Here is a 115,343-nt window from a genome sequence, read left to right on the forward strand (position 1 = left end):
TCTACATTCGGTAAGGAGTAGAAATCAGGGCGACTGGGTATTAAGGGGTAACTCTGCCAAGATGGAGGGCGTGAAACCAAAAATGGGGCATCCCCTTTCAGAGAAGCCCCATGTTGAATGGTGTCACAATCAGACAGAGGTTAGCGGTTCAGTTTTGCGCTGCGCACGAATGTTTTTGATAAGCAGGCCCGAAATCACAATCCCGGCGCAGGCGAAAACAGCCATCAAACCAAACACGATTTTATAGCCCAATAACCCTGGGTTGGTATCTAAGATGTAGCCATACAAGCTGTAGCAGAACATCGCTGGGGCATAACCGATAAAACTTCCCAACGCCATTGCCGCACCGGTGTTTTTCTCACTGATTCCCGCCTCACCGATAGGGGCGAAGAATACCGCTCGCTGAGTAAAAATGACCGCGCCAAACATCAGGGTACAGGCCATGCCTAAATAAACAGGCATTTGTTCATGCGGCAATAATATCAAGGCAACCAACGCCAGAGCGCTAATAATAAAAGTATAGAACAAATACTGGCTGGGAGACTTTAAAACCTTGTCAGCAATTAAACCACCAATAGGGCCGCCTACCATTTTCAAACAATATTGATTTATAATCCCATATGCCCCTACCAATGCAATCGGTAGAGCATAAACATTTCTTAAAAATGGAATAAAGAATGTCAGTCCACAATACACCGCATAAACACAGAACACGCTAAAAGCGATTAACCAGACGGTTTTGTTTTTTAATACATTACCCAGACCTGGATTAGCTTCTTTTTTCTCTGTTTTCTCTTGTTTAGCCACTTGTTCTTCCGGGCTTTCTTTTAATACAAAGAAAATAACCACACCGACCAGAATAGCGATGAAAGAGTAAAACAATATTGCGGCTTTAAACCCGAAATAGTCGCTACCAAACCAGGTGAACACCGCCAGGGCGCTAAATGCGATAACGGTATCGACAATCCCTCGCCCGGTTTCAAAGAAGCCAAATAAGCGCCCCTGTTGAGTGTTGTCACCCAGCAAACTCACCGACTTTAGCAACACCGGCCAGTTGAGCATGTCGCAGGTCACGCCGAACAACGCCCAGACAAAGAGTATCCCCCAGTAGCCTGGCATGGTAGAGAGGTAGATCCCCAGCAGGCCGGTCGCAATCAGGGAAAGCGACATGGTAAAGCGGCGCGGTAATTTGTCAGAAAAGTAAATGGATAAGAAGAAACCAATGGTCGTCACAATCGAGTTAACCGACATCGCATTACCAATCTCACCGTTGGTGAGGTGAAAATACTCCTGCATTGGAACATAAAATGCGTCTTTCAATGACGGCAGTTTATATATTGTCCCACCGCACAAAACCAACAAGCTAAATATAGTCCATCTTTTTTTGGATAGCATAAGACACCCCCCCTGAATTAGCGGAATTAATTATTATATTGAGAGTACAGTGACCTCACGAAAGGTGAGACAGCTGAATTTAAATGTTTTTGATTAATGACTTTCTTAAAATAGCCACAGCATCTTTATGAAGATCGCCAAGAATATTACGCACATGCATTATTTGATTCATGGCGTCGTCAATTTCTTTATTTAACCTTGCTTCCAGTCCGGAGGTTGGCAATGGAGTTTCACTCATCTGGCGCAATGGAATCCACGGGTTTTTATCTTCGTTGGTAAAACGAAAGGCCGGGGCGTAATAATCCACTTCTTCTTCCAGACCGAATGCGGTGACTTGCGGTTGATCTTCGCCCAGACAAATTAATTGCAATAATAATTCTTTAAACGGTAATTCGCCTTCGCCAGAAATACAGGCCGTATGCCCGCGCCCTTCACCTTCATGGTTAATTAACGCATCTTTGATATGCACCTGCGTGACTTCTTTTCCCATCACCGCCAACGCGTCAAGCGGCTCTTCGTTGGCATTAATCATGTTGGCGAAGTCAAACAGCAGGGAAAGCTGCGGGAAGTCAGCCTCCTGAACCAGCTTCACCAATTCGTGGCTTTGCAAATCTTCGTGTTGCTCAAGCGTGAATGTCAGGCCGCTATGCTGGTATTTTTCTTTAATATATTGAATATCCTGAGCAATGATTTCCATCACCTCAGAAAGTGTCCCTTCATAGCGCGGATAAAAGCGCACCGAAGTCGCCCCGGATTTCAGCGCAATTCTCACGGCCTCATCAATGGTTCGGGCATCCGAGGCGCTGGTTTCGATGTGAACATCCAACCCCAACTGGCGCGATTTTTCTGCAAAATTCGCAAGCCGCTCATCGCTGGCATGCCTTAAAGACTGGCTTTCTCCATCCACAACATGAATTTTCACCCCTTTCAGTTGCTGTTGGCTGGCAATATCCAGTAAGTCTTCCGGCAGAATCTTCTCCATACGCATGTTTAAATGAAACGCATAGGCATGCAGATACAGCGGCAGATTGGCAGCGCGTTCGACAATTTTTGTAGCCTGGATGTTGTTCATGGAAACTCCTATAAATCGATATAAAACTCTACTGATTCAAAACGCCAATATTCGATATCAACCTGAATAACTTGCCCGGCTTCGTCGGCGCGGTATTTTTCAACCCGGATAGACGGAGTCCCCGCCGTGCCGCCCATCCCCTTGCAAGCGCCTGCCGAAAGTCGTGTCGGTTTAAACGCTAAATGCTGCGTGTGCGAGCTTTTGCCGAAGGCTTCTTGCCACACATCAACAAAAGAACGATCGCCTAATTTGTCGATAAAACCGGGAGCGGACTGCGCGTTGATAAAGGTTTCGTGATAGAAAACTTTATGGTTATCAAGCGCTCCCCAACCGCAGATTTTGTAGATTTCATCACCGTCTTTTACATTCAGCTGCGACAAAATTTCGGGTTCTGCGGTGTAAACCCGTTCTTTTTCCAGAAAGCCCCAGGACGGCAAACGCCCCTGCTCCAGAGCTGCTTGCTTAAAACTGGTCGAAGTGTTCGGGGTGTATTTGAAACACGGCAAGGCCACAAACCAGCCGCGACGATCTTTACGAAAGATCTTTTCTTCCCCTTCAAGAAACAGCAACGCCTGTCGCAGTGTCATGCGCTTGATGCCCAGTAATTCTTCCAGCTCACGTTCGGAAGGTAATTTACCGCCCGGCTGGACGACCCCTTTGCTCAGCCAGTCATTGAGCATCTCTTTTGCCGTCTCTACAGTGGAGTGGCTTTTCATGTTTTAATCCATTTGGTTTAAACCAGATTTGTCGTCACGGTACTCTTAGCCAACGAATGTGACAATGGTGTCTGGTGGGGTAGTTATTCTAAATGTGAGGTTTCTCTCAGAATAAAGGTGGTTCGAGGGGGAATTAGAGACAAAAAAAAGCGCGACCGAAGTCGCGCAAGGGATAACCAAAATGGTCAAAACTTATTTCGCTGACTTCCGGCCATAAACAGCCCAGGTAATCACTACGCAAACAATGTAAAACACGAGGAACACTTTCATTGCGCCCGCAGGCGAACCGGTTAGCGCGAGGGATGTACCAAATGCTTTCGGAATAAAGAACCCGCCAATTGCGCCTATTGCCGAGATAAAGCCCAGTGCTGCGGCGGTATCGGTTGCCGCTTCACGCAATGCACGCTCTTCAGTGCCGCCCTGCGCTTTCACGCGGTCCATGGTCAGCTTGCGGAAGATAACGGAGATCATCTGGAAGGTAGAACCACTCCCCAAACCGGCCGTCAGGAACAGCATCAGGAATACGCCGAAGAAGGCAATAAAGTTACCGCCCACGCCATTGTGTGGCAGCGTGGTAAACAGCAGCGCACTGAAAATCGCCATAAAGATGAAGTTCAGCAGGGAAACACGTGTCCCACCAAAGCGGTCGGAAATGGCCCCACCCGCCGAACGCGCCAGCGCGCCAAACAGCGGGCCGAAGAAGGCGAAGTGCAGAATATTGATATCCGGGAACTGGGTTTTCGCCAGCATCGCGAAACCGGCAGAAAAACCGATAAATGAACCGAAGGTCGCCAGATACAGCACACCCATAATCCACAAATGCGCACGTTTAAGAACCGGCAACTGCTCTTTTAAAGAAGCTTTGGACGTTGCCAGGTCGTTCATTCCAAACCAGGCTGCAACGGTAAAGATTGCCAACAGTGGTACCCATACCCACGCCGCATTTTCCAGGAACAGCATAGTGCCGTCGGCCTGCTCAACACCTATGCCACCGAACACAGCAAACATGGAAAGTGAAATCACCAGTGGTGCAACCAACTGCATAACACTCACACCGAGATTACCCAGGCCGCCGTTGATACCCAGCGCTCCACCCTGCTTCGCCTTCGGGAAGAAGAAGCTGATGTTCGCCATACTGGAAGCAAAGTTTGCGCCCGCAAAACCACACAGCAATGCAATGATGATAAACACGCTAAATGATGTTGATGGGTCTTGCACCGCAAAACCCAACCACACACAAGGGATAATCAGAATCCCGGTGCTGAATGCCGTCCAGCGGCGGCCACCAAATACCGGCACCATAAAGGAGTAAGGCACACGCAACAATGCGCCGGAAACAGACGGCAGCGCGGTTAACATAAAGAGTTGGTCAGTAGTGAAGCTAAACCCGACTTTGTTGAGGTTTACCGCAACCGCACTGAAGAGCATCCATACGCAGAATGCCAGCAGCAAACAAGGAACGGAAATCCATAAGTTGCGGCTGGCAATACCATGGCCTTTGCTTTGCCAAAATGCTGGGTCTTCAGGTCGCCATTCGGTAATGAGCGATCCCGTTTTTGGGCTGTGATCCGGTGACTGAGACATAAACACCTCAAAAAAGTGAGAGTAATTGCCGCCACCTTAGGTGCTAATGGGGAATAAAAATTGATGTGAATCAAGGGATAAACCATCTTACAGACGGCTAAAAATCAACTGTCATTCTTTATGGGTAACCATAAAAAACATAAATAGTGTGGCTTTTCACAAACCTGAACGCAGGTGTTAGTAACCTTACAGCGCGTCATGCTCCTTCCGGCAATTAGTGGGTAATCCTTAAGGGGTATGGGTATACTCCAGGGGATGTCTGAGAATACCCGCAATAGATTTCCTTTACCCCGGAGTAGACTTCTCAATGCTAAAACGCCTGCTTTCCCCCCTCACTTTGTTCAACCAATTGGCACTGATTGTGCTGTTGTTGGCATTGTTGGGTGTCGCGGGGATGAGCCTTGCAGGCTGGTTGGCACAAGGTATTCAGGGAAACGCGCACGCTATCAATAAAGCAGGGTCGATGCGGATGCAAAGTTATCGCCTGCTGGCCGCCATTCCGCTAACCGAGAAAGACAACGTTCTGTTAGATGAGATGGAACAAACCACCTGGAGTACCGATTTACAAGAGGCGGCACAGCAAGACGGGCAGGAAGCAAAATTAGCTGCACTGCAGCACTACTGGCGTGAAGAGTTAGAACCCGCTCTGCGCAAGGCACAAAGTGCAGAACAAGTTAAGCCGCATGTGGCCGGATTTGTCGGGCGAATCGATCAGTTGGTCACCACTTTTGATCACACCACAGAAATGCGTCTACACCGCATTATCCAGCTCCAGATGGGAATGGCAGCCTTAATGGGCTTGCTGATTATTTTCACCGTCATCTGGTTACGCAAACGATTGTTGCGCCCGTGGCAGAAATTATTGACGATGGCTCAGGCCATTGGGCAGCGAGACTTTACCCACCGGGTGAACGTTCGTGGACGCAATGAAATGGCGACTCTCGGTGCTGCACTAAACAGTATGTCTGCGGAACTGGCCGAAAGTTATGCAAGCCTTGAGCAGCGTGTGCACGAGAAAACCGCCGGGCTTGAGCAAAAAAACCAGATACTCTCATTTCTCTATCAGGCTAACCGCCGTCTGCACTCTCAGGCCCCACTGTGCCAGCGCTTATCTCCCGTACTCAGCGAACTACAACACTTAACACCGCTGCGTAATATCGAACTACGGGTTTATGAGTATGAGGATGAAGAGAATTACGAAGAGTATACCTATCAACCTGATAGCAGTTGTGAAGCCAGCGGCTGTAATCTTTGCCCGCGCGAACCCATCCTGCAACCTTGCGAAACCACCGCACAAAAATGGCGTTTAACAGACAACCATATTCAGTACGGTTTGGTGTTGGCCCAATTGCCAATTGGCCGCAGCCTGACACACGATCAGCAACAGTTAATTCTGACACTGATGGAACAGCTGACAGCGACACTTGCGCTAGAGCGGCAATATGAACATCAGCAGCAGTTGGTGGTGATGGAAGAACGTTCCGCTATCGCCCGCGAGCTGCACGACTCCATTGCTCAATCGCTCTCTTGCCTGAAAATGCAGGTGAGTTGTCTGCAAATGCAAGGGGCGACACTGCCTGAGCAGATGCAGACTCTGCTCGGTCAAATGCGCAGCGAACTCAATACTTCGTGGCGGCAACTCAGAGAGTTACTGACCACGTTCCGCCTGCAATTAACCGAACCTGGACTGCGCCCGGCACTAGAAGCAAGCTGCCGGGAATTTAGTGAGAAATTGGGTTTCCAGGTGAGTCTTGATTATCAAGTGCCACCACGCCTTGTGCCGTCGCATCAGGCAATTCATCTGGTACAAATCACTCGAGAAGCACTTAATAACAGCCTGAAACATGCCTGTGCCACTTCATGTGGTGTCAGTGTTTTATATCACGACAAGCAAATTACCTTAACCATATGGGATAACGGTCAGGGCATTGCCGACAACGGTGAGCGCCGCAACCACTACGGACTTATCATTATGCGAGACCGCGCACAAAGCCTGAAAGGTGATTGCCAGGTGCAAACGCGCCCGGGTGGCGGTACCCAGGTCATCGTGAGTTTTATCCCCGAAATAGCCACAGGAGCAAATCATGAGTAACCCGGAAGCCTCAACCATACTGCTTATCGACGATCATCCCATGCTGCGTACTGGCGTTAAGCAGCTCATCAGTATGGCTCCTGAGCTTGCAGTTGTTGGTGAGGCAGGCAATGGTGAGCAAGGAGTGCTGCTTGCCGAAGAGCTCGACCCTGATTTAATCCTGCTGGATTTGAATATGCCAGGCATGAACGGTCTGGAAACGCTCGATTGCCTGCGTGAGAAACCGCTGTCAGGCCGCATCGTGGTGTTCAGCGTTTCGAATCATGAAGAAGATGTGGTTACCGCGCTAAAACGTGGGGCTGACGGCTATCTGTTAAAAGATATGGAGCCAGAAGATTTGCTCAAAGCGCTGCAACAAGCCGCTGCGGGGGAAATGGTATTAAGCGAAGCGTTAACGCCCGTTCTGGCCGCCAGTCTGCGTGCCAACCGCGCTACGTCTGACCGTGACGTTAACCTGCTGACACCACGCGAACGCGATATTCTCAAACTCATCGCCCAGGGTTTGCCGAACAAAATGATTGCTCGCCGCCTGGATATCACCGAAAGCACGGTGAAAGTTCACGTTAAGCATTTGCTCAAGAAGATGAAGCTTAAGTCCCGCGTAGAAGCTGCGGTTTGGGTGCATCAGGATCGGATATTTTAAGTTTACCAACAGTGAATGTGGTGGATGACGCCTGTGGCTTATCCACCCAACAATACCAAACCGTATCCCGACATCACACGTTACTGCGGTAACAACTCATAACGCGGATCGTCCACAGGGCTGACCACCAGCGGCTCCGCCAGTTTCAGCGTAATCCAGTTCGACGTCACCTTCTGGCCTTTATCATCCTCAATCACCACCGAAAGACGATATTCATTCGGGCCGTTTTCGTTCCACATCGGCATGATCATGCTCCAACCGCTGGTGTCGCGGTTATCCGCAGGCGGCGTCAGGCTTAACGCCTGGGTATCGCCCTGCCAGGTAATATTGCGAATCTTGTGGCTGGCACGGATTTGCAGCTTAAGCGCCACGGTTTCGCCCGCGTGCAGTTCCCAAGGCGGCGTCGCCAGAAACACCGATAAAGTTTTGCGCTGGCGATACTCCATCACCGGCAGAGAATCACGTTCCACGTTGTCATAACGGCTGCCGCGTAATGAACTGGTGGTCGCCACTTCGGCGGCAGAAAGCTGTTTTGCCACCGGGACGCCAAAACGGTAATTCAGCTTCAGACCAAGATTATCCTGCGAAACGCCGCTTTCCCCCTGTTTATGCTGCGCGGTAAGCGTCAGCAGCGGGATCGGCGTGTAGCTGAGTCCCATAGTTACCGCCACCGGGTTGCGATAACCGGTACCGCTATCAAACAAATCCACACTGTTACCGTAGTATTTCTCAAAACTGAGGCTGGTATTGATATGTCGATAAAACGGCAGCCACGCCTGCGCGGTAATGTCATAGCCCCGCGCCAGGCGCTGCTCGAGCGTTTCACTGTTTCCTGACTGCCAGCCAGAGAGCGGTTGGTAATAGTTTGCCGACAGGCGCAAATATTCGCCCCAGGCTTCGGTCCCGAACCCTGCACGTTGTAAATTGCTGGAGAGTTGATTGTCATAAAAGGCGTTGTAACCAAGCAGCCAGTTGCCCGCCACCCAGCGTTGCCCGGCGCCCAGGTTACCAATTGCACTGTCGTCGCGCTGCGTAAATCCCACCTGGCTCCAGGTCAGATAACGGTTGTTATCTTCCCACGGTGTAAACAGCGAGGCGCTGCTACCGTCCCAGTTACCGTGCTCATCCACCAGCAAATTGATACTGGCTTTCCCCCACGGCGACAGCAGTGACTCGGCTTCGCTGGTCACTTTATCAGCCAGCACATCACGCAAACGCGCGAAGGCAAACATCCGCGCTTGTTCGCCAGTATCCAGCCCGTTATCGACCATACTGTCTTCACCGAATTTCTTCGCCATAGCGGCGATTTCACGCGCCGCAGCGTCGGATTCCGGCGCAAGACCCAAATCGGGCAGTTGTTCAGTTCTCTGGTCGAAAGGGTTTTCGGCTTTCTCGATAAAAGTCTGCCGGGTACTGGCAGCCCCTCCTGCGCTGAGGAGTACATAAGACAGGGTAAAAAATGGAACGGCTTTTCTAAACATCTGGAAATTATAACATCACGCCACAGCAAATCATTCCCAAACTGGCAAACACAGATTTGTCCGGTGAATATTAAGCCGTTATTTGGCCGCTTTAGCGATTAATGCCCTGAGTTCAGGAATGCATGAACCACAGTTGGTGCCACAACGTAATTTTTCACCCAGCAGCCCGACTGACTGGCAACCCGTTGCGATTGCCGAAAGAATCGTTTTCTCCCCTACGCCAAAACAACTGCACACGGTTGCACCTGCATCTCTTTGCACACCTGCCGATTTCCCGGCTAATAGCAGGTGACGGCTGGCGGCGGTTGTCGGCGCACTTTCAAAGGCGGAAACCACCGCACTGGTGTTGATATCAGGCCACCCTTTTGCTGCATAAAATGCCAGCTGTAGCTCACCATTGTGCCAGGCAAGCAGGTGGTAAAAATCGCCGTCACCGCGAGCATACTGCAATTGCCAGCCCCGGCCTGCGGTTAAGGTTTCAGCCCATGCTGCTGGCAGGTTTTCGGCGGCACAAACAAAGTGCTGCACGCCATGTGAAGTCTGCCGCCACCACTGAATTTCATCGGTAAATTCAATCTTTTCACGAGCGAAGATCTCCCCACGCCACGCAGGCTGCCAGCGCTGAATGCGCACCGCCGTTTGTTTACTTTCTGGCTGCCCGGAATGCGGGTCGCAAACCCCTGCCACCAGTCCATTGACCAGGCCTCGTCGCGAGAATTGCTGGTTCCAGTGCATCGGAGCAAACACATTTCCCGGCAACTGGCTGTCGCTCACTTGTACACGCGCCACCATCCCGCCCTGGCGCGAGGCGATTCGTACCAGATCGCCTTCAGTGACACCGTAACGTTTTGCATCGTGTGGGTGAATGTCGATAAGCGGCATATTGATGTGCTGCATTAGCCGTGGCACACCGCCAGTGCGCGTCATCGTGTGCCACTGGTCGCGGATGCGCCCGGTATTCAGTATCAATGGATAACGATGGTCGGCGGTGGCCTCAGGCAACTCCGGTTCGACGGGGACAAGTTGAAACTTACCGTTGGCGCGCCAGCTTTTGAATGCCGGGGCACTGGCTGTGGTTACAGGCCAGCGCACCGGTTCTAACGCGTCATATTGTTCGAGGTTCAGGTGTGCCAGGCCACTGATGTCAAAGGCACGGGTGCCATTATTCTCATATCCGGAGAGCGCGGCATGTTCACAGAAAATTTCATGAGCGTGCTGCCAGCTAAAGGCTTCTGCGTATCCCAGGCGACGGGCGATTTGCGAAATCATCCACCACTCGGCACGGGCTTCGCCTGGCGAGAGTAAAAACCCACGCTGGCGTGAAATACGGCGCTCCGAGTTAGTTACCGTACCGTTTTTCTCCCCCCAGGCCTGCGCCGGGAACCTGACTGTGGCAAAGCGCGAGGTGTCCGTATTGCGCACGACATCGGAGATGATCACCAGCGGGCAACTCGCCAGTGCCTGCGCCACGCGGGAACTATCCGGTAGCGACACCGCCGGGTTGGTGCCCATAATCCACACCGCTTTCACGTCGCCACGCGCTATCGCCTCGAACAGTTCAACCGCCATCAATCCTGGCGTTTGCGCAATGCGTTCGCTGCCCCAAAAGCGCCCCAGACGGGCAATATCCGCAGACTCGAAATTCATATGGCAGGCCAGTTGATTTGCCAGTCCGCCCACTTCACGCCCGCCCATCGCATTTGGCTGCCCGGTCAGCGAAAAAGGACCGCAGCCTGGCCGCCCAATTTTGTCACTCGCCAGATGCACGTTAATGATGGCGTTGCATTTGTCGCTGCCGCTTGATGACTGGTTGATGCCCATGGTGTAGAGCGTCATGGCACGGTCAGTGCTGGCAAACCATTGCCAGAATGTCTGCACCGCAGCGCTTTCGAGCTGGCAAAAATCGGCACATTTCGCCAGACTCCAGCCTGCGGCCAGGGTTGTTGCATCGCTTTGCCCGTCGAAGCGGTTAGTCATTAACGGCTGTTGTTGCAGCAAATAATTCAGTAACCCGACAAATAGCCCTGCATCGCTTCCGGGGCGCAACGCCAGGTGCAAATCGGCAATTTCACAGGTGGCGGTACGGCGTGGGTCGATAACCACCACTTTCATCTGCGGGCGCAGTTTTTTTGCCTGCACCAGGCGTTGATACAGCACCGGATGCGCCCATGCAGCATTCGATCCCACCAGCACAACCAGGTCGGTTTGCTCCAGGTCCTCATAGCTACAAGGCACAAAGTCCGCACCCAATGCCCGCTTGTAACCCACCACCGCCGACGACATACACAACCGTGAATTAGTGTCGATATTGGCCGCCCCGATAAACCCCTTCATCAGTTTATTGGCCGCGTAGTAGTCCTCGGTCAGCAACTGGCCGGACGCATAAAACGCCACCGCTTTTGGGCCGAACTCATCAATAATGGCCTGCAGGCGGCTGGCCGTTTCATCGAGCGCAGCGTTCCAGGTCATGCGCTCTCCGTCCACTTCGGGATAAAGCAAACGCCCTTCCAGACCGAGTGTTTCCCCCAGCGCTGCTCCCTTGACGCACAGCCGCCCAAAATTTGCCGGGTGCTGTTTATCACCGGTAATCTCGTGGCCGCCGTTGACTGCTGGCCGGGCTTCTACCCCGCACCCGACACCACAGTAAGGGCAAGTAGAGCGCACCACCGTATTCATGATGCCTCCGCACGCAAGATAAGCGCCTGACTCCCCACCCACACGGTGCCTTGTTCTACTTTCACCGGCCAGGCGCGAACAGCCTGCTCCCCGTCCTGCGTGCGCCCGTCACGCAGGCGAATACGGTGTTTGTAGAGCGGGGAAATCACAATCGGCTCGCCCGCAGCGTCACCCACTATTCCTCGGGAAAGTACGTTGGCATCGCTGCCCGGTTCAAGATTATCAAGCGCATAAATCGTATCACCAAAGCGGAACAGTGCGATTTGCAGCTCGCCTAAACGCGCGCCAATGCCTGCCTGCAAAGGAATGGCGCTGATATCACACACCGCGTGCCAGGGTTTAACGGGGACGACCGTCTGGTGTTGCACCACTTCATTTACCGGCTGCAACTGCCCGCGCAGCGTCTGGCGTTGGACCGCCTCATCCGGCTGTTCGCTGTTGACGTAAGAACGAAATAGCGCAAGGCGATCGGGGCTGTTAAGCGTGGTCTGCCATTCGCACTGGTAAGTGTCCACTACGGCCACCATCTCTTTTTCCAGTTCATCGGCAAGGCCCAGGCTATCGTTGAGAACCACGTCACGCAGATATTCAATGCCCCCTTCGAGGTTATCCATCCAGGTACTGGTGCGCTGCAAACGGTCGGCGGTGCGGATGTAAAACATCAGCAAGCAGTCGATTGTGCGGATAAGCGTTTCACGGTCGAGATCGCTGGCAAACAGATCGGCGTGGCGTGGTTTCATGCCGCCGTTACCGCAAACATAGAGGTTCCAGCCTTTGTCAGTGGCAATCACACCGATGTCTTTGCTCTGTGCTTCGGCGCATTCTCTGGTGCAACCGGAGACTGCCATTTTGATTTTGTGCGGGGCACGCAAACCTTTGTAGCGGTTCTCAAGCTCAATCGCCAGGCCGGTAGAATCCTGCACGCCGTAGCGACACCAGGTTGACCCCACGCAAGACTTCACGGTACGCAACGATTTGCCGTAGGCGTGCCCGGTTTCAAAGCCTGCCGCGACCAGTTCCTCCCAAATGGCGGGCAGTTCTTCGAGGCGTGCGCCAAACAGGTCGATGCGCTGGCCGCCGGTAATTTTGCTGTACAGCTGGTAGCGTTTTGCCACCTGCCCGATGGCAATCAACCCGTCCGGCGTGATTTCCCCGGCAGGTACACGTGGCACAATGGAGTAAGTCCCGTCTTTCTGGATATTCGCGAAATAGCGGTCATTGGTGTCCTGAAGCGGGAGATGTGCCGGTTTGAGCAGGTACTCGTTCCAGCACGAAGCCAGCACCGAGGCTGCCAGTGGCTTGCAAATCTCACAGCCGTGACCATGACCGTAACGGCTTATCAGCTGTTCAAAACTGTGGATATGGTTAACGCGCACCAGGTGGTAGATTTCCTGACGCGAGAACGGGAAGTGTTCGCAGATGTCTTTTTTCACCTCCACACCCTGCTCTTGCAACTGGTATTCCATCACCTGTTTCACCAGCGCCGAACAGCCGCCACAGCCCGTTGCTGCTTTGGTACAGGTTTTAATGGCGCCCATGTCGCCCGCACCGTTGCTCACGGCAGAGCAAATATCCGCTTTGCTGACGTTATGGCATGAACAAATCTGCGCGCTATCGGGGAGTGCTGCCACGCCCAGCCCCTTCGGCGCGCCACCAGCCGACGCAGGCAGGATCAGGCTTTCTGGTTGCGCGGGCAACGCCATGCCGTTGAGCATCATTTGCAGCAGCGTGGCATATTCCTGACTATCGCCCACCAGTACGCCGCCAAGGAGTGTTTTATTATCGGCAGACACCACGATTTTTTTGTAGACCTGTTGTGGCCCGTTAGTCCACTGATAGCTCTGGCTGCCGGGTGTGCGCCCGTGAGCGTCGCCAAATGACGCCACATCAATGCCGAGCAATTTGAGTTTGGTGCTCATATCCGCACCACGAAAAGCCGTTTCTTGCCCGGCAAGCGTTGCCGCCGTAACACGCGCCATCTGGTAGCCCGGTGCGACCAGACCAAAGATTTTCCCTTCCCACAGAGCACATTCACCGATGGCATAAATTGCGCTATCGCTGGTCTGGCACTGGTCGTTAATCACCACGCCACCACGTTCGCCAAGCGCCAGGCCGCACGTTTTCGCCAGCGCATCTTGCGGGCGGATACCGGCTGAAAAGACGATTAAATCGGTGCTGAGCGTTTCTCCATCGGCGAAATTGAGTTGCAAACCGTCAGCATCGGTAATCGCTGTTGTCGCTTTACTGGTATGCACCTGAACGCCGATATCGCTGATTTTCTCGCGCAGCATCGCGGCCCCGGAATTATCGAGTTGCACTGCCATCAGGTTGGGCGCGAACTCCACCACATGGGTTTCCAGCCCCAGCTGTTTAAGGGCATTGGCGGCTTCCAGCCCCAATAACCCACCGCCAATCACCACCCCGCGCGTGGCATTGCGGGCACATTGCGCGATGGCATCGAGGTCGTCGAGCGTGCGGTAAACAAAACAGCCAGCAAGATCGTTCCCCGGCACAGGGGGCACAAACGGAAATGAGCCTGTCGCCAGCACTAATTTGTCCCAGTAAGTCTCGCGCCCGTCATTGTCACGCACCAGGCGTTGCTGGCGATCAACCGCCACGATTTTGCTGTTACAACGAAGTTCAATACCGTGTTCGTTAAAGAAATCTCCTTGCACCATCGAGAGTGAGTCAGCACTGCGCCCGGCAAAATATTCCGACAGATGGACGCGGTCATAGGCCGGATAACGCTCTTCACCAAACACCACAATGTGGTAGCGCTTATGCAGTTGCAGTACCACGCACTGCTCCAGAAAATGGTGCCCGACCATGCCGTGACCAATTACTACCAGCGTTTCTTTTGTCATGTCGTCATTTCCGGCAGCCGGCGGCTGCTCATCAGAGTGATATTCATCAAACAGCACGCCAGGCGTAACGGGTGCCGCGTTGAGTAAAATGTCGGTCAGCGCGTTGGCGGGTGTGATATCCCCAAGCAGTAACGCGCCAAGCAACCTGTCACCGCGCAGATACAGGCAGCGATAATGTTTTGTCAGGGGATCAAAAGCGGTAAGAACACGCGTGTCTGGCTGCTCGCGGATGTCGCCTGCGGAAAATAGCGGGATGCCGCTCACTTTCAGGCGTGTGCCACGATCCAGGTAGTGGAAGTCATTACTGATTTCTCCGCACAGGCGAGCGGCTAATACATCGGCTTGTTGCAGGCATGGCGCCACCAGGCCCCATGTCTGCCCATCAATTTCACAACATTCACCCAATGCGCTGACGTGCAGTGTTGCACTGCGCAGTTGCGCATCGACGGTAATTCCACGCTGACAGGCAATTCCAGACTCTTGTGCCAAAGTAATATTCGGCTTCACACCCGTGGCGATAATCACCCGCCCGGCAGGTAGTACCTCGCCGTTGCTTAACGTCACACTGGCATCAGAAATGCGTTGAATGCCGCAATTTAACTGGCATGAAATCCCCCTTTGCGCGAGATGTTCCTCAAGCAGCACGCCCGCCTGTTGATTAAGCTGAATATCCATCAGCCACGGCTGGCGGTGCACCAGAGTGACGGGAATACCCCGGGCGCACAATGCAGCAGCAGCTTCCACACCCAGCAAACCACCGCCAAGTACTACGGCATCGCCTTCGCCACCAAGAATGGCGTCAACATCAGCCAGCGTGCGAAAGCCGTGAACGTGGGGCAATGTGTGGCCGTCTATTGGCGGAATAAACGGGCGTGAGCCGGTGGCGAAAACCAGTTCGTCGTACTCAAGCGCACGCTTTGCCGAGCGCACAATCTGGCGCTTTGTATCAACGTCCAACACCGCTTCAGCGGTTAACAGCTCGATATCATGGGCACGATACCAGGCCGCAGTGTGTAATTGCGTTGCACTGGCAGTTTTTTCCCCGGCAAGTACCGGCGAGAGCAAAATGCGGTTGTAGCTCAGGGCGGGCTCTTCACCAAAAAGGGTGATAGAAAATCGCCCCGCTGCGCGCGCCACAATTTGCTCCACCAGGCGGATTGCCGCCATGCCGTTGCCGATAACAATCAGACGTTGCTTCATGAGCCGTTCCTCAGGCAGCCTTCGGCTGCTTTTCGTACAGGAAACGCAGCACCTGCTGGCGCAAATGGTGGTAACGGCTGTCTTCTGCCAGTTCGACGCGGTTGCGCGGGCGCGGCAAATCGACATGCAGCGTTTCACCTACCGTGGCCGCCGGGCCGTTGGTCATCATCAGCACGCGATCGGAGAGCAAAACGGCTTCATCAACGTCATGAGTGATCAGCACGATGGTGGTGTGCAGCTCTTGCTGAATGTGCATTACCGCATCCTGCAAATGGGCGCGCGTCAAAGCATCCAGCGCCCCGAACGGCTCGTCCATCAGCAGCACTTTCGGTTTCATCGCCAACGCGCGGGCAATGCCGACACGCTGTTTCATGCCACCGGAGATTTCACCGGGTCGTTTGTTTATCGCGTGGCCCATTTGCACGCGTTCGAGGTTGTGAACTATCCATTCACGGCGCTCGGCGCGGTTCATGGTGCGGCGAAAAACCTGGTCCACCGCCAGGGCCACGTTTTCAAAGCAGGTCATCCATGGCAGCAGTGAATGGTTCTGGAACACTACGGCGCGCTCCGGCCCCGGCCCGGCGATTTCGCGGTTGTCGCAAAGCAGTCCGCCTTCAGAGGGCAAGGTGATCCCGGCAATCAGGTTAAGCAGTGTTGATTTCCCGCACCCCGAGTGCCCTATCAGGCTGATGGTTTCCCCTTCAGCGATATCAAAACTGACGTTACTGAGTGCTAAAAATTCGCCACTGGCAGTGGAAAAACGTTGGCTGACATTCTGAACCTGGATGATCTTCTTCATTGGTTTCCCCTTATTTTTCCCAGCTGAAGCGACGCGCCAGCAGCATTAAACCCTGTTCGAGCAGCAGCCCGACCACGCCGATAATCACAATCGCGATGAGGATGTTTTCGACGTTGAGGTTGTTCCACTCGTTCCAGATCCAAAAGCCAATGCCCAGGCCGCCGGTCAGCATTTCGGCGGCGACAATCACCAGCCACGCAATGCCGATAGATAACCGCACACCGGTTAATACCGCGGGCAAAACCGCCGGGAACAAAATTTTCCGCATCACCGTCCATTCGGAAAGTTTCAGTACCCGGGCCACGTTGAGGTAGTCGTCCGGAATGCGTTTTACCCCTTCGGCGGTGTTAATCACCATCGGCCAGATTGAGCAGATGAAAATGGTCCAGCTCGAGGCAGGCTCCGCTTTTTGAAACAGCAGCAGACCAATCGGCAGCCAGGCCAGCGGGCTGACCGGGCGCAAGAGCGAGATAATCGGGTTAAACATGCGGGCTAAGAAGGTAAAGCGACCAATCAGGAAGCCTGCCGGTATACCGACAATGGCGGCGAGGCCGAACCCAACGGCGACACGCTGGAGCGAGGCAAGAATGTTCCAGCCAATCCCCTGGTCGTTTGGCCCGGCGTTATAGAACGGGTCGGAAAACAGCGTAATGGCTGATTCCAGTGTGCGTAGCGGCGTCGGGAAACCTTTGCTGTTCAGCGCCGCGATTTGCCATGCCACCACCAGTAACCCCATACCAAGAACCGCGGGGATCAGGCGCTCAAAAAGGCCAAGGCTAAACTGGCGCCATTGTGGTTTACGGCGGCGAACGGTGACGGGCGGTAGTGTTATCACTTCCCCAACCGGGGCGCTAAGCGCCGTGGTGGGCGGTTTGTGTGCAGAATTGTTCATCTCATTCCCCTTAGCGTTTAATGGCAAAACTTGCGGCGTAAGCGGCAGGGTCGCTGCCGTTCCAGGTACTGCCATCCATCAAGGTGCTGGTGCGCATCTGGCTTGTGGGAACAGAAATGTTGCCCACGGCGCTAGCAGCCTGTTGATAGATGTCGATACGGTTGATGCGGCGAGCGACAGCAAGATAGTCAGGGTCGTGGTCCAGCAAACCCCAGCGGCGGTGTTGGGTCAGGAACCACATGCCGTCAGAAAGCCACGGGAAGGTCACTTCGCCGTCGCGGAAAAAGTGCATGGCGTGGTCGTCCTGCCATTTCTTGCCGATGCCATTGTCGTATTGCCCGAGCATGCGCCCAGTCAGGAAATCGGCTTTGGTGTTGAGGTACGCCCGCCCGGCGAGCACATTAGCGGTTTCGCGGCGGTTGTCGTCGCTGGCATCAATCCAGCGCGATGCCTCAAGAATGGCGGCGACTAACGCTCGTGCGGTATTGGGGTTTTGTTCCACCCAGGCGCTGCGGGTACCGAGGATTTTTTCCGGATGATCCGCCCAGATGGATTGCGAGGTTGCAGCGGTGAAGCCGATGCCGTCGCTGATTGCCCGTTGGTTCCAGGGTTCACCGACGCAAAATCCGTGCATATTGCCGATGCGCATGTTCATGACCATTTGCGGTGGCGGCACCACCACGGTGCGCACATCGGTAAACGGGTTAATTCCCGCCTGTGCCAGCCAGTAATAGAGCCACATCGCGTGGGTACCCGTCGGGAAGGTATGCGCAAAGGTGAAACTTCCCGGCTCTTTGCTGGCAACGAGTTTTTTCAGGCTTTGCGCATCCGTCACGCCCTGCTTTGCAAGATCCATCGAAAGGGAGATGGCCTGCCCGTTGTTGTTAAGCGTCATCAGGTTCGCCATCGACTGTTGTTTACCGGCGATACCCATCTCCAGACCATAAACCAGGCCGTACAGAACATGGGCAGCATCAAGTTCACCGGAAACCATTTTGTCGCGCACCGCCGCCCAGCTTGCTTCTTTGCTCGGTACAATCGAGATGCCATATTTTTTGTCGAAGCCTTTTACCGAGGCCATCACCACTGATGCACAGTCAGTGAGTGGGATAAAACCGACCTTTACCGTGCTTTGTTCCGGTTTATCGCTGCCCGCAGCCCACACGGAATTGATCATGCCCGGCAGTAAATACGCCCCGCCTAATACAACACCCGCCTGTAGAAATCGACGGCGCGACAAAGTTATGGTTTTTTTGCTCATCGGCTTCATCCTGATAAAAGGTAAAAAAAAAGCGCCCATCAATGTGGGTCAGCACATTGAGGGACGCCTTTGTCCAACCTGAAGCACACCGCCATTGGCGCAATTCAGGTAAAAGTTAGATTCAATAGGTTATTGCAACTCGCGTGCCAGTTTGGGAAGCCTGTGAATCCGTGCTTTTGCGAGAAAACACGTGGCCATTCGCACCACCAAAACGCACTAAATGCCCACCCTTTGTGCAACTACTCCTTAGTAGGTAGCTGCCAGATGTCTGCTACGGAAACCATCGCGCTCGCGACTTCTGTCATGCGTTTATTCTGGTTCATCGCCATTTTGCGCAGCGTTTGCCAGGCCTGTTCTTCAGTGTATCCCTGATGGCAAATCAGCAACGCTTTTGCCTGGTCTATCACTTTTCTCTCATCCACCGTGGTCTGAAGCGACGCCAGTTGCTGTGCCATGGTTTCGAGTTGTTGGGCCTGCTGGCGTACCAGCGGCAGAAGATGGCGGTCAAGATAGTGCTCGCTGTGGTTGCCGTCTCGCCCCGCAACCCAGTGAGCAAATTCGTTATCGTTAAGGGGTGTTTGCTGTAAAACCTGGCCAAGCGCCTGCTGCACCTGCGCCATCACCGCGTCGATAAGTTTATCCTCCACTTCTTTTAAGGCATCAATTCTGCTGGTTAACAGCGTAAACCAGCGTAATGCCAGCAGCGCCTTATCACCATCAGCCGGGAGGCGAGTACAAGCCATGCGCCTGAGCTGCTCGGTTTCCCGGCACGGTTCGCCACAGGCCTGGTATTGCAGGCGCTGCGGTTCATCGGCCATGGTGCAAAACACATCAAAACAGCGTTGCTGGCTATCAATACGATCCACCAATTGCTGGCGCAGCGTGTCGCTAAATTCCCCTTGCGTAAAACCGAGTGCACCAATCGCCCGCTCCTGCCCCGCAAACTCTTTGCCCTGCATAAAACTGAACAATGCCGCAAGCGTACGAGCAACGCCTGCATCGTCCACCACGTTGCTGGTTTCGGGGACAATACTAAGCAAGTGCCGCAGCGTGATATTGAATTGCTCCATCGCCTTTAGCGGCGTGATTTGGTGCTCTGCAATATTTGTTCGCAGCACCGGTAAATGCTCAAGGTAATGCAGGGCGCAGGCCAGACTGACCAACAGCGCACTGCCGGGTAGGTAATCTGGTTGCTCAATCGCCTGTTTGAAAAGACCCAGTTCGTGGTCAACTTCCTGCATACAACGCTGCCGTTCGGCACCAAACAAGTGGCCCGATGAACACAGCCAGATGTTGGAAGCCCCGCGCTCACGTTGTAGCATGTGTGCAAGCTTGGCTATCCGTCCGGTAAGCTGCCCGATTTGCAGAATGTCCTGCAACTGCTCGCGCCCTCGGGTTCGCGCCACCATTAAAAAGTCACGGGCGGTTGAATTCATAAACGCTCCTGAACGGCGAGTGATGATTTGAGTCATTCAGATAAGCAAGAAATGTGCCTTGAGGGGCAAAGGAGAAGCAATGCAAAAAATTGTGATTATCGCCAACGGGGCTGCTTACGGCAGTGAGTCTTTGTTTAACAGCCTGCGCCTGGCGATTGCATTATGCGACCAGCAGCCACAACCGCAGGTGAAACTGTTTTTGATGTCTGATGCGGTGACTGCCGGATTAAGCGGTCAGAAACCGGCTGAAGGTTATAACATCCAGCAAATGCTGGAGATTTTAACCGCGCAAAATGTGCCGGTGAAATTGTGTAAGACCTGCACCGACGGGCGTGGCATCACGTCATTACCGCTGGCTGATGGTGTGGAAATTGGCACGTTGGTGGAATTAGCTCAGTGGACATTGAGTGCGGATAAGGTTTTAACGTTCTAATAAACGAGCTTATAACTCTGGCCTGAAACCAAATTTAATGATGACCTGACGCTAATTATCCGTATAAAAAACCATCAGCTGAATGGTTTCAGGTACATCTGCATTTTTGTTTAATCCTTATGGCATTTTTTGATCAAAGTCAGCATTTATGAGGCTGGGGTCTGGTGTTATGCATGAAGTGTAATTTGTGAGCAGCATCACTGATTGCAAGGATAACCCGGCGCATGGATGTCTAACTTTGATGTGATAGCGGAGTATAAAAATGCCAGTAGTGAAAGCCAGTTTGCATCTTTTTGGCGGTGACACAGTGGTGGTTCACTGTTCAAACAAAAGCCATATTCATTTGATGAGCGACACCAGTTCTGCGGGTAAACCACAAGCTGATATTCTTAGCGTGGAAGATAAGCAGACTGCTTACTTGACGGTGCCGTACAGCGGGACGTGGAAAGTGTTGATTGATAGCCACAGTAAATCGCTTGAGCACTCAATCAGTTATGTAGCAGCATAAAAACCTCATCCCGGCCCTCTTGTTGAGGGCTACTTTTTTGAAGGATGAGGCTCAGAAATGGTCAGGCAAAGCCGGGCTGCAACTCCCCATCCTCACCTTTCGGTTGCAACCAGTCTCTGACTTTATTCACCAGCTCATCAAGACAATCATCGTGCATGCCCCGCTTTATCAGTTCTTGTTCAAGTGAGAACAGATACTGTGCGTTGGTACCCAATGGACCACTGGCGGCGGCAATCAACGGCGCGATGATCTCAGCACGCGTGTCAGCTTCATAGAGTGGATGACGCGGGTCCATAATAAACACCAGCGCATTCACCACGCGACAATCATCCAGCTCGAGTTTGCACCAGGTAGGCAAATAACAGCCGGTGATCATCTCACGCTTCCACACCAGCGTCAGTTCGTCTTCAAGAATGGCCTCTGGCAAACGGTAAGCAAGCCCTGTAGTGCGCCCACCTTCTTTCAGGGCGAGCATGCGACCAGGCTGGCATGCAGTTCCGCGCCCTGCCGTCAAACGCAGACAAAAGGCCCGATGCCAGCCAACAAGTGTACCTGCCGCTGACTCTTCATATTCAAATGCAGGGTTCCACATCAGGGAACCATAGCCAAAAATCCACACAGGACTGCTATCGGGACGGCAAGCGAGCGTTGCGGCGAGTGATGCCGATCGCTGCTCAGGGGTCCACAACAGCGATTCCTCAATGGAGCCAAAAGCTGTCTTACAATCTGCTTTAATTAAGAAATCACGCGTTAACACCATACACCTCCGCCACTGCATACTTCCGTGTGACTACGTCAGATGCGCCTTCCGGGCTTTTTAGTTACTGCTTACTATTAGAGCAGCATATCAGTGAACATAAGCAATTAGCGACACGCTGGCAAGTTTGATGACGATCACAAAACAATAAAAATGTCATATTAACTTGCCATACTGGAGTGTGAGGGGAAGATTGAAGATGAATATCAATACATTGTGCAAGGTTTAAGTTTTCTTATGCCATTTATCATCATCACCCTTTTGGTAACTGTGTTTCACGGCAGCCCACGCAACTTTATGGGCGGTTTCTTCACGGGTGGCATCATCCCGCCGGTCTTCTTTATCTTTGTACTCATCCCACGCGCTGTTAAACGCCTCTTTGTAGATATCCTGGGCATGAGCGGGAAGGACATTTTGTACGCTTTCCGGGAGGTCATTTCGGCTTTTATAAGGCATCACGTTATCCTGAATCAGTTAAACCTAAAGTTTGAAACACGAGGTCCGATCCTGCCAGCTAAAATCAATAATTGTGTTTATGGAAAATACATCCTTATGTTTTGTATTGATTAATATCAGAAAACATCTATTTTCATTCATCAGAAATACTATTGCTGTCAAAGCGGTAAAACTGAGTAAATTTTCTCAGAAAACGCCCGTTCTTTGCTATTTTAACGGGGACATAATGTCCGACTATAATCAATAAATAGCTTAATGCCTGCACAGATGGAGATGTATTTTGACCAAAACACAACATGAGGCGGTGAAAACCCGTCATAAGGAGAGTTCGCTCATTTTCCCGGTATTAGCGCTGGTCGTACTGGTGATGTGGGGAGGGAGCCAGTCTTTTCCAGCGGTTATTGGGATCAATATTCTGGCCCTGGTGGGCATTTTAAGTAGCGCATTTAGCGTCGTTCGTCACGCAGACGTACTCGCCCACCGTTTGGGTGAACCTTACGGTTCTCTAATTCTTAGTCTGTCCGTTGTTATTCTTGAAGTCAGCTTAATTTCCGCATTAATGGCGACAGGCGACGCAGCGCCAACACTGATGCGTGACACGTTGTACTCGATCATTATGATTGTGACGGGGGGGCTGGTCGGTTTCTCTCTTCTGCTGGGTGGAAACAAATTCGCGACGCAATATATGAATCTGTTTGGCATCAAACAGTACTTAATTGCTTTGTTCCCACTAGCAGTCATCGTGCTGGTTCTTCCAACTGCACTGCCAGAAGGTAACTTCAGTACCGGGCAGGCATTAATGGCTGCGGCCATTTCCGCTGCAATGTATGGCGTGTTCTTACTGATTCAGACTAAAACACACCAAAGCCTGTTTGTTTACGAGCATGAAGACGAGGCTGACGATGACGACCCGCATCATGGTAAACCATCGGCACACAGCAGCACCTGGCATGCCATTTGGCTGATCGTGCATCTGATTGCCGTAATTGCCGTCACCAAGATGAACGCAGTGCCACTAGAGTCATTGCTCTCGACGCTCAATGCGCCAGCGCAATTTACCGGTTTCCTGATAGCGTTGTTAATTCTCTCCCCGGAAGGTTTAGGGGCGCTGAAAGCAGTGCTAAATAATCAGGTTCAGCGCGCAATGAACCTGTTCTTCGGCTCTGTACTGGCAACTATCTCACTGACAGTTCCGACTGTGACGATAATTGCTATGCTGACGGGCAACGATCTGACCTTTGGTTTAGGAATGCCGGAGTTGGTTGTGATGTTGACTTCGCTTGTGTTGTGCCAGATTTCATTCTCGACAGGGCGCACAAATGTCCTCAACGGCACCGCGCACCTTGCGCTGTTTGCCGCTTATCTGATGACGATATTTGCCTGACGGGTCAGCATCATAAAAAAAGCCCTTATCGTGAGATAAGGGCTTTTTGTTTTGGTGGCTAACCGCAACGCCAACCGCGATTCATTCATTCTTACTTGCTGGTATCCAGCGGCTCGAAGTTCTTCACCAGGTCATCAATAGCTTTGATTTGCTGGAGGAACGGCTCAAGTTTCGCCAGTGGCAGTGCTGATGGGCCATCGCAACGCGCTTTATCTGGATCCGGGTGTGCTTCGATAAACAGACCAGCAAGGCCAGTCGCCATACCCGCACGTGCCAATTCAGCAACCTGCGCACGACGGCCGCCAGATGCTGCGCCAAACGGGTCACGGCATTGCAGTGCGTGAGTCACGTCGAAGATAACCGGTGAGCCATTAGAAACTTGTTTCATCACGCTAAAGCCCAACATGTCGACAACCAGGTTGTCATAACCGAAGTTCGCACCACGGTCACACAGGATGATCTGGTCGTTGCCACCTTCGTGGAATTTATCAACGATGTTACCCATTTGGCCAGGGCTTACGAACTGAGGTTTTTTGACGTTGATAACCGCGCCAGTTTTCGCCATCGCTTCAACCAGGTCAGTCTGGCGAGCAAGGAAAGCAGGCAACTGAATCACATCAACCACATCCGCAACAGGTTGTGCCTGGCTTGCTTCATGAACGTCGGTGATTATTTTCACGCCGAAAGTTTGCTTCAGCTCCTGGAAAATCTTCATCCCTTCTTCCAGGCCGGGACCACGGTAAGAGTTGATGGATGAACGGTTGGCTTTATCGAAAGACGCTTTAAATACGTAAGGGATGCCCAGTTTCTGGGTCACAGTGACATAGTGCTCACAAATACGCATCGCCAGGTCACGTGATTCCAGCACGTTCATGCCGCCAAACAGTACAAATGGCAGGTCGTTTGCGACGTTAATATCGCCAATGCTTACGACTTTCTGTTTCATCTTAATCTCGCCTTGTTGGGAAACATTTAAAAATTTGGCATCAGTGCAGAATGATCTGTTTTTGCGAAATAGAGTTAATTTGCGCTTTGATCATCTCGCTTATCGGGTCTTCCGGGCATTGTTCAACAAAGTAGCTGAGGTCGTTGAGTGCCACATGTTCGCAATCGAGCTGAGCATAGATCAAGCCACGGTCACGAATTTCATAAGGATCTTCCGGGTTAAACTGGAGCAAGGCCTCGCTTGTGCGCAGCGCCAACTCCATCTGACGCTCTTCCATCAGCGCGGACTTCATGGTGTCGAGCAATTTACGCACCACTTCCGCGTTGTCTGCTTCATCTAAATCTTCATCAAACAGCTCGGCTGTCGGCCCGACATTACCTTTCAACCACACTTCCAGCGTGTGTTCGTTAAGCGTGTCACCGTTGAATGGGTTGATGAGCCACATTTCACCGTCCATCCAGTCGCCGCGTAAAATCAGCTGAGTGGGGAAAATTACCGGATTCAACGGGATATCAAGACGGTCGGCTATCCACAATAGAATAGCACCCAGAGACACTGCACTGCCCTGACGCTTGGTCAGTACGTTATCGAGCCACAGTGCATCGGATAAACGGTAAACGCCGCTGGAGTCTTTAAAACCCCAGGTGCCATAAAACAGTTCGACTAATTTTTCGAGCTGCACATCCTGGTGGAGACCTTCGCAGATCTCTTCACGCGCAAGGCGGGCCAGGCTTTCCAGTTGTGCTCGCACTTCTTCTGCCGGGAAATCATCACGGATCAGCTGCGAGACTAAAATCATGCCCTCGCATAACGGCGCCTGATTGAATTCGAAATCGGCTAACGACCTCATGACTTACCCCAGTAATGGTATTTTTGTGGTGGCGAGTTTAATGATGATGTAAAGCACCACCAGGGCCAACAGAAAGGCAAACCACCGTATCTGTTGGCTGCGTGGGCGTTTGCCCAACACGATAAACCCTAAAACGATATAGATAATAACGCCAAATAGCTTCTCAGTCAGCCATGCACCTTGTGGCGTGAAGGGATAGAAATGCGTAATCATCACAAGAGCGATGCCGCTGACCAGCAATACGGTGTCATTCACATGCGGCACAATGCGCACCCAGCGCTTGTTTGACATGGTTGATTCACGGTATTGCCACCAGTAGCGCAAAACGAACAGACTCACGGAAATGAAGACCGTCAGAATATGCAAATGCTTGAGCGCGAAGTAAGTAGCCATTTTGCTCAGTTCCTTATTTAGAAATAGCGTCCTACTGTCAGTCGGTCATTACCACCGTAATCCTGACAGCTTTGTATCTCGGTATATCCTGCTTGTGTAAACAATTCGCGGACTTGCGCAGCCTGAAGCCAGCCGTGTTCGAGTAATAACCAACCACCAGACTCAAGGAAATTGCGAGCTGATTCGACAAGAATGCGCAGATCAGCCAAACCGTGATTATCTGCCACCAGAGCGCTACGCGGTTCAAAACGAACATCACCCAGTGAAAGATGCGGGTCTTCCTCGTCGATGTAAGGCGGGTTGCTGACTATCACGGAGAAACGTTGGGTATTGAGAGCACTAAACCAATTGCTTTGCAAGACCTTAACATTGGTTATTCCGAGGCGGCTCGCATTATCACCCGCAAGTTCTACCGCCTCAGGAACCAGATCAAGTGCTGTCACATGACAATCCGGGCGCTCACTGGCAATCGCCAGAGCAATTGCGCCTGTACCCGTGCCTAAATCCAGCACGGAACATGCAGCTGCAGGCATTCTGGCGAGGGCTTGTTCGACAAGGCATTCCGTATCCGGGCGCGGGATAAGCGTCACGGGAGAGACACGCAGCGGCAGCGACCAAAACTCACGCTCGCCCACCAGATGCGCGATGGGCTCCCCTTTCACACGGCGCGCCAGCAAAACATCCAGCTGTTGCTGTTGTTGCACGGTCAATTCGGTCTCACCGAATGCCAGAATGAAGGTTCGCGCTTTCCCGCAGACAAAACCCAGCAGGATTTCCGCGTCACGACGCGGGCTTTCACTATCCTCAAGCTGGGCAATTGCCTGTTTTAACCAGTGTTGAAAATCCATTAGTCCTGCTCAGACAGCGCCGCTAGTTGGTCTGCCTGGAACTCCTGTACGATTGGCTCAATAAGTCCGTCGAGCTTGCCTTCCATCACTTCATCCAGACGATATAACGTCACGTTGATGCGGTGGTCTGTTACGCGGCCCTGCGGGAAGTTATAAGTGCGGTTACGGTCTGAACGATCGCCACTGCCAAGCAGGTTACGGCGCGTTGACGCTTCTTCCTGTTGACGTTTAGCCATTTCGGCAGCACGAATACGTGAGCCCAATACAGACAACGCTTTGGCTTTGTTTTTATGCTGTGAACGTTCGTCCTGACATTCGACCACGATGCCAGTTGGCAAGTGTGTGATACGGATTGCAGAGTCGGTGGTGTTAACGTGCTGGCCGCCCGCCCCCGAAGAGCGGAAAGTGTCGATACGTAAATCACCAGGATTGATATCTGGTAATTCCGCTTCAGGAATCTCTGGCATTACCGCAACGGTACACGCTGAAGTATGAATACGCCCTTGGGATTCAGTCGCAGGAACACGTTGCACGCGATGGCCACCGGACTCAAATTTCAAACGACCATACACACCATCACCGCTGATTTTGGCGATCACTTCTTTGAAGCCGCCGTGCTCACCTTCGTTGGCACTAAGAATTTCGACTTTCCAGCGACGCGACTCCGCGTAACGGCTGTACATACGGAACAAGTCACCAGCAAAAATTGCCGCTTCATCACCACCAGTACCTGCGCGAACTTCAACAAACGCGTTACGCTCGTCATCCGGGTCTTTTGGCAGCAACAACACTTGCAGTTGTTGTTCTAATTCTTCGCTGTCGCTTTTGGCCTGGTTTAACTCTTCTTGCGCCATTTCGCGCATTTCTGGGTCGTCGAGCATGCTTTGTGCGGTTTCAATATCTTCCTGCACCTGGCGCCATTGCAGGAAGCAACGGGAAACGTCGCTTAACTGGGCGTATTCGCGGGACAATGCGCGAAAACGGTCCTGGTCGGCAATGGTGGATGCATCTCCAAGAAGCGCCTGAACTTCTTCATGGCGCTCTTGCAGGGCTTCTAGTTTGGCAACGATAGAAGACTTCATGAGCGGTGTTTCACCTTGTAATAAGAGTTTATTTGCTAATCCAGCCCGAGGCTGTTGCGCAGAATCTGCAGGCGTTCTTCATCCCCGTCACGGGCAGCCTGCGTGAGCGATTTAGTTGGTGCATGGATCAGGCGATTGGTTAACTTCCACGCCAGATCCTGGAGAACGGTTTCGGCATCGGCACCCTGTTGAAGAGCGGCGATAGCCCTGGCAGCCAGGTCATCACGAACCTGTTCAGCCTGACTGCGATATTCGCGGATGGTCTCTGTGGCGCTTTGAGCGCGCAGCCAGGCCATAAATTCACTGCATTCCTGCTCAACGATAGTTTCGGCTTCAACTGCAGCAGCTTTGCGCTGCGCAAGATTGCTTTGAATAATCGCTTGCAGGTCATCAACGCTGTAGAGATAGGCATTCGGCAGTTTGCCGACTTCGGGTTCTACATCGCGAGGAACGGCAATATCCACTAACAAAAGCGGCTGGTTGCGGCGAGCTTTCAGGGCGCGTTCTACCATACCTTTGCCAATAATAGGCAACGGGCTGGCGGTGGAACTGATAATAATATCGGCTTCCTGTAACCGTGAATCGATGTCACTCAGGCTAATAACCTCTGCGCCAACTTCATCTGCCAGTACTTGAGCACGTTCCCGCGTGCGGTTGGCGATGATCATTTTCTGGACATTGTGTTCGCGCAAGTGGCGCGCCGCCAGTTCGATAGTTTCACCGGCACCGACCAGCAGCACCGTCACAGTCGATAAGGATTCAAAGATTTGACGTGCCAGGGTACAGGCCGCGAAGGCTACGGATACAGCACTCGCGCCGATCTCTGTTTCGGTTCGTACGCGCTTGGCAACCGAGAAGGATTTCTGGAACATGCGCTCCAGTTCGTTGGAAAGCGAATGTCCTTTTTGGGAGTCGGCAAAGGCTTTTTTGACCTGCCCTAAGATTTGTGGCTCGCCGAGCACCAGGGAGTCAAGACCGCTGGCAACGCGCATTAAATGCGTTACCGCTTCATTATCGTGATGCCAGTAAAGGCTTTTACGCACTTCCTCTTCTTCAAGGTTGTGGTAGTTACAAAGCCAACGCACCAGTTGTTCGTGGAGGTTTTCCTGTTCTTCAACACTTAGATATAGCTCGGTACGGTTACACGTCGACAGCACCACCCCACCCTGTACCATCGGTTGTTCGAGTAGGCTGTTCAATGCCTGGTCGAGCGTGTCCGGCGAAAACGTAACACGTTCTCGCAACGATACTGGAGCTGTTTTGTGGTTGATACCAAGAGCTAAAAGGGTCATTGAGCGACTGTGAGTAACACCGATGTTGATAAGGATTAACTCGGCGCATCATACAGGATGCGCGCAGTCAATAAAAGGGAGCCACCCCATGGGGAGTATCGTCGCAATTTATGATTTAAGACAACTTGAACGTAGACGACCTCGCTATGCGCCGCTAGCATAAACAGTTAACAACTAAAATTAATGAGAAGGATCCGCTGCCACTATGTTTATGACGAAAGCCCGTCTGCTGCGCCTTGCGCCACTGGCAAGCCTTGTTTTGGCTGCTTGTTCTATTCATCAACCAAGCGGTCCGGCAAAAAGTCCTGACTCTCCGCAATGGTTACAACACAAGCAACAAGTACAAAAAATCACCCAATACCAGACGCGAGGTGCTTTTGCTTATCTTTCCGATAGCCAAAAAGTATATGCACGTTTCAACTGGCAACAGACTACGCCAGAACGCTATCGCTTGCTGCTGACTAACCCATTAGGCAGCACTGAGCTTGAACTGAATGCGCAACCGGGCGTTGTACAACTAACCGATCGCAATGGTAAAAAATACGTTGCTGATAACGCCGAAGAGATGATTGGCAAATTGACCGGGATGCCAATTCCGCTCAACAGCCTGCGCCAATGGATTCTCGGCCTGCCAGGCGAGGCGACCGACTATAAAATCGACTCGCAATATCGCCTGAGTGAAATCAACTACACCCAAGACGGTAAAACCTGGAAAGTGGTTTACAGTGATTATGACGACAAGGTGCAACCTGCCCTGCCATCTAATATGGAACTGCGCGAAGGGGATCAACGCATCAAACTCAAAATGGACAGCTGGACGGTTAAATAATGAGAAAGCGTTGGCCATCACCAGCAAAACTGAATCTTTTTTTGTATATCACGGGTCGTCGTGGGGACGGCTATCATAATTTACAAACTTTATTTCAGTTCCTCGATTATGGCGACACAATCATCATTGAGCCGAGAAACGATGGTCAAATTCGTCTTGCGACACCGATTGAAGGCGTGCCAGATGAAGAAAATTTGATTGTCCGCGCCGCCCGATTATTGCAAGACACAGCATTGTTAATGGGCACATTACCGCAAGGTGCTGGAGCCGATATCAGCGTTGAAAAACAGCTGCCAATGGGTGGTGGATTGGGTGGCGGTTCGTCAAACGCAGCAACAGTTCTGGTGGCGCTTAACCATATCTGGAACACCGGCCTGACTGAAGATCAGCTTGCTGCACTGGGAGTGACTCTCGGTGCTGATGTGCCGGTATTTGTCCGTGGGTTTGCCGCTTTCGCAGAAGGTGTTGGTGAGAAGCTCACGCCGGTTTCACCAGCGGAAAAATGGTACCTTGTTGCACATCCTGGAGTCAGTATTCCCACTCCGGTCATTTTTAAAGATCCAGAGCTACCACGAAAGACCCCGATCAGATCAATTGACACGTTATTAAACTGTGAATTTGGTAATGATTGTGAGGTTATCGCAAGAAAACGTTTTCGTAAGGTTGATGAGCTGCTTTCCTGGCTGTTAGAATACGCGCCGTCGCGCCTGACCGGCACCGGCGCTTGTGTGTTTTCTGAATTTGACACCGAGGACGCTGCCCGCCAGGTGCTTAAGCAAGCCCCGGAATGGCTGCATGGGTTTGTTGCGCGAGGCGTTAATGTCTCCCCGCTGCATCAGGCCATATCCGGGAAAGCTGAGTATTGGTGACAACGTCACCTTGTTTCAGACGTTGCATCAAGCTCTTTATACACCGCCTGGATGGCGCTACCCCGCCCGCATAAGCTGCGGTAGTACCATCCGCCACTGGACGCATGCCTGAGGTTTTTCTCGTGCCTGATATGAAGCTTTTTGCTGGTAACGCCACCCCGGAACTAGCACAACGTATTGCCAACCGCCTGTACACCTCCCTTGGTGACGCCGCCGTCGGTCGTTTTAGCGACGGAGAAGTAAGCGTACAAATCAACGAAAATGTACGCGGTGGTGATATTTTCATCATCCAGTCCACCTGTGCACCAACGAATGACAACCTGATGGAATTGGTTGTTATGGTAGACGCCCTGCGCCGTGCTTCTGCAGGTCGTATCACCGCTGTTATCCCTTACTTTGGTTATGCTCGTCAGGATCGCCGTGTGCGTTCTGCCCGTGTGCCGATCACCGCGAAAGTGGTTGCTGACTTCCTCTCAAGTGTTGGGGTTGACCGTGTTCTTACCGTGGACTTGCACGCAGAACAGATTCAGGGATTCTTCGATGTACCTGTAGATAACGTCTTCGGTAGCCCAATCCTGCTAGAAGATATGCTGCAAATCGGCCTGGAAAACCCAATCGTGGTTTCTCCAGATATCGGTGGCGTTGTGCGTGCTCGTGCTATCGCAAAACTGCTCAACGATACCGACATGGCTATCATCGACAAACGTCGTCCTCGCGCTAACGTTTCTCAGGTTATGCATATCATCGGTGATGTATCTGGCCGTGATTGCGTACTGGTAGACGATATGATCGATACCGGCGGCACTTTGTGCAAAGCAGCTGAAGCTCTGAAAGAACGTGGTGCTAAACGTGTATTTGCTTACGCAACTCACCCGATTTTCTCTGGCAATGCGGTTCACAACCTGCGTAACTCCGTTATCGACGAAGTTATTGTATGTGACACCATCCCACTGTCTGAAGAAATCAAAGCACTGCCAAACGTCCGCACCCTGACTCTGTCCGGTATGCTGGCTGAAGCAATTCGCCGTATCAGCAATGAAGAATCAATCTCTGCGATGTTCGAGCACTAATAGAACTCGCATAAAAAAACCCGCTGCGGCGGGTTTTTTCTTTTTATAGCATGTAAAGCCACAAGGTAACTGGAGCTGTAGCAAGGTCGCTACGGCGCTAAGTAGTATGTAATTAAGTTTAGCCTCCTTCACCTGCCTTAATGACAGATGATGCGCTCACGGATGGAATCAAAGTGAAAAACGTATCTTCTTCTGTATTACCTTTCCGCGCTCTGGTAGACGCTTGTTGGCGCGAGAAATACACAGTTTCCCGTTTTAGTCGCGATATTATTGCCGGTATTACCGTTGGGATTATTGCCATCCCGCTCGCGATGGCTCTGGCTATCGGCAGCGGTGTCGCCCCGCAGTATGGTCTATATACCTCGGCTATCGCCGGGATTGTTATCGCGTTAAGCGGCGGCTCACGCTTTAGCGTCTCCGGGCCGACCGCTGCGTTCGTCGTGATCCTCTACCCGGTAGCTCAACAGTTTGGCCTTGCCGGTTTGCTGATTGCGACACTGATGTCTGGCGTATTTCTAATCTTATTTGGTCTGGCGCGATTTGGACGTCTGATTGAATACATCCCACTTTCTGTGACACTCGGTTTTACCTCCGGGATTGGGATTACCATCGCCACCATGCAGGTAAAAGATTTCTTTGGTCTGACGCTGGAACACGTGCCGGAACACTACCTGAATAAAGTGGCTGCTCTGGCGATGGCGATGCCAACGATTAATCTTGGTGATGCCGCAATTGGTGTGGTAACGCTCGCCGTGCTGATTCTATGGCCACGCCTGGGTATCCGTTTGCCGGGTCATTTACCAGCGCTTTTGGCTGGCTGTGCGGTAATGGCGATTGTCCATGCCGCAGGTTTCGATGTAGCAACTATCGGCTCTCGTTTCCACTATGTGCTGGCAGATGGCACACAAGGTAACGGTATTCCGCAATTACTGCCGCAATTGATGCTGCCATGGAACATTCCTGACTCGAACTTTACCCTGAGCTGGGATTCACTTAGTGCCCTGCTGCCTGCGGCATTTTCTATGGCGATGCTCGGCGCGATTGAATCGCTGTTGTGTGCCGTGGTGTTAGACGGCATGACCGGCACCAAACACAACGCCAACAGTGAACTAATTGGCCAGGGGCTGGGTAATATCATTGCGCCATTTTTCGGTGGAATTACGGCTACTGCGGCCATTGCGCGCTCGGCGGCAAACGTGCGTGCTGGTGCAACATCACCTGTTGCCGCAATTATTCATGCGCTGCTGGTAATTATGGCGTTGTTGGTGCTAGCCCCATTACTTTCATGGCTACCACTTTCCGCCATGGCGGCTCTGCTGCTGATGGTTGCGTGGAATATGAGTGAAGCGCACAAGGTACTGAGCCTTCTTAGGAGGGCACCAAAAGATGACATCGTGGTAATGCTTATCTGTATGTCGTTGACGGTGCTGTTCGATATGGTCATTGCTATCAGTGTTGGGATTGTACTGGCATCGTTGCTGTTCATGCGCCGTGTCGCTCGTATGACGCGGCTCGCCCCTGTCAATGTCCATACACCGGAAGGCGTGTTGGCGCTGCGTATAACAGGCCCGCTGTTTTTTGCCGCAGCCGAGGGATTATTCAATGACCTCGCCCAGCGTGTTGAGCAAAATCAGCTGATCATTCTGCAATGGGATGCCGTGCCGGTGCTTGATGCAGGCGGCCTTGATGCGTTTCAACGCTTTGTAGAAAAATTGCCGGATGGCTGCGAATTGCGGGTGACGAATCTGGAGTTCCAACCTCTAAAAACGCTGGCACGTGCTGGTGTTCAGCCGATTCCAGGTCGTCTTGCTTTCTTCCCGGATATCCATGCAGCTCTGGCTGAATAAGATTTTTGCCAAAAAAAACGGTTCATGACCAGAACCGTTTTCACTTCCAGACTTTTTTAGCTGTGGCGATGATTATCGTCGCGGCGGCAACGTTTATCAAAGTGGCGAACCCACCAATAACGGTCACCAACTTGTTCATGTCCACCTACACGAGCACCTGCCAGCCAAAGAACCGCACCAACAAATATGCTTAAAACAGCACCGTGGGCGAAATATTGTGGGAAGTTGAATTGAGGGAGTTGGTTTAAAATGGAATAACCTACGCCACCCACCATAACGACAAGCCCCAACCCCATGAAAATATTGCCGAGTAATGAAGCGTTTTTGCGTTTCATATGTCACCTCCGGGTGTTCTTGGGTCGGTGGGGAAAATCCCCATTCCTTGTGTGTAAAGTATAGACAACACCGCTTCGGATGATGTGCGTCAGCGATCACAATAACGAATGAAAAAGCTACAAAAGTTTACAAATAACTCGCTGAATAGCATCAAATTCTAATGGTTCATTCAATGAACTATTCAAGAATTCAATAGATGATACATTGGCTCTTTGTCAACGCGTCTTGAGCACAGTAAACTACGCGGCTCTGGTCTGTTTTCAGGAAATTAAACGTGAGTATTAAATTAATAGTTGGCCTGGCAAACCCAGGTGCGGAATATGCGGCTACCCGCCATAACGCTGGAGCCTGGTATGTGGATTTGCTGGCTCAGCGCCATAACCAGTCGCTTAAAGAAGAAAGTAAATTCTTCGGCTACACGGCGCGCATAAACCTTGCCGGAGAAGATGTTCGCCTGTTAGTGCCAACCACGTTTATGAACCTTAGCGGTAAAGCGGTCGGCGCGATGGCGACCTTTTTCCGCATTGCCCCCGATGAAATTCTGGTCGCACATGACGAGCTGGATCTCCCTCCAGGCGTTGCGAAATTTAAGCTCGGTGGTGGTCACGGCGGACACAATGGTCTGAAAGACATCATTAACAAATTGGGTAATAACCCTAACTTTCACCGCTTACGTATCGGAATTGGCCATCCGGGTGATAAAAACAAAGTTGTCGGTTTTGTATTAGGCAAACCGCCACTCAGCGAACAGAAGCTGATTGATGATGCGGTAGACGAAGCGGTACGTTGTACTGAAGTTTGGCTAAAGGAAGGCTTAACTAAAGCCACTAACCGTCTGCATACCTTTAAGGCGCAACCCTAGCCTGAACAACGGCCAACGAGGATTTCTGCGCCCGTTATATGCTGTTTGCGTGTATAATGTGGAAAGTTATGATCATTTTATCAATGAGACATCATCAACTCATTGAATATCAAGTAATTAAGGTAAATTAAACCATGGGATTCAAATGCGGTATCGTCGGCTTGCCGAACGTTGGTAAATCAACCCTGTTCAACGCGCTCACCAAAGCGGGAATCGAAGCAGCAAACTTCCCGTTCTGTACCATTGAGCCGAACACTGGTGTGGTACCAATGCCGGACCCACGTCTGGATAAACTGGCCGAAATTGTTAAACCACAGCGCATCCTGCCTACTACCATGGAATTCGTCGATATCGCCGGTCTGGTAAAAGGCGCTTCCAAAGGTGAAGGCCTGGGCAACCAGTTCCTGACCAACATTCGTGAAACCGAAGCTATCGGCCACGTGGTGCGTTGTTTTGAAAACGACAACATCATTCATGTAAATAACAAAGTCGACCCGGCTGACGATATCGAAGTTATCAATACCGAACTCGCCCTGTCTGACCTCGATACCTGCGAACGCGCGATCCATCGCGTGCAGAAGAAAGCTAAAGGCGGCGATAAAGACGCAAAAGCTGAATTGGCTGCGCTGGAAAAATGTCTGCCACAGCTTGAGAACGCCGGTATGTTGCGTGCGCTTCCTCTGACTGAAGAAGACAAAGCAGCTATCAAATACCTGAGCTTCCTGACGCTGAAACCAACTATGTACATCGCAAACGTCAACGAAGACGGTTACGAGAACAACCCTTACCTCGACAAAGTGCGTGAAATTGCCGCCGCCGAAGGTTCCGTGGTTGTTGCAGTGTGTGCCGCTGTTGAGTCTGACATTGCTGAACTCGACGATGCTGACCGTGATGAATTCATGGCAGAAATGGGCCTGGAAGAACCAGGTCTGAACCGCGTAATCCGCGCGGGTTACGAGCTGCTGAACCTGCAAACTTACTTCACCGCTGGCGTGAAAGAAGTGCGTGCATGGACTATCCCTGTTGGCGCAACCGCTCCACAAGCCGCAGGTAAAATCCACACTGACTTCGAAAAAGGCTTCATCCGTGCTCAGACCATCGCCTACGAAGACTTCATCACCTACAAAGGTGAACAAGGCGCGAAAGAAGCAGGCAAAATGCGGGCAGAAGGCAAAGACTACATCGTTAAAGATGGCGACGTAATGAACTTCCTGTTCAACGTCTAATAGTTTTGTTACCTCATGAGATTTCATTGAATCTCGTGAGGACTGACAAGCACCATAAAACCCACGCAATTGCGTGGGTTTTTTATTTCATCGTGTCTCACATAATATCGAGAAAGCGTATTCCCGGTGAGTACAGCAACGGTATCAATAATGGGGGGTATACCCCCATTTACGACTCCGCAGTCTTATGCTTTTCCAATAATAGTATTAATATTTTTGATATACATTATTAGAACCATTCCCGCAGCCAGAAGATGCCAGAGATATTCTCCATCGCTTGCGCCGGAAAGTGTCTGGCTAAACAACATCACACTGGTAACAAATAGTGACGCCACAGCACTTTTCATCAGCCATGGACGGGCATTAGCATCCGTCAGGAATTCCAGTTTCAGAATAGAAACAATAATAAAGATGAAAGGAAGGCACTGCAGAATAATCAAAACAGGGAAAAGCGCATCAAATAACGGACTTAATGCTACATGGGCAACCTGACTCTTATCCCAGGTTCCAACGATGTACTCCTTCCAGCCAGCCCATGTATCCCCATGGTAAGCCGTCGCTGGCGAGATGAGACCATTGAAAATGCCACAAACCTTATCAATGAACCCATTTTTAAACCAAAAGATACCAAGGAAAATTTGTACCGGGATAATGTGAAAAGAGAGTTTTTTAAACATATAGGTAACATCCTCGTAATACAGATAGAGTACAGTTAAAGTAATGGCTGGATACTTTTATAAAATTAAAATGCATTTTAGCAGGCGTTTATCCTGAGTATTAAGCATACATCCTTAAAAATTTTAAATATATTCTCTGCAATAGGTAATAATAGACATGACTTTATTCATGCAATAGACAAAAACAGCATATTAATAAACCAGACATCGAACCAACCTATCTAAAAATATCTTTCAAAGTGCTTTTTTGTTAACTTAATGTAGCGAAATACCCATATAAAAGATAAAGCCTCGCTCAGTAAATGTAATCTCACATCATTTAATTTTTGCGTAAGTTAATACGAGTATGGAGCACTGATTATATTGGGAGTAATATTAACTCAATTCATCATACAAATGGTTTATCATGAAATTCCGCGCAACCTCTCTCCTGGTCATTGGACTCCTGGCCTCACAGTCTTCATTCGCCTCAACATTTACTCTCCCTTCTGACGGCAGTCGTTTGGTTGGGCAAAATGCTGTTGAGCAAATCCCTTTCCTCAACCAGCAGCCGCTGGAAAATTTTGCAGTTAAGTACCATGTGGGTTTAAGCAATATGCTGGAAGCGAACCCAGGTATAGACCCCTGGTTGCCGCAATCGGGAACTGTTGTCACTTTCCCTCTCCAAGTGATTCTGCCTGATACGGTACATGAAGGAATCATCATTAATACTGCTGAAATGCGGCTTTACTATTACCCGCAAGGCAAGAATGCAGTTGAAATTTTCCCGGTAGGTATAGGTCAGGTTGGCCACGATACACCTGATCATTGGGTGACAAGCATACAACGCAAAAAAGCAGGGCCAACCTGGACTCCTACGCCAAATGAAAGGGCTGAGTTTGCAGCAGAAGGACAAATATTGCCTGCGGTTGTTCCTGCTGGGCCAGAAAATCCAATGGGTTTATATGCGATGTATATCGGTAATCTTTTTGCCATTCATGGCACAAACGCAAACTTTGGGATTGGCCTGAGAGTCAGCCACGGTTGCGTTCGTTTAAGGGCTGATGATTTGAAAAAACTCTTTAATGAAGTCCCTGTCGGCACTCGCGTTGAATTGATTAACGAACCGGTGAAAGCCACTGTTGAGCCAGATGGATCTCGTTATGTAGAGGTTCATAACCCACTTTCTTCAAATGAAGCAGAATTTAACACGGCAAACGTATCACCTCTTCACCTGTCTCAGAAAATTGAATCCGTCTTGCGGGATAAACAGGTGCAACCTGACGTTGTAGAAAAAGCATTGGCAATGCGCGCAGGCTTGCCTGTACAAATTAACATCACAAAATAAATCTCATTACGGCTGATCATAGGCTGGCCGGCAGAATAGGTGGCGTTGATATGGTTGTTTAAACCAACACCCACCTTTTTGTTATATTTTGTTGCACTTCACCTTAAAATAACACACCTGTCTTAATTATGTTTCTTTTGTGCATTGGCATGTTTCAGATAAATTTATTCAGAATTTCCAATGTTATTTTTTTTGTGTTTATTATTCCTAATTAAACCCCTGACATGCAAAATACATAGCCTTTTTGATTAAGGTTTCTGGCTACTGGTTTAGCTCATTTGCATAAGAAAATAATTAGGAATATACATCCATTCAAATTCAGAGAGTCAACTATTTAACAAAGCAAGAGTAAAATGCTATACACCCATCTTTCCGGGTATCCCTTGCTTAGCAACACCACCTTTAATAAGGGGAGCGCATTTAGTAACAGTGAATGTAATGAATTTAATTTACATGGCCTTATCCCAACAATTGATGAAACAATAGATGAGCAAAGCGATCGAATACGCTTCTAGCTAAATAAGTTCATTAATGATGAAGACAAGCATGTTTTTTTGCGTAGCCTGCAAGATACAAATGAGGTTTTTTTTATCATTACATCACATCTGATATCGAAGCTTCCCTGCCGTTAATTTATACGCCAACGGTTGGTTATGCCTGTCAGCATTTTTCGAATATCTGGCGTAAAAACCGAGGAGTATTTATTGCCTGGGAGTCCGGGACTCGCGCATTTCCGAAGCAGAATATTTTGAGTTCATTGATATTTTCGTGTCGACAATCGAGCGTCGTTGGCCAGGTGTGTTATTGCAGTTTGAGGATTTTGCATTGCAACATGCAATGCCATTGTTAAAAGAATATCAGGATAAATTATGTTGTTTTAATGATGATATTCAGGGAACTGCAGCTGTAGCATTAGGTTCTGTTCTCGCGGCCTGTCTGCGTAATAAAGTATCGCTTTCCGAACAGCGTATTATATTCGTCGGCGCGGGATCTGCTGGCTGCGGCATTGCCGAGCTAATTGTTTTAGCACTTAAGGCCGATGGCGACGATAGAGGAATTGCTTTAATCATATAAAATCGCATCTGGTGGCGGAGGTGCTGCTTCATAGCGCGAGGGCGATACGCCAAATAATTGGCGGAATGCATAGGTATAAGCTGACGTACTACCGTAACCCAGCATTAACGCAATCTCGGTCACGCTGCGTGACTGGCGTAGTAAAATAATTGAATGCAGTAAACGATGGCGTTGCTTCCAGTTACTGAACGTTATGCCGGTTTCTTTAATGAAATGTCGTGAAAAAGTACGTGGCGACATTCCTATGCGCTCAGCCCACTCTTCCATTAAATGGGGTAAATCGGGTGATTCACTGATTACCTGGCACATTTCCAGCAACGCCGGTGCCGTAGGCCAGGTCATTGCAAATCCTGCGGCGGGAAGATCGTTTAGCACGTCGATCAAAGTGGACACCAGGCGCCCTTCTTTACCGTTAGCATCATAAAACTCAGGGATAGTCTGCGTTGCATGGTGGATAAAACTGCGCGCAAAGTCAGAGACAGTAACCAACTTTAGCTCCGCTGTACAACCCGTAGCCGCATAGTAATCCGGGTCGATATCAAGGTTCTCCAGCATCACTTCACTGGCAGTTTGCACCCGATGAGGCATAAATGCGGGTATCCATAACCCATAACAGGCAGGAATAATGTATGAATTATTCTCCACGGAAATGTATAGGGAGCCTTCACGGGCGTAGTGGAACTGAATGAAAGGATGAGAATGTAGTTCTGATTGCACATTTTCCGCCAGCATAAACGAACGGAAGAAAACAGGGCGGGCAAGTTTAGCCCCTGTTACATCGCCCGTGTAGCGGAATGAGTGCAGTACCTTTTTTGTTTTAACCATCTACCCCACCTAAATTGACGCTTATTCGACACAACTTGGCATCCCTTCATGATACACAATCCCTCTTAGCTGCGATAATTAATTCATCAGCCCAGTCAATGAGTAATCAATAAAGTAGTAACGTGCAATATTTAATCGCACTCAGAATAAAGCGTTGATTGACATCGCCATTAGTTTAGCCAATAAAAAATTCAGAGGTATTTAAAATAAGCCACTCTACTATTTATAAAATAAATAGTTAGCATGAGTTAATTATTTATATCGCAGCAGTCAATCAATAACAAATTTAAATATTTGTTATTCAATCTTTCTTTTAACGAAACATAAATGAGTTCAGATAGTCGAGTAGAAATTTAGCTTAGGCTTTTATTGAGGATGAGATATGAGTGTTGAAGTTGAAAGTGCACCCGTCGTACGCAAAGACAACTGGTATCGGATTGCGGAAGAACTTTTGAACCAGGCTGATGTCCGTTTTAACGGCAGTCGCCGCTGGGATATTCAAGTAAACAATCCAGACTTTTATAAACGTGTTTTGCAGGAAGGTTCTATTGGTCTTGGTGAATCCTACATGGAAGGTTGGTGGGACTGCGCCGCGCTGGATGTTTTATTCGAGAAAATCCTTCGTGCAAAGCTCGATGAAAAAGCACCAAAAAACTTCAAGGATTTAGCCCGGGTCGCGGGTATGCGTTTGTTTAATTTACAGACACGCAAACGTGCCTGGATTGTCGGCAAAGAACATTACGATATCGGCAACGACCTGTTTGCTAAAATGCTAGATCCGTATATGCAGTATTCCTGCGGTTACTGGAAAGATGCAACCAATCTGCGCCAGGCACAAGAAGCCAAGTTGAAAATGTTATGTGAAAAATTGCAGCTTAAATCCGGTATGAAACTGCTGGATATTGGCTGCGGTTGGGGCGGTTTGGCGCAATACGCCGCAGAACATTACAACGTCCATGTTACTGGCGTAACCATCTCCGAAGAACAGCAGAAAATGGCGCAGGAGCGTTGCACCTGGCTGGATGTTTCCATCAAGCTAATGGATTATCGCGATCTTGACAGCCATTTTGACCGCATCGTTTCGGTCGGGATGTTCGAACATGTTGGGCCAAAAAATTACGACACCTATTTTGAAGTGGTAAATCGTTGCCTTAAACCGGACGGAATGTTCCTGTTGCACACTATCGGCGCAAATAAATCAGTTAACAACGTCGATCCGTGGATTAACAAATACATTTTTCCTAACGGTGTCCTGCCTTCTGTAAAACAAATCGCCTGCGCCTCGGAACCCCATTTTATCGTCGAAGACTGGCATAATTTCGGTGCCGATTATGACTTGACGTTAATGGATTGGCACCAGCGTTTTAATAGCTTCTGGCCTGAAATTCAGGACAATTACAGCGAGTCTTTTAAACGCATGTTCAATTATTACCTAACGTCTTGTGCGGGAGCTTTCCGTGCGCGTGACATTCAACTTTGGCAAGTCTTATTTAGCCGTGGTGTTGATGGCGGCATGTATGTTTATCGTTGATATTGGTTACTGTCTGAGCCGTAAAATTAACTTCGATAATATAGCCCTCTATTTTTATTATCAGAATTAAAGAATTTAGTTATTAATTTAAGGATTTTGTATGTCACAACAGTTATTCACCTCAGAATCTGTTTCTGAAGGGCATCCTGACAAAATAGCCGACCAAATTTCTGATGCCATTCTCGATGCCATTATTCGACAAGACCCCAAAGCACGCGTGGCCTGCGAAACGCTGGTTAAAACCGGCATGGTTTTGGTGGGTGGGGAAATTACTACCGACACTTGGGTCGATATAGAAGAGATTGTGCGCCGCACGATCCACGACATCGGCTATAACAGCTCAGAAATGGGGTTTGATTCCCACACTTGCGCAGTCTTAAGCGCGATTGGTAAGCAGTCTCCCGATATTAATCGCGGAGTAGATCGTGAAGATGAAGCGAATCAAGGTGCAGGCGATCAAGGACTTATGTTTGGTTATGCGTCCAACGAAACCGATGCACTAATGCCTGCGCCTATTACCTTCGCTCACCGTTTAATGGCACGCCAGGCTCAAGTGCGGAAAAGCGGTTTATTGCCATGGTTAAGGCCAGATGCGAAAAGTCAGGTCACCTTTGAATATGACAACGGTAAAATAATCGGTATTGATACGGTAGTTATTTCCACTCAACACAGTGAAGCAGTCACTCAGCAAACCCTGCGTGAAGGCGTGATGGAAGAGATAATTAAACCTGTGTTACCGCAAGAGTGGCTGACGCGAGATACCAAATATTTTATTAACCCAACAGGCCGATTTGTTATTGGTGGCCCAATGGGTGACTGCGGACTCACTGGACGAAAAATTATTGTTGATACATACGGCGGTATGGCGCGTCATGGTGGCGGCGCATTTTCCGGTAAAGATCCTTCTAAAGTTGATCGTTCAGCCGCATATGTTGCCCGCTATGTCGCTAAGAATATTGTCGCAGCCGGGTTAGCTGACCGCTGTGAAATTCAGATTTCTTATGCCATTGGTGTTGCGGAACCCACCTCAATAATGGTGGAAACCTTCGGTACTGGAAAACTGGATAATGAAAAACTGATTATGATTATTCGCGAGTTTTTCGACCTCCGCCCACATGGGTTAATCCGCTCGCTGAATTTGCTGCAACCGATTTATCAGCAAACAGCGGCCTATGGTCATTTTGGACGTGATATTTTTAGCTGGGAACAGACCGACAAAGCTGACCTGCTGCGCCGCTTCCTTTAAGTTTTCACGCTCTATAGGGCCAGGTTTTAGCGCGAATTAATTCTCATAGCGAACAGTTAACATCAGGAAATCCACGCTTTTGCGTGGATTTTTCTTTCATTCAGTCAGACTGCGGCATTTCCATTTGATATAAAAGTCACTCGAACACCTCTGGATATATACTGCACAAATAATTTTAGTTAAGTAATTAATAAACTCCAGAGAGTGCGAGATGAACCACCGAGCCGGCACTGTCTGCCAATGAATTGCATCAAGTCCTGGTTTCACTGAGGAAAAATGGAAAAAATCGCCCACGTTAACGCCGGGAAGTTGTTCACCCTAAAAATAGACCGTGTTTCCGGGTGTGCTTGAGGTAGGCAAGCACGGCGGCACTGGGTTCGTCTTTACGACTAACCATCATCAAATTAGCCGCCAGCTCCTTCGAATCAAGAACCCGATACACCACACCGGGAATCGCCACCTGTGCTAATGGTGCTGGGACCAGGGCGATACCCAACCCGGCTCCGGCCATGGCGAGCACACTCAGTGAACTGGATATCCGATAAGCAATATGCAAAGAGTCGCCAAGCAGTTTACCGAGTTGCGTATCCAGTTGTGAATCCATGTCATTGATTGCGTAAATAATCAAAGGTTCATGGGCCAGCATATCTACCGTCAGACTCTCTTTACCGGCGAATCTGTGCTCGCTGGACATCACCACAACCCGCCCCCATTCGCCCACAGACTCGTAGACAAGAGTTGATTCATGATCCGGGTAGTAATCAGGCATATAGCCCACATCCAGCGTCCCGTTCTGAATGGCTTCCTTTTGAAGCTGTGGCGCAAGCTCCTGGCAGATTATTTCAGCGTCCGGGTATGCCTGATGAAAAGATCGCACATCCTGCATCAGCCTTCCGCTGAAGACAGCATTACCGGCGAACCCTATCCGCACCCGGCCTGTTTCACCGCGAATAGAACGCTCCACGGCAAGCCGGGTATTTTCCACTTGCTCCAACGTGCGCGTGGCTTCTGCCTGCAAGAGCTTGCCGGCTTCGGTCAGTTCGACACGACGGCTGGTACGAATTAACAGTGGGCCACCCAGCTCCGCTTCAAGAGCTTTAATCTGCATGCTCAACGCGGGTTGAACTATGTTGAGCCGTTCTGCCGCCCGGCCAAAGTGCCGTTCTTCTGCGACGGCCAAAAAATACTTCAGGTGGCGTAAATCCATCAATGCTCCATTAATCATTAAAAATGATTAATAAGTAAAATCTATATATTTGAGGTTATCTTACTTTGCCTCCAAACTGAATCCAGTCAACTAAACAGGAACTAAAAATATGCAAAACCAACTTCAAGACCGCCAACAACTTAACGACCTTATGAATGGCTGGATGCACCGTGATTTAGGCGAATGGGATCAGTTACGCGACTTGTTCCACCCTGACGGCACGATTGAAATCACCTGGTTTGAAGGCTTGGGAAGCGATTTTGTTGATGGTTCAATGCGTATGGGTGCTTCCGACTTGCGTACCAAGCATCTCATTGCTTCACCTGCTATTACCTTTAATGAAGCCGGAGATAAAGCAATTCTGGAAACCAATGCCATCATCCTCGCTGAGAACGTAAAACTGAACATTGGTTGTGAGTGTCATAACCGTTTTTACGACCTGGCAGAAAAACGAGATGGAGTGTGGAAGTTGTTCCACCGTCAGAGTGTTTACGATATCGGCACCTTCACCTTCCCTTTAGGTCCTGTGGAAATTGACCAGGCGGTTGTGACGAAGTATCCGCGTGAATATGCAGCACTGGCCTATTTACTAGAGCAGAGCGGTTTCCCACTTAGCCGCGTATTTGCCACCCGCGGCAGCGAACTGGAAGCAAAAATGAAAGTTGAAGGTAAGCGCTGGTTGGCTGCCTGATCCAGACTCAAGAAGAGGTGAGCATATCACCTCTATCCAAGTGCCTAAATTCAGTGTATCACTCCACTTCAATGACCTAATATTTACCGAAGTTATTTGTTTAAGAGTTCTCTACGTACAATTTCCGCGCCTGCACTTAATGCACTTAACTTGCCTCTTGCGACCTGGCGAGATAACGGGGTCATGCCGCAGTTAGTGCTTGGATAAAGCTTGTCTGCATCTACAAATTGCAGTGCTTTTCGTAGCGTGTTAGCGACTTCCTCTGGTGTCTCAATGATATTGGTTGCCACATCAATGGCCCCGACCATGACTTTTTTGCCCCGGATGAGTTCAATGAGATCCATTGGAACACGAGAGTTTTGACATTCAAGCGAAATGATATCGATATTAGAGGCCTGCAGCTTCGGGAAAAACTCTTCATATTGCCGCCATTCCGAGCCCAATGTCTTTTTCCAGTCTGTATTGGCTTTAATGCCATAGCCGTAGCAAATATGTACGGCAGTTTCACATTTAAGCCCTTCAATTGCTCTTTCTAAAGCGGCAATCCCCCAGTCATTCACCTCGTCAAAAAACACATTAAATGCCGGTTCATCAAACTGGATAATATCGACGCCAGCAGCCTCTAATTCTCTGGCTTCTTGATTAAGAATTGTGGCAAATTCCCAGGCCAGCTTTTCACGACTTTTATAATGGCTATCATAAAGCGTATCGATCATGGTCATCGGACCTGGCAGCGCCCATTTAATAGGTTGGCTGGTTTGCTGGCGTAAGAATTTGGCATCTTCAACAAACACAGGCTTCTGGCGGGATACAGGGCCAACAACCGTAGGAACGCTGGCATCATAGCGATTGCGAATTCTAACTGTTTCACGTTTTTCAAAATCAACGCCACTGAGGTGCTCAATAAACGTAGTGACAAAATGTTGGCGCGTTTGCTCGCCATCACTGACGATATCAATACCGGCCTGTAGCTGATCTTGCAGGCACAAACGCAGAGCATCTTGCTTGCCGTCAATTAATTCATTGCCCTGCAATTTCCACGGTGACCAAAGTGTCTCAGGTTGTGCAAGCCAGGAAGGTTTCGGTAAACTACCCGCAGTCGACGTCGGTAATAATATTTTCATAATAGATGACCTTATATTTTTAGTTAATCAAAGAACGTAGTTAGCGGACCATTGCTCAAGGAGAGTTCGGTATGGTTTGATGAAGTTCTCTTCTGTAAACCTGCCCTGTTCAATCGCTAAATGGCTGCGTTCTTCTCGATCATAAACAATTTGAGTTAATGAATAATCCTGTTGATTCAAGCTAGGTTGATACTCTTTTCCTGCTACAGAATTAGCATTATAAATTTCAGGACGATAAATCTTTTGAAAGGTTTCCATCGTACTAATGGTACCCGTCAGTTCAAGATCCGTGTAATCGCCAGTTAAATCACCTACAAAATAGAAAGCCAGCGGCGCAACACTATTTGGCGGCATAAAATAGCGAGCCTGTAAGCCCATTTTATTGAAATAGTGGTCGGTCATAGAGAGTTCATTTTGTTGGTACTCGACACCCAATACAGGATGCTGATTTTCAGTGCGGTGGTAAGTGTTTTTACTGGACACGCTTAAACATATAACCGGTGGTTTCTTAAAGCGCTCTGTGTAAGCACTTGAGTTAATGAAGCATTTGAATATGTTGCCATGCAAATCACCAAAATTATCTGGCGTGCTAAAACCGGCCTTATTCTTGTTATGGTCTAACAGCAATACGCTAAAATCGTAATCTCGTACATAAGAGGAAAAGTTATTCCCCACAATGCCTTCAATACGCGCGTTAGTTTTTTGATCGACAATATTTGTTTTCAATATTTCAATCACCGGGAAGGTATCGCCCTTTCCTTCAACATCCATCCCAACGGAAATGATTTCAAGTTCGACGCAATACCGGTCCCCTGCAGGGTTATCGGAAGGCGCAAGAGAATTGAAACGATCATCAATCATCTTTAAGGTATTGCGCAAATTCTGCTGGCGCTGACTTCCTCTGGCTAAATTAGCGAAGTTAGTCGTAATGCGTGTATTTTCAGATGGATTGTAATTCTCATCGAAAGAAAGGCTTTTAATAGTAAAGGTAAATTCTTTATTCATCGCGATGGTTTCCTGATTTCTGATAAAACCTGAATTTATTTTTGCTTTTTCAGCATTACCAAATTTCTTTTCAGGTTATTTATTCAGTAGTTTTCATATTGTCTGTAGCGAATTGCAGTAGGTAATTTATGCCAGAGTCATTGATTGAGGAAAAGTGATTAAATTTCAGCGAACATGAATTATCTTCATGTTGAGGTGAATGGTTATAGTCGATATCAGGAAAGTAGCCCCCTTCTCATAGGATTCATCGCTGGAATCCAGCGGCCTGGAGCGGTTAACTGGGTAGACCTGGACAAAGTTAAAAGAAATGAAATTTATTCTGCTTTAATTTTATCAAGAGCAGGAAAAATGAAAAACGGCAGCTATAGCCCAACCTTAAACCTCTGGAGACCCGATTTTGGTCTTGAGGATGTCCCTGATGTGAGGGCATACTGCGCAGCCCTTCGGCCTGGTAACGCAAAACTACTGCTCCGATATCAGGTACAACAACTCAACACCAATGAATATGCTCTGTGCACAGAGACATTCATATACTGCCCTGATCGAGCGACACAGCTAAAAATGGCCGGATACTGGCTGGCAATCAGACTTGGAAGCGGCTTGATCAGGCAAAGGACACTGACGGCGGTAAAGCATGAGCTCGAAAAGTGAGCTAACAGCTACTATTTCAAATGCAAATGAACCTTAGCCTCGCTCAAATTATAGAATTTCAATCAACTTAAACTCTTCTGCAACAAGTTCCATATCATCAGAATAATAGCCTTCCCGGGTGAAAAACGCTTTATGCTCTTTCCTCCAATATTCAAGGCTCATATCCCCCTCACCTTCTTTTCTGGCAAATTCTTCAGTTATGTCAGAAAAACACATCAGGCTCATCGAAATTATTCTGATAACACATACCGGGGCACCTTCTCCATTAAGAACAATATTATAACTGCCTATTTTTGGGGAAGGTTCTTCCGACAGAAAAGAGGAAAGAGAACCACATGACGCAGTTTTAATTCCTTTCAAGACTAAGTCGGCAAGCTCGTTTGCCATATCAGGATTGTCACCAAAGGACCACGCCGGTGCTCCCGGATATTTCGTCTTCAATCTTTCAATCACACTCATTATAAGGTCCCTTACCAGATTCAGTTAATTCAGGTTTCCATAACCCGGTTATTGTTCGTGTCTTTATTCACCTAAGGGAACTATATCCCAACTTTTGTCGCAAAATCTCAGTCGAACTGCCAGTAAAGCGGCGTGCCATAAACCTCTACGAAATAATCAATGACTGCCCGAACATTAAGCGGGGGATGGCGCGCGTTGGGATAGATAGCTGCGATATGCTGTGGCTCGGTATTGATCGCGGCCTCAAATCCCTCCATCAATCTGACAAGGTCACCTTTTTTAAGACTGTCACCAATAAGCCAGTCGGGAAATAACACCATTCCCATGCCGCTAAGTGCGCTGGTAAGAAGAGATTCAGCATTGTTGGAGGTCAGTAACGCAGTAATGGGATAGTGAGTCCAGGAGCCAGCAGGTTCCCTGAACAACCATCGGTTAGGACCCGATGACCCTCTGTAAACTAGGCATTTATGGTCATTCAGTTGGGCTGGGAATTCCAGTTTTCCAAATTTTTTTATATAGCCGGGAGAAGCGACCAGATGATAGCGCTGAGTTCCAAATACGCGTGCGTGGAAAGAAGAATCCGTCAGCGTGCCGATTCTGAAAATTACATCTGAGGCATCCCTGAGAGGATCGATGTAATCATCAGTCTGCGTCAGTTCAATCAGCAATCGGGGATAGCGAGCTGAAAGTTCGCTAAGCCAGGGGGCAATATGACGCTGGCCAAAAAATACAGGCGCATTAATCCTTATCAGCCCTGCAGGTTCAAGGGCTCTATCCTGCATCTCTTTTCGGGCTTCGCTCAGTTGCTCAGTCATGGTACGGGCATAGCTAATAAATAACCGCCCAGCTTCAGTGGGAATAACTGCTCGGGTATTTCGATAAAAAAGCTGCTGACCGAGCGCGTCCTCCAGTTGAAGGATGACACGTGAAATCATTGATACTGAAACCCCTTCACGCCGTGCTACGACTGAAAAGCTTTGGGTATCAAAGACACCGATAAAAAATAACAGTGTGCGAAAATTTATGGCGCTTGGGTCGTACATTATCCCGCCTTCTGCAAAGGTGTTTCCTGGATTATACCGTTTTTCATTACACTTCACTGCTATAGGATTCTCCACCTCAACCATTGGAGACTGTTTTAATGCAGCTTTTATTTATATTACTCGTCGTTGCAGGCGGGATGGGGCTATCCGTAGAAGCCGGATTGTTAGGACCACTGGGCAGCGAAGTCGGAGACTTATGGGCAACCTTCAGTATTTTCGGAGTCGGAGCTGCGCTGACATTCTTGTTAATGCTGTTCTTTAGTCCACGAAACAGCCCTTCCTTCTTTACCCAACCATCATGGACTCTGCTGGGCGGCATACTGGGCCCTGTGTATGTCGTGATCCTCACCATTGCCGTTCCCACTATTGGTATTGCGATGACCATGATTGGTATTTTGGCAGGGCAGGTCTCCAAAAGTCTGGTCATTGACCATTACGGGCTGTTTGGTTCTTCTCATCGAAAAATTGACAGTAAGCGTATTATCGCGCTGATTTTTATTATTGCCGCCCTATTCCTCATGGCAAAGGGCTGAGGTGAACTCGTGAATATATTAATGATCATTTTAGCTGTCGTTGGCGGTGCGTTTCTTAGTATGCAGGCTGCAATTAATGGCAAGTTGGGTAGCAATGTTGGAGTATTTCGCAGCGCATTTCTGACTTTTTCAGTTGGCGCACTGGTGACTGCCCTGCTCATTTTCTTCTTCGAACCAAAGCATGCTGTGACCTTGCTGGATGTGCCGAAATGGCAATTGCTTGGCGCTCTTTGTGGTGTTCCTTACATTGTCATTATGGTTCTGGCTGTTCAGCGAATTGGAGCGGCTGTTGCTACTGTTGCGGTTATCTTTGGCCAACTGGCAATGAGCATGCTCATTGATAATTTTGGCTGGTTAGGAAATGAAGCGATTCACTTTTCTGGGACGCGCCTTGGTGCAGTAGTCTGCCTGGGAATAGCGCTTTTCTTTATTTACTCCAGTAATAAAGCCAATGCAATGCCCGTGAAAAACATCGCCAACTGAATGGTAGCTATCGGCAGATCCATTACATTGAAATAACAGGATTTAACATTTAGACGGTCACCACAAAATCATAACCGGATTGTGGTGACCGCAGATTAACACTGCATCAGGTTATTAACTGCTCCGCACGGCTGGCTTCTGCCCACGGGTATGTCGCCTTGCCAGAAGTGGGAAAATGAACCCCAGCCCAACCAGCACTACTGGTGTGGCAATGTTAAGCGACAACTGGAAAATCCACTCAGGCGTAAATGCATCCAGCTTTTTCGGGAAAATCCCCGTCAGGCAGGCAAAAGCCGTAAAAGCAAAACACCAGATACCAACGGTGAGTGCCAGCTTGCGATTTCGGATAAAAACATACTCTGGTGAGTATTTCTCCGCGAGGCGTAGTACCGCAATAAAGGCCACAAAGACCCATAGATAACGCAATGGCATAACCACGGAGTTAAGGTTCAGTAGCCATTTATACAGGTCGTTCATATCCCCGATACCCAGCGTTGGCAGCATTATCAAAATAGCAACCAGTACCAGTGTCATCAGATAGCCATTCACAGGCGTACCCGCATCATTTGTCCGGCATAGTTTCTGAGGAATATAGCGGGAGTCAGCGTCGCCCAGTAATACTTTCAGCGGCGCATCAATGGAGAATACCAGGGCGGCAATTTGACCAAGCGTGTTAGCCACCGCGTAGATAACCATTAACCAATTCCCCAGATGATAATATTCGCCCAGTTTCTGGAAGGCGTAGTATTGGCCATTCGTCATCAGGTCATCGGGAATATTATTCGAATCGAACATCATCCCCATCGCCAAAGAGCCAAGGATCGCGCAGACGGCCACCATCACGGCTAGTATTAGCATTCCACGGGGAAACTCACGGCCCGGGTTGCGGGTACTGTTGACATAAGGAGAGATTTTTTCCGCTCCACCGACAGCAAATACCAGCATCGAAATGGTCGTGATATAGGTGAAATCAATATGAGGGATGAATGTCTCCCATGTGATATTGGTCGTGGCAATATGCACCTCTGTGATGGCGGGTGCGGTTACTGCCATCACAACATACAGTAGTGACATGACAAACATGGCGATACCAGCAACCGATCCCACTATCTTCAGTGATTTCATTCCTCGGGAGGCCACCCACATAAACAGGACAAATAGCGCAAGCGTAATCCCCTGCAAGGCAACCACACTGTATTCTTTGATAAGCGAACCATCGCCATTAATGGCCCACCCCAGGGCTATCAAAATTGCCTGCGGTTTTTGCGCAAGATATGGAACATGCACCACCCAGTAAGTCCATGCAGCCAGATAAGCCAGACCAGGACCCATGGTATGTTTGATCCAGGTACTGACGCCCCCTTTACCATCTTTAAATGTTGCCCCCAGTTGCCCAACAATCAGCGCGTAGGGAATAAAGTAAAGTGCAAAAATAAACACCCAAGAGAAAATAACGACCAGCCCTTGGTTGGCATAGTTATTGACAACATTGCCAAACCCCCAGACGGTAATAAACGACATCAGCGCGATGTTGTACCATCGCAACTGTTTTTGCTCTGACTGCGCCATAAACGACATCCCTTAACTGTATATTTATTATTACTTGCAGTAATTTATTGACCGGGGGAATTATGCACATTAGTAGTGGGGATAATATAACTATATCGTGTGAAAGTTCGGCTCTCCGCACAATATATTTCAGTATCAAGGTTAGAAACAGCCCAACAGAGTAGAGGGACTGCCACTATGCCCAGCCTTTGTGGTTTTCTGTTAATCTTGATGCAGTGGATTGTGGCATAGCCAGACGCTCCAATTTTTTAACATATCTGTAAAAAACATAAAACATCAGGTGAATTTACTTCAAGTCATGATCAAAATTTAAATATAGGAATCTATCAAGAGCGTTGTTACCAAAGCCACCCATAAATAAATCATCCTGAATAAATGTGTATTTTTGGATAAGAAACACATCAGGTCGGATGACTGTTCAAACAATATAACGAATAATCAATAACCGCCTTGCTTAATTGGCACCAGTAATAAAATTCAATATCACCACCTGGCATATGGTGATATAGTAACTTTTGACACTGTAACAACAATAACAAATCAACCCACAATTAAGTAACGAATGAATTACACTATAACTAAAAGAAACGCGATTAGCATATTTCACCAAATAAAATTAAATTTCATTAACAATCGTATTTCACAAGCAGTCCTCAGTTGCACTATGGCAATTATGCCATTTTCTGTGTTACGAGGATTGGTTATTGTTGCAAGCACGTTATGTCTGAATTTTCATTGGGTTAAAACTTCAGCTTGGTTAGAAAACCTGCAACAAAGCATGTTGGTATTCCTTCCTATACTTTTAAATATCATTTTTTCTCTACAATGGGCTGTCAGATATCGTTTATCTATAATGCTCAGCATTTCTCTTAGCCTGACTGTATTACTTGGTATTACCGGTCTTGAGCATAACAATAATGAAGCTAACTTTTTTATTGGTGTAAGCCTGCCAGTCGCTCTATTGGCTGCGATCTTTACCAACTTAATTTTAGAAAAAAACATCAAGCTATTCCGTACCAATAGAATAAAATTTAACTGGATTTCAATAAAGACATTATTAACATTCATCAGTAAACTGCTTGCTCTGGTACTGGTTGGTCATCTCATTTTACATGCTAGTGATTGGCTGACTCAGGATATTTCCAAAGTAATATACCCTGATAACTTTACCCATGGACTTCTTTATGAGTTAGTGCGTGAAGGCACCTGGTTCTTTGGTGTGCATGGTATTTATATCTTCCAGGATATCGGTTTGAGATTATCGAATGAAACGATATCTAATATAGCTGCATGGAAAGCTGGCAAAGAATCATTAAATATATTAAGTGTTCCTTTTTATGAGACGTGGTGCGCATCTGGTGGCAGCGGAGGCACGCTTAGCCTCTTAATTTGTTTACTCATTAGCCGCAATCCTTCGAATCGACATTTAATCAACGTCTCCTTGCCTCTGGCCATCTTCAATATCAATGAGCCCCTCATCTTTGGTGTACCGGTAGTATTGAATCCGGTGATGTTTATCCCCTTCGTAATGACTCCTGCAGTGGATTACATCATTGCCTACTACGCTACCCTTTGGCACATTGTACCACCTCTTCAACAAATGGTAGGTTGGGCGACGCCTGCCATCATTAACGCCTGGTTGGGCACAAATGGCGCAATAAGTGCCGTGTTGTTCCAGATTTTTTTAATTTGTACCGGAATTGGGATTTACTGGCCTTTCCTGCGCTATATGGAAAAACGTGATTATAAAGAGATCACTCTGCCCTCTGGCAATACAAGCTTTGTTCCATTGAAAGGAAATCAGTTTCAATTACCTGTGCCTGGCTATCGTGAAGCTGAATCACCACATCATTATCTTTCCGAAGTAAATGAGTATATAGATGCAAGGCGTAATATTAATGACCTGCAGAACAGTGGTAATTTTGTATTATGGTATCAACCACAGATAACTGTTGATAGTCAGAAAATTGTAGCCATGGAAGTGTTACTTCGTCATCAAAGTGATGATGGGAAAATAACACCGCCCTACTTTTTAAAATATTATGAACGAATTGGTATGATGCCGGAGGTGGATTTTTGGGTACTTGAGAATGCTGTTGAAGCCATTCATCATGAACTATCTCGTTTTCCAGGCATGACACTTTCGGTGAATATTTCGCCACAAACATTACTTGATCCTAGTTTCCTAAGTCTGGTGAGTAAGTTATTGCGCAATCCGTTGCCATCAGGGTGGAAGTTAGAAATGGAGATTACTGAATCACAAAGAGTTAAAGAACCCGAGCAAATTATTGAGGTTCTCGCTGAACTACGGCGATTGGGTATTAAAATTGCTCTTGATGATTTTGGTTCAGGCTATTCCACATTGTCTTATTTAACACAATATCAGCTGGATAAAATCAAACTAGACCGTACGCTTGTGCTCGGATTAGCACGTGAAGGCGGTGAAGCATTTCTCCACCATGTTGTGCAACTTTGCAAAAGCTCAGGCAGTCAGGTATTGATTGAGGGTGTAGAAACAGATGAAGAACATCAAATAGTTAAGAACTGTGGTATCCATTTAGCACAAGGGTTCCTGTTTCATCGACCACAGCCCATTAACAAATTATGTAACCTTTTAGTAGTTAATACTTAACTCTGTTCATCGTGAATAATGGATATTCTCATTTTCAATAAATCTATTTTTTGGATATTCCGTTTGTTATGAGAAATTTAAAATGTATGTGCAGAGTCATGGATATGTTAATGTTTATCGTTGACGCATTAATTAGCCAACTCTATACTCCGTGTTTTATAATAAACCTACGACCTGGCCGTACGAGCATATCTTCTAAAAAGCATGACTCACTAGCAAGTTCACAATGCGCTAACATTGAAAAAATAACGCATTAACAAATATCGTCATATAAACCACAATGAAAATAATAGTTTATATAATTAAATATCCCTCTTGAGCCTTCTTTAGTCGCTTAAAAAAGAGTACGAATAGAAAAATGGTAGATAAAGAGCTCATTCAACATGAGGTTGTTCCTCCCTGTAAAAAGGATTCTAGCTTACGTGGGGAATATCACTGGTATCATTCGATTACTGGAAAAGTTGCTATCTACCTTATGTTGGGGATTCTAATTGCCTATGGAGTTGGCTCTGGGGCGGGCCTTTTCGAGGTTAACCGAATATCTCATGAACAATGGTTTAAACAGGCATCAACTAATTCGCAAATTACCAGTTATATCATCCGCAATATCTACACCTCAGTAACGGTAAAATCCAACCACGAAGGGCAGGTCATTTCCATCGAATCCGAACGCCCGCTCTGCGATGACGAGACCGTAATCCAGACAGGCTTTGATCCAGCCGATATGCTGACTCTGGTTTCAACACAAACCCATAATCCGACGTGGCTATTGCTGTACGACAAAAACAAGGGTTTTACCGACACTCAAACAGTGCAAAAAATTACCGCCGTTGACGACACCGCAAATGGTGCTGCACTAGAAAAGTATTACCAAGGCTTTGTCTCTATTGGTGGGAAAGAGTACTTCGTAGGCTCAATTCCCATCGTTAATCCTTCCGGCGAGTTGATCGGTGCAGTTGTCAGCAGCATTGGTGAGCGCAATGCCCTGTTTGCTACTCATAATCAGTTGTTGAAAAATACCTTGTTGATGCTGATTTTGATCCTGGGTTTTACAGTTGTGGTCGTTAATTGGCTAGTGCGTAATCTTTTCCGCCCGGTACCTCGCCTTGTGCAAGCAGTGACGTTGATAGCTGATGAGCAAACTGATCAGGTCACGCCGTTCCAGAATCAAGAAGATGAGATAGGTGAACTGGCAAAAGCGATTGAAAAACTACGCGTGGCAATGGTTGACCGCGGTTATCTACAACGCATGCAAGAGATGGCGCAAAAGATGGAGTACATGGCGCACCATGACTCTCTGACATTGCTGCCAAATAGAGTGGCTTATCGAAACTCCATCGACGATAGGCTAATAAGATTAAGAACTGAAGGCTGTATCTTCAATCTGCTATTGATAGACCTGGACAATTTCAAACCCGTTAATGACACCTATGGTCATGTCGTAGGTGATGAACTGCTGGTCGAATCTGCGACACGTCTAACGGACTTACTTAATGATGGGGATATGGCAATCCGTCTCGGTGGAGATGAATTTGCGATTCTTCAGCGGATTAACAAAGACTCGATTTCTGAAGCTGAAACATTGGCTAGAAGAGTTTTAGAGGCGCTCAACCAACCTTTCACCTGCAGCGGGCATACTTTCTCTATCAGTTGTAGCATTGGCATTTCCTGCGCACCTCGGCATGGTAATACCCGAGAAGATTTGTTCACTCACGCAGACCTTGCGCTCTATACATCCAAAAGTTTCGGGCGAAATTGCTTCCATTTCTATTCCCACGGAATGACGATGAATCCATCAAATAACCTGCTCTTTAGTCAGGAAATTGAAGATGGCATCAGAAATAATGAGTTCTTCCTTCATTATCAAAAAATTACCAGCCTCGGAAATTACGCCATCGAAGGCTATGAAGCTCTGGTTCGCTGGCAACATCCGACTAGAGGCCTGCTACAACCACACCACTTTATTTCCGTCTCTGAAGATATTGGACTTATTACCAGGTTAGGTGAATGGCTGATCCGCAGCGCCTGTATGGACGCCGCTAACTGGCCAACGGCTAAAACAGTGGCGGTGAATGTCTCTCCACACCAACTGCGTAGTCCAAGAATACTGGACATCATTCGCAACGCATTACAAGAAAGTGGTTTAGATCCCACGCGGCTGGAAATTGAAATTACGGGCTCTGAGCAACTCGATCGCGAAATTATCCTGCCGGCCCTGAATGCAATTCAGGCATTAGGCGTTGGCATTGTACTGGACGAATTTGGAACAGGTTTCGCCACACTGGACTACCTGATTATTTTCCCATTCAGCCACATTAAAATTGCTCGCTCTCTTATTGATGTACTCGACAAGTGCGAAGACAGCCAGGTGTTAGTAGGTATGCTGGTTCGTTACGCATTACAGCGCGGGTTGAAAGTCACCGCCAAAGGCGTTGAAACACAACAACAGTATGAGTTTTTAGCCTCCCTTGGTGGAGAAGAAATAACCGTTCAGGGATATTATTTTAGCCGGGCGGTAGAGAATGCCAGTGTCGTGGCAGAGCTGGAGCTGGAGCTGGAGCTGGAGAAAATGGAGAGCACATGCAATTTATAACCACTCATTTATATCGGACGCTATGTTCTCTGGCAGTAACCATGTTAATCAGTGTTGGCCTGCTGACACCTTCCGATAGCCGCGCCGATGACCTTTTATCACGTATCGTACAAACCAGGACTATCACGCTTAGTTACCAGACTGATGTATTTCCATTTTCATATGTTGAAGGTCATAAACCGCAAGGCTTCTCCATTGAAATATGCAATCGACTGGTCGATATGCTTAAGCAGGAGCTACAAATCCCGGCGTTGAAAATTCATTGGGTCCCTGTCACCACAGCAACTCAATTTTTAACCATTGAGAACAAAACTATCGATATGGGGTGCATTCCCACGATCTACACAGCGGAACGCCAAAAAATAGTGACGTTCTCGGAACCCTATTTTTTCTCCGCAACCCGTTATGTATCACGCAAAGAAGATCGGATTTCGGCTATCAGCGAGCTCAATGGCCATACCGTGTTGGTAAAAAGCGGCACCGTGTTTGTCAGACACATCCAGCAAGCTAATTCTGAGCATCAACTCTCACTGAATATTGATCTTGGAACCGACAATATTAAAGCTTTCTCCGCGCTTGAAAGCGGGCAAACACCCGCGATAGTCTCAAGCGATGTTCTGTTACTTGGGCAAATAGCACTTTCTGGACACCCCCAGGCTTTTGCTATATCGGCTGATACCCTTAGCCCACAACTGCCCATTGGTATGCCGATGCAAAAAGATAATGACCATTTTGCCGATCTGATTAACCACTCCATGAAGCGGCTGATGTTGAGCAAAGAGTTCATCAGCATTTATAATAAATGGTTTTTTGAGCCCATCATGCCTCAAGGGATTACTCTCAACTGGCCAATGCCACCTGAACTAAAACAGTCACTTTCCTCGACGGAACTTTATTCTTATTAGCTATTATTCGCTTGTACTCCACCGAGAAGATAGCGATCAACCATAAAAAAGATAAATGAAAAAGAAACACTTTCTTAACTACGTACTGAGCTTATTATTGTTTTGCTACGCCGTCCTTTTGAAGGCAGAGACGAACACGTCCACGCTGGAAAGAATATCTAGCCATAAAGTTGTTAATATTGGTTATCGTGATGCACCGCCCTACTCTTATAAAACTAGTGAGGGGCATGTGGTGGGTTATGTCATTGATTTATGCAAAGATGTAACTGAATCTATGAAAAAAGATCTGCATATTAAAGATTTGGTTGTTAATTTCATTCCAACACCAGTAACTATGCGTACCACCATGCTAAATCATAATATTATTGATATGGATTGCTCCGTTAATACGGATACAGTGAGTCGGGAAAACGTCGTTCTGTTTTCCCGTCATTACCTGTCCGTTTATACGCGATTTGGTTCATTTAAAGGAAATATTAGTTCCTATTCAGATTTAGCAGGCAGAACGATCAGCGTAGCAAAAGGTACAACTGATTTAATTAATATGAATAGCCTTAACCGTTTGCAGAAGCTTAACATTATGGTCTTTACTCAACCCACGATGAAAGACGCATTTGCTGCGATGAGTAGCCATAAAAGCTACGCCACTGCGATGAATGAAGTTTCTCTGAGACAACTCATTGAAACTAGTGAAGATATGAAAGAATATCAGATATCTACACTGACATTAGGGACGCCGCAAGACTTAGGTATAATGCTGCGTCATAATGACATTGAACTAAAAAACCTTGTTGATAAGAATCTTGCTGCACGCTTCAATCGTAGCGATTTTAAGCAATTTTATGAGCAATGGTTTAACAGTAAGTTACCTGGGAAAAATATTAATCTACATCTTCCTCTTTCCACGGAAATGTATCATTACATTACTCGAAAGTCTTAACCCTATTCCGTAACTTCCCCGTAATAAAAAAGGGAGAAAGGTAACTTTCTCCCATAATACATCGATGCTTTTTACATCAATTGTAGAAGCATGCAGAATGACATTCCGCACAATACACCATATAACAAATTATTCTGGGCCGTTTTACGTACGCGTTTTTGAGAATGGATGGTGACATCTTCCAGTCTTTTACGCACGTTACGAGATGCCTGAACATGGTGCGTTATTACATCTTTTGAACAGTGCCGGAACCTTGCGATATCATCCCGAATAAACTCATCAACAACGCCTTTATTAGCTTTGAGTTCGCGGACAATCCCTTCAAGCATTTTTTCCATGCCTTTTACCCGCAGGACAACATCTTCTTCCATTTCCAGTGACAGCATAATCCAAATCCATGATTAATATTAACACTTGGGGGTAATTCATTTACCGCCCTTCCCTTACAAGATAATAATGTAGTTAAGAAATAACCTTATCAAGCTAATAAACATTAATAAAACTTAAGTTGAAAATATTTCAGGTGAATTGGCGTTATATTGTTCACCTGGAAATAATCTTTAATCCCGCTCCCCGTTGGTTATGGCATCAATGCTATCGGGTAACAAACGAATTTCTGCCGCACGGCGATGAGCCTGCATCCCTTCAGTACGACTTTGACGCACGGCGGGTTGCGCTACAGCCGCAATGCCGTGGTCGTCAATCCACTGATGAGTGCAAATCTTCACATACGCGCCCACCCACAATCCGCCGGTATAACGAGCGGCTGCCATAGTCGGCAAAGTATGATTGGTACCGCAGCATTTGTCGGAGAACACCACGCTGGCGTTTTGCCCGATAAACAACGAGCCGTAGTTGCGGATTTTGCTCGCCGTTGCGTGCGGGTCGCGGGTATGCACCTGCAAATGCTCTGTGGCCATATGGTCGGCCCACGCAATCAGTTGCTCTTCATCGCGGCAGATAACAATTTCGCCCTGCCGTTTCCAGGCTTCACCGGCGGTTGCCGCCGTTGGTAGATTCATTAACTGGCGTTCAATTTCAGCAAACGTGGCGCGGGCGATTTGCGGGCTGGTTGTCGCCATACCGACACGGGTATGTACATCATGCTCGGCCTGAGCCAGCAGGTCGGCGGCCAAAATACGCGGGTCGGCGCTGTCATCTGCAATCACATAAATCTCGCTTGGCCCCGCCAACGCATCAATACCGACTTTGCCAAACACCTGGCGTTTAGCTTCATTAACAAACGCGTTGCCCGGCCCGACAACTTTGTCCACCACCGGGATAGATTCCGTTCCCCAGGCCATGGCAGCAATGGCCTGCGCGCCGCCCACTTTAAAGATGCGATGCGCGCCCGCAAGGTGACAAATGGCGATCATCGCCGGATGCGCACCCGGTGGCAGGCAGGCAATAATCTCATCGCAGCCTGCGACCACCGCCGGAACAATGGACATCACCGGCGCGGATAAAATCGGGTAGCGCCCGCCAGGCACATAACAGCCCACAGTTTGAATCGGGATAATACGGTGCCCCAAATGCACGCCCGGCAGCGTTTCAATCTCCAGCGGCTGCATGGTTGCCAACTGCGCCTGCGCAAAACGCTTGACCTGGGCAATGGCAAACTCACTGTCCTTGCGAGTTTGCGGATCTAGCCCCGCCAGCGCGCTGGCGATTTCATGCTCTGAAACTTCAAATTTGTCCGGTGTCGTTTTATCAAATTTGGCCGAATAATCGCGCAGCGCGGCATCGCCACGCTCGCGCACCTCGTCAATAATATTTTGTACCGTCTCGGTTAGCGTGCGGTCAGCCTGAACATCTTGCCCCTGAGGGTGTTTGATAAACTCAACATCAGCTTCAGAAATCGTACCCATCTCTTATTCCCCCATTTGTCCCAGTTTGATTTGCGCCAGCAGTGCCAGATGATCGTAAACCACCCATTCGTCGATGATTTTGCCATTGACGATGTGATAGTGAGACATGCCCATCACGAACAGGCGTTCACCGGTTGGTTTGCCTAATTCGCCATAGCCGAGGTGATGGCCTTCCATAATCCAGCGCACCGCCACTTTGGTACCGCCTTCGTCGCAAGGGTTAGAACAGATGTGCTGCGGCATCCACGCACCGTCCGGGATCATGCCAATCAGCGCCAGCGTCTGGTGGATAACCGCCGCCTGGCCGTAAAGCTCTTTCATTAATGGACCGTGCCACTGCACGTTCGGCGCATAGACATCTTTAATTTTGCCGAGCATGCGGCGGTTATAAATTTCGTGCAGCCAGCGCAGGCACTGTTCTTCGGTATCGGTGTGGGCGATTGAAACGTCGCATTCCATTTCCGGCGGATATTGCCCGACCATGCGGCGGTTTTCGCCAATATCGGTGACGCGGAAGCCCTTATCGAACTGCTCTTTTGCCATGCCGTGCGCTATCACATCGGTATCAAGCCCCAACTGGCGCATCATCGCCATGTTGTCACTGACCACCCACTCACGGTAAATCTTGTTTTCGTGGATCATGCAGTCCGCCACGGTGCGGGTAACAAAAGTGCGGTTGGTCGGCTTACCGAGATGGCTGTATTGCGTGTGGCGGCCCGTGCCGGTCACCAGGTGGGAGGTGTAAAAACCTTCAACGTCGTTACCATTCCAGATAACTTGAGTCGCCATACCGCGGCGTTCCGGGAAGGCAATTAAACGCTGTAGGGTATCCTGCACTACCTGTTCGCGGTTATACATGGTACCGAGCGCATTATATAAAACGCAGTTGTGGGTGTAATGGGAATAAATTAAACCAACATCGCGTTCGTCCCATATTTTATGGGTGCAGCGAACGATGTAATCGACAATATCGGTATAGCAATCGTCAAAGCCGCGTAATGATTGCACGCGCGGGCGTTTCTCCGGGACTAAATCAACAAAGTCGCGGCGTTCGACTTGTAATACAGGTTCATCGCGAGTGGGTTTGGTATTGCTTTTCTCTGAAGCTACTGGCGTTTTATTGGTTGTTTCAGTTGAAGACATATGACCTCCTGCGTTATTTGAATGCACTGAGGTTATTACAGCGCATATTATTTGGGGATGAAGATGCCCCTCACCTGCAATGGCGACAATCATTAATTAAATATTCAGGCGATAGAAACACCTGACAAATTAATTGTCATTATCAAGTGTTTTATTTATTTGGGGATGGCCTCCCCACAACTAATTTTAATTCAGAATCTGAGACCAGATAGCTAATTCATCTACACCCAGATATTCACGGATAATTAAACCATCACGTAATTCCAGCTGGCTTATACCGGTAATAGAAACCGGGCGACGCGTCGGCGTACCGAATTTCCCGTATCCGTCGTGCCAGGTTAACAGCGACCAGCGCAACGAAAGACGCACCGGTTCATTGGCGTCGCGGCGCACAACCAAATGATGGAGATGCGTTTCGCTGTCGGCAAACGACGCGCGGTATCCCGACAGGAAACCGCCGATATCCTGCTCGCCGGTGCATAAAGCATGGCCTGGCCCATGCAGCGTTGCTGCTGGGTGGTACAGCCCCGGCACCACGCCGCTGTTGCCGCCCGCCCACATAGACAAATAGCGCTCTACCAGTCCCGCCAGCGGGCCATCGATGTCATCGCCTTCCGGGCCGCCCGCCCAGCGCGCGTCCATCTCTTCGGCGCTGATATTTTCCAGCCCGGCTTCACGGCGCGAATCTGCGAGTTGTCTCGCAAAATCACGCACTTCTATTCCGGTTTGCAAAATGATGGCGGCACGATCCTGTAGCAACCATTCCTGGCGCACCGCGCCATCTGCACACACTCGATCGGCCCAGGTACGCACCCAAATAGATTTGCCGCTCGGCTTCCCAAAGAACCCTTCGCCCTGGTGCTGAATACAGGCCACGGTGCGCTGGGCGGCGTAATGTTCTGAATGCGGTGAATGGGAGCAGAGAATATCTTCGGTCAGCACCGTGCGCTGTGGAAAGCTGTGCATCGCTTCCAGCGTCAGGCGCATAAACTGCGAAAGGTCGTTGAGCTGTTTTTCAGGCGTATTAAACACCACCGGAGTGGCGTAAAAATCCGCCAGTTGGCCTATGTCTTTTTGCTCCCACACCACATGGGTCAGCGTCAAAATAAACTGCTGGATAGAGTCAAACTGAGGGCTAAAGCCCGGCAACCTGGTCATTCAACCTCCTGCGGCTGGAATAAAAACAGCCCATCTTTTTCGATAACGCCAGAGCGTGGACGCCTTGCGGAGTGTCGCACCACCAGCACGCCGGGAACCACAACCTGTTCCGGCTCAATGTTTTCACTTTCAATTTGTTTCATCAGCAGTGCTAACGTGGCACTGACCATGGCATCCACCGGCTGCGAAGCCGATGTCAGCGCATAAGACGGCCAGCCGGACGGGCCGGTGTCGTCATAGCCAATTACCGAGAGATCTTCAGGAATGCGCAGGCCAAACTCAAAGCGGGCGACATCCATAACGGTGAGCGCCATATGATCGTTGGCGGCAAAAATGGCATCTGGCGGATTGGGAGATGAAAACAGCTCCCACGCCGCTTTTGCCGTTGTTTTGGCATCGTAATCGCCCTGCACCACGCGTACGTCCTGGATTCCATTGCGTTCTAACGTGCTGATAAACCCGTTCTGGCGCGCCACGTTAACCGAAGAATCGGAAAGCCCGGCGACATAAGCAAAGCGCTGGTGCTCCCCCGCCAGTAAAAATTCGGCAATCTGCCGCGCGGCGGCTTCGTTATCGGTATTCACGCTCGAGGCCGTGGCATTTTCTTCACTGCGGTTAAACAGCACCACCGGGATCCCGGCAGCGACACACTCTTCTGAAAGCTCAACGGAAAGCGAAACCGAAGCCAGCACGATACCGTCAACCCGGTATTGCATGATCTGGTCGAAAATCCGGTCGACATTACCATCGCGGTCGCCCACAAACAGCAGCAGGTGGTAGTTCAGCTCATCGAGCTTTTGCGCCAGCGCTTCCAGCACCTGCGGGTAAAACTGGTTATCAAAATAGGACATCACCACGCCGACGATGCGCGAACGAGCCGTGTTCAGCGAACGGGCGATGGCATTTGGCCGATAGCCCAGTTCACGCGCCGCCTTCAGAACCTTTTCACGGGTGGCTGGCGAAATGCTCGCCCCCGGAGTGAAAGTTCGCGATACCGCCGATTGTGATACTCCCGCCACTTGCGCCACCTGCTGTGAAGTCACGGGGCCAAAAGTCTTACGTTTCATGATTTGGTAGTCCTTATCCACATCCCTCTGGAATGCCTGTTTTTTATACTTACACCATCTTTGCATGCGTATGCAACAGACAAAATTATTTTTTTCACATTTACATTATCAACCTTTACAAATCTGAAACCTTTTCGTAACTTCAACTTTTGAATACGTATGCAGAAAACAAAAAATACGCCGTCAGTTTTACCGGTGACGCAAATGAGCGACAAAGGACTGCACCGGTTAATGCCGTACTTGATTGGTTATAACCCATTAATATTTAAGAGGTTCACCACATGTTTCGTGCACTCTTTAGTCGTTCCGAAGTCAGACTTTTTTTTACCATTAGCGTGTTGTTCTTCATTTGCATCCACAGTATTGATGCCTTCCTCGCCCCGATGTTAATCAGCGAAGGAATGCAGCCAGAAGTGGTGGGAATGATTATGGGCGCCAGTGGGTTAGCCACGTTGTTTATCCGTTTCCCGATTGGCATTTTGTCGGATGTGGTAAAGAGCCGAAAAATATTTATCCAGTTCAGCCTGCTGCTACCGATGGTGACCTGGCCGATAGCCTACCTGGAACCCACCGCCATGACGTTATACCTGGCCAAAGCCGCCGATGGATTCACTGCGGCGACATGGGTTTTATATAACATCCTGTTTATTCGCTATTTTGATAAAAAAGATGCGCCTGCCGCTGTGGCATTACTAGCACTTGCCGGGCCATTAGGGGTATTCCTCGGCAACTGTATTGGTGGCGCGTTAATCCACTTTTTTGACAAGAACATCGGTTATTTTGTCTCAAGCGTCTCGGCGCTACTGGCATTGATTCTGACGTTTCGCATTAAAGAATTTCACGATGCTGCCCGCGCACCCACACTTAAAGCCTGTATCAATAGTGCGAAGCGCCAGCTCGCGGACTCTTCCGTATGGTTTATTGGCCTGCTGGCCACCATTGTCATCCTGGTGCCTTTCGCCACACGCGACACGCTAACGCCAATTTACGCACAGCAGCTCGGCGCAAAAGCAGGTATTTTGACCTTGCTTAGCAATATTCATCTGATTTTCTACGCGCTGGCGATAGCGATGTGTAGTTCGGTGTTTTATAAACGCCTCGGGCTGGTGAAAACCGCCGTTATCGGCATTATCCTGCAAGTGATTTCCAGTATCGGCATTCCTTTCACCAGCAATATGTACCTGATCTATTTCTTACAGGCGATGGCGGGCTTCTCGTTTGGTATGGCGTTCGCCGTGTTTATGTCTTTAAGCGTGGTGAATACGGTTGAGGATGAACAATCAACGCGCATGGGCTTATTCCAGACCATTTATTCTGTCGGCATGTTTGTCGGCCCGGTCGCAATGGGTTTGATGTTGCAACACATTAACTTGTCTTCCGGGTATCTGATGATTGGCGCGCTGTGCGTGATTGCAGCTTTCCTCACACCGATGGCGGCACGCAGTGTGGAGCAGCGCCAGATTAAAGCGGCGCAAAAGAGTCTACCGAAAGTTTCATCGGCACAGGAATATGCCAATAAAACCAGCCAGTAAATTTAACCCATAGTCATTTATTTAATCCGATCCCCCCCATTCACCCGCGATGCCGGGCGGGATAAACACGCATTAAAAATCAAAGGAGAGCGTCATGGCGCAATATTTAAAAACCAGTAAGTCTTTATCTGAACGTCAGCAGGCCAATAAACAAATCAGTATTGTGGTTGAAAATACGCTGGCCGATATTGAGCAACGCGGTAACGAAGCAATTCGTGAGTTATCCATTAAGTTCGATAATTACGACCGCCAGGATTATCGTTTATCGCAAAGTGAAATTAATGCCTGCATTAAACAATTAAGCCGTCAGGATATTAAAGATATTGAATTTGCCCAGCAGCAAGTTTTCAATTTCGCCACGGCGCAAAAAGGTTGTCTGACCGATCTTGAAATTGAAACGCGCCCCGGCGTTATTCTTGGCCATAAAAACATTCCGATTAATGCGGTCGGCTGTTATGTACCTGGTGGTAAATATCCGCTATTAGCCTCCGCGCATATGTCGATTATTACCGCCAATGTCGCCGGTTGTTCACGCATTATTAGCTGCGCGCCGCCGTTTAATGGTCGCCCTGCCCCGGCGATTGTTGCCGCACAGGCGATGGCAGGCGCAACCGAGATCTACGCACTCGGCGGGATTCAGGCGATTGGCGCGATGGCCCTCGGCACCGACACTATTGCGCCTGTTGATATGCTGGTTGGCCCGGGTAACGCTTTTGTAGCAGAAGCCAAACGTCAGCTGTTTGGTCGCGTGGGAATCGACTTGTTCGCCGGGCCAACGGAAACGCTGGTGATTGCCGACGAAACGGTAGATGCCGAAATGTGCGCCACCGACCTGCTCGGCCAGGCTGAACACGGTGTAACCACGCCTGCGATTTTGCTCACCAACTCGCTAAAACTGGCGCAGGAAACGATGCGTGAAGTTGAACGACTGCTGACTCAACTGCCAACCGCAGAAATTGCCCGCCAGGCGTGGTGCGACTACGGCGAAGTGATTGTCTGCGACAGCTACGAAGAGATGTTGCAGGAAGCCAACCGCATCGCCTCCGAACATGTGCAGGTGATGACTAACCGCGATGACTGGTTCCTCGCCAATATGACCAACTTTGGCGCTCTGTTCCTGGGGCCGCGCACCAACGTCGCTTACGGCGATAAAGTTATCGGCACCAACCACACTTTGCCAACGCAAAAAGCCGCGCGTTATACCGGCGGACTGTGGGTCGGAAAATTCATGAAAACCTGCACCTGGCAGAAAGTGCTCAGTGATGAAGCTTCCACGGAAATTGGCAGCTACTGCTCGCGCCTGTGCCAGTTGGAAGGTTTTTCCGGCCATGCGGAACAAGCCAATATTCGCGTACGTCGCTACGGCAACCAGGATGTGCCATACGCTGGTAGCGTTCCGGCAGTGGATATCGAGAAGGCGTCGTAATGATGGCGCTTCCTCGCACACCGGAATTTCGACTCGATAATCACCGGGCTTTAGTGACTGGCGGTTCTCGTGGTATCGGTTTTGCGGCGGCCATAGCTCTTGCGCGAGCTGGGGCGCAGGTGTGGATTATCGCCCGCCAGCCCGAACAGCTTGACGAGGCGGTCAAAAGCGCCGCCGCAGAAGGCCTGCAATTAAACAGCGTGGCGCTGGATATTACCGATACCACGCAGGTTGGCAAAACGCTGATGGAGTTGCCGGGCTTCGACATTCTGGTGAACAGCGCCGGGCTTGCGCGTCATCAGCCCTTCCTTGAAGTAAGTGAAGAGAATTTTGATGCGGTGATGGCACTGAATTTGCGGGCCACTTTCTTTGTAAGTCAGCAAGTCGCCCGCAGTATGAAGCTGCGCCAGGTAGCCGGTTCCATCATTCATATTTCTTCGCAGATGGGCCATGTCGGCGGGCCACAGCGCAGCGTGTATTGTGCCTCTAAGTTTGCCCTTGAGGGTTTGACTAAAACAATGGCACTGGAGTTGGGCGAATCAGGGATTAGGGTGAATACCTTGTGCCCGACGTTTATCGAAACCGAGCTGTCGCGCGCGAATCTCGCGGACCCGGCGTTCAGTCGCTATGTGCTGGATAACATCAAGCTGAAACGGCTGGGAACGCTGGAAGATGTGATGGGGCCGGTGGTGTTTCTCGCCTCGCCTGCTTCCGCCCTAATTACCGGCACGGCATTAATGGTCGATGGCGGGTGGACAGCAACATGAATACTTCTCCTTTGCTGGAAAATCATGACGCGCCACTGATTCTGCTAGGCGGAACGCTGTGCAACGGGCGGCTATGGCAGCCGCTCATCGAGCAGCTAAATGTCGCGCATTATAGCTGCGTCACGCTGAACGACGGCAATTCCACTCACGCGCTGGCTCAGCAATTACTTGACGTGCTACCACCGCGTTTTTGCCTGGCGGGATTTTCCCTTGGCGCGATGGTCGCGCTGGAAATGGTGGCGCTGGCACCGCAGCGAATTGCCGGGCTGGCATTGTTGTCTGTCAATCCGCTGCGGGATTTGCCGGAAAATGCGGCCACGCGCCGGGCAGCAATAAAGGAAGCCGCAAGCCTTGGGATCACATCGTGGCTCACTAAAAATTTGTGGGCGAAGTATGTTGCGCCGCATCGTCTGGATGATGCGGCACTTCACCAAACGATAGTTCAGATGGCGGAAGAATGCGGTATCGACGTTTTTGCAAGACAAACAGAAGTGGCGATTTCCCGCGATGATCGTCGTGCAGCGTTGGCAGCTTTTAACTCGCCGATTCTGATTATCAACGGCGCTTATGACGCTATTTGTACCCCACAACATCATCAAGCGGTTGTTGCCACCGCTCCGCAATCCCGCTGGTTAACGCTACCGGAAAGCGGCCATTTCCTCCCCCTTGAGTCGCCGCAATTAGTGGCAATCGCAATGCGCAACTGGATACAGGAGTCAGCATCATGAGAAAAAATCCGCTCAAAGCGGCCTTTCGTCAGCAGCAACCCATTATTAACGGCTGGCTGGCGATCCCTTCAGGCTACAGCGCCGAGATAGTCGGCCATCAGGGCTATGATTCGGTCACCGTCGATATGCAGCATGGCATGATTGATTTCGCCAGCGCGTTGTCGATGCTTCAGGCGATTTCCGCGACGCCTGCCACTCCGCTGGCGCGTGTGAACACTAACGAACCGGCACAAATTATGCGCCTGCTTGATGCTGGTGCCTGGGGAATTATCTGTCCGATGATTTCGACGGCAGAACAAGCGCAGCAGTTTGTTTCAGCCTGCCGCTACCCACCGCTCGGTAACCGCTCTTTTGGCCCGGCGCGCGCCCTTTTATACGGCGGTAAAGATTACCCGCAGTATGCCAATGAAGAGATCCTGACGCTGGCAATGATTGAAACCCGCGAAGGCCTGCAAAACCTCGATGCGATTCTGGATATCGACGGGCTGGACGGCGTGTTTATCGGGCCGAACGACCTTTCTTTAACACTCACGGGCAGCGCGAGTGCTGAGTCGCAGCACCCGGAAATGCTGGCGGCTATTGAGTTAGTGCTTGGTCGCTGTCGCGCCCACAACAAGCTCGCCGGAATTTTTTGCACTTCCGGGCAGGCAGCCGCGAATCGAATTGCGCAAGGCTTTAACTTTGTCACCCCGGCAAATGACGTCATGCAACTCGGCAGTGCTTCGCGCATTGCCATCGCCGCCGCACGAGGTGAAACCCCGCCAGCTAGTGGCGCATCTGGATATTAATGGAGAACATTATGCAAACCATCACTCTGACCCAGGAAGAAGCCCAACGCCGCCTGGTACGCCCTGAAGATCGCGTTTCCTGTAGCGTGGCATTTATCGACTGCAAGCTGCCGGGTTCGCACCTCAAGCAAAACTATTCATTTATTGGCCCAGGCGTGACGCAGTCGGCTTCACAGGTGGTGAATATTCCCGAGCCGCACGGCTTTAATATCGGTGCGGCGGCGATGCCAAAAGGCGTGACCAACAATCTGCATCTGCATTTCACCGCCGAAGTGTTTTTGATTCATGAAGGAAGCTGGCGTTTCCGCTGGGGCGCTAACGGTGAACATCAGGCAGAATTTAGCGCTCCTGCTATTTTGTCGATACCAACGTGGATTTTCCGTGGCTTTACCAACGTCAGCCCAACGGATACCTGCGGTATGGTGTTCACCGTGTTGGGCGGCAATAACACTGGCGGGATTATCTGGCATCCGTCGATTCTCGACGCGGCTCGCGAATACGGCCTGTATCTGAGCCGCGACAATATGCTGGTTGATGTCGAGGCGGGTGGTAAAAAACCTGATGAAGCTGACTTGTTACAGCCGCTGGGCGCGGAGCATATCGCCGCGTTGCGCGATTATTCAATAGAGGAAATGAGCCAGCGTGCTGTGACTGGCGAGCAGCGGACATGGTCGGCAAATGCACTGCTGGATTCCGTTCTGCCGGGCCACGGTGGCGAAATCGCACCGGTGATTGGCTACGGAATTTCGCAGGACTTACATAACACGCCGCCGATTATTAACCCACATGGTTTCTCTGTTGAGTGGTTGCGCATTCAGGACCAACATCGTGTTGGGCTGCATTCCTGCCCGGATGTTCAGGTGCTAATGGTGTTTAAAGGGACGCTGGAAATCACGTGGAATCGACCAGGTGAAGAAGTGACGATTGTGGCGGAAGAAGGCTCGGTGATCTCAGTGCCTGCGGGGAGCTGGCGGAAATACCGCGCGGTTGACGGCGTAATGGAAGCGACGCTGACTACTCAGGGCGATCAGCGTAAGAAAATTTACTGGGATGCCGAAATTATTGACCAGGCGCTGGAGCGGGATCGCTGTCTCGATCCCGATGGCTATGTGGCTACGGCAAGTATTTTGCCTGCAACCGCACGTCGGGCGGGTGAGAACATCGCTCGTATGCCGTAAGCGATATTTTCACAAATTCGCCAAGGATGCATGGAGGCTGTAAGAAACCCGCGTGCCGGCTTACTTCTGAGCGGTAACGCGGCTTGCAAGTGTTGATAGGTCGTTATCGGGGAATGGGCTTTCCATGGAAAAATCCCATTCTTGCGCAGCACAAACGCCGTCACTGTTGCCGTGGTTCTCACATTGCGCAATCCGTTTCGCCGGGGCATTCCCACAAGCAACAAAAAAAGCAACTGCGATGACAGCAGGAACCATAAACTTAATCATTAATTGTTTTCTTCATTTAATAAAAACACTGAATGAGGAGGGCTGTTTGGTTGCTGATCAACTCATTCAAAAAAATATTATATTATACAAATATATTTTAAGTAAGTTTTCTTATAAGAAAAAAACCGCTTCCTACGTTTTTGCCTACCAATTTAATTCATGTTTTTGCAACCCACCGATAACACCTCGCTGTATTTATGCGCATTCTGAATTTGAAACAGCGTTTTCAATTCCTTTCGGTGCAAGTTACCTCTATAATGTGCGCGTCTTGACTTGAATGGTTTCAGCGCATTGAACTGTCCTAATACAATAGAAAGCAATCAATATCCTCGGCAGGCTGAACCGCAAGCACACTTTCCTCTGCACGCTTTATTTCTGTCACCTATCCTTACCGGGTGGCACATGAACAATACCAGCTTTAGTTTGCGCTCCGGCGCCCGTATCGACCGGAACCGAATTTTCACAATCCTTCTCAACTTACAGATAAGACTGTCATGAAAAAGACTAAAATTGTTTGCACCATCGGTCCAAAAACCGAATCCGAAGAAATGCTGAGCAAAATGCTTGATGCTGGCATGAACGTTATGCGTCTGAACTTCTCCCACGGTGACTACGAAGAACACGGTCAGCGTATCAAGAACCTGCGCAACGTGATGGAAAAGTCTGGTAAGAAAGCAGCTATCCTGCTGGACACCAAAGGCCCTGAAATCCGCACAATCAAACTGGAAGGCGGCAACGACGTTTCCCTGAAAGCGGGCCAGACCTTTACTTTCACCACTGACAAAACTGTTGTGGGTAACAGCGATATCGTTGCTGTAACTTACGAAGGTTTCACCAGCGACCTGAGCGTGGGCAACACCGTACTGGTAGACGATGGTCTGATCGGTATGGAAGTGACTGCAATCGAAGGCAAAAACGTTGTTTGTAAAGTACTGAACAACGGCGACCTGGGCGAAAACAAAGGCGTTAACCTGCCAGGTGTTTCTATCGCTCTGCCAGCACTGGCTGAAAAAGACAAGCAAGACCTGGTCTTCGGTTGCGAGCAAGGCGTTGACTTCGTTGCTGCGTCCTTTATCCGTAAACGTTCTGACGTTGTTGAAATCCGTGAGCACTTAAAAGCTCATGGCGGCGAAAACATCCAGATCATCTCCAAAATCGAAAACCAGGAAGGCCTGAACAACTTCGACGAAATCCTCGAAGCTTCTGACGGCATCATGGTTGCTCGTGGTGACCTGGGCGTTGAAATCCCAGTTGAAGAAGTTATCTTCGCTCAGAAGATGATGATCGAGAAATGTGTTCGCGCTCGTAAAGTTGTAATCACTGCAACTCAGATGCTCGACTCCATGATCAAAAACCCACGCCCTACCCGTGCAGAAGCTGGTGACGTTGCTAACGCCATCATCGACGGCACCGACGCAGTAATGCTGTCTGGTGAGTCTGCTAAAGGTAAATACCCACTGGAAGCTGTGACCATCATGGCTACCATCTGTGAGCGTACTGACCGCGTGATGACCAGCCGTCTGGATAACAATCAAGACAGCCGTAAACTGCGTATTACTGAAGCAGTTTGCCGTGGTGCAGTAGAAACTGCAGAAAAACTGGATGCTCCAGTTGTTGTTGTTGCGACTCAAGGCGGTAAATCTGCTAAAGCTGTGCGCAAATACTTCCCTAACGCAACTATCCTGGCTCTGACCACCAACGAAGTGACTGCTCGTCAGTTAGTTCTGAGCAAAGGCGTTATTCCTCAGCTGGTTAAAGAAATCGCATCTACTGATGATTTCTACCGTCTGGGTAAAGAAGTTGCACTGGAAAGCGGCCTGGCTCGTAAAGGCGACATCGTAGTGATGGTTTCTGGTGCTCTGGTACCAAGTGGCACCACCAATACTGCGTCTGTTCACGTACTGTAAATTTCCTGTGAACGAATAATTTGCTTAAAAAGCGCCTTCGGGCGCTTTTTTTATTCGGTTAAATAGACAATTTGCACTAAAAAGCAAATCGGCTTGCTCTATTTAAGTCGCAATTTAGTAAGATGAATCCGATTAAAATCCTCTGTTTTTTCTATTTTTTTTAGTTTTTAGCCCCGGTTCGGTGTTTCTTTGAGCGAACGATCAAATTTAAGTGCATTCCCATCAAAAATTTATTCTCAAGATAAAAAACTTTGTGTAATACTTGTAACGCTACATGGAGATTAACTCAATCTAGAGGGTATTAATAATGAATCGTACTAAACTGGTACTGGGCGCGGTAATCCTGGCTTCTACTATGCTGGCAGGTTGTTCTTCTAACGCTAAAATTGATCAACTGTCTTCTGACGTTCAGACTCTGAACGCTAAAGTTGATCAGCTGAGCAACGACGTGAACGCAATGCGTTCTGACGTTCAAGCTGCTAAAGACGACGCAGCACGCGCTAACCAGCGTCTGGACAACCAAGCTCACTCTTACCGTAAGTAAGAGTACTTGTATTAAAATGGCGCACATTGTGCGCCATTTTTTTGCCTGAAATTCCTGCAACACGAAATACCCCGCTAATTCATCACCACGCTGCTTTGCTCACTTATCACACTTGCACCACTACTTGTTGCGGGCGCACTGCCTGTCGTCGTCCTGACGCTCTGTATTGGCGTGATATTCACCGGTTGTGACGGCACACCCTGCGGCGCGTTCACCAACACCGGATAACCCGACCTTCTCGAGATAGCACTATCGACCTGCGCCTTGTCACTCATGGGGCTGTCGATAAACGACCCAAACGAAGCTGAAATCGCAATCGGGACAGTCTGTGGGTTTTCCCAGTCGTTGCGCGACAGTGGCTGATGCACTTCCACATAGCGCCGGCCATCAGGCTCAGTGCTGAATTTCACCGGTTCGTTGATGATTTGCACTCTCGTGCCCCAGGCCACCTGGCTAAATAGTGCCTTAATATCGGGTGCCCGCATGCGCATACAACCCGAACTCACCCGCAAACCGATGCTATTACGCGCATTAGTGCCATGAATCAGGTATTCACCACCGCCCTGCTCAAGACGTAAAGCATAGCGACCCAGCGGGTTATTTGGCCCCGCAGGCACGACAGCAGGCAGCGTAATACCCTGCGCTGCTGAACGCGCACGAATATTAGAGGTTGGCGTCCAGGTTGGATTCGGGATTTTCTGGCTGATGCGTGTCACCATCACAGGCGTTTCGCGCCCAAGCTGGCCAATTCCCAGTGGGTAGACTTCAACACGATTCTGCCCGGGCGGGTAATAGTACAACCGGAGCTCGGCAAGATTGATAACAATCCCCTCTCGCGGCGTATCCGGCAGGATCATTTGCGATGGAATCGTTATCTCACTGCCCGCTTTTGGCAGGAAGGGATCGACAGTATTGTTTGCCTCAAGCAGTAATAACACGCCGGTATTATATTTCGCGGCAACCGCTTCAAGGTTTTTACCATCATCAGGCACGATATAAGTTTGGTTTTCGCCAATTATCCGGCTACCCGGCGGCGGGAGTAAATAATCGACAGCCCACGCCGACTGGCTTGCCGCCAGGGCACTAATCAAAAGTAATGTTATTTGAGAGAACGCGCGTTTCATACTGAATTCCTGTATTCACCGGCTGAATGCCGGAATGCTGAAAGCCATGCGAGGTAATAGAATTACCTCGCGTTAACAGGATGAAAGCTGTTCTTTGAGTTTAGCTAAGATTGGCGGATTTGGTGCGAATAGCGCGGATCATTGCTTCAAGCCCTTGAGAGCGAGACGGCGTAAGATGTTGAGCCAGTTCAAGTTTCTCAAACCACGGGCGAACATCAAACGCGACAATATCCTGCGAAGTCATCTGTTGGTAGAGAATAAACACGATAGCAATCAGGCCTTTGACAATAGCAGCGTCGCTGTCACCCTCAAGGGTAATCACGCCATCGGGTTGCTGGTGCATCACAATCCATACCTGGCTCTGGCAGCCCTGAATGATATTTTCTGGCTTGTGTTCAGCTTGCGCTAATTCAGGAAGGCGCGCGCCCAGCTCGATAATATAGAGATATTTCTCTTCCCAGTTGCTACAGCGGCTGAAGTTTTTCAGCAATTTATCTTTATCTGGCAACGTAGCCATGGCTTTCTCCCTGTTAGCCCAGAAGGCGATGAATGCGCTGTAAACCTGCCACCAGGCGGTCGACTTCTTCTTCGGTGTTGTACATAGCAAATGAAGCGCGGCACATTGCTGGCACTTTGTAGAACGCCATCAGCGGCATCGCACAATGATGGCCGGTGCGCACCGCAATGCCGTAGTTATCAAGGAAGCTGCCCACGTCATAAGCATGATGCTTACCAAGATTAAAGGCGATAACCCCAAGACGATGTTCAGGGCCATAGATGGTCAAATCAGGAACCGCCTGTAGCGCCTGCTGAGCGTAGCGCATTAGCGAGTGCTCATACTCACTAACCTCGGCAAGATTCAGGCTCTCCACGTAGCGTAGAGCCGCTCCCAGCCCGATAATCCCGGCAGTATTAGGTGTGCCAGCCTCGAAACGCCACGGCGCTGCGGCATACGTGGTGCCTTCTGTCAGACTAACGCTTGCGATCATCGACCCGCCCCCTTCCCAGGGTGGCATGTTTTGTAGGATCTCCTCGCGCGCATACAGCACACCAATCCCGGTCGGCCCATAAATTTTGTGGCCGGAGAAAAGATAGAAATCGCAATCCATCGCCTGCACGTCAATGGCGTGGTGCATAATCGCCTGGGCGCCATCCACCAGCACTTTCACGCCTGCCTGATGCGCGGTAGCAATCATTTCACGTACCGGGTTTTCGGTGCCGAGCACATTGGAAACCTGGGTAATCGCTAACAGTTTTGTGCGCTCATCAATCAACGTCGGGAACACATCAAGCTGCAAGGTGCCATCTTGATTGAGCGGAATAACGCGCAGCGTAGCGCCCGTCTGCTCGCAGAGCATTTGCCATGGCACGATATTGGCGTGATGCTCCATCGCGGAAATAATGATGTTATCCCCGGACTGGATATTGGCACGCCCCCAGCTATTAGCAACCAGATTAATCCCTTCGGTTGTCCCGCGAACAAAGACAATTTCTTCCGGGGTTCGTGCATTAATGAAGCCTGCAACCTGATTACGCACGTTCTCCATCAGCTGGGTGGCTTCTGCACTCAGCGTGTGGATACCGCGATGCACCGCTGCGTAACCATGGCTGTAAAAATCCAGTTCGGCATTAATCACCGCCTGTGGTTTTTGCGCACTGGCAGCACTGTCTAAATAGACCAGCGGCTGCCCATTCACTTCCCGGCTCAGAATCGGGAAATCAGCACGCACCCGTTCTATGGAAAAACTCATGCAACGCCTCCTGCAAAGCGCTGGCCGATACGCTCCAGCACCTGCTGTTTTAATGCCCCGTCACTGATGCTTTCCGTAAGCTGCGCGGCAAAGGCAAAAATAATCATCTGAAGTGCGGCTTGTTCTTTGATCCCGCGTGAGCGCAGATAGAACATCTGTTCGTCGTCAATACGGCCAATCGTGGCACCGTGGCTGCATTTCACATCATCGGCATAGATTTCCAATTGCGGCTTGGTATCCACTTCCGCAAGACGCCCCAGCAGCAGGTTATTGTTGGTCATCTGCCCGTCGGTTTTAATCGCGTGCTGCGCCACTTTGATCATGCCGTTAAATACCGCACGACCTTTGTCACGCACGATAGTTTTATGTAACTGGCGGCTATTACAGTAGCCCTTGTTATGTTCAAGCCAGGTGCGGGTGTCGCACACTTCGTTGTTGATTGGCAACGCCAGGCTGTTCATATGCAGTTGTGTGTTCTCGCCGTTTAATTGCGAACTGGTGTTGTGGCGTAATACCGCAGCCCCCAGCAAGAAGCTGTTGCTTTCAACTGTCGCATCCTGACCAACGATTAAATCATTATGGGCAAAGTGGTAGCTTTGAGCATTTTCAAAAGCCATTTTGTCGTGATGCAACTGGCTGTTTGCACCAACTTCAGCCGTAAAACGCGCCCCGGTAAAATGGGCGTGCTCATCGAGGCTGACGTAATGCTCAATCACCGTTGCCTTAGCACCTTCGCCAAGCGACAAGTGGTGGCGATAATGAGCGGTATTCATCTCGCCCTGCTCACTGCCCCGGCTAATGTGCATCAGCAACAGTGGTTTCGTCGGGCTGTGATTACGCGCCACGCGAATGTGGGTCACCGTTTCTGCCAGGCTTTCAGTCAAATGCAAGAACACTTCGCCCTGCACTGCCGCCGGTAGCGAGTCGCGCGCTTCGTCAACCGTCACCTCAAAACCACTTTGGGTTAAGTCGTCACTCAATTGCGCACTGAAGCGCCCGTCAACAAACACCAGCCGCCACGCATCCACTGACAACGCCAGCGCATCGCGTTGAATCTCAGTTAATGCCTCTGGTGCAGGCAAGACAAACTGGTTATTGAGCAGCCCATCAAGCGGGGTGTATTTCCAGTTCTCATGTTTACGAGTCGGCAGACCCAGGCGCAGCATTTGCTGCATATGTTCCTGAGCTTCTTTGCTGCGTTTCTCGCCCTGCGTTTCAAACAGGTGGTGCCACTGTTGCAGGGCGTTGCCGTTACTGCTGTTCGGTAAGCCAGCCATAACCCTGCTCCTCCAGTTGTTTCACCAGACTGAAATCACCCGATTTCACAATTTTCCCCTGATACAACACATGAACAAAATCAGGCTTGATGTAATCAAGAATACGCTGGTAGTGAGTAACGATAATGAACGAACGGTTGCCATCACGCAGGGAGTTAACCCCTTCCGCCACGATTTTTAAGGCGTCAATGTCCAGCCCGGAGTCGGTCTCATCAAGAATGCAAAGTTCAGGTTCAAGAACCGCCATCTGCAAAATATCGTTGCGTTTTTTCTCACCGCCAGAGAAACCCACGTTCACCGAACGAGTCAGCAAATCTTCCGGCATTTTCAGCAGTTTGATCTTCTCTTCCATCAAATCCTGAAAATCAAAACGGTCGAGTTCTTCAAGACCTCGATACTCTCGCACCGCATTCAGCGCGGTTTGCAAGAAGAACTGGTTGCTAACGCCGGGAATTTCCACCGGGTATTGAAACGCCATAAAGATGCCTTCGCCTGCGCGATCTTCAGGTGATAATTCCAGCAGGTCTTTGCCTTTAAAATGAACCTCCCCCCCGGTGACTTCATAGTCATCACGCCCGGCAAGCGTTGCGGAAAGCGTACTTTTCCCTGAGCCATTCGGCCCCATAATGGCGTGCACTTCGCCGGGTTTCACTTCAAGGCTCAAACCGCGCAGGATCTCTTTGTCCTCAACGCTTACCTGTAAATCTTTAATGCTCAGCATAATTTTCCCTTAATCCTTAACCAACACTGTGCTCAAGGCTAATCGCTAATAGTTTTTGTGCTTCCACCGCGAATTCGAGCGGTAATTCTGAGAACACGTCTTTACAGAACCCGTTGACGATCATTGAAATGGCATCGTCCTGGGCTATCCCACGTTGCAGGCAATAGAACAGCTGGTCTTCACCAATGCGCGATGTAGTTGCTTCGTGCTCAAGCTGGGCGGTGTTGTTGCGACATTCAACATACGGGAAAGTATGCGCGCCGCTGTCCGGCCCAATAAGCATGGAATCGCACTGGGTGAAGTTACGGGCGTTTGTCGCCGTCGGCATGATTTTCACTAAACCGCGATAGCTGTTCTGGCTGTGTCCGGCCGAGATCCCTTTCGAGATAATCGTCGAGCGGGTGTTTTTACCAATATGAATCATCTTGGTGCCAGTGTCGGCCTGCTGATTCCCTGCCGTCAGCGCCACCGAGAAGAACTCGCCAATCGAGTTATCGCCGCGCAGAATCACACTTGGGTATTTCCAGGTGATCGCCGAGCCGGTTTCAGACTGCGTCCAGGACATTTTGCTGTTCGCGCCTTCGCACAAGGCGCGTTTGGTCACGAAGTTCAGAATGCCGCCAGTGTTGCCGTCGCCGGGGAACCAGTTTTGCACCGTGGAATATTTCACTTCGGCATCTTTATGGATGATGACTTCCACCACTGCGGCGTGAAGCTGGTAGCTGTCGCGCACCGGTGCCGAGCACCCTTCGATATAGCTGACGTAACTGCCTTCGTCGGCCACTAAAATGGTACGTTCGAACTGACCTGTTTTCTCAGCGTTGATACGGAAATAGGTGGACAGTTCCATCGGGCAACGCACACCTTTCGGCACATAAATAAACGTCCCGTCGGATGCCACTGCTGCGTTGAGGGCCGCAAAAAAGTTATCGTTACTCGGCACGACGGTGCCAAGATATTTTTGCACCAGCTCCGGGAATTCATGAATGGCCTCGCCAAAAGAGCAGAAAATAATGCCCTGTTCAGAGAGTTTTTCACGGTACGTGGTCGCCACAGAAACGGAGTCAAAAATCGCATCCATGGCGATATTCGAGCCTTCGCGCACCGGAACACCGAGCTGTTTAAATGCCTCTTCCACTTCACCGGTCAGATAAGCGTTGCTACCAGGCTTCTGGACCGCGCCGGGTTGCGATTCACAATTATCATCGCAACTGCCGCACGACGGTGCCGAGTAGTAGCTGTAATCCTGATAGTTCAGCTTATCGTAATGGGCCTTCAGCCAGTGCGGCTCTTCCATCTCAACCCAGGCGCGATATGCACTCAGACGAAACTCAAGCATCCACTCAGGCTCATTACGCCGCGCAGAGATTGCCCGCACCACATCCTCATTGATGCCGTGAGCCATTTCGTCGGTTTTCAACTGGGTGAAAAAGCCTTCTTTATAAGAGTGGCCACCCGCCCAGGTTTGCACTTCTTCAGACGTTTCAGTGTTACGTGACATAATCCCGCCTACACCCCAAAGCTTTCACCACAGCCGCATTCGTGCTGTGCTTTCGGGTTGTTGAATTTGAATATTTCGTTTAATCCTTCGCGCACATAATCGACTTCCGTTCCGTCGATGAACGGCATTGCTGAAAGTGGCACCCACAGCTTTGCACCGTCCGTTTCAAATAGGAGGTCGTCAGATTTAGGCTCTTTGACGGTATCCAGCACATAGCCGAAACCCGCGCACCCGGTCTGTTTAATGCCCAAACGTACACCGAGGAAATCCGGCTGCTGGCTGGCCAGTTTGCGAATATGAGCCACAGCATCAGGGGTTAACGTCAGTCCCTTCCAGGCAAACTCACTGGGATCGAAGCTACCGGTTTGCACATCCATAGTTCACCTCTTTATGTTTTGCCGCCCAAAGGCCAATACCCTATGTTAATGATAACTATTATCAATACAACATCCTGATAACAGGGGTATTCACGAAATGCGCTATTTTTAGGCGTCTTAACTAAGGATAGACCCTGCTGAAAGTCTTGCAGGCGGTGAAATGAGCTATTTAACCCAATGAAATTAAGAGAATTTAACTGGAATAAGAAAACTTAGGTGATAGAAAGTAAAAGATGTATAGAGAATACCGATTTATGCGATTGGTAGCTCCAGTGAGCACGATGATGTTCATCGCCAATGCATACATGCGCATTCTAATAAACGTCAGGCACATGATGTTCACCCGGCGGAGTGGTGCACAGTCACAACTTAGGCTATTTTCATTTTCATCAAATAAATCTCACCCTAATTTTGTTTAGGGGTTATCTGGCTAGAAATGGGGCTTTAATGAAAAACTTGATACTGGGTGTGATAGCAAAAATTTCTAAAATGGATGCCGAAGCCAAGCAACTGGCGGCAAAAGTCGAAGCTCAATCTTTGCTTATAGGAGCATTGTTACTGACCATTGGTAAAAATGGCGGTATGAATGAAATGCTTGAGAACGTCAGAAAAGCAATCAATGCAGCTTTAGATGCGGCTGATACTCCCCTGAAGACTGACGCTGAGATACTTTTAAATGAATTCAATAACCTTCTTTTGTTAACGCAACTGCTGGAAACAAACGATGCTGAGATTGATCTTGAAGCTCTGAAAAGTATGCCTGGCGAAACGGCTGCTGAATGAGTTTACCCCAGGCTAGAAGTCATGCTTTTAGCCCTTTACTCAGAACGTCGAGGCTGGGTAATGAAAACGAGATGGGATTACTTTTTAGACTAGAAAGCCCTGTTTTTTGGATAAAAACGTAAAAGATAAATTAATGACAATCATTGAAACGGAAAGATTAATTTTACGTCCTCAAACCATTGCAGATTTTGATGTGTGGTTGCCCATGTATGCGGACCCTGAAATTTTCCATGTGACCAATTCTCCAGGGTTTACACCGGAAGAAGGATGGAATCGTATTTTGAGAAACATCGGGCACTGGTCAACATTTGGATTCGGGATCTTCTCCATCTTCCAAAAATCTGATGGTGTTTTTTTAGGGGAAACGGGGCTGGCTAATTTTCATCGTAATGTTGATGAAGCGTTTGATAAATGCGCTGAAGCTTCATGGGTCATTACGCGCATGGCCCAGGGCTGCGGGATTGCAAAAGAGGCTGCCGATGCCGCACACCATTGGTATGTCGATTCGTTTTCGCCATCCAAAACCGTGTGCCTTATTGTGAAGCATCACCCGGCTTCAATTCGCGTTGCTCAACATATCGGTTACCGTATTTATGATGAGTGCTTATATAAAGGAGCGCAGTGCTTCAAGCTCGAACGCTTATTTGAAAAATAATCAGCTTTTCAGATGCAATTAACTTCATCAATATTCCTCTTCTTACTCAACACGTTCAGAAGAGGAATGGCTTAATCCACTTTTATAGTTTGTTTAACTCTTATGGTTTGAAATCTAATGGCGCATTTTTGAAAACTTCATATATAGCCTTATTTGGTGGTGCTGGTATATGAGCCTGACTGGCTGCATTTAGAGCTGCGTGGCACAAAGATGCGTCACCACGTTCTGCTCTGATTACCATGAGTAAGCCATCAGGTGCCAGATTAACTCGGACATAGCAGGTCATTCCATTAAATGAAACGTGATCATAAAACTTGCTCTCTATTGCCGTTTTAATCTCGCCAGCGTAACTCCCAACCTCACTATTTAATTTGTTATGATCTTCGCTCGATGAAAGATCACCTAATAAATCATCCACTTCTTTAGGTGATGGGTATTCAATTGAAGCACCGCCTTGCAGTTTAAATGTCACCGTTCTCCAGACTTGTGCTGCCGTTCCTTCAGGAAACTTGCACCGTTTAAGTGCGTTAACAGTCTCACGGAAAAATAACTCATCACCTGATGTGTCCACTGAAGTAACTTTCCCGCCAGAATCGACATGCATTACGGCATGAACAACACCTTCTTGTTTCGTTGCATGTGCCCTGGCTGGATATTGAACCTGTGGGCAAGCACGCCATTCTAAAGGCTGCAACAAAGGGGTGCTTGGTTGACGTTTAACACAACCAGATAATATTACGGTACAGGCAATCACGATTAATACCAGGCCAGACCCGCTGAATCTGAAATTAAAATTCTTCACTTTCCCTTCCATAAAAAAAAGCCACAAAGAGGGATTGTCAGCGAAATGAAATACTCACGAGTAGATTGAAATCAACTTTTGTATCCAATTGAAATAATTTCACTTTTATAAAACTGTCACTCTCGCCTAGAACTGCATAAGGCGGGTTCGTGCTTATCACGTATTGCCAGTGCATAGCCCCATGAGTTCCATTCGAAGCATTGAAGATGAACTCTCAACTTTCAAAGGCGCTTGATAGCGCCTTTTCCCTTTTTATAGTGGACTATTTTCAGTCACTTCTTTAATCGTCCAAACTTTCTCTTCTTCTGACAATATCTGATATGTCCTTAAAGATGCATATGTACCGGAGAGTGGGAAAGAAGATAAAGTTATAAATGAATACATCTTCCCGGCACTATCTTCGAAAGCCCGACGATTCCAAACCATGTAGCCGCTATCCGTTTTTGTAGAAATCATGCGCCCACCGTCGGATTTTAAATCTGGCGCAGTATCAATAATTGTCTTGCCGATAAAGTTCTTTTTCAGTTTTGCAACTTCTTCATCACTTATCGCCAGGGCAGCTTGAGCTGGAAAATGTTCAACAACGTTTACTACAGATAAAGTCGTCAATGAAGGCGTAACTTCCTTTAAACCATTTTCATTGGCATAGGCATCCAGATAACAATTTTTCAGTGCATCCTGCGCCTCCCTGAAATCCGGGTCAGAAAGACCGGGGTAATCGTTGACAGTCCCACCCTCCTTTCTGAACGCAACGTATTCAGCACAGTTTGAGATACTTGCCGTACCTTTGTTGCTTAAATTAACTGAGATGGGCTGACCATTAGACATTAGTGTCTCACTATAGGCATTACCCACAGCAGCCATCAAAAACAGGCCTGTAACTAGTTTGAGCTTCATGATTCCTCGCGCATAAAATGTTATTAACACAATGATAGTTATGAGATTATTCGTATGCTTTAATTTTAGACATCGTATAATACGAAGACTACCAACACTTGTCATTACAAATAACATGGATATAACCCCAGCCCAGGCAACGTTTGTCTTATCGCTCTCGTCTTCTCTTTTTGCGATAATGTTGTAGTCAGTCAATTGTTGCTCAGAGATATGAGAAATACGTTTCCCATATGAGCAAAATATATGAGCAGATGAATTTAAACGGCAATAATTGCCCGGTTTAATTACATTACTTTAGTGGTAGATTTCATCTACGGAAGGATATTTAATGCGCTATATACTTTTTATAATTGTGCCTTTATTAAGCTCCTGTAATTTTAGCTTTATGAAGTTTGATAATGAACCTGTGGTGCAAGCAACATACGCAAATAGCGCGACAAAAAGTACGGTTATTGCTGCAGGAGGGGAACCAGATAGTGAGATGAATGTTCCAGAAATCAACGGAACTTGCATTAACTACAGACTAAAAAAAGATACAGAGACAATGCCTTTCTATGTCGCTTTCGATAAGAATGGAAACCGAAAGCATTATGGCTATATCTCGTGCCAGGAGGCGAGAGCTAAGGGAGTATTTAGTCAGTAAAAGATCATTCCTCTTCTTACTCAATACGTTCAGAAGAGGAATGACTTAATCCACTTTTACAGTTTGTTTAAATCTTAATAACCCGCAGCTTTGTTAGCCGCTTTTATGCGCTTATTTCTTGAATCTTTTTCATTTTTATCAGTAGCCTGCATTATTCCACCAGCAGCATCGACCCAATCGCTCGCGGTGCATCCGGATAATGTCAGACTCAACATAAGCGCGAATATATACTTCATTTTAACTCCCTTACTTCTCATCAATGTATAAAAAACGTCCGTGTAATACGCAAAGTATTTGACGCTGAATACACTATTTTGACAAATAATCTCAACAGGGGCAAAGGAGAATATGTTGCACAAGTGCATTTACACATGACGTTGCACGCCACAATACGCCTACAACGTCATGAAACTCGATATCAGGATGCGTTGAGGGCTGCTTTATTTGCCTCTAGCGCATCAACGGCACATTGCTGACCCAAATGGTCGCCCGGTGCACCGCCGATACCAATGGCACCGATGGTTTGGTTATCAACTTTCACCGGTATTCCGTCGTCCAATAATAAGAAGCATGGGATAAATCAATCAACAAAGAACCTTGTGGGGAATTTCTTCTGCGCTAAGGCCGGGTCGCTACTGTTTGAAAGCAAGGCGAGAATGACATTATTTTGCCCAAGTTTGACCGTGATATCGCGATACAAAATACGGAACTCAGCGCTTTGTTCCTCATACTGCTGATGCAGAGCATAGACAACCACGCCCCCGACACAAAGCGCAGTGAGAATCAGCCAGATGAGGACTTTACGCATCGGGTTCCTTAATTTCGGATATGTACAATAGAGATCAAAGCCAGCCTTTTTTGCTGAAGGTCGCTCGTGTCGCTTCATTCAAATCATAGTTGCCCAGTTCTGAATGTTTAACCCAGGCGATCTCCTGAAATTCTTCGTTAAACGTGACATGGCGATTGGCGCTCACGCAGTCAAACAACAGATAAATCATATAGATTTCTTCTTTGCTGCCATCAGCATAGCTCTTCACTCGCACGTCGTCGGCAAAGGTCCACGGCTTAATGGTGGTTATCTGGAGTTCAACGCCCAACTCTTCACGAATTTCTCGTAGCAAAGCCTCTTCCATTTTTTCACCCGGCTCCATTCCACCGCCGGATAACGCCCATTGCCCCGGAAACACTCCGCGATCGTCTGCCATCTTACACAGCAGTACTTCACCGTTATTTTCAATAATTGGGCAGACGATAATTCTCTGACGCATACGACCTCCTGATGTCTTTAGTTTTGCTGACGTTAGCAGAAATGCGCTCGTGAGTCTCACCTGGCATAATGCCTATGGCTCTGATAATTAGATATTTGCGAGGAGAACGGTGATTAGAATTTATCGAAATAAGTGCGGTTGCTTAATGGAGTATTGATGTGCCTGGTGAATGCGTGGGTGGATGATTTGAAAACACCGATTCCTGCGAACCACAAACATAGCTTAAAGAAACCGGTGGATATCGCTTGCGCTAATCCACCCATGTATCTTGAAACGGTATCGGGTTAGCGCAGCGTCATCCAAGATTAATTCCTTCTATCACTGCCATTCACGACCACGCAAATGCAATGTCTCAGAAGGCTTTTCCAGGAACAAGCGTTGATAATCAGTGGCGAACTGTCCGAGGTGCCAAAAGCCCCAATGCATCGCCGCGTCCTTCACCGTATTCCAGTTAGACCACGGGCTTATCAATTCCCGGCGAACTGCATTTAAACGAAGTGTTTTAAGCCATGCGTTCGGCCCGATACCCAGCACTGCATGGAAACCATTTTGCAAAGTACGGCGGCTAACGTGTAACTCATTGCACAGCTCGAGTACCGTTAACGGTTCCGATGTGCGACTTAACACACAGTCACGTGCCTGTGATACCAGGCGCTGGTAGCTGATTTTACGAGACATCAGTTCTGATGCTACCGGCTGGGCACTTTCCAGTAGTTCACTCATCCCCGAGAGCAAATTATGTGTCAGTACTCTGCGCACGTTTTCGTTGCGCATACATTCAGGGTCATGACTGCCATGAGCCAGCGCTTCATTGATAAAACGCCAGATTGTCTCTTTTTTCTGCTGGCACACATCCAGCGCAGAGTTATTTTGCAAAAGCTCAAATAAAACATCGGGTTGCTGAAACAATCCGGCATTACGAAATAGCACATCGTTGGCAATCACCACGCCGAGAATAGTGTATTCATCTGGTGTGCTAAGCTCAAACTCCGTCCCTCCGGGGCGGGCCGCGATCTCCTCTTTCCCCAACAGTTGAGTACCGATAAACCCTTTTTCGCCATGCGTGGCCGGAATGCCAAACCAGAAGGCATTCGGCCACACCATGCAAGACTGGCGAAGGGCAAGGCTGGTGTATTCACGGAACATTTGGATGTCATCAAATAGCATCTCAGTCAGTTCACCCTGAAAATGCCCAGGCTGGAGCTGATCGTAAAGTTGCTGCCACGCAGTGATGGTGCAGGCATGTTCATAGACATCTTTTGTCACACGCTGTTGAATGACATCATCTTCAATCAGAGGTGTCACCTTTTCGTCCCGCGCATACTCCGTTTTACGCAGATGATGTAAGTCAGTATTAATTTTCTTACTCATACGCGACTCCTTGCGATACTACTCAGACTTCAGACGATAACGGCTGTTACGCTTACGCAATTTTCCGTCATGGAATAAAGCCTCAAGTTGCGTTCTGGCTTCTTCGAGCGGCCAGTTAAAGTGTGCCGCGACTTCACCCGCCGTCATGCCGTGCTCCTGGGTTTGCAGCGCATCGAGTAACGCTTGTGTTTCCATGGGTTTGACTGCCACCCGTTTGGCTGCGGGCTTACGGCCAAAACTGCAAACCAGCCGCTCAATGTCTTCATCAGGGCGGCCCAGTTCCTTACGGCTAACAACTCGTCCGGTGCGGCTGGCAGCAGCAGAGCCTGCATCCAGCGCTGCACGACAAGCCGCGAGATCCCCTTCAACAACTAACGTCACCATGCCAGGATTGAGCACTTCGTGGTTCAATAAGCGCACGTTTGCTGCCTTTAGCATCGCATCCGCAGCATCAATCCCCGCGACCAGGCCGTACACTTCGAGCAAACCGAGTGAGTTCATCGTTTACCCCCTATGCACGCTGAATTGGATTACGCGCTATCTCAAGCACAGCTTCACTAAAGGCGTTACAGGCGGCTTTACAAGCGGCCTGACTGCCCGTCATAAAGGCTGCCGAGTAGTTGGTTTCCGACGGTGGCGGCACGTAAGTGACAATGCGCACATCAGCAGATTTCAACGCAGCATCAATGCCAAACGTGGCTTCCAGCGGCGGTGCAACCAGGTAGGCCATTGGGTCCCCCAGCAAGATCCCTGCCGTTGTTGAAAGATACGAGCCTGTCCGGGAGATTAGATGAGCCAGAAATGCGGTATCTTCCGCATCGTTAGCCCACTGAAAAGCAGGCCCCTGTTCAATAGTGGCAAACATCGAATCCAGCCCGGCACGCACTTCAGCAGGATTTGGCCCACCCAGCATAATCAGAACTTCCCCGGCTGTAGGTGACGGGCCGTGTGCGGCGCCAGCATACAACGAACGCCCAAACACCACTTCAACCTGTGCCTGTTTAGTCGCTTCGTCGGCGGCAATATAGGTTACATCATCAGAATCAGCAGTAATCAAACCCAGGCTACGAATATGGGCAGGCAGTTTCAGCTCACGGGCAAACCCTTCACTGACGTTGGCGATAACCCGCATCGCTTTCACATTCGGTTTAATCAAATCTAAAGCTGGCATGGTAATGCTCCCTTTAACGAGTCAGGTTGATGCCCGACGCTTTCTGCGCCAGCATACGTTTAGCAAGTTCGACAATGACGGCCGCCGCTTCTACTGGCGGTGTACCACCCCGGTGAATGTTAGAGATACAGGTGCGGTCGGCTTCCACCGTGGTGGCAGTTTTTGGTGAGTAAACGGCGTAGCAAGACAAACTTTCCGATTGCCCAAGCCCTGGGCGTTCGCCCACCAGCAAAATCACCACTTTCGCCCCCAGTAGCTCACCGATTTGGTCTTCAATCTTCACGCGCCCATAGCGCACAAAGAACGGTGTGCCGACATGTAGCCCGGATTGTTCCAGTCCTTGCAGCAGTGGTGGCAAAATTTCGCCATAGTTGGCGGTGATAGCATCTGTTGAAAGACCGTCGGAAATGACGACCTGAACATCCGGGTTCTGTTTGCAACTGGTGCGCAGCAATTCGATGGCATTAGCGCTAAGGCGGCGCCCCAAATCCGGGCGTGTAAGGTAGAGGTTTTTGTCGCTGATTTCTGATTGTAGCTCCAGTAGCCCTTGCTGCTGCACCCATTCGGCGGGCACTTCTTTAAGAACGGTATCTTTCGAGCGTGAATGGTCAGCTAAGAAGCGCAACAAAGCCTGAGTGCGGGGGCGCGGCCCGGCGCGGCCGGTGCATACACGGGCAACCGTGCTGTGGCGCAACTCTTCAAGCACATCAGCGCGATGCGGGTTCTGCACGCCAATCCACATTTTGGCCTCAGTAGAACCTAAATCGACACTGCAACTTTCTTCTGTTGTTGTTTGCGCCACGACAGGCATAGTTGGGGAAGCAACAACCGCAGGCTGCACGGCATTGGCTGGGGTTTCCATATTCTCCAGCACGCTGCGTACAATTTCTTCAATCTGTTTTTGGTCCATGATGATTTCCCTAATGATTTCAGAAGAACAGCGACGGATCGCCAGCCCGGGACGTTAAACGGCCATTAGCCATCAATCCCATTGTTTCCAGCCACGCTTCAAACTCCGGCGATGGGCGCAGGTTTAGAAGCTGGCGCACGGTAGCGGTATCGTGGAATGCCGTGGTCTGGTAATTGAGCATGATGTCGTCACCCAGCGGCATCCCCATGATGTAATTACATCCGGCGGTTGCCAGCAGGATCATCAGGTTCTCGTTGAGGTTCTGGTCCGCATCTGCGTGGTTGGTGTAACAGCAGTCACAACCCATAGAGATGCCACTTAACTTGCCCATGAAGTGGTCTTCAAGCCCGGCACGGATAATCTGCCGGTCGTTATAGAGGTATTCCGGCCCGATAAACCCGACGACGGTGTTGACGATGAAAGGATCGTAATGGCGTGCCAGGCCGTAATTTCTGGCTTCCATTGTCACCTGATCGGCACCAAAGTTTGCCCCAGCGGAAAGTGCCGAACCTTGCCCGGTTTCGAAGTACAGGCAGTTTTCCCCGGCGATGCGGTTAAACTCCGCCCCTACCGCACGAGCCTCATCCAGCATGGCTAGCTCAACGCCGAACTCTTTTAGCCCCTTCTCGCTGCCACAAATACTCTGGAAGATAAGCCCTCCGGGTGCGCCGCGCTTGATAGCCTCAATTTGCGTGGTGACGTGCGCCAGTACGCAGCCTTGCGTCGGAATCGAATACTTGTCGATAACGCTGTAAATGGTGTCGAGTACGCGGGTTAAGTTGCCTACATCATCTGTTACCGGGTTGACGCCAATCACCGCATCGCCCACACCAAAACACAGCCCTTCGTAAATTTGAGCTTCGATACTGCGCACATCATCACGCGTATCGTTCGGTTGCAGGCGTGCACTAAAGGTGCCCGGCAAGCCAATTGTGGTATTCGCTTTTTTGATGACAGGCATTTTTTTTCCGCCATAGATCAAATCCGCGTTCGAGCAGATTTTAGCCACTGCTGCCACCACTTCGGAGCTGATGCCTTTACGTAAAAAGGCAATATCATCAACGCTGGTCTCATCGCTGAGGATGTACTCGCGCAGCTCGCTGATGCTCCAGTTTTTAATCCGCGCATAGGACGTTTCGTTGATGTCGTCCTGGATAATGCGCGTCACGCAGTCATCTTCATAAGCGATAACCGGGTTCATGCGGATATCCGCAACCGTCATCTCAGACAACACCTGTTTTGCCGCCACACGTTCCTGTGAACTGTGTGCAGACACGCCCGCCAGCACATCGCCGGAACGTAATTCGTTGGCTTTCGCCAGCACTTCTTTAACATCCTTGAACTGATAAACTTGCCCAAACAGCGTGGTTTTTAGTTTCATTGTGTCGATCCCTCAGGAAGGAAAGGCGAGTGATTTAATGGTTACCGGGACGACGGCTCCGCCAAACAACGGCAAACCAATGTCGATATAATCGCCAGTGCGGGTGACAACTTCGTCAATCACCGCAAGCTTGCGCTGCTCCATTTGTGGATAGAGCAGCATCCCCAACGCCTTGCCCAGATCCTGTTCCGCGACAACAATAAGCGGCTGTAGACCTGGGTTGCGTTGGGTAAAAAGATTCACTGCATTGATGACCAACTGCACGGTGGCGTAGCTGGTGGAAAGCTCCGGTGGAATAGCAAGCGCGTAGCTGTCTTGCGTGGCATTGAGGTCCATTAGCGCCAGCCCCTGTTGCCAGTTTTCAGCCAGTCCTTCGTGCCCGACAGGATGAACAACCGGAATATTGCGCAGCGGTAATGTCAGCTCATCAAGCCAGATGGTGCTACCCGAAAGCGAGAGTGTATGTGCACCAGCGCCAATTACGGTGGCACGAACGGTTTGATCGGGAACTTGTACCGGCAGCGAAGCAAATCCAGCATGGCGATGAATCGCCTGCGCCAGAAGCGGGCCAATATCACCAAAGATAAATGGTGTTTCTGGTGGCTGGCGGTAGCATTCCCCCACTCCACCAGACAGCGTGATCACATCAGCGGGCTTTCCAGCGGGCAGTGCATCCGTCATTAGCAGACGTTGCGCCAGTGGTGAAATCTCGCCTGCGATAACTTCATAAAGCAGTTGTGCCATGCGGTCTGCAACGACTTCAAGCTGTGCAGGGGTTAATGTTTTTTTACCTTCCCCGAACAGCTCATCGGCAATCCACTGCCCAGGGCGATGGATAAACGTGACGTTGCCGTGAGTGTCGGTTTCAAACAAGCGCCCACCCACATTCAGGCAAGCCGAGGCGACAACTTTACCGCCTTCGAACAGCACGTAGTTTGCCGTGCCGCCACCGATATCAATATTCATCACCCGGTTTAACTGACGCTGCGATAACGCCTGCGCTCCGGAGCCGTAACCAGCAATGACCGACTCAAGATGCGGCCCTGCGGTGGCGACAACAAAATCGCCCAGTCGCTGGGCTAGCGCCATCACGGCTGGCCGCGCGTTGCGGGTTTTAGCTGTTTCACCAGTGATAATAATGGCACCAGAATCGATTGTTTCAGGTGCAATGCCCGCAGCCTGATACTGCGCGAGGATAAGGTTTAATAGCTCGTCCTCACGCAGATGGCCGTCAACATCAACCGGGGTAAAGAACACCGGGCTTTGCCAGGTAATTTCACGTTTTACGAACTCATAGCGCGGCACCTGCGAAATAGCAGCCCGGTTCACCAGCGCAAGACAGGAGAAAATCACCTGTGTTGTCGTGGTACCGACATCAATACCCACGCTAATCAGTTCGCGGATTTTCACGATTGAGCCTCCACAGACGTAGCCACAACCTGTGCACTTTCTTCCTTAGGTACCAGCAGCATTGCGACACCAATCGCGGTCACGCCACCCACCAACTTGCCGACAATCATCGGGAAGATCATCGGTGACATATTGGCCGCAGCAAAGCCCAGGTGGTCGCCCAGTGCAAAAGCCGCCGAGACTGCAAACGCACAGTTGATGACTTTGCCACGCGCATCCATATTCTTCATCATGCCGTACATCGGGATATTATTAGCAAGTGTCGCCACCATGCCACCCGCTGCAATATTGTTAATTTTCAGCAAATTACCAACGCGCATTAGCGGTTTGTCAAACCAGCGAGTCAACAGCAGCACCATTGGGTAAGCGCCCAGTAACACGCAAGAAATCGAACCAATCACTTCGATAGCACGCATCACTTCGCCGGGTTTATCACCCTCACTCATAAAGATAGGATCAAGGCCTGGGATCAGTGTCCAGCCTACGAGGAACTTCACCACTGCTGCCGCAAGGCCAACAGTAATAATCGCGACGAGAATTTTGGCGAAAATCTGGAAGCCGTTAATCATTTTTTCGGGGATAAACTTCAGACCCAATGCCACCAGAACTGCCACGATCAGTACCGGGATCATATTGAGCAGAATCAGGCTCATAGTGAATTCAATCGGCTGCCCGTTCACTTCTACACCGGAATACATCGCCACCAGGCCACCGGCAATACAACCAATTGGGATCGTCACAATCCCCGCCAGCACGCCCAGCGCCAGATAACGCCGGTCGGAAGGTTCAATAATGCCCAGTGCTACAGGGATTGAGAACACGATGGTTGGCCCCATCATTGAACCGAGGATAAGCCCAGAGTATAGCCAGGCTGCTACATCGCCACCGGCCAGTTCTTTGGCGAGGAAGAAACCGCCCATATCACAAGCCAGCAGTGTTCCGGCGAACATCGAAGGGTTCGCGCCGAGCATTTCATAGAGCGGGATAATCACCGGGCCAAGCAGGTAAGCCAGAACCGGGGCCAGCGCAGTCATCCCGACCATCGCTAATCCCAGCGCGCCCATTGCCATGAAGCCCTCTTCAAACTGGCTGCCAGAACCGGAAATGCTTTTGCCGAGTTTGCCAAGCCCGACGAAACCGAGGATTTTTTCTGACCCGCCAAACTGAGTAAACACCCGGTCAACAGCGGCAATCAGCATAAAAATCATCATGATGTACATGATAATGTCGTTAATACCCATATCCCTTCTCCTTCGTCGCCTGCGGGCAGGCGGGTGTAATGTCCGTTCAGGCGTCCTGATACAGCGTGATAATCTGGGCTTCCGTCACAGTGCGTGGATTGGTGGTAATGCAAATGTCGCTCATGGCTGCGTGGGCAAAACCGGCAAAATCGGCATCACGCCCACCAGCGGCGCGTAAGCCGCTGCCAAGTTCAAGTTCATCAATCAGGTGTTCTACAAAAGCGATACTCTCGCTTGGCGCACAACATTTCCCCGTCAACGCGTGGCCAATTTCGCTATACGCTGTTTTGCAAACTAACTGATTAAACTTCATGACTGCGGGCAACATGATGGCGTTTGCCTTGCCATGTGGAATGCCGTATGCCGCGCCAATCTGGTGAGCCGTCGCGTGGCATAACCCTAGTCCCGCATTAGAAAACGCCATTCCCGCCATGTAAGACGCAAGCATCATCGCTTCACGCGCCACCAAATCATGCCCCTGCCCAACAGCTTGCGGTAACGCCTGACAGATGCTGTTAATCGCGCGATACGCAAGCCCACGAGTCAGCGGCGTACCATTACTTGCTACGTAGGCTTCAATAGCGTGGGTTAAGGCGTCGATTCCTGTTGCGGCGGTAATATGTGGCGGGACACCAAGCGTCAGGCAAGCATCAATAATCGCTAAGTCTGGGATCAGCATGGCGTGAACCAGCACCTGTTTACGGTGAGTTTGTGCCGCAATAATCACCGCAACATTGGTGGCCTCCGAGCCTGTTCCCGATGTAGTTGGAATAGCGATAAACGGCAGACGGCGATTGAGGCGTGTTCCGGCGACAAGACTTTCAAGGGGGAGCTCAGGATTAGTAGCAATAACGGCGACCACTTTTGCAGCATCCAGAACGGAACCGCCACCTAGTGCGACAATGCCATCACACTGGCAGCGGCTGATTTGTTCAACCGCCGCACCTATATCACTGTCGATAGGCTCACCCGACGGGCAAGACCAGATTTCATATGCGATGCCGCTATGTTTCAGATTACGTTCCAGAACATCAGTCATTCCAGCACGGTGTAACATGGCATCGACCATCACCAGAGGGCGATTAATACCGCGCTCGCGCAGCGCTTCACCACAACGCACCACCGCCCCCGGCCCCATAAACGTGGCGGGCGGAACAGCAAATTCACGCACGTTGCGAGCATTCATCATGTCCAGCGCCTGATATAGCGCGGATTGCATTTCTTCACTGTGCATGAGCACCCTCCACTTGTGCCATGCCGCACACCGCGATGGCTAATGGCGTCATAAAAATAGAATGAGGAGGAAGCTGAACGGTGATACCTGGAAAACGTTGGCGGAATAATTCTGCAACACCCGGTTGCATACAAGAACCACCCGCCAGCCAGAGTTGTTCGACGTCGTAACCTTCAATGTGGCGAGCAACAATGTCTGCCATTTTTTCGTAAACCGGACGAACCACCGGCCAGAGGCTGGCGTCGCTATTGCGCTTCATTTGTTCGGCGTCTTCCAGTGCAATGCGTTGATTACCTGCGAGCGTGAGGGAAATATGGTGCCCACCAGTCGCTTCATCCCCGGAGTAAATCACTTGCCCTTGTGACACAACTGCAATGCCGGTTGTGCCACCGCCAATATCCACCACTGCTGCTTTATCGAGCTGCAACATATCCGCAACGGCTGTCGGTTCATCCAGCACACGGCTCACTTCAAGCCCCGCAGACTCCAGCACGTTGACCGAAATTCGCGGGTCTGTTCCCGGCGGGAATGAGGTCGCGGCATGGCTAAACCGAAAGCCCAGTTGCTGCTCCAGCGTGTCGAGGTGGCGGCGCACTATCTGCACCGCACCAAAGAAATCCCACACCACGCCGTCACGAACTACATCGGCCCAGTCAAGGCAAACGGCAACGGGCTGGCAGTCGTTATCGACAACGAGCGACACCACATCGCAAGTGCCAAGATCGATACCCAGCCACAGCGGTTGCTGTACCGTTTGCGGTTGCCCGTTACACAGCAAAGACGCGTTGCTTAAACGGTCGTTGAGCCAGGTTTGCTCCGTGCGTGCCATTACTGCCTCCTTAAACGATGCGGAATCCATCTACCAGTACGCAACGACGCAGGCGCACAAAGGTTCTGGCTGATGTCACACCCTCACCGGTTGGCGTGGTGATGGTCATGGAAGTCCAGCCCTCGCCACCCAATCCCAGTCCGGCAATACAAGGGCCGTTCTTGACGAAAATACTGGTGTCGATGGCGTTCGCCATGGCATTCATATTGTCGATATTGCGTGAGTGCATGGCGGCGGTGTGATGGCAGCCACCTTCCAGTTTCACCGCAAGCGCAATGGCTTCGCTGACGTTTGCCACGCGGATCATCGGCAACACGGGCATCATCATCTCTGTTACAGCAAACGGATGACGCGCAGTGGTTTGTACCAGCAGCAAGCGTGTTTCAGAGGCAATGTTGAGGTCGATAGCTGCGGCAATTTTGGCAGCATCACGCCCGACCCAGTCACGGCAGACTTGCCCTTTACCTTGTTCATCAACATTTTTCAGTAGCACTGGTAGCAGTTTTTCGCCCTGTGCATCACTGAGTAAAACTGCGTGATTGCGCTGCATTTCTTCAAGCAGGGCGTCGGCCACGCTTTCCACCACAATCAGCACTTTCTCGTCAGCGCAGATGATGTTGTTATCGAATGAAGCGCCCTGCACGATGGCTTTTGCGGCGCGAGGAATGTCGGCAGTTTCATCCACTACGACCGGTGGATTACCCGCCCCCGCTGCAATTAAACGTTTGTTGGTGTGTTTGCGTGCAGCTTCTACCACCGCTTCACCGCCTGTCACCACCAATAAACCAATGCTGGGATATTTAAATAATCGCTGCGCGGTTTCGATATCAGGATTAAGCACCGTCACCAGTAAATTTGCTGGGCCACCTGCCGCAACGATGGCTTCGTTAAGCCAGGTGATAGTTTGCTGCGAGACTTTTTTTGCCGCCGGATGTGGAGCAAATACCACGCTATTTCCGGCTGAAATCATGCTGATGGCGTTGTTGATGACGGTCGCCGCAGGATTAGTAGAAGGTGTAACCGAGGCCACCACGCCCCACGGTGCATTCTCAATGAGTGTCAGGCCGTTATCACCCGTTAACACTTGAGGGGTCAGGCACTCAACGCCCGGAGTACCACGAGCCTGAGCAATATTCTTGGCGCATTTATCTGCAACACGGCCCATTCCGGTTTCCGCGACAGCCATTTCGGCAAGCTGTTGCGCATGTTGTTCGCCCGCCAGGCGAATTGCCGCAACGGCTTTCTGGCGCATCGCCACGCTGGTTAAGGCTTTTTGTGCGACACTGGCTGCCTGAACGGCGTCATCCAGTGAGGCAAAAACGCCTGCACCGCAAGGTGGGGTAACAGGTTCTGGCGCTGAGTTAGCGGCCATTCCTGCCAGCACGGCTTTCACCACCTGCTCAATTTGTTGCCTGTCCATGTCGTTCAATCCTCACTATTTATGGAAGATGATTTCTCTGTCCATGACCACTTCATCGACAATGCCTATCACGCACATGTCGACCGGAGAGGCTTCACTATGATGCGCACGGCGAGCGGAACTACCGCCCACCAGCAACACCCACTCGCCGTTTCCGGCACCAATGCTGTCGGTGGCTATTGCGCACTCGCCGCTCGGCTCACCCTGACGGTTTATCATCTCCACCATCAGCAACTTGTCGTGTTCAAGTCCGCTATGGCGGACTGTGCAAACGATTTGACCAATGACCATTGCCAGCTTCATGCTCGCCTCCGGACAAAATTCAGGTACAGCTATCCCGTGCCGCCCTGAGGCTGCCAGATTACTGAATTAAAGAAAGGTGACGTCCGGGGTGACGTCACCGGCTATCAATCGATAGTCTTGTCGCTACCCAGGCCTATCGGGAACACTTCTTCCAAATCGCCATGTGGACGTGGGATGACGTGAACGGAAACCAATTCGCCAATGCGTTGGGCTGCAGCAGCTCCGGCATCGGTTGCCGCTTTACAGGCCGCCACATCACCACGAACCATTGCTGTTACCAGCCCGCCGCCGATTTGTTTTACGCCAACCAGTTTGACGCGAGCCGCTTTGACCATCGCATCCGATGCTTCAATCACTGCTACCAAACCTCTGGTTTCGATCAGTCCTAGTGCTTCCATGATTTATTTCCTCTCACTCGGTTAAAAATCTAGTTTTATCCAGCTTCACTGTTTGCCCTCTCCCTGAGGGAGATGGTTGGGGTGAGGGTGGTTTGTGCCACCAGCACCAACTCAATAATTTCACGGGTACTGCATCCACGGGAAAGATCGTGCAAGGGCGCGCTTAACCCCTGAATCAACGGGCCGAGAGCGCGAAACCCTCCCAACCGTTGTGCAATCTTGTAGCCGATATTGCCTGCCTCAAGCGACGGGAATACCAACACATTCGCCTGCCCTGCCAGCACACTTTCAGGCGCTTTTTGCGCAGCAACCTGGGGAACAAAGGCCGCATCGAATTGCAATTCACCATCCACACACAGTTCAGGTGCTCGTTCACGCACGATGTCTGTTGCCTGTTGAACGGTGGCGACACAAGGGTGCCTGGCACTACCGTTGGTAGAAAATGACAACATGGCGACGCGAGCGGGTTGCCCGGTAATGGCCTGCCAGCTTTGCGCACTACTGATAGCAATATCAGCAAGCTGCACCGCGGTTGGTTGTGGCACTACGCTGCAGTCAGCAAATCCAAGAATCCGCTCCCCTTCGGGTGGCAGCATCAGAAACAGTGAGGAAAGCGTTTTAACGCCCGGTTGTAGTCCAATGACTTTTAACCCAGCACGCAAAACAGCTGCAGTTGATGAAATATTCCCCGCAATACACACATCAGCTTTCCCGGCTTTAACCATTGCGGCGGCAAACCAGAGAGGGTCACGCAAGCGTTCTGTTGCATCATCCGGAGTTTTGTCCCCCAGGCGCTGAGAAAGCTGCTGATGAAATTGCACCAGCCAGTCATGTGATGTTGCCGGATCAATAATATGTAGCCCATCGAGCGGCAGCCCCGCCGCGAGGGCGAAATGGCGTAAGGCAAACGGATTGGCCAGGATGATGGGTTGTGCCAGGCCATGATGTTGCATGTAATGCGCCGCTTCTATAACGCGAGCATCCTTCGCATCCGGGAAAACAACCCGGCGTGGCTGGTTTTGGGCCTGGCGGCGACAGCGATCAAGCAGCATGTTGGCCTCCTGCCAGGCGCCGTTGTAGCGCAGATGCATCCGGCCACTCTTTTTTCAGGCACAAGATCATCAGTACATAAACAGCACTCGAGAGGCGATTCAGCGCCTGCAACAAATCAGCTTTTTGTACGTGATAATCCACACCGATAAACACCGTTGCGGCACAAATTTCGGTTTCACGGATCTTGGTACGCAGAAGGTTGAGCAATGCCACATCACGCCCGTGAGCCGCATCTGGCACCAGATGATCATGCCCCAGATATTTCAGCGGTTGATGAGATAACCGATGTAAATCGTCAGCCGATAACCCAACGATTTGCTGTTCTGGTAGCGCCTGATCCAGAGCATCAGCACGCATGATATTCCCAAGCAAAGATCGGATATCTGCAAGCCAAAGTGCCGCGGTTTTATCAAACTCAGTTTGTAGCCACACCGCAGTAGCAATGGCGCTATCAAGGCTTGCGCGAAACGCCAGGCGAGGATCGTTTTTCGCCACAAATACCTGCGCATTGAGATGAGTTAGCGTGTCTGGTTTTTCCTTCACTTGCTGCTGGCACAGTTCACAATGGGCTACCTGCGCGACTGCCTCACTCGTCAAGCCATGAACTGGCTGTAACTGCTCCTGCGCTTCAACAAACAGCCGACCGTCGTCATCCTGGAATTTCACCAGTAAATGGCGAGCGTCAATCAACTCACGGGCAGATGGCGTCATACGGCTGTCAGCAGGTAGACGAATTTCGCTCCCTTCGCTGAGGGTATGGTTTGCCCGCAGCCAGTCTTCGGTGATGAAGGTGCTCATACGCGCCTCGCCTTAGCATTCCTGCCAGTTGGCAGGCCAGGCAACATAAAGAAAACGAACGTGCCCTGGGGTGCCAAATTCAATACTGGAGCCTTTCGGGATAAACATCACATCCCCGGCTTTGCCGATAAGCGTTTCGCCTTCGTGGCGAATATGTAATTCCCCTTCCAGTACCATATCGATTTCGTCGTAATTCAGTGTCCAGGGGAAAAAGCCGTTTTCCCACTGCATAAAACCCGCGGCCATGCTGCTGCCATCTGCGCCTGTCACCAGATCAGTTAGCCCAACGCACGGCTCTTGCGCACCATCGAAACGACCAAACTTTACCGAGCTGCCATCAATGACTTTAATTCCGCCCTTACCTGTGACAGCGTTGAAGCTGGGCTGCATTCCGGTGCTCGAACGGGTTTTCTGTTTCTGTTCTTGCTCAACTTTATCGATGAGTTGTGCCATCAGGCTTTCCGTGAACTTGCCTTCAGGTAACTGAGAGATGATTTCTTCACGAATACGCTGGCGTTCAGAACGAGGCGGCGTATTGTCTGCTGCCACCGGGCTCGCCCCCTCTTCGACTAAGGTTATCTCGAGTTGGTCGGCAACCACGCGGGCTTCGGGCGTGACAATCGACTCTTTTAGCACGAAAGCGATAGTTTTAAGGCCACGAGTCTGGGCTTCACGAACATCGTTTGCAGTAATCAGCTTTTTCATTGAACAGGTTCCTTCAGGCCTGCGACTTCGGCCAGATAATCCTCAAGTTGCCTGACGCTCTCAGCATCCAGGCTGTTCAGTGCAAATATTGGCGACGTAAATCCTGAGTCAATTAACATCGCCTGCGTTTGGGCAATATTTGCATCGGGCAAATCAATTTTGCTTATTACCGCAACCTGTTGCAGGTGCGGGTAAATATCCAGTAAACCGGCGGGAATACGGCACTGCGAATCATTGGCAGCATGGACATATATCAATAAATCCGCATCAATCAGGGTATTTATTAATGCACAATATAAACGTGGGTGACTGATAAATTCCCCCGGCGTATCAATATTCCCTGCATCGCTAAATTCAACCGACTGAGTTTTTCGCGCCAGTGAATAATTTCCCTGTAATGCGTTAAACAGCGTTGTTTTTCCCGCGCCCACGGTGCCGACAAAAACGATGCGTTTCATCAGGCCTAGCTCCGCGTCATGGTACAGACGGTATAGCTAAGAATGCTGCTCAGGCCGGTAATCGTTTGTTGTAATGCTTCTTCTACCGATCCGACCGAACCGTAAACCACCAGTGCGCCGCTAAATCTGTCCAGAAAACCTATTTGTACGCTGGCGGCTTTTGTGGCGAGATCACCTGCTATCATTGCCGTTTCACCGGGAGTCAGCGTCATAATGCCAATGGCTTCAGCGCCGGGCACACCTATTTTCTTTGCCAGTTCTTCGCCTGGGTGGGCAATTAAATGCGCCAGTGTTACCTGTTTTCCAGGAACAAATTCCTGAATAATGCGTTCCTTTTCCATTGTGCCTCCTGAAGAATTACCGCCATGCTGACAATAAACCGCAAAAGGGAATAACAAATTTCGGCAACTAATGGGGAAAGGTGAAGTGGATCACTCAATAAATACAGAAAAACATGGTTATTCATTTCAGGATGTAAATAAAAAGCGGCGGGATAATATCCCACCGCCATTATTATTTATTTTTAAATAATTCCAGGATCAGGCTATTTATCACACCACCGCGGTTGTTAAGCGCGATGTGCAACAAAGCCGCCCTTGCTCGTCGCTGATTTCGATTTGCCAGACCTGGTGCCTGCGCCCAACATGCACTGCAGTACAAACACCACGCACGATACCTTCACGCGCGGAACGCAGATGGTTGGCATTAACCTCAAGCCCGACAATTTTCTGCTCGCCTTCGGTACACAAGTACCCGGCCACAGAACCGAGTGTTTCAGCTAACACCACTGACGCACCGCCGTGCAACAGGCCAAATGGCTGGCGAGTGCGGTTATCAACCGGCATAGTGGCTTCCAGCTCGGTTTCTGTGATGCGGGTAAATACGATACCCACATGCTCCACCATATTGTCGGCGCCCATTTTATTAAGCGCATCCAGGTTTACTTCACGTCGCCAGATCATCCCATAATCTCCAGTAGTGCCTGTAGCGGATGGCGAACACCGTTGCCTTCCACACGTTTGACCTGGCTGCGGCAAGAATAGCCGGTTGCCAGGCAGCGTTGGCGCGGTAAGCGTTGCATTGCTTGATGCCAGGACAGCTCGTAAATCCCCAGGGAATTCGCATGGTTTTTGACTTCATGCCCATAGGTTCCCGCCATGCCGCAACAGCCAACGCTGACGTTTTCAAGTTTTGCGCCCAGGCGTGCAAATATCGCCGCCCACTGGTTTGGCGCAGTAGGTAGCGCGGTGACTTCGGTACAGTGACCAAACAGATACCACGACTCACCACCAACGCTTGTCATTTCACGGTTTTCCAACACAGCAGGCAACCATTCATGCACCAGTTGAACGTGGAAATCACCGCGTTCTTCACCGAGCGTCTGCTTATATTCGTCGCGATAGCAGAGCACCAGAGCCGGGTCGACCCCCACCATTGGCATTCCCAATTTCGCAATGCGGTTGAGGAATTCAGAGGTTTTACGTGCGGTACGGGCAAATTTTTGCAGAAAGCCTTTGATATGCTGCGCTTTACCATTGGGTGAAAACGGCAGCACCACCGACTCGTATCCCAGCTTTGTCACCAGACGTACAAAATCCGCCACTACTTGCGCATCGTAGTAACTGGTAAACGGGTCTTGCACTACCAGCACCGTTTTAGCTTTCTGCTCAGCGCTGTAGCTCTCAAGCTGTTCAAGTGTGGTATTTGCTGAGGTGTGCCCTACTAACTGCTGTTGCAACGATGGCGTTGAGAGCATTGGGAGATCGATCATGCCGATATGTTTAGCAGATAGATTGCGTACCCACGGCTGACTCATAAAGAAGTTGAAGGTCTTTGGCGCACGCGCCATTAACGGTGCGTAGCTTTCGACGGTTGCCACCAAATGGTCGCGCACCGGCCGCAAATAGCGGGTGTGATACAGCTGCAAGAAGCGAGAGCGGAATTCCGGCACGTCGATTTTAATTGGGCATTGCGTTGAACACGCTTTGCAGGCCAAACAACCCGACATCGCCTCTTTCACTTCATGAGAGAAATCATATTCGCCTTTACGGGCATGCCAGGTATTACGTGTACGTTCGATAAGCGTACGCAGGCTGGCGCGTTTTTCCGGCATCTGTTTTTCGAGTGCATCCGGGTCAACGCCACGATCGGCAAGCAAACGCAACCATTCACGAATTAACGTCGCCCGCCCTTTTGGCGAGTGAATACGGTTGCTGGTGATTTTCATCGACGGGCACATCGGGCTTTTCACATCGAAGTTAAAGCACAGACCATTGCCGTTACACTCCATTGCACCGCGCCATGAGGTGCGCACCGCAATCGGGATTTGCCTGTCGAAAGTACCGCGCTTCACAGCATCGACCTGCATCATTGGGTCATCCACACCTAACGGCGGGCAGATTTTCCCAGGGTTCAGGCGGTTGTTCGGGTCGAATACCGCTTTAATACGGCGTAACTCTTCATACAACGTTTCGCCAAAGAATGCCGGGCTGTATTCGGCACGGAAACCTTTACCGTGTTCGCCCCACAACAAACCGCCATATTTCGCGGTGAGCGCAACCACATCGTCAGAAATGCGCTTCATCAGCACTTCCTGATGCGGGTCAGTCATATCCAACGCAGGACGCACGTGTAAAACGCCCGCATCGACATGGCCGAACATGCCGTAACTCAGGTTATGGCTATCAAGCAACGCGCGGAACTCAGTGATGTAATCGGCCAAATGTTGCGGCGGTACACAGGTATCCTCCGCAAACGGGATGGGTTTTGCCTGCCCTTTCGCGTTACCCAGCAGGCCAACGGCTTTTTTGCGCATATTATAAATGCGCTCAATGCCTGCCAGTTCGCTACAAACCTGCCAGCCGATAACGCCGCCTTCGCCTTGTGAAATCAGCGAGTCGAGACGCTCACATAGTGAAGCAACCTGACCTTCGATGAGCTCGAGGTCATCACCGGCAAACTCCACGATATTCAGACCCAGCATCTCTTTGCCAGGAACGTCGGTGATTAATTCACTGACCGAATGCCAAACAATATCCTCACGCGCCAGGTTCAGGACTTTTGAATCGACGGTTTCGACGGAGAGCGCACGGGCTTCTACCATAAACGGCGCGTTACGCAGCGCAGAGTCGAAGGAGTCGTACTTGATATTCACCAGGCGACGCACTTTTGGCAGACGCGTGATATCCAGTTTCGCCTCGGTAATAAACGCCAGTGTGCCTTCTGAGCCGCAAAGAATACGTGTCAGGTCGAACTGCGAAAGATCGTCGTTGAAGACGTGGCGCAGATCGTAGCCGGTCAGGAAGCGGTTAAGTTTCGGGAATTTATCGATAATCAACTGGCGATGTTCGCGGCAACGCTCAAGCACCGTGCTATAAATCCTGCCGGTTGGGCTTTCATCGCGCCCCATTTCTTCAGCAAGCATTGTCGCCATCGGGTGCGTGTCGAGAATATCGCCTCCCAACAACACAGCACGAACGCCCATAACGTGGTCAGACGTTTTGCCGTAAACCAACGAACCTTGCCCTGAAGCATCGGTATTTATCATCCCGCCGAGCGTGGCGCGGTTACTGGTGGAAAGTTCCGGTGCGAAAAAATAACCGTACGGCTTCAGGTATTGGTTGAGCTGATCTTTAATCACGCCCGCTTCGACCCGCACCCAACCCTGCTCGGGGTTAATTTCAATGATGCGATTCATATAGCGCGACATATCGACAACGATGCCTTTGTTCAAAGACTGACCGTTAGTGCCGGTGCCGCCACCGCGTGGTGTGAAGACCAGAGTTTTGAAGCGTTCTTCAGAGGCCAGTCTGGCAAGTAATGCCACGTCTGCTGTAGAACGAGGGAATAACACCGCATCTGGCAACAGCTGATAAATACTGTTGTCAGTGGCCATGGTAAGCCTGTCAGCGTAGCTGGTGGCGGTATCGCCGGTAAAACCTTGTTGTTCCAGTGCCTGCAAAAAATTGAGCACCAATTGAACGAGTCCTGGTGCCTGAGAAATTTGTGGGATCATTGACTTTCCGACCCTGCCTGACGTTGTAAGAGTTGTGAGTTATCGTTTGCGTTTATTAATTCTAATACCCTAAATAATTCGAGTTGCGGGAAGGCGACAAGGCCGTAAGTCCCCAGGAGCATAGAATGCTATGTGACTGGGGCACACGGGTGCAGTCAACACACCTGCGGCTCGAATTATGACGGGTATTCGTTTTTAACACATTTTATTCAGACATTCCCGTCTGTTTTGTACCTGTCCAAAATCGAGGAAATACATCATCATTAACACATCCGCTTCGCGGTTTTAACGTGGCGTTTTGCCCGTTATCAGTAATTAAGGGATTTTATCTATGGTTAAAGTGAGTCAGCCAAAGGATCTGCTACAAATCCTGCTGTCGGTGTTGTTTATCTCGGTGATGATCATCGCCTGTTTGTGGATAGTCCGCCCATTTGTTCTTGGTTTTGCCTGGGCAGGTACAATTGTGCTCGCCACCTGGCCACTGATGCTCAAAGTTCAGAAATTATTGTGGGGAAAACGCTCGCTCGCCGTTCTGGTGATGACGCTATTGCTGTTGATGTTGTTTGTTATTCCGGTGGCGTTGCTGGTGAACAGCTTGGTGGATAACAGCGGCCCGGTTATTGATTGGGCCACCAAAGGCAATATGGAGTTACCGAAGTTTGAGTGGCTTAATACCATTCCGCTTATTGGCGACAAACTCTACGCAGGCTGGAATACACTGGTCGAGAGTGGTGGTAGTGCCATTATGGCGAAAGTGCGTCCATATATCGGCACCACAACAACCTGGTTCCTGGGCCAGGCGATACACGTAGGCAGTTTCCTGATGCATTGTGGTCTGATGCTGCTGTTTAGTGTGCTGCTGTATGCGAAAGGTGAAACGCTAGGCAATGGGATTCGCCACTTTGCATTCCGCCTCGCGGGAACGCGTGGTGATGCCGCTGTACTACTTGCAGGGCAAGCGATTCGCGCTGTAGCACTTGGTGTAGTTGTCACCGCACTGGTTCAGTCGGTTTTAGGTGGCGTGGGGCTTGCCATCTCCGGTATCCCAAATGCGACACTGCTAACCGTAGTGATGATGTTATGTTGCCTGGTGCAAATCGGCCCATTGCTGGTGCTGGTGCCGTCAATCGCCTGGTTGTACTGGACTGGTGATAACACCTGGGGCACGGTGCTGCTGGTATGGAGTTGCGTAGTCGGCACGATGGATAACTTTATCCGTCCGGTACTGATTCGTATGGGTGCGGACTTGCCGATGATCCTGATTCTTTCCGGCGTTATCGGTGGGTTGATTGCCTTTGGCATGATTGGCTTGTTTATCGGGCCAGTTCTACTTGCAGTCTCTTACCGTTTGATTTCGGTATGGATGCATGAGGCACCAGCGCCGCAGGATGACCCGAATGAAGTCGTCGAAGTCCTTGAAGAGCACGAATAAGTACACCACCTAAAACGAATGTTGCTCCTACAGTTGTAGGAGCAACATAACCAAACTGATTAACACTACTTATCAATTTCAGGCTTGAATCCCTCCCCAGAACTCCTTGATGCATCAAACATCCCGTAATGTGACCCCAACCGTTTACTTTCTATTAACTATTGAGACGAATCCGAGTGACGCTCCAGGATGAGATGCCTACTATTACTTCACGGCTATGAATCAACACATTGATTTATAAGCATGGAAATCCCCTGAGTGAAACAACGAATTGCTGTGTGTAGTCTTTGCCCATCTTCGATGGGCTTTTTTTTGCGTGCCGTTTTGCCCGTCATACTTCGCGCTACAGCAGCGTTGGCTACACTCGCTCACCCCAGTCACTTACTAAAGTAAGCTCCTGGGGATGACCTCCCTTGCCGCGTTGCTGTAGCCCGAATTATTTAGGGCATGCATTATTTAAGGCTCGAATTATTTAGGGCATGCATTAATTTCGGGATAATTTAAAACCTCGCAACGACTCACCATCCGCCACTTGCCGTTAATAACCCGCGTATCGCCGGTCACCCGCACAACGCCCGTGCTTCTGATATCGCCACTTGATGCGCCTACGCGGATTTCAAATTCGCCTGGTTCGACAACACGCTCCCCATTGCGGCGGGTGAAATTCAGCATATCGGTTGGAATGTTAAACGTGAGTCGTGCGCTGCTACTCGGCTCAAGATGCACGCGCTGGAACGCTTTGAGTTCCTGAACAGGGCGCACCATTGACGCCACTTTGTCATGAACATATAGCTGGACTACTTCGCTGCCTGCTACCGTTCCGCTGTTGCTGACGGTAATACTCGCACTCACCACACCGTTCTCATTGGGAATCTCATTACTGGCAATTTGCAGCGCCCCATAACTGAATTCAGCCCATGTTTTACCGAAACCGAACGGGTATCGGGCGCCAAAGTGGAAGGCAAATGGCGTACCACCACTCTTCAGTTTATGGTTGTAGTAATACGGCATTGCCCCGGCGCTTTTAGGAATGGACACCACCAGGCGGCCGCCAGGTTCTGCACGCCCGGTAATAATATCGGCAATTGCATGGCCGCCCTCTTGCCCTGGAGCCCAGGCCATCAATAGCGCAGCAACGTTATCTTCCTGGCCGCCTAAGTTGTACGGGCGCCCTCCAGTCATCACCACGATCACCGGTTTGCCGGTAGCAACCAATGCATCGAGTAGTTGTTGCTGCACGCCCGGTAGTTCCAGGCTGTCAGTATCTGAACCTTCGCCGACTGTTCCGCTCTGGAATAAGCCGGATAAATCTCCCACGCACAGCACCACAACATCGCTTTGATCAGCGGTTTTCACGGCGTCCGGAATCAGCGAGGTATCATGTGAAACCGGAGAGGCTTGCATCGGTTTTCCACCGCTGTCACCGGGGAAAACTGGCGCGCCAGCCATGCGTTTTTCGATGATGTGGCAGCCTTTGGCATAACGCACGTTATCGCGACCAAGTTGCCGTTGAAGGGCGTCTAATGGCGTGGTGACTTGCGATGTTTGTTCAAGCATATCGCTGATAATCAGATGCACCGGGAAGCTATAGCCGCTCAGCAGCGCGAGCGGGTCATCAGCCGTCGGGCCAATCACCGCCACGCGCGGGTACCCTTTCAACGGTAATATGCCGTCGTTTTCAAGCATCGTGATTGAACGTGTCGCCACCTCACGCGCAATCTGTACGGTAGATTCACTTTGCAGCACGACACCGTTTTCATCGCGATAAGGGTGCTCAAATAAGCCCAGCCGGAACTTCTCTTTTAGTACGCGAGAGACAATCTCATCGATTTTTTGCATCGTGATGAGGCCGCGTTCTACCGCTTCAGAGAGATGGCGCGCGCAATCATCTTTTGGTAATTCCACATCCAGACCGGCATTAAACGCCAGCGCCGCAGATTCCGCTGCATCATGTGAAATACCATGATGTTGATGCAACAGACTCACACCGCCGTAATCCGCCACAATCAGGCCGTCAAAGCCCCATTGCTCGCGCAAAATTGTGGTCATTAAGAATTCGTCAGAATGCCCTGGCTGATTATCAATATCGTGATAAGCCGGCATGACCGAACCGGCATTTGCGAGCTTCACCGCCATCTCAAATGGCAGCAGGAAGGTATCGTTTAGCTCGCAAAAACCCAGGTGAACCGGGGCGTGATTGCGCGCACCTTCGCTAAATGAGTGACCAACATAATGTTTGAGCGTGGCGAGCACAGAGCGTTTTTCACCCTGCAAACCTTTGACGTAATGTGTCGCCATCATGCCCACAAGCCACGGGTCTTCACCGAATGTCTCTTCCGTGCGCCCCCAACGTACATCGCGCGAAACATCCAGCACCGGAGCCAACCCCTGATGGCAGCCAGTTGAACGCGCTTCTTCGCCAATCGCAGCAGCCGCGCGCTCAATCAGATCCAAATCCCACGTCGAGCCATAGTTAAGTGATGACGGAAATAAGGTGGCATCTTTGCACAATAGGCCCACCAGACACTCTTCATGAAACAGCGCCGGAATGCCCAGCCGCGTTTCTTCTACCAGTGTTTTCTGTAAGCGGTTAGCGGCACGCACGCCCTCTTTAGCATCAACAATGTGGGTTCCCAGTGGCCGGGTAATTTGCCCCACACCCAGTTTGAGCCGTTCGGCAAGTGCAGATTGTTCTGTCACCCCTGAAAATTCATCGCTTAAATCTGTGCGCTCCCGGTGGTTACCATCGCTCGATAAAATCAGCCAGTACGCATGCATTTGGGCAAATTTTTCTTCCGGCGTCATGCGTGACATCAGGTCAGCGACACGTTCATCTACCGGGCGGCGAGCATCCTGATAAATTGCAGGCATAATATTCCCCTTTCGAGTTCAGCCATCCGCGACACTGTTCGCGGAGATGATTTTTAATCATCAATATGGGTGATGAGTGCGGGTGCAAACAATTGCCAGAATAACCTGCAAGATTACGTTTTTTGGTTTTAAGTGATAAATGTGATGGGTTTCAAAAATATCCATGAAATAAAACCTATTCACGACGAGGAGAATCAAATAAGAGATAACTCCGTCACAGTTGGTAAGAAACATAAAACACAAATAAAAAATTACAATACTCATCTTAACTTTCACCACATATAACTAAGGGCATATTCCGGCTCTTAATAAAGGTGAATGTATGTCGGTGTTAACTGAAAAAATTACCATCAAAGAAAAACTGGGTTTTGGGCTGGGCGATGCGGCAAGTCACATTGTCTTTGACTCTTCCGTTGCTATTCTCGCTTATTTTTATACCAATATTTATGGTTTACCCCCTGCGGTCATGGGGACTCTATTTTTACTCGTCAGAGTACTGGACGCGATTACTGACCCTATTATGGGTGCGATTGCCGACCAGACAAAAAGCCGCTGGGGGCGCTTCCGCCCATGGTTATTGATTATCTGTATCCCGTTTGCAGTCAGCTGTGTGCTGGTTTATTCAACGCCTGATTTTGAGCAAACCGGTAAAATTGTCTACGCCGTATTTGCGTATATATTCATGACGCTAATGTACACCGCGATCAATATCCCTTATTGCTCATTAGGTGCTGCGATTACTTCTGACCCTCAGGAAAATCTTTCCCTGCAATCATGGCGTTTTGCCATTGCGCCAATCGGCGGTGCGATGGGTACGGCGCTGATTCTGCCACTGGCTGATTTCATCTCCCCAACTGACAGAGCTACGGGTATGCAGTGGGCAATGGGCATCTTCGGTGTAATCGGCTGTATCATGTTCCTGGTCTGTTTTTTCACTACTCGCGAACGAATTACGCCAGTGAAAGAAGAAAACCTGAATATTATGCGCGACGTAAAAGTTTTATTAAAAAACGATCAGTGGCGTATTTTGTCTGTTTATAACCTTGCGATGTTGTGCGGTGTCGTCGTTCGCGGGAGTTTACTGGTCTATTTCGTACAATATATCCTTAATCAGGGCAGTGGCATTATTTCGATGTTCATGCTTGCCACGACTATCGCTGCCGTATTCGGCAGTTTATTTGCAAAGCATCTCGGTAGCTGGATGTGTAAAATTCGCGCCTCCATTTGGGTGAACGTGTTAAGCGCATTAATCGGTTTATTGTTCCTCGTACTGCCGACAAACTACTGGGTGCCCGCATTCATCGTGCATATTGCCCTTAATATATTGCAGGGTATAAATGCCCCTCTGCAATGGTCAATGATTACCGATGCTAATAACTACGGTGAATGGAAAACTCAGCGTCGAATTACCGGAATGAACGTCGCGGCGAATATATTTATTATTAAATTAGGTGTGGCGATTGGTGGTGCATTAACCGGATGGGGTCTGGCCTGGTTTGGTTATCAGGCAGGTGTAGAGCAACAATCAGCTGAAGCCGTCCGTGGTGTATTGATTCTGTTTACCGTACTACCGGCAATTTTCTACATCATTACGGCTATTTCGATTCACTATTACAAACTTACCGAAGAGAGAATGAACAGTATTGTGGGTGATTTGCGAATGGGTAAATTCCAGAGCGAAAGCGGAGTTACCGGAGTAATGACACCGAAAGCATTATGATAAAAAAGGCTCCTCAGCAATGAGGAGCCTTACTATGATGAATATTAATTATTTTTGAGATTCCGCCAGACTTAACCAGGTTTGCACCACCGTATCCGGGTTCAGGGAAAGACTATCGATCCCCTCTTCCATCAACCAGGCAGCAAAATCTTCATGGTCAGATGGGCCCTGGCCACAAATACCCACATATTTACCCTGCTTCTTCGCTGCTTTAATCGCCATCGACAGCAGTGCTTTCACCGCGTCGTTGCGCTCGTCAAACAGTTCAGAAACCACACCAGAGTCGCGGTCCAGCCCCAGCGCCAGCTGAGTCATGTCGTTTGAACCAATGGAGAAACCATCAAAATATTGCAGGAACTCATCTGCCAGCAAGGCGTTAGATGGGATCTCACACATCATGATAATTTTCAGTCCGTTCTCACCGCGTTTCAGCCCCTGGCGTTCCAGTTCTTCAACCACCGCTTTGGCCTGCGCCACAGTTCGCACAAACGGCACCATTACTTCGACGTTAGTCAGGCCCATGTCGTTACGTACCCGTTTCATTGCAGCACATTCCAGCGCGAAACAGTCGCGGAAGCTGTCAGCCACGTAACGGCCTGCGCCACGGAAACCAAGCATCGGGTTTTCTTCATGCGGCTCGTAACGCTCGCCGCCCACCAGGTTGGCGTATTCGTTAGATTTAAAATCAGAAAGACGCACGATAACGCGCTTCGGCCAGAATGCCGCGCCGAGTGTCGCAATCCCTTCCGTCAGGCGACCGACGTAAAATTCAACCGGGTCGTCATAACCTTTCATCAAATCGCTAATTTCTTTTTGCAACGCAGGCTCTTGCTGTTCAAATTCCAGCAGCGCACGCGGGTGCACGCCAATCATGCGGTTGATGATAAATTCCAGACGCGCCAGCCCCACGCCTTCGTTCGGCAGGCAGGCAAAATCAAATGCGCGATCCGGGTTACCGACGTTCATCATGATTTTCAGCGGCAAATCCGGCATGGTATCGACCGTAGAACTTTTGATGCTGAAATCCAGCAGTTCCTGGTAGACATAACCGGTATCCCCTTCGGCGCAGGAAACCGTCACGTTCTGGTCTTCGCTCAGGCGTTCTGTCGCGTCACCGCAACCCACTACCGCTGGAATACCCAATTCACGGGCGATAATCGCCGCGTGACAGGTGCGCCCACCGCGGTTGGTGACAATTGCCGCCGCCTTTTTCATGATTGGTTCCCAGTCCGGGTCAGTCATGTCGGTGACTAAAACATCACCTGGCTGAATGCGGTTCATCTCACTGATGTCATGAATGACTTTGACCGGACCGGCACCGATGCGATGGCCGATGGCACGTCCTTCAGCAATGATTTTTCCCTGGGAATGCAGCTGGTAACGCTCCATCACCTGACCCTGAGAACGCACGGTTTCCGGGCGAGCCTGGACGATAAACAGCTTGCCGGTGTGCCCATCTTTGGCCCATTCGATATCCATCGGGCGGCCGTAGTGTTTCTCAATTTGCACCGCCTGCTTCGCCAGTTCCTGCACCTCTTCAGGCGTGATAGAGAACTGGTCGCGGTCGGCTTGCGGTACATCTTCAATACGCACCTGCTTGCCATGCTCCTGGCTTGGAGCATAAACCATGCGGATTTTCTTCGAGCCCATATTGCGGCGCACAATCGACGGTTTGCCGGCAGCAAGCGTAGGCTTATGAACGTAGAATTCGTCAGGGTTAACAGCACCCTGCACCACCATTTCACCCAAGCCATAAGCGGAGGTGATAAACACCACCTGGTCAAAACCGGATTCAGTGTCGATGGAGAACAGCACACCGGATGATGCGAGATCTGAACGCACCATGCGCTGCACGCCAGCCGAGAGCGCAACGCCACGGTGGTCGTAACCCTGATGAACGCGATACGAAATAGCGCGGTCGTTAAACAGGGAAGCAAAGACGTGTTTCACGGCAACCAGCACCGCGTCATAACCTTGTACGTTGAGGAAAGTTTCTTGTTGTCCGGCAAACGACGCATCGGGCATATCTTCGGCGGTTGCAGAAGAACGCACGGCAAAAGAGGCATCTGCATCGTCTGAAGAAAGCTGTTCGTAGGCATCATGGATGGCTTTTTCAAACTCAGGCTGGAATGGCGTATCAATTATCCACTGGCGGATTTGGGCACCGGCTTTGGCAAGCTCAGTCACATCATCAATATCCGTTTTATCCAGTAATTCATAGATACGCTGGTTCACGCCACTTTGGTCAAGAAACAAGTTAAATGCTTCGGCCGTGGTGGCAAAACCATTCGGCACGGAAACACCCATACCTGAAAGGTTAGTAATCATTTCACCCAGAGAGGCATTTTTGCCCCCGACCCTGTCTACATCATTCATGCCGAGTTGGTTGTACCAAAGCACCAGCGGTGACGAGTTGGACATCGAAACAATCCTTTTGTGATATATGAATGAGAAATACATTACCTCCCTTTTAGATTGGCATAATTAGATGAGGGAATAAAACAGGTGAATCGTTCAAGCAAAATAAAAATTTGAATTTTTCAGATATATTTACATATTGCCTAACTTGTTGATTCTTAATTTAATCCCTATATTAATAAAGGTTTATTGAGATAAGTAAAAATGAACCGGGCATTTCATTAAAAATAAAAACTACGTTTCAGTTTTAAAAATGAAATGAGATTGATCCAGAATGGAAGGTTTTAATTTATGCTTCAGCCTATGTGAAATATTTCAGGAAAAAAAATGGATAACTCAGCAGACAGGCAAGTTTTTTATATCTCCGATGGCACCGCAATTACCGCCGAAGTCCTTGGACACGCGGTTATGTCACAGTTTCCTGTTGCCATTAACAGCATCACGCTGCCGTTTGTTGAAAACGAAAGCCGGGCCAATGCGGTGAAAGAACAAATCAATGCCATTTATCAACAATCTGGCGTGCGCCCATTAGTGTTCTACTCCATCGTTTTACCGGTCATTCGCGACATTATTTTGCAAAGTGAAGGTTTTTGTCAGGATATTGTGCAAGCGCTGGTTGCCCCTTTGCAGCAAGAATTAAAACTTGAACCCACGCCGATTGCTCACCGAACTCACGGTCTTAATCCCGGGAATTTAATCAAATATGATGCGCGTATCGCCGCCATTGATTACACACTCGCTCATGATGACGGCATTTCAATGCGCAACCTCGATCAGGCACAGGTGATTTTACTGGGTGTTTCGCGCTGCGGAAAAACACCCACCAGCTTGTACCTCGCTATGCAGTTTGGTATTCGCGCCGCAAACTACCCGTTTATTGCCGACGATATGGATAACATTCAGCTGCCAGCGGTACTTAAGCCTTTGCAACATAAGCTCTTTGGTTTGACGATCAACCCGGAGCGCCTTGCGGCAATCCGTGAAGAACGCCGGGAAAACAGCCGTTATGCCTCGATGCGCCAGTGCCGTCTGGAAGTGGCGGAAGTCGAAGCACTGTTTCGCAAGAACCAGATTCGCTACCTGAACAGCACTAATTATTCGGTTGAGGAAATGGCGACCAAGATTCTGGACATCATGGGACTGAATCGTCGTATGTACTAACAAACTAGTTCACAAGTTCAATTTTGTATGTCAGGCTGTACGCAATCTGGTGGTAACGATTCAGTTTTACGGTTGAATTCAACATAGATTGGTTTATCGTGACAGCCATCACTTCCCGGTACTCCTGCCGAGCTGAAGACAAAATTTTTGAGACACCCAATGAATAAAACAGATGAATTGCGCACCGCGCGCATCGATAGTCTGGTCACACCTGCGGAGCTGGCACAGCGTCTGGCTGTTTCCCAGGAAGTTGCGCAAAACGTAACAGCCTCACGCCGTCGTATCGAAAAAATCCTTAATGGTGAAGATAATCGCCTGCTGGTGATTGTTGGTCCTTGCTCCATTCATGATCTGGATGCGGCAATGGATTACGCCCGTCGATTGCAGACTGCGCGTGAGAAACACCAGCATCGTCTTGAAATCGTGATGCGTACCTATTTCGAAAAGCCGCGCACCGTAGTGGGCTGGAAGGGACTGATTTCCGATCCAGATTTAAACGGCAGCTACCGCGTCAACCACGGCATCGAACAGGCACGCCGCCTGTTGTTGCAGGTCAATGAACTGGGTGTTCCGACCGCAACAGAATTCCTCGATATGGTGATCGGCCAGTATATTGCCGATTTGATTAGCTGGGGTGCCATTGGCGCACGCACTACCGAAAGCCAGATCCACCGTGAAATGGCCTCCGCCCTTTCATGCCCGGTCGGCTTCAAAAATGGCACCGATGGAAACACGCGTATTGCGGTAGACGCGATTCGTGCCGCCCGCGCCAGCCATATGTTCCTTTCGCCGGACAAACACGGCCAGATGACCATTTACCAAACCAGCGGCAACCCGTACGGCCATATCATCATGCGCGGCGGCAAACAGCCGAACTATCACGCAGCCGACATCGCCGCTGCCTGCGACAGCCTGCATGAGTTTGATTTGCCAGAACAACTAGTGATCGATTTCAGTCATGGCAACTGCCAGAAGCAGCACCGTCGCCAGCTCGAAGTTTGTGAAGATGTCTGTAACCAGATTCGTAATGGTTCGCGGGCAATTGCGGGTGTGATGGCTGAAAGTTTCATTCGTGAAGGCACACAGAAAATTGTTGCCGGACAGCCACTGGTGTACGGCCAATCAATTACCGACCCTTGCCTGAACTGGGAAGACACCGAAACGCTGCTCGATATGCTGGCAGACGCAACGGATAGCCGTTTCTAAATTTTCGGTGGATGACAATCATCTGCCCTATAACCGCATTTCCGAGGTCGGATTAGCGTAAGCGACATCCGACCTTTTCCCCTCTTCCGCTCAAAATTGATCCATTCACAAATTTCTTACAAATAACACTTGATGATGAAACATAGTTTATTGATAATTATTATCATTGTTACATTGATTGTCATTTGTAAACAGAGTGAAACATGGATAAAGCATTCACCCCTACGAATCCGCAATCTGCGGCTGGCCCACGTCAGATAGACAGCAAACTTTTGCTCGGCCCTGACGGACGCGTGGTTATTGTCCACGAAGGCCAGCAGTATCATTTACGACAAACTCAGGCCGGGAAGCTAATCCTGACCAAGTAAATCCCTTTCATACTTCAAGTTGTTGATGCGTTGGCGACTCGCCTTCCTACAACTCGAATTATTTAGGGGGAACAGAACCGAAATACAACCCAAATTATTTCTCCGAAATAGTTCGAGTTGCATCGCGGCGGCAAGGGAACGAATCCCGATGAGCTTACATAAGTAAGTGATTCGGGTGAGTGACGCAGCCAACAAAGATGCGGCTTGAAATATGAAGGAGAAACGCAAGCCACCCAGGTTTTTCCCAGGCAGCCAGCGCTTTTAAATTTTCTTATGGAGATTTGCGCATGCCTGCTTTACACACAGTCGGCTTCCGTCTGTCATTACTGACTGTTGCGGTTTTTTCTGCCCTGCCCGCTTTCGCGAAAGACGATCAAATGACCGTGGTGGCCACCGGCAACCAACGCAGCACATTTGAAGCGCCAATGATGGTCACCGTCATTGACGCCACTACCCCTGAAAGCCAAACCTCATCATCTGCCGCTGATATGTTACGCCGGGTGCCTGGGATCACCCTTTCCGGCACTGGCCGCACCAATGGTCAGGACGTCAGCATGCGCGGTTACGATCGCCGTGGCGTGTTGATGCTGGTTGATGGCGTACGCCAGGGCACGGACACCGGGCATCTAAACAGCACGTTTCTTGACCCGGCATTAATCAAGCGTATCGAAGTGGTGCGCGGCC

108 protein-coding genes, 1 other RNA gene and 1 pseudogene (1 of these 110 running past the window's edge) are annotated in these 115,343 nt (G+C 49.7%); 43 read left to right on the forward strand and 67 right to left on the reverse strand.

What is annotated here, in order from left to right:
* Positions 1–129 precede the first annotated feature (129 nt).
* The 4 genes from EDF88_RS03720 to EDF88_RS03735 form a co-directional block, all read right to left on the reverse strand.
* Positions 130–1,395: an MFS transporter gene (locus tag EDF88_RS03720; RefSeq protein WP_134182975.1), complete on the reverse strand. Its 1,266-nt coding sequence runs from the start codon at positions 1,393–1,395 to the stop codon at positions 130–132.
* A gap of 79 nt (positions 1,396–1,474) precedes the next feature.
* Positions 1,475–2,467 (reverse strand): TIM barrel protein, encoded by a 993-nt coding sequence (locus EDF88_RS03725; RefSeq protein ID WP_134182977.1) that lies wholly within the window; start codon positions 2,465–2,467, stop codon positions 1,475–1,477.
* Positions 2,468–2,475: 8 nt separating this feature from the next.
* Entirely contained in the window at positions 2,476–3,183 is a 708-nt protein-coding gene (locus EDF88_RS03730) for a GntR family transcriptional regulator (protein ID WP_064557994.1), read from the reverse strand.
* 192 nt (positions 3,184–3,375) lie between these two features.
* Positions 3,376–4,767 (reverse strand): NarK family nitrate/nitrite MFS transporter, encoded by a 1,392-nt coding sequence (locus tag EDF88_RS03735; RefSeq protein ID WP_134182979.1) that lies wholly within the window; start codon positions 4,765–4,767, stop codon positions 3,376–3,378.
* A gap of 307 nt (positions 4,768–5,074) precedes the next feature.
* On the opposite strand from EDF88_RS03735, the gene narX reads away from it, so the two are divergent.
* Positions 5,075–6,859 (forward strand): nitrate/nitrite two-component system sensor histidine kinase NarX, encoded by a 1,785-nt coding sequence (gene narX / locus EDF88_RS03740; RefSeq protein WP_134182981.1) that lies wholly within the window; start codon positions 5,075–5,077, stop codon positions 6,857–6,859.
* Entirely contained in the window at positions 6,852–7,502 is a 651-nt protein-coding gene (narL, locus tag EDF88_RS03745; RefSeq protein ID WP_064518454.1) for a two-component system response regulator NarL, read from the forward strand. The genes narX and narL overlap by 8 nt, the downstream gene beginning before the upstream one ends.
* Before the next feature lie 80 nt (positions 7,503–7,582).
* On the opposite strand, the gene EDF88_RS03750 is transcribed toward narL, so the two are convergent.
* The 7 genes from EDF88_RS03750 to EDF88_RS03780 form a co-directional block, all read right to left on the reverse strand.
* Positions 7,583–8,983 (reverse strand): YchO/YchP family invasin, encoded by a 1,401-nt coding sequence (locus EDF88_RS03750; protein WP_134182983.1) that lies wholly within the window; start codon positions 8,981–8,983, stop codon positions 7,583–7,585.
* Between the two features lie 78 nt (positions 8,984–9,061).
* Entirely contained in the window at positions 9,062–11,659 is a 2,598-nt protein-coding gene (locus EDF88_RS03755; RefSeq protein ID WP_134182985.1) for a nitrate reductase, read from the reverse strand.
* Entirely contained in the window at positions 11,656–15,723 is a 4,068-nt protein-coding gene (nirB, locus tag EDF88_RS03760; RefSeq protein ID WP_134182987.1) for a nitrite reductase large subunit NirB, read from the reverse strand. The genes EDF88_RS03755 and nirB overlap by 4 nt, the downstream gene beginning before the upstream one ends.
* Before the next feature lie 10 nt (positions 15,724–15,733).
* Entirely contained in the window at positions 15,734–16,522 is a 789-nt protein-coding gene (locus tag EDF88_RS03765; RefSeq protein WP_134182989.1) for an ABC transporter ATP-binding protein, read from the reverse strand.
* Between the two features lie 10 nt (positions 16,523–16,532).
* Complete coding sequence (gene ntrB / locus EDF88_RS03770) at positions 16,533–17,414, reverse strand: nitrate ABC transporter permease (RefSeq protein ID WP_134182991.1); 882 nt, start codon at positions 17,412–17,414, stop codon at positions 16,533–16,535.
* A gap of 10 nt (positions 17,415–17,424) precedes the next feature.
* A complete protein-coding gene (locus EDF88_RS03775) occupies positions 17,425–18,675 on the reverse strand; it encodes a CmpA/NrtA family ABC transporter substrate-binding protein (protein ID WP_134182993.1) in 1,251 nt (416 codons plus the stop codon).
* A 239-nt stretch (positions 18,676–18,914) separates the two neighbouring features.
* Positions 18,915–20,111 (reverse strand): nitrate regulatory protein, encoded by a 1,197-nt coding sequence (locus tag EDF88_RS03780; protein WP_134182995.1) that lies wholly within the window; start codon positions 20,109–20,111, stop codon positions 18,915–18,917.
* A gap of 79 nt (positions 20,112–20,190) precedes the next feature.
* Between EDF88_RS03780 and EDF88_RS03785 the strand changes: the two genes are divergently transcribed.
* Positions 20,191–20,544, forward strand: coding sequence for a DsrE/DsrF/TusD sulfur relay family protein (locus EDF88_RS03785; protein ID WP_134182997.1), 354 nt, complete (start codon positions 20,191–20,193; stop codon positions 20,542–20,544).
* Positions 20,545–20,806: 262 nt separating this feature from the next.
* Positions 20,807–21,052 carry a DUF1883 domain-containing protein gene (locus EDF88_RS03790; RefSeq protein ID WP_064518449.1) on the forward strand — a complete coding sequence of 82 codons (246 nt, stop codon included), beginning with the start codon at positions 20,807–20,809 and terminating at the stop codon, positions 21,050–21,052.
* A 61-nt stretch (positions 21,053–21,113) separates the two neighbouring features.
* On the opposite strand, the gene EDF88_RS03795 is transcribed toward EDF88_RS03790, so the two are convergent.
* Together EDF88_RS03795 and chaB are read right to left on the reverse strand one after the other, a co-directional pair.
* The gene (locus EDF88_RS03795) at positions 21,114–21,809 is read right to left on the reverse strand and encodes a gamma-glutamylcyclotransferase (RefSeq protein WP_134183268.1); all 696 of its coding nucleotides are present in this window, start codon (positions 21,807–21,809) and stop codon (positions 21,114–21,116) included.
* A 225-nt stretch (positions 21,810–22,034) separates the two neighbouring features.
* On the reverse strand, positions 22,035–22,265 hold the full coding sequence (gene chaB / locus EDF88_RS03800) for a putative cation transport regulator ChaB (protein ID WP_064518447.1): 231 nt from the start codon (positions 22,263–22,265) through the stop codon (positions 22,035–22,037).
* Positions 22,266–22,545: 280 nt separating this feature from the next.
* Between chaB and chaA the strand changes: the two genes are divergently transcribed.
* Positions 22,546–23,649 (forward strand): sodium-potassium/proton antiporter ChaA, encoded by a 1,104-nt coding sequence (gene chaA, locus EDF88_RS03805; RefSeq protein ID WP_064518444.1) that lies wholly within the window; start codon positions 22,546–22,548, stop codon positions 23,647–23,649.
* A 91-nt stretch (positions 23,650–23,740) separates the two neighbouring features.
* Here chaA and kdsA read toward each other — a convergent pair whose 3' ends face one another.
* From kdsA to hemA, 6 genes are read right to left on the reverse strand one after another with little or no spacing between them, the layout of a single operon-like run.
* On the reverse strand, positions 23,741–24,595 hold the full coding sequence (gene kdsA, locus EDF88_RS03810) for a 3-deoxy-8-phosphooctulonate synthase (protein WP_064518442.1): 855 nt from the start codon (positions 24,593–24,595) through the stop codon (positions 23,741–23,743).
* Between the two features lie 40 nt (positions 24,596–24,635).
* Complete coding sequence (gene sirB1, locus EDF88_RS03815) at positions 24,636–25,445, reverse strand: invasion regulator SirB1 (RefSeq protein WP_064518440.1); 810 nt, start codon at positions 25,443–25,445, stop codon at positions 24,636–24,638.
* 3 nt (positions 25,446–25,448) lie between these two features.
* Positions 25,449–25,838, reverse strand: a complete 390-nt coding sequence (gene sirB2, locus EDF88_RS03820) for an invasion regulator SirB2 (RefSeq protein ID WP_064518438.1) — start codon at positions 25,836–25,838, stop codon at positions 25,449–25,451.
* A gap of 17 nt (positions 25,839–25,855) precedes the next feature.
* On the reverse strand, positions 25,856–26,686 hold the full coding sequence (prmC, locus tag EDF88_RS03825) for a peptide chain release factor N(5)-glutamine methyltransferase (protein ID WP_064518436.1): 831 nt from the start codon (positions 26,684–26,686) through the stop codon (positions 25,856–25,858).
* Entirely contained in the window at positions 26,686–27,768 is a 1,083-nt protein-coding gene (gene prfA, locus EDF88_RS03830) for a peptide chain release factor 1 (RefSeq protein WP_064518434.1), read from the reverse strand. Before prfA ends, prmC begins: the two co-directional genes overlap by 1 nt.
* Before the next feature lie 35 nt (positions 27,769–27,803).
* Complete coding sequence (gene hemA, locus EDF88_RS03835) at positions 27,804–29,060, reverse strand: glutamyl-tRNA reductase (protein ID WP_064518432.1); 1,257 nt, start codon at positions 29,058–29,060, stop codon at positions 27,804–27,806.
* Between the two features lie 205 nt (positions 29,061–29,265).
* On the opposite strand from hemA, the gene lolB reads away from it, so the two are divergent.
* The 4 genes from lolB to dauA all read left to right on the forward strand — a co-directional run bounded on the left by lolB (position 29,266) and on the right by dauA (position 33,675).
* Complete coding sequence (gene lolB, locus EDF88_RS03840) at positions 29,266–29,889, forward strand: lipoprotein insertase outer membrane protein LolB (RefSeq protein WP_134182999.1); 624 nt, start codon at positions 29,266–29,268, stop codon at positions 29,887–29,889.
* A complete protein-coding gene (ispE, locus tag EDF88_RS03845) occupies positions 29,889–30,758 on the forward strand; it encodes a 4-(cytidine 5'-diphospho)-2-C-methyl-D-erythritol kinase (RefSeq protein ID WP_134183001.1) in 870 nt (289 codons plus the stop codon). Before lolB ends, ispE begins: the two co-directional genes overlap by 1 nt.
* 122 nt (positions 30,759–30,880) lie before the next feature.
* Positions 30,881–31,828 carry a ribose-phosphate diphosphokinase gene (prs, locus tag EDF88_RS03850; RefSeq protein ID WP_034494941.1) on the forward strand — a complete coding sequence of 316 codons (948 nt, stop codon included), beginning with the start codon at positions 30,881–30,883 and terminating at the stop codon, positions 31,826–31,828.
* A gap of 173 nt (positions 31,829–32,001) precedes the next feature.
* The gene (dauA, locus tag EDF88_RS03855; RefSeq protein WP_243839572.1) at positions 32,002–33,675 is read left to right on the forward strand and encodes a C4-dicarboxylic acid transporter DauA; all 1,674 of its coding nucleotides are present in this window, start codon (positions 32,002–32,004) and stop codon (positions 33,673–33,675) included.
* Positions 33,676–33,731: 56 nt separating this feature from the next.
* Here the strand turns inward: dauA and ychH are convergent, their stop codons facing one another.
* The gene (gene ychH / locus EDF88_RS03860) at positions 33,732–34,010 is read right to left on the reverse strand and encodes a stress-induced protein YchH (protein WP_034455878.1); all 279 of its coding nucleotides are present in this window, start codon (positions 34,008–34,010) and stop codon (positions 33,732–33,734) included.
* A 275-nt stretch (positions 34,011–34,285) separates the two neighbouring features.
* On the opposite strand from ychH, the gene pth reads away from it, so the two are divergent.
* Entirely contained in the window at positions 34,286–34,873 is a 588-nt protein-coding gene (pth, locus tag EDF88_RS03865) for an aminoacyl-tRNA hydrolase (protein ID WP_134183005.1), read from the forward strand.
* A 134-nt stretch (positions 34,874–35,007) separates the two neighbouring features.
* Positions 35,008–36,099 carry a redox-regulated ATPase YchF gene (gene ychF / locus EDF88_RS03870; protein WP_064518423.1) on the forward strand — a complete coding sequence of 364 codons (1,092 nt, stop codon included), beginning with the start codon at positions 35,008–35,010 and terminating at the stop codon, positions 36,097–36,099.
* Between the two features lie 185 nt (positions 36,100–36,284).
* Here the strand turns inward: ychF and EDF88_RS03875 are convergent, their stop codons facing one another.
* Entirely contained in the window at positions 36,285–36,776 is a 492-nt protein-coding gene (locus EDF88_RS03875) for a hypothetical protein (protein ID WP_134183007.1), read from the reverse strand.
* A gap of 406 nt (positions 36,777–37,182) precedes the next feature.
* Between EDF88_RS03875 and EDF88_RS03880 the strand changes: the two genes are divergently transcribed.
* The 3 genes from EDF88_RS03880 (at position 37,183) to EDF88_RS24880 (ending at position 39,177) form a co-directional block, all read left to right on the forward strand.
* Positions 37,183–38,103: a L,D-transpeptidase family protein gene (locus tag EDF88_RS03880; protein WP_064518420.1), complete on the forward strand. Its 921-nt coding sequence runs from the start codon at positions 37,183–37,185 to the stop codon at positions 38,101–38,103.
* A gap of 631 nt (positions 38,104–38,734) precedes the next feature.
* Complete coding sequence (locus tag EDF88_RS24875; protein WP_243839585.1) at positions 38,735–38,953, forward strand: hypothetical protein; 219 nt, start codon at positions 38,735–38,737, stop codon at positions 38,951–38,953.
* Positions 38,872–39,177 (forward strand): malic enzyme-like NAD(P)-binding protein, encoded by a 306-nt coding sequence (locus EDF88_RS24880; RefSeq protein WP_243839573.1) that lies wholly within the window; start codon positions 38,872–38,874, stop codon positions 39,175–39,177. Before EDF88_RS24875 ends, EDF88_RS24880 begins: the two co-directional genes overlap by 82 nt.
* Here the strand turns inward: EDF88_RS24880 and EDF88_RS03890 are convergent.
* Positions 39,166–40,002, reverse strand: coding sequence for an AraC family transcriptional regulator (locus tag EDF88_RS03890; protein ID WP_074392082.1), 837 nt, complete (start codon positions 40,000–40,002; stop codon positions 39,166–39,168). The two genes, EDF88_RS24880 and EDF88_RS03890, sit on opposite strands and share 12 nt — an antisense overlap.
* 382 nt (positions 40,003–40,384) lie before the next feature.
* Between EDF88_RS03890 and cfa the strand changes: the two genes are divergently transcribed.
* Both cfa and metK read left to right on the forward strand, forming a co-directional pair.
* On the forward strand, positions 40,385–41,533 hold the full coding sequence (gene cfa, locus EDF88_RS03895) for a cyclopropane fatty acyl phospholipid synthase (protein ID WP_134183009.1): 1,149 nt from the start codon (positions 40,385–40,387) through the stop codon (positions 41,531–41,533).
* A 100-nt stretch (positions 41,534–41,633) separates the two neighbouring features.
* Positions 41,634–42,779, forward strand: a complete 1,146-nt coding sequence (gene metK, locus EDF88_RS03900; protein WP_134183011.1) for a methionine adenosyltransferase — start codon at positions 41,634–41,636, stop codon at positions 42,777–42,779.
* Between the two features lie 313 nt (positions 42,780–43,092).
* Here the strand turns inward: metK and EDF88_RS03905 are convergent, their stop codons facing one another.
* Positions 43,093–43,986: a LysR substrate-binding domain-containing protein gene (locus tag EDF88_RS03905; RefSeq protein ID WP_134183013.1), complete on the reverse strand. Its 894-nt coding sequence runs from the start codon at positions 43,984–43,986 to the stop codon at positions 43,093–43,095.
* A gap of 109 nt (positions 43,987–44,095) precedes the next feature.
* On the opposite strand from EDF88_RS03905, the gene EDF88_RS03910 reads away from it, so the two are divergent.
* Positions 44,096–44,677, forward strand: a complete 582-nt coding sequence (locus EDF88_RS03910; RefSeq protein WP_134183015.1) for a nuclear transport factor 2 family protein — start codon at positions 44,096–44,098, stop codon at positions 44,675–44,677.
* 92 nt (positions 44,678–44,769) lie between these two features.
* On the opposite strand, the gene EDF88_RS03915 is transcribed toward EDF88_RS03910, so the two are convergent.
* Together EDF88_RS03915 and EDF88_RS03920 are read right to left on the reverse strand one after the other, a co-directional pair.
* Positions 44,770–45,801 carry a methionine synthase gene (locus EDF88_RS03915; RefSeq protein WP_134183017.1) on the reverse strand — a complete coding sequence of 344 codons (1,032 nt, stop codon included), beginning with the start codon at positions 45,799–45,801 and terminating at the stop codon, positions 44,770–44,772.
* Positions 45,802–45,828: 27 nt separating this feature from the next.
* Entirely contained in the window at positions 45,829–46,806 is a 978-nt protein-coding gene (locus tag EDF88_RS03920; protein ID WP_134183019.1) for a DUF1852 domain-containing protein, read from the reverse strand.
* Positions 46,807–46,980: 174 nt separating this feature from the next.
* On the opposite strand from EDF88_RS03920, the gene EDF88_RS24885 reads away from it, so the two are divergent.
* Entirely contained in the window at positions 46,981–47,457 is a 477-nt protein-coding gene (locus tag EDF88_RS24885; protein WP_243839574.1) for a hypothetical protein, read from the forward strand.
* Positions 47,458–47,505: 48 nt separating this feature from the next.
* Here the strand turns inward: EDF88_RS24885 and EDF88_RS03930 are convergent, their stop codons facing one another.
* Both EDF88_RS03930 and EDF88_RS03935 read right to left on the reverse strand, forming a co-directional pair.
* Positions 47,506–47,916, reverse strand: a complete 411-nt coding sequence (locus EDF88_RS03930) for an ASCH domain-containing protein (protein WP_064518404.1) — start codon at positions 47,914–47,916, stop codon at positions 47,506–47,508.
* Between the two features lie 107 nt (positions 47,917–48,023).
* Positions 48,024–48,959 (reverse strand): LysR family transcriptional regulator, encoded by a 936-nt coding sequence (locus tag EDF88_RS03935; RefSeq protein ID WP_134183020.1) that lies wholly within the window; start codon positions 48,957–48,959, stop codon positions 48,024–48,026.
* A gap of 98 nt (positions 48,960–49,057) precedes the next feature.
* Between EDF88_RS03935 and EDF88_RS03940 the strand changes: the two genes are divergently transcribed.
* Complete coding sequence (locus EDF88_RS03940; protein ID WP_134183022.1) at positions 49,058–49,492, forward strand: DMT family transporter; 435 nt, start codon at positions 49,058–49,060, stop codon at positions 49,490–49,492.
* Positions 49,493–49,501: 9 nt separating this feature from the next.
* Positions 49,502–49,975, forward strand: a complete 474-nt coding sequence (locus EDF88_RS03945; protein ID WP_134183024.1) for a DMT family transporter — start codon at positions 49,502–49,504, stop codon at positions 49,973–49,975.
* A gap of 114 nt (positions 49,976–50,089) precedes the next feature.
* Here the strand turns inward: EDF88_RS03945 and EDF88_RS03950 are convergent, their stop codons facing one another.
* Positions 50,090–51,544, reverse strand: a complete 1,455-nt coding sequence (locus tag EDF88_RS03950) for an amino acid permease (RefSeq protein ID WP_134183026.1) — start codon at positions 51,542–51,544, stop codon at positions 50,090–50,092.
* A gap of 664 nt (positions 51,545–52,208) precedes the next feature.
* On the opposite strand from EDF88_RS03950, the gene EDF88_RS03955 reads away from it, so the two are divergent.
* The 4 genes from EDF88_RS03955 to EDF88_RS03970 all read left to right on the forward strand — a co-directional run bounded on the left by EDF88_RS03955 (position 52,209) and on the right by EDF88_RS03970 (position 58,614).
* Positions 52,209–54,176 carry an EAL domain-containing protein gene (locus tag EDF88_RS03955; RefSeq protein ID WP_166671944.1) on the forward strand — a complete coding sequence of 656 codons (1,968 nt, stop codon included), beginning with the start codon at positions 52,209–52,211 and terminating at the stop codon, positions 54,174–54,176.
* A gap of 358 nt (positions 54,177–54,534) precedes the next feature.
* Positions 54,535–56,769: an EAL domain-containing protein gene (locus EDF88_RS03960; protein ID WP_134183029.1), complete on the forward strand. Its 2,235-nt coding sequence runs from the start codon at positions 54,535–54,537 to the stop codon at positions 56,767–56,769.
* Positions 56,757–57,674 (forward strand): amino acid ABC transporter substrate-binding protein, encoded by a 918-nt coding sequence (locus EDF88_RS03965; RefSeq protein ID WP_134183031.1) that lies wholly within the window; start codon positions 56,757–56,759, stop codon positions 57,672–57,674. Before EDF88_RS03960 ends, EDF88_RS03965 begins: the two co-directional genes overlap by 13 nt.
* A gap of 55 nt (positions 57,675–57,729) precedes the next feature.
* The gene (locus tag EDF88_RS03970) at positions 57,730–58,614 is read left to right on the forward strand and encodes a transporter substrate-binding domain-containing protein (RefSeq protein ID WP_134183033.1); all 885 of its coding nucleotides are present in this window, start codon (positions 57,730–57,732) and stop codon (positions 58,612–58,614) included.
* Positions 58,615–58,685: 71 nt separating this feature from the next.
* Here the strand turns inward: EDF88_RS03970 and EDF88_RS03975 are convergent, their stop codons facing one another.
* The 5 genes from EDF88_RS03975 to EDF88_RS03995 all read right to left on the reverse strand — a co-directional run bounded on the left by EDF88_RS03975 (position 58,686) and on the right by EDF88_RS03995 (position 63,850).
* A complete protein-coding gene (locus EDF88_RS03975) occupies positions 58,686–59,000 on the reverse strand; it encodes a hypothetical protein (RefSeq protein WP_064518387.1) in 315 nt (104 codons plus the stop codon).
* 174 nt (positions 59,001–59,174) lie between these two features.
* Positions 59,175–60,482, reverse strand: a complete 1,308-nt coding sequence (gene hisD, locus EDF88_RS03980; RefSeq protein WP_134183035.1) for a histidinol dehydrogenase — start codon at positions 60,480–60,482, stop codon at positions 59,175–59,177.
* Between the two features lie 3 nt (positions 60,483–60,485).
* A complete protein-coding gene (locus EDF88_RS03985) occupies positions 60,486–61,625 on the reverse strand; it encodes an ester cyclase (RefSeq protein WP_134183036.1) in 1,140 nt (379 codons plus the stop codon).
* A gap of 186 nt (positions 61,626–61,811) precedes the next feature.
* A complete protein-coding gene (locus tag EDF88_RS03990) occupies positions 61,812–62,783 on the reverse strand; it encodes a nuclear transport factor 2 family protein (protein WP_064518381.1) in 972 nt (323 codons plus the stop codon).
* Positions 62,780–63,850, reverse strand: coding sequence for a LacI family DNA-binding transcriptional regulator (locus EDF88_RS03995; RefSeq protein ID WP_134183038.1), 1,071 nt, complete (start codon positions 63,848–63,850; stop codon positions 62,780–62,782). Before EDF88_RS03995 ends, EDF88_RS03990 begins: the two co-directional genes overlap by 4 nt.
* A gap of 281 nt (positions 63,851–64,131) precedes the next feature.
* Here EDF88_RS03995 and EDF88_RS04000 point away from each other — a divergent pair, with 281 nt between their 5' ends.
* The 9 genes from EDF88_RS04000 to EDF88_RS04040 all read left to right on the forward strand — a co-directional run bounded on the left by EDF88_RS04000 (position 64,132) and on the right by EDF88_RS04040 (position 72,987).
* A complete protein-coding gene (locus EDF88_RS04000; RefSeq protein WP_064518377.1) occupies positions 64,132–65,382 on the forward strand; it encodes an MFS transporter in 1,251 nt (416 codons plus the stop codon).
* A gap of 94 nt (positions 65,383–65,476) precedes the next feature.
* Positions 65,477–66,808 (forward strand): histidinol dehydrogenase, encoded by a 1,332-nt coding sequence (gene hisD, locus EDF88_RS04005; protein ID WP_134183040.1) that lies wholly within the window; start codon positions 65,477–65,479, stop codon positions 66,806–66,808.
* Positions 66,808–67,575, forward strand: coding sequence for an SDR family oxidoreductase (locus tag EDF88_RS04010; RefSeq protein ID WP_243839575.1), 768 nt, complete (start codon positions 66,808–66,810; stop codon positions 67,573–67,575). Before hisD (EDF88_RS04005) ends, EDF88_RS04010 begins: the two co-directional genes overlap by 1 nt.
* Positions 67,572–68,303 (forward strand): alpha/beta hydrolase, encoded by a 732-nt coding sequence (locus EDF88_RS04015; RefSeq protein WP_134183042.1) that lies wholly within the window; start codon positions 67,572–67,574, stop codon positions 68,301–68,303. The genes EDF88_RS04010 and EDF88_RS04015 overlap by 4 nt, the downstream gene beginning before the upstream one ends.
* The gene (locus tag EDF88_RS04020) at positions 68,300–69,091 is read left to right on the forward strand and encodes an aldolase/citrate lyase family protein (RefSeq protein ID WP_134183044.1); all 792 of its coding nucleotides are present in this window, start codon (positions 68,300–68,302) and stop codon (positions 69,089–69,091) included. Before EDF88_RS04015 ends, EDF88_RS04020 begins: the two co-directional genes overlap by 4 nt.
* 11 nt (positions 69,092–69,102) lie before the next feature.
* Positions 69,103–70,269: a cupin gene (locus EDF88_RS04025; protein WP_134183046.1), complete on the forward strand. Its 1,167-nt coding sequence runs from the start codon at positions 69,103–69,105 to the stop codon at positions 70,267–70,269.
* Between the two features lie 124 nt (positions 70,270–70,393).
* Complete coding sequence (locus tag EDF88_RS04030; protein ID WP_134183048.1) at positions 70,394–70,813, forward strand: hypothetical protein; 420 nt, start codon at positions 70,394–70,396, stop codon at positions 70,811–70,813.
* Between the two features lie 217 nt (positions 70,814–71,030).
* Positions 71,031–72,443, forward strand: a complete 1,413-nt coding sequence (gene pykF / locus EDF88_RS04035; RefSeq protein WP_064518368.1) for a pyruvate kinase PykF — start codon at positions 71,031–71,033, stop codon at positions 72,441–72,443.
* Positions 72,444–72,750: 307 nt separating this feature from the next.
* Complete coding sequence (locus EDF88_RS04040; RefSeq protein WP_034455915.1) at positions 72,751–72,987, forward strand: major outer membrane lipoprotein; 237 nt, start codon at positions 72,751–72,753, stop codon at positions 72,985–72,987.
* A 74-nt stretch (positions 72,988–73,061) separates the two neighbouring features.
* Here EDF88_RS04040 and EDF88_RS04045 read toward each other — a convergent pair whose 3' ends face one another.
* The 7 genes from EDF88_RS04045 to sufA all read right to left on the reverse strand — a co-directional run bounded on the left by EDF88_RS04045 (position 73,062) and on the right by sufA (position 79,738).
* Positions 73,062–74,111 carry a L,D-transpeptidase family protein gene (locus EDF88_RS04045; protein ID WP_134183050.1) on the reverse strand — a complete coding sequence of 350 codons (1,050 nt, stop codon included), beginning with the start codon at positions 74,109–74,111 and terminating at the stop codon, positions 73,062–73,064.
* 100 nt (positions 74,112–74,211) lie between these two features.
* Positions 74,212–74,628 (reverse strand): cysteine desulfuration protein SufE, encoded by a 417-nt coding sequence (sufE, locus tag EDF88_RS04050; RefSeq protein WP_064518364.1) that lies wholly within the window; start codon positions 74,626–74,628, stop codon positions 74,212–74,214.
* A gap of 13 nt (positions 74,629–74,641) precedes the next feature.
* Positions 74,642–75,862, reverse strand: coding sequence for a cysteine desulfurase SufS (sufS, locus tag EDF88_RS04055; protein WP_134183052.1), 1,221 nt, complete (start codon positions 75,860–75,862; stop codon positions 74,642–74,644).
* On the reverse strand, positions 75,859–77,139 hold the full coding sequence (gene sufD / locus EDF88_RS04060; protein ID WP_064518359.1) for a Fe-S cluster assembly protein SufD: 1,281 nt from the start codon (positions 77,137–77,139) through the stop codon (positions 75,859–75,861). The genes sufS and sufD overlap by 4 nt, the downstream gene beginning before the upstream one ends.
* The gene (gene sufC / locus EDF88_RS04065) at positions 77,114–77,860 is read right to left on the reverse strand and encodes a Fe-S cluster assembly ATPase SufC (RefSeq protein ID WP_064518357.1); all 747 of its coding nucleotides are present in this window, start codon (positions 77,858–77,860) and stop codon (positions 77,114–77,116) included. The genes sufD and sufC overlap by 26 nt, the downstream gene beginning before the upstream one ends.
* A 16-nt stretch (positions 77,861–77,876) precedes the next feature.
* On the reverse strand, positions 77,877–79,361 hold the full coding sequence (gene sufB, locus EDF88_RS04070; protein WP_064518354.1) for a Fe-S cluster assembly protein SufB: 1,485 nt from the start codon (positions 79,359–79,361) through the stop codon (positions 77,877–77,879).
* Between the two features lie 8 nt (positions 79,362–79,369).
* The gene (gene sufA / locus EDF88_RS04075; protein WP_064518352.1) at positions 79,370–79,738 is read right to left on the reverse strand and encodes a Fe-S cluster assembly scaffold SufA; all 369 of its coding nucleotides are present in this window, start codon (positions 79,736–79,738) and stop codon (positions 79,370–79,372) included.
* Positions 79,739–80,185: 447 nt separating this feature from the next.
* On the opposite strand from sufA, the gene iraP reads away from it, so the two are divergent.
* Entirely contained in the window at positions 80,186–80,521 is a 336-nt protein-coding gene (gene iraP, locus EDF88_RS04080; protein WP_064518350.1) for an anti-adapter protein IraP, read from the forward strand.
* A 133-nt stretch (positions 80,522–80,654) separates the two neighbouring features.
* Positions 80,655–81,176, forward strand: coding sequence for a GNAT family N-acetyltransferase (locus EDF88_RS04085; protein WP_134183054.1), 522 nt, complete (start codon positions 80,655–80,657; stop codon positions 81,174–81,176).
* 100 nt (positions 81,177–81,276) lie between these two features.
* Here EDF88_RS04085 and tolA read toward each other — a convergent pair whose 3' ends face one another.
* Positions 81,277–81,978 carry a cell envelope integrity protein TolA gene (gene tolA / locus EDF88_RS25085; protein WP_347876563.1) on the reverse strand — a complete coding sequence of 234 codons (702 nt, stop codon included), beginning with the start codon at positions 81,976–81,978 and terminating at the stop codon, positions 81,277–81,279.
* Positions 81,979–82,230: 252 nt separating this feature from the next.
* Positions 82,231–82,875 carry a hypothetical protein gene (locus EDF88_RS04095; RefSeq protein ID WP_134183056.1) on the reverse strand — a complete coding sequence of 215 codons (645 nt, stop codon included), beginning with the start codon at positions 82,873–82,875 and terminating at the stop codon, positions 82,231–82,233.
* A 328-nt stretch (positions 82,876–83,203) separates the two neighbouring features.
* Here EDF88_RS04095 and EDF88_RS04100 point away from each other — a divergent pair, with 328 nt between their 5' ends.
* Entirely contained in the window at positions 83,204–83,518 is a 315-nt protein-coding gene (locus tag EDF88_RS04100) for a hypothetical protein (protein ID WP_134183057.1), read from the forward strand.
* A 74-nt stretch (positions 83,519–83,592) separates the two neighbouring features.
* On the opposite strand, the gene EDF88_RS24650 is transcribed toward EDF88_RS04100, so the two are convergent.
* The 23 genes and pseudogenes from EDF88_RS24650 to EDF88_RS04210 all read right to left on the reverse strand — a co-directional run bounded on the left by EDF88_RS24650 (position 83,593) and on the right by EDF88_RS04210 (position 103,483).
* Positions 83,593–83,754: a hypothetical protein gene (locus EDF88_RS24650; protein ID WP_166671945.1), complete on the reverse strand. Its 162-nt coding sequence runs from the start codon at positions 83,752–83,754 to the stop codon at positions 83,593–83,595.
* A 182-nt stretch (positions 83,755–83,936) separates the two neighbouring features.
* Positions 83,937–84,095 (reverse strand): annotated as a pseudogene (locus EDF88_RS04105) (heme-binding protein); the annotation flags it as partial.
* Positions 84,096–84,098: 3 nt separating this feature from the next.
* Positions 84,099–84,326 (reverse strand): hypothetical protein, encoded by a 228-nt coding sequence (locus tag EDF88_RS04110; protein WP_134183061.1) that lies wholly within the window; start codon positions 84,324–84,326, stop codon positions 84,099–84,101.
* A 34-nt stretch (positions 84,327–84,360) separates the two neighbouring features.
* Positions 84,361–84,786, reverse strand: coding sequence for a nucleoside triphosphatase NudI (nudI, locus tag EDF88_RS04115; RefSeq protein WP_134183063.1), 426 nt, complete (start codon positions 84,784–84,786; stop codon positions 84,361–84,363).
* Between the two features lie 318 nt (positions 84,787–85,104).
* Positions 85,105–86,157 (reverse strand): HTH-type transcriptional regulator EutR, encoded by a 1,053-nt coding sequence (eutR, locus tag EDF88_RS04120; RefSeq protein WP_134183065.1) that lies wholly within the window; start codon positions 86,155–86,157, stop codon positions 85,105–85,107.
* 18 nt (positions 86,158–86,175) lie between these two features.
* Entirely contained in the window at positions 86,176–86,658 is a 483-nt protein-coding gene (eutK, locus tag EDF88_RS04125) for an ethanolamine utilization microcompartment protein EutK (RefSeq protein WP_134183067.1), read from the reverse strand.
* Positions 86,659–86,668: 10 nt separating this feature from the next.
* Entirely contained in the window at positions 86,669–87,328 is a 660-nt protein-coding gene (eutL, locus tag EDF88_RS04130; RefSeq protein ID WP_134183069.1) for an ethanolamine utilization microcompartment protein EutL, read from the reverse strand.
* A gap of 13 nt (positions 87,329–87,341) precedes the next feature.
* Positions 87,342–88,238 carry an ethanolamine ammonia-lyase subunit EutC gene (eutC, locus tag EDF88_RS04135; RefSeq protein ID WP_134183071.1) on the reverse strand — a complete coding sequence of 299 codons (897 nt, stop codon included), beginning with the start codon at positions 88,236–88,238 and terminating at the stop codon, positions 87,342–87,344.
* Positions 88,239–88,257: 19 nt separating this feature from the next.
* Positions 88,258–89,619, reverse strand: coding sequence for an ethanolamine ammonia-lyase subunit EutB (locus tag EDF88_RS04140; RefSeq protein WP_134183073.1), 1,362 nt, complete (start codon positions 89,617–89,619; stop codon positions 88,258–88,260).
* A 12-nt stretch (positions 89,620–89,631) separates the two neighbouring features.
* The gene (gene eutA / locus EDF88_RS04145) at positions 89,632–91,029 is read right to left on the reverse strand and encodes an ethanolamine ammonia-lyase reactivating factor EutA (RefSeq protein WP_134183075.1); all 1,398 of its coding nucleotides are present in this window, start codon (positions 91,027–91,029) and stop codon (positions 89,632–89,634) included.
* On the reverse strand, positions 91,026–92,270 hold the full coding sequence (gene eutH / locus EDF88_RS04150; RefSeq protein ID WP_134183077.1) for an ethanolamine utilization protein EutH: 1,245 nt from the start codon (positions 92,268–92,270) through the stop codon (positions 91,026–91,028). Before eutH ends, eutA begins: the two co-directional genes overlap by 4 nt.
* A 46-nt stretch (positions 92,271–92,316) precedes the next feature.
* A complete protein-coding gene (locus tag EDF88_RS04155) occupies positions 92,317–93,504 on the reverse strand; it encodes an iron-containing alcohol dehydrogenase (RefSeq protein ID WP_134183079.1) in 1,188 nt (395 codons plus the stop codon).
* Positions 93,494–94,333, reverse strand: a complete 840-nt coding sequence (eutJ, locus tag EDF88_RS04160; RefSeq protein WP_134183081.1) for an ethanolamine utilization protein EutJ — start codon at positions 94,331–94,333, stop codon at positions 93,494–93,496. The genes EDF88_RS04155 and eutJ overlap by 11 nt, the downstream gene beginning before the upstream one ends.
* Before the next feature lie 10 nt (positions 94,334–94,343).
* Positions 94,344–95,753 (reverse strand): aldehyde dehydrogenase family protein, encoded by a 1,410-nt coding sequence (locus tag EDF88_RS04165; RefSeq protein WP_134183083.1) that lies wholly within the window; start codon positions 95,751–95,753, stop codon positions 94,344–94,346.
* Between the two features lie 15 nt (positions 95,754–95,768).
* Complete coding sequence (eutN, locus tag EDF88_RS04170) at positions 95,769–96,056, reverse strand: ethanolamine utilization microcompartment protein EutN (protein WP_134183085.1); 288 nt, start codon at positions 96,054–96,056, stop codon at positions 95,769–95,771.
* Between the two features lie 104 nt (positions 96,057–96,160).
* A complete protein-coding gene (gene eutM / locus EDF88_RS04175; RefSeq protein WP_034455942.1) occupies positions 96,161–96,454 on the reverse strand; it encodes an ethanolamine utilization microcompartment protein EutM in 294 nt (97 codons plus the stop codon).
* Positions 96,455–96,489: 35 nt separating this feature from the next.
* Positions 96,490–97,506 (reverse strand): phosphate acetyltransferase, encoded by a 1,017-nt coding sequence (gene pta, locus EDF88_RS04180; protein ID WP_134183087.1) that lies wholly within the window; start codon positions 97,504–97,506, stop codon positions 96,490–96,492.
* Positions 97,496–98,305, reverse strand: a complete 810-nt coding sequence (gene eutT / locus EDF88_RS04185) for an ethanolamine utilization cob(I)yrinic acid a,c-diamide adenosyltransferase EutT (protein ID WP_134183089.1) — start codon at positions 98,303–98,305, stop codon at positions 97,496–97,498. The genes pta and eutT overlap by 11 nt, the downstream gene beginning before the upstream one ends.
* 12 nt (positions 98,306–98,317) lie before the next feature.
* The gene (gene eutQ / locus EDF88_RS04190; protein WP_134183091.1) at positions 98,318–99,010 is read right to left on the reverse strand and encodes an ethanolamine utilization acetate kinase EutQ; all 693 of its coding nucleotides are present in this window, start codon (positions 99,008–99,010) and stop codon (positions 98,318–98,320) included.
* Complete coding sequence (eutP, locus tag EDF88_RS04195) at positions 99,007–99,468, reverse strand: EutP/PduV family microcompartment system protein (RefSeq protein ID WP_134183093.1); 462 nt, start codon at positions 99,466–99,468, stop codon at positions 99,007–99,009. Before eutP ends, eutQ begins: the two co-directional genes overlap by 4 nt.
* A gap of 5 nt (positions 99,469–99,473) precedes the next feature.
* A complete protein-coding gene (gene eutS, locus EDF88_RS04200) occupies positions 99,474–99,809 on the reverse strand; it encodes an ethanolamine utilization microcompartment protein EutS (RefSeq protein ID WP_134183095.1) in 336 nt (111 codons plus the stop codon).
* 210 nt (positions 99,810–100,019) lie between these two features.
* Positions 100,020–100,430: a 1,4-dihydroxy-2-naphthoyl-CoA hydrolase gene (gene menI / locus EDF88_RS04205; protein WP_134183097.1), complete on the reverse strand. Its 411-nt coding sequence runs from the start codon at positions 100,428–100,430 to the stop codon at positions 100,020–100,022.
* Positions 100,427–103,483, reverse strand: coding sequence for an FAD-binding and (Fe-S)-binding domain-containing protein (locus EDF88_RS04210; RefSeq protein WP_134183099.1), 3,057 nt, complete (start codon positions 103,481–103,483; stop codon positions 100,427–100,429). Before EDF88_RS04210 ends, menI begins: the two co-directional genes overlap by 4 nt.
* Positions 103,484–103,814: 331 nt before the next feature.
* Here EDF88_RS04210 and ydiK point away from each other — a divergent pair, with 331 nt between their 5' ends.
* Entirely contained in the window at positions 103,815–104,915 is a 1,101-nt protein-coding gene (ydiK, locus tag EDF88_RS04215) for an AI-2E family transporter YdiK (protein ID WP_064518327.1), read from the forward strand.
* Between the two features lie 211 nt (positions 104,916–105,126).
* Positions 105,127–105,231, forward strand: an RNA gene (rprA, locus tag EDF88_RS04220) — antisense sRNA RprA.
* A 152-nt stretch (positions 105,232–105,383) separates the two neighbouring features.
* Here rprA and EDF88_RS04225 read toward each other — a convergent pair.
* Entirely contained in the window at positions 105,384–107,786 is a 2,403-nt protein-coding gene (locus EDF88_RS04225) for a glycoside hydrolase family 3 N-terminal domain-containing protein (RefSeq protein ID WP_134183101.1), read from the reverse strand.
* A 322-nt stretch (positions 107,787–108,108) separates the two neighbouring features.
* On the opposite strand from EDF88_RS04225, the gene EDF88_RS04230 reads away from it, so the two are divergent.
* Positions 108,109–109,506 carry a glycoside-pentoside-hexuronide (GPH):cation symporter gene (locus tag EDF88_RS04230; RefSeq protein WP_134183103.1) on the forward strand — a complete coding sequence of 466 codons (1,398 nt, stop codon included), beginning with the start codon at positions 108,109–108,111 and terminating at the stop codon, positions 109,504–109,506.
* Between the two features lie 48 nt (positions 109,507–109,554).
* Here the strand turns inward: EDF88_RS04230 and ppsA are convergent, their stop codons facing one another.
* Complete coding sequence (gene ppsA, locus EDF88_RS04235; RefSeq protein WP_134183105.1) at positions 109,555–111,966, reverse strand: phosphoenolpyruvate synthase; 2,412 nt, start codon at positions 111,964–111,966, stop codon at positions 109,555–109,557.
* 285 nt (positions 111,967–112,251) lie between these two features.
* Here ppsA and EDF88_RS04240 point away from each other — a divergent pair, with 285 nt between their 5' ends.
* The 4 genes from EDF88_RS04240 to EDF88_RS04255 all read left to right on the forward strand — a co-directional run.
* Entirely contained in the window at positions 112,252–113,085 is an 834-nt protein-coding gene (locus EDF88_RS04240; protein WP_064518316.1) for a pyruvate, water dikinase regulatory protein, read from the forward strand.
* 159 nt (positions 113,086–113,244) lie between these two features.
* A complete protein-coding gene (gene aroH / locus EDF88_RS04245; protein ID WP_134183107.1) occupies positions 113,245–114,291 on the forward strand; it encodes a 3-deoxy-7-phosphoheptulonate synthase AroH in 1,047 nt (348 codons plus the stop codon).
* A gap of 203 nt (positions 114,292–114,494) precedes the next feature.
* Positions 114,495–114,659 carry a hemin uptake protein HemP gene (gene hemP / locus EDF88_RS04250; RefSeq protein ID WP_064518311.1) on the forward strand — a complete coding sequence of 55 codons (165 nt, stop codon included), beginning with the start codon at positions 114,495–114,497 and terminating at the stop codon, positions 114,657–114,659.
* A gap of 287 nt (positions 114,660–114,946) precedes the next feature.
* Positions 114,947–115,343, forward strand: partial view of a TonB-dependent hemoglobin/transferrin/lactoferrin family receptor gene (locus EDF88_RS04255; RefSeq protein WP_064518309.1) — the 5' end (the start) only. It continues 1,580 nt past the right edge of the window; 397 of the gene's 1,977 nt are visible here — the first part of the coding sequence; the start codon lies at positions 114,947–114,949; the stop codon falls past the right edge of the window.

Origin of the sequence: Buttiauxella sp. BIGb0552, assembly GCF_004366275.1 — a bacterium.
Classification (GTDB): Bacteria; Pseudomonadota; Gammaproteobacteria; order Enterobacterales; family Enterobacteriaceae; genus Buttiauxella; species Buttiauxella gaviniae.

Excerpts from the sequence above, each read along its gene's own strand:
- EDF88_RS03720 (WP_134182975.1), bottom strand. The coding sequence starts at position 1,395 with ATGCTATCCAAAAAAAGATGGACTATATTTAGCTTGTTGGTTTTGTGC.
- EDF88_RS03725 (WP_134182977.1), bottom strand. The coding sequence starts at position 2,467 with ATGAACAACATCCAGGCTACAAAAATTGTCGAACGCGCTGCCAATCTG.
- EDF88_RS03730 (WP_064557994.1), bottom strand. The coding sequence starts at position 3,183 with ATGAAAAGCCACTCCACTGTAGAGACGGCAAAAGAGATGCTCAATGAC.
- EDF88_RS03735 (WP_134182979.1), bottom strand. The coding sequence starts at position 4,767 with ATGTCTCAGTCACCGGATCACAGCCCAAAAACGGGATCGCTCATTACC.
- narX (WP_134182981.1), top strand. The coding sequence starts at position 5,075 with ATGCTAAAACGCCTGCTTTCCCCCCTCACTTTGTTCAACCAATTGGCA.
- narL (WP_064518454.1), top strand. The coding sequence starts at position 6,852 with ATGAGTAACCCGGAAGCCTCAACCATACTGCTTATCGACGATCATCCC.
- EDF88_RS03750 (WP_134182983.1), bottom strand. The coding sequence starts at position 8,983 with ATGTTTAGAAAAGCCGTTCCATTTTTTACCCTGTCTTATGTACTCCTC.
- EDF88_RS03755 (WP_134182985.1), bottom strand. The coding sequence starts at position 11,659 with ATGAATACGGTGGTGCGCTCTACTTGCCCTTACTGTGGTGTCGGGTGC.
- nirB (WP_134182987.1), bottom strand. The coding sequence starts at position 15,723 with ATGAAGCAACGTCTGATTGTTATCGGCAACGGCATGGCGGCAATCCGC.
- EDF88_RS03765 (WP_134182989.1), bottom strand. The coding sequence starts at position 16,522 with ATGAAGAAGATCATCCAGGTTCAGAATGTCAGCCAACGTTTTTCCACT.
- ntrB (WP_134182991.1), bottom strand. The coding sequence starts at position 17,414 with ATGAACAATTCTGCACACAAACCGCCCACCACGGCGCTTAGCGCCCCG.
- EDF88_RS03775 (WP_134182993.1), bottom strand. The coding sequence starts at position 18,675 with ATGAGCAAAAAAACCATAACTTTGTCGCGCCGTCGATTTCTACAGGCG.
- EDF88_RS03780 (WP_134182995.1), bottom strand. The coding sequence starts at position 20,111 with ATGAATTCAACCGCCCGTGACTTTTTAATGGTGGCGCGAACCCGAGGG.
- EDF88_RS03785 (WP_134182997.1), top strand. The coding sequence starts at position 20,191 with ATGCAAAAAATTGTGATTATCGCCAACGGGGCTGCTTACGGCAGTGAG.
- EDF88_RS03790 (WP_064518449.1), top strand. The coding sequence starts at position 20,807 with ATGCCAGTAGTGAAAGCCAGTTTGCATCTTTTTGGCGGTGACACAGTG.
- chaB (WP_064518447.1), bottom strand. The coding sequence starts at position 22,265 with ATGCCTTATAAAAGCCGAAATGACCTCCCGGAAAGCGTACAAAATGTC.
- kdsA (WP_064518442.1), bottom strand. The coding sequence starts at position 24,595 with ATGAAACAGAAAGTCGTAAGCATTGGCGATATTAACGTCGCAAACGAC.
- sirB1 (WP_064518440.1), bottom strand. The coding sequence starts at position 25,445 with ATGAGGTCGTTAGCCGATTTCGAATTCAATCAGGCGCCGTTATGCGAG.
- sirB2 (WP_064518438.1), bottom strand. The coding sequence starts at position 25,838 with ATGGCTACTTACTTCGCGCTCAAGCATTTGCATATTCTGACGGTCTTC.
- prmC (WP_064518436.1), bottom strand. The coding sequence starts at position 26,686 with ATGGATTTTCAACACTGGTTAAAACAGGCAATTGCCCAGCTTGAGGAT.
- prfA (WP_064518434.1), bottom strand. The coding sequence starts at position 27,768 with ATGAAGTCTTCTATCGTTGCCAAACTAGAAGCCCTGCAAGAGCGCCAT.
- hemA (WP_064518432.1), bottom strand. The coding sequence starts at position 29,060 with ATGACCCTTTTAGCTCTTGGTATCAACCACAAAACAGCTCCAGTATCG.
- lolB (WP_134182999.1), top strand. The coding sequence starts at position 29,266 with ATGTTTATGACGAAAGCCCGTCTGCTGCGCCTTGCGCCACTGGCAAGC.
- ispE (WP_134183001.1), top strand. The coding sequence starts at position 29,889 with ATGAGAAAGCGTTGGCCATCACCAGCAAAACTGAATCTTTTTTTGTAT.
- ychH (WP_034455878.1), bottom strand. The coding sequence starts at position 34,010 with ATGAAACGCAAAAACGCTTCATTACTCGGCAATATTTTCATGGGGTTG.
- ychF (WP_064518423.1), top strand. The coding sequence starts at position 35,008 with ATGGGATTCAAATGCGGTATCGTCGGCTTGCCGAACGTTGGTAAATCA.
- EDF88_RS03875 (WP_134183007.1), bottom strand. The coding sequence starts at position 36,776 with ATGTTTAAAAAACTCTCTTTTCACATTATCCCGGTACAAATTTTCCTT.
- EDF88_RS03880 (WP_064518420.1), top strand. The coding sequence starts at position 37,183 with ATGAAATTCCGCGCAACCTCTCTCCTGGTCATTGGACTCCTGGCCTCA.
- EDF88_RS03890 (WP_074392082.1), bottom strand. The coding sequence starts at position 40,002 with ATGGTTAAAACAAAAAAGGTACTGCACTCATTCCGCTACACGGGCGAT.
- cfa (WP_134183009.1), top strand. The coding sequence starts at position 40,385 with ATGAGTGTTGAAGTTGAAAGTGCACCCGTCGTACGCAAAGACAACTGG.
- metK (WP_134183011.1), top strand. The coding sequence starts at position 41,634 with ATGTCACAACAGTTATTCACCTCAGAATCTGTTTCTGAAGGGCATCCT.
- EDF88_RS03905 (WP_134183013.1), bottom strand. The coding sequence starts at position 43,986 with ATGGATTTACGCCACCTGAAGTATTTTTTGGCCGTCGCAGAAGAACGG.
- EDF88_RS03910 (WP_134183015.1), top strand. The coding sequence starts at position 44,096 with ATGCAAAACCAACTTCAAGACCGCCAACAACTTAACGACCTTATGAAT.
- EDF88_RS03915 (WP_134183017.1), bottom strand. The coding sequence starts at position 45,801 with ATGAAAATATTATTACCGACGTCGACTGCGGGTAGTTTACCGAAACCT.
- EDF88_RS03920 (WP_134183019.1), bottom strand. The coding sequence starts at position 46,806 with ATGAATAAAGAATTTACCTTTACTATTAAAAGCCTTTCTTTCGATGAG.
- EDF88_RS24885 (WP_243839574.1), top strand. The coding sequence starts at position 46,981 with ATGAATTATCTTCATGTTGAGGTGAATGGTTATAGTCGATATCAGGAA.
- EDF88_RS03930 (WP_064518404.1), bottom strand. The coding sequence starts at position 47,916 with ATGAGTGTGATTGAAAGATTGAAGACGAAATATCCGGGAGCACCGGCG.
- EDF88_RS03935 (WP_134183020.1), bottom strand. The coding sequence starts at position 48,959 with ATGTACGACCCAAGCGCCATAAATTTTCGCACACTGTTATTTTTTATC.
- EDF88_RS03940 (WP_134183022.1), top strand. The coding sequence starts at position 49,058 with ATGCAGCTTTTATTTATATTACTCGTCGTTGCAGGCGGGATGGGGCTA.
- EDF88_RS03950 (WP_134183026.1), bottom strand. The coding sequence starts at position 51,544 with ATGGCGCAGTCAGAGCAAAAACAGTTGCGATGGTACAACATCGCGCTG.
- EDF88_RS03955 (WP_166671944.1), top strand. The coding sequence starts at position 52,209 with ATGGCAATTATGCCATTTTCTGTGTTACGAGGATTGGTTATTGTTGCA.
- EDF88_RS03960 (WP_134183029.1), top strand. The coding sequence starts at position 54,535 with ATGGTAGATAAAGAGCTCATTCAACATGAGGTTGTTCCTCCCTGTAAA.
- EDF88_RS03965 (WP_134183031.1), top strand. The coding sequence starts at position 56,757 with ATGCAATTTATAACCACTCATTTATATCGGACGCTATGTTCTCTGGCA.
- EDF88_RS03970 (WP_134183033.1), top strand. The coding sequence starts at position 57,730 with ATGAAAAAGAAACACTTTCTTAACTACGTACTGAGCTTATTATTGTTT.
- EDF88_RS03975 (WP_064518387.1), bottom strand. The coding sequence starts at position 59,000 with ATGCTGTCACTGGAAATGGAAGAAGATGTTGTCCTGCGGGTAAAAGGC.
- hisD (WP_134183035.1), bottom strand. The coding sequence starts at position 60,482 with ATGGGTACGATTTCTGAAGCTGATGTTGAGTTTATCAAACACCCTCAG.
- EDF88_RS03985 (WP_134183036.1), bottom strand. The coding sequence starts at position 61,625 with ATGTCTTCAACTGAAACAACCAATAAAACGCCAGTAGCTTCAGAGAAA.
- EDF88_RS03990 (WP_064518381.1), bottom strand. The coding sequence starts at position 62,783 with ATGACCAGGTTGCCGGGCTTTAGCCCTCAGTTTGACTCTATCCAGCAG.
- EDF88_RS03995 (WP_134183038.1), bottom strand. The coding sequence starts at position 63,850 with ATGAAACGTAAGACTTTTGGCCCCGTGACTTCACAGCAGGTGGCGCAA.
- EDF88_RS04000 (WP_064518377.1), top strand. The coding sequence starts at position 64,132 with ATGTTTCGTGCACTCTTTAGTCGTTCCGAAGTCAGACTTTTTTTTACC.
- hisD (WP_134183040.1), top strand. The coding sequence starts at position 65,477 with ATGGCGCAATATTTAAAAACCAGTAAGTCTTTATCTGAACGTCAGCAG.
- EDF88_RS04010 (WP_243839575.1), top strand. The coding sequence starts at position 66,808 with ATGATGGCGCTTCCTCGCACACCGGAATTTCGACTCGATAATCACCGG.
- EDF88_RS04015 (WP_134183042.1), top strand. The coding sequence starts at position 67,572 with ATGAATACTTCTCCTTTGCTGGAAAATCATGACGCGCCACTGATTCTG.
- EDF88_RS04020 (WP_134183044.1), top strand. The coding sequence starts at position 68,300 with ATGAGAAAAAATCCGCTCAAAGCGGCCTTTCGTCAGCAGCAACCCATT.
- EDF88_RS04025 (WP_134183046.1), top strand. The coding sequence starts at position 69,103 with ATGCAAACCATCACTCTGACCCAGGAAGAAGCCCAACGCCGCCTGGTA.
- EDF88_RS04030 (WP_134183048.1), top strand. The coding sequence starts at position 70,394 with ATGGAAAAATCCCATTCTTGCGCAGCACAAACGCCGTCACTGTTGCCG.
- pykF (WP_064518368.1), top strand. The coding sequence starts at position 71,031 with ATGAAAAAGACTAAAATTGTTTGCACCATCGGTCCAAAAACCGAATCC.
- EDF88_RS04040 (WP_034455915.1), top strand. The coding sequence starts at position 72,751 with ATGAATCGTACTAAACTGGTACTGGGCGCGGTAATCCTGGCTTCTACT.
- EDF88_RS04045 (WP_134183050.1), bottom strand. The coding sequence starts at position 74,111 with ATGAAACGCGCGTTCTCTCAAATAACATTACTTTTGATTAGTGCCCTG.
- sufE (WP_064518364.1), bottom strand. The coding sequence starts at position 74,628 with ATGGCTACGTTGCCAGATAAAGATAAATTGCTGAAAAACTTCAGCCGC.
- sufS (WP_134183052.1), bottom strand. The coding sequence starts at position 75,862 with ATGAGTTTTTCCATAGAACGGGTGCGTGCTGATTTCCCGATTCTGAGC.
- sufD (WP_064518359.1), bottom strand. The coding sequence starts at position 77,139 with ATGGCTGGCTTACCGAACAGCAGTAACGGCAACGCCCTGCAACAGTGG.
- sufC (WP_064518357.1), bottom strand. The coding sequence starts at position 77,860 with ATGCTGAGCATTAAAGATTTACAGGTAAGCGTTGAGGACAAAGAGATC.
- sufB (WP_064518354.1), bottom strand. The coding sequence starts at position 79,361 with ATGTCACGTAACACTGAAACGTCTGAAGAAGTGCAAACCTGGGCGGGT.
- sufA (WP_064518352.1), bottom strand. The coding sequence starts at position 79,738 with ATGGATGTGCAAACCGGTAGCTTCGATCCCAGTGAGTTTGCCTGGAAG.
- iraP (WP_064518350.1), top strand. The coding sequence starts at position 80,186 with ATGAAAAACTTGATACTGGGTGTGATAGCAAAAATTTCTAAAATGGAT.
- EDF88_RS04085 (WP_134183054.1), top strand. The coding sequence starts at position 80,655 with ATGACAATCATTGAAACGGAAAGATTAATTTTACGTCCTCAAACCATT.
- EDF88_RS04095 (WP_134183056.1), bottom strand. The coding sequence starts at position 82,875 with ATGAAGCTCAAACTAGTTACAGGCCTGTTTTTGATGGCTGCTGTGGGT.
- EDF88_RS04100 (WP_134183057.1), top strand. The coding sequence starts at position 83,204 with ATGCGCTATATACTTTTTATAATTGTGCCTTTATTAAGCTCCTGTAAT.
- EDF88_RS24650 (WP_166671945.1), bottom strand. The coding sequence starts at position 83,754 with ATGAAGTATATATTCGCGCTTATGTTGAGTCTGACATTATCCGGATGC.
- EDF88_RS04110 (WP_134183061.1), bottom strand. The coding sequence starts at position 84,326 with ATGCGTAAAGTCCTCATCTGGCTGATTCTCACTGCGCTTTGTGTCGGG.
- nudI (WP_134183063.1), bottom strand. The coding sequence starts at position 84,786 with ATGCGTCAGAGAATTATCGTCTGCCCAATTATTGAAAATAACGGTGAA.
- eutR (WP_134183065.1), bottom strand. The coding sequence starts at position 86,157 with ATGAGTAAGAAAATTAATACTGACTTACATCATCTGCGTAAAACGGAG.
- eutK (WP_134183067.1), bottom strand. The coding sequence starts at position 86,658 with ATGAACTCACTCGGTTTGCTCGAAGTGTACGGCCTGGTCGCGGGGATT.
- eutL (WP_134183069.1), bottom strand. The coding sequence starts at position 87,328 with ATGCCAGCTTTAGATTTGATTAAACCGAATGTGAAAGCGATGCGGGTT.
- eutC (WP_134183071.1), bottom strand. The coding sequence starts at position 88,238 with ATGGACCAAAAACAGATTGAAGAAATTGTACGCAGCGTGCTGGAGAAT.
- EDF88_RS04140 (WP_134183073.1), bottom strand. The coding sequence starts at position 89,619 with ATGAAACTAAAAACCACGCTGTTTGGGCAAGTTTATCAGTTCAAGGAT.
- eutH (WP_134183077.1), bottom strand. The coding sequence starts at position 92,270 with ATGGGTATTAACGACATTATCATGTACATCATGATGATTTTTATGCTG.
- EDF88_RS04155 (WP_134183079.1), bottom strand. The coding sequence starts at position 93,504 with ATGCACAGTGAAGAAATGCAATCCGCGCTATATCAGGCGCTGGACATG.
- eutJ (WP_134183081.1), bottom strand. The coding sequence starts at position 94,333 with ATGGCACGCACGGAGCAAACCTGGCTCAACGACCGTTTAAGCAACGCG.
- EDF88_RS04165 (WP_134183083.1), bottom strand. The coding sequence starts at position 95,753 with ATGGACAGGCAACAAATTGAGCAGGTGGTGAAAGCCGTGCTGGCAGGA.
- eutN (WP_134183085.1), bottom strand. The coding sequence starts at position 96,056 with ATGAAGCTGGCAATGGTCATTGGTCAAATCGTTTGCACAGTCCGCCAT.
- eutM (WP_034455942.1), bottom strand. The coding sequence starts at position 96,454 with ATGGAAGCACTAGGACTGATCGAAACCAGAGGTTTGGTAGCAGTGATT.
- pta (WP_134183087.1), bottom strand. The coding sequence starts at position 97,506 with ATGCTGCTTGATCGCTGTCGCCGCCAGGCCCAAAACCAGCCACGCCGG.
- eutT (WP_134183089.1), bottom strand. The coding sequence starts at position 98,305 with ATGAGCACCTTCATCACCGAAGACTGGCTGCGGGCAAACCATACCCTC.
- eutQ (WP_134183091.1), bottom strand. The coding sequence starts at position 99,010 with ATGAAAAAGCTGATTACTGCAAACGATGTTCGTGAAGCCCAGACTCGT.
- eutP (WP_134183093.1), bottom strand. The coding sequence starts at position 99,468 with ATGAAACGCATCGTTTTTGTCGGCACCGTGGGCGCGGGAAAAACAACG.
- eutS (WP_134183095.1), bottom strand. The coding sequence starts at position 99,809 with ATGGAAAAGGAACGCATTATTCAGGAATTTGTTCCTGGAAAACAGGTA.
- menI (WP_134183097.1), bottom strand. The coding sequence starts at position 100,430 with ATGATCTGGCGACGTGAAGTAAACCTGGATGCGCTTAATAAAATGGGC.
- EDF88_RS04210 (WP_134183099.1), bottom strand. The coding sequence starts at position 103,483 with ATGATCCCACAAATTTCTCAGGCACCAGGACTCGTTCAATTGGTGCTC.
- ydiK (WP_064518327.1), top strand. The coding sequence starts at position 103,815 with ATGGTTAAAGTGAGTCAGCCAAAGGATCTGCTACAAATCCTGCTGTCG.
- EDF88_RS04225 (WP_134183101.1), bottom strand. The coding sequence starts at position 107,786 with ATGCCTGCAATTTATCAGGATGCTCGCCGCCCGGTAGATGAACGTGTC.
- EDF88_RS04230 (WP_134183103.1), top strand. The coding sequence starts at position 108,109 with ATGTCGGTGTTAACTGAAAAAATTACCATCAAAGAAAAACTGGGTTTT.
- ppsA (WP_134183105.1), bottom strand. The coding sequence starts at position 111,966 with ATGTATTTCTCATTCATATATCACAAAAGGATTGTTTCGATGTCCAAC.
- EDF88_RS04240 (WP_064518316.1), top strand. The coding sequence starts at position 112,252 with ATGGATAACTCAGCAGACAGGCAAGTTTTTTATATCTCCGATGGCACC.
- aroH (WP_134183107.1), top strand. The coding sequence starts at position 113,245 with ATGAATAAAACAGATGAATTGCGCACCGCGCGCATCGATAGTCTGGTC.
- hemP (WP_064518311.1), top strand. The coding sequence starts at position 114,495 with ATGGATAAAGCATTCACCCCTACGAATCCGCAATCTGCGGCTGGCCCA.